Genomic DNA, 114,026 nt, shown 5'->3' with positions numbered 1-114,026 from the left:
CCAGACGATGAGGATGCCGATGATGATGTTCATGTGCTGACCGTAGATCGGGCCCCCTCCTCCCGCACGCGCAGCCGGGACGTCCCCACCCCAGGTGCAGCAGCAGACGAGGACCGCAGGGGTCTCGCGCCGGCACACGATCCTCGCTAGGTTCGCACCATGGGGTGACCGCCACCTGCACGTGCAGCACCGAGGAGCAGCTCATGATCAGGTTCTTGCTCAGGACGCTCATCTTCCTCGCGTCGGCCGCTCTCGGGCTGCTCGCCGCCGACGCCGTCCTCGACGACTTCTCGGTCACGGCCTCGGGCTTCGTCGTGACGGTGGTCGTGTTCGCCGTGATCCAGAGCGTGCTGGCGCCGTTCATCGCCAAGATGGTCTCGCGGTACGCACCGGCCTTCCTCGGCGGGATCGGGCTGCTCGCGTGCTACGTCGCCCTGCTCGTCGCCTCCTTCGTCGGTGACAGCCTGACGATCCGTGGCGTGAGCACGTGGGTGCTCGCCACGATCATCGTCTGGTTGGTGACAGCGCTCGCGACCTTCTTCCTGCCCTTCGTGCTGCTCCGCAAGGCCGCGAACGGCGAGCGCGTCCCGCGGGGCCGACGCCCGCGGCAGGAGTCCTGAGCGTTCGAACCGTCAGGCAGGTCCTCGGCATGACCCAGGTGCCGCCTCGCGCCACGAGCATCGTCGGCACTGGTCACGCTGCTGACCTGCACGGACGCCGCCTCGACGATCGGGACTCCTCCCCATCGACGGCGGCGCGCAGCAGCCCTACCGTAGGGACGGGCCGAAGGCCGGCCCGGGTGCAGCAGAGGAGTCAGGACGGATGAGCGAGCCCGACGGCCGTGTGCCGCGGTCCTACGTGACGAGGCCGCCTCGCGATGCCGTTCCCGTCGAGCCCGTGGTCCCCGAGCTGTCGCCCCGCGAGCGCCGGCTCGCGCAGTACAGGTCGACGGCCGCGACCGGCGGCGGCGCAGCCTCCCCCACGGGACCAGCAGCGCCTCACCGCCTGCTCGTGGCCGCGACAGTCCTGGCGGGTGCGCCCGCTGCCCTGGTGCTGGGTGCCACGCTCTCCGCACTCATGACGACGCTCACCCTGCCGCTCGGTCTGCCCGAGTGGTGGGGGCGCGGCTCGTGGAACCTCATCGTCATGACTTTCACGCTCGGACCGTGGCTGCTGGCATCGTGCGTGGTAGCCGTGGTGCTCCTGCTGGTCGAGCTGGTCCGGCCGCAGCCGCGAGACGGCTGGGGACGGACGGCGCCGAGGGGCCGACCGTCGGTCGCACTGATGGTCTCGACCCTCGGCCTGGTCGCCCTGACACCGCTCCTGGCCTTCTCAGGCTTCATGCTCTTCCTCGCCTCGGCCTACGTCTGCGCGTCGTCCTCGGCGACATGCTGGTGAGCTGAGACCCTGGCGAGTCGTCGGGGCACGACCACGGTCCGGGACTCCTGACCTCCGGCAGTGCTCCGGCGACCGAGCCGTCGAGCGGTCAGCGCTGCGCGGACTCCGCGGCGCGGCTGTGCCAGACGTCCGGGACCGCGACGAGCGCGGTGAGCGCCCCGAAGAGCAGTGCGCTGCGCGTGTGCGGCAGGCGGACCCCGCGCGCGGCACGAGCCTCGTTGCGGTGGAACACCTTCTTCTCGACGACGACCGTGAGCACGCTGCTGCCCATGACGACCAGACCGGCGCCTGCGAGCGCCGCGACCTGGGTCGTGCGGTCCATCCCGTCGGGGGCGACGGTCGAGGGCGTCGTCTGCGTGCCGGTCCCCTCGCCTGCTGGTGCGTCGGAGGCCTGTGTCCCGTCGGACGCAGCCTGAGACGAGCGTGATCCCTCGAAGGCCTGGTCTGTGAGCTTCCACGGCGGTGTACCGGTCCCGCGGACCGTGGCGACGGTCTTCTGCCAGGTGTCGTCGTGGCGCATGTCGCGGATGCCCAGGGCCGCGAATGCGGCGAGGCCTGCGGTCTTGAGGACCGTGCGCGCGGCCTTGGACCGCACGTAGTCCGGGAGGGCGTACCACCCCACGACGAAGGCCGTGGTGGCCGCGGTCGTGCGGATGACTGATCGGGAGTCCGGCTGGGGCGCGTCGATGGTCGTCATCGCTCGATGCTATCGGGCCGCAGCTCCATGCAGACCAGCCGTTCCCGGCTCTCCCACGACGGGACGACCGCGAAGCCGGAGCGTTCGTAGGTGCGGATGGCCGGGGTCCGCCAGTCCCACACCGAGAGCCGCACGGGCCGTGGGAGCCGCGCGAGCGCCTCGGCGAGCAGACGTCTGCCGACACCGTGCCCACGATGGACGGGGTCGACCCAGAAGCGCGCGATCGACGCTGCTCCCGCCTCAGAGGAGAGCACGACCATGGCGACTGCTTCCCGGTCTGCCACTCCGAGCAGCACCGTGGAGCTCGCGAAGGCGGCTGCCGGGTCGTCGACCTCGGACTGGTAGCGCGCGGGGAGCGACCCGTCGTCGCGCTCGTCTGCGAGCGCGCGCTCGGCCTTCTCTGACTCCGTCCGACGGAGGTAGGCGGCGACAAGACGAGAGACGACTGCGGAGTCCTGCGGGAACCGCGCTTCACGGACGGCCGCAGGGGCGACCCAGCTGGCGGGGTCGTGGTCGTGGTCAGGCACGACCCTGACTCTAGCGAGGGCGGATGAGCTGGCCGGTACGCCGGGTTCTGTGTCCCGCGCGCAGTTGCCCGCGCGCGGGTGACGACCATCCATCTACGACGTACGTTGCCGCACGCCTCTAGCGGTCTACCCGGGTGCTCGGGCGAGCAGCCCTCGAACACACCCTGTCTGACCTTGCTCCAGGTGGGGTTTACCTAGCCGCGCCAGTCACCTGGCGCGCTGGTGGTCTCTTACACCACCGTTTCACCCTTACCCCAGACGCGGACGTCTGTGGCGGTCTGTTCTCTGTGGCACTGTCCCGCGGGTCACCCCGGGTGGGCGTTACCCACCACCTCGCTCTGTGGAGCCCGGACGTTCCTCGGCAGGGCCGGAGCCCTGACGCGGTCGTCTGGCCAACTCATCCGCGTCCCCAAGGGTACGCGACCCGGAGCAGTCGGGGCCGCACCTCCCGGCTCCCGAGCTCGTCCCCCGCCGAGGCTCACACCTCGACCGTGTACCCCAGCGTCAGCTCGTCGCCGCTGACCCCGCGGATGCCCCAGCTCTCGCGGGGGCTCTCGATCACGACGATCTCGAGGTCGTCGACGGGCAGGTCGAGCGGGCCGCAGACGCGGTCGTACATCTGCCGGATCAGCTCTCGCCGGGCTTCACGGCTGCGTCCGGTGAAGGCGACCACCTGGACGACGAGGTACCGGGGGCCGCGCTGCGGCGCGACGAGGTCGTCGTCGTCGAGCCAGACGAAACGCTGGAACTTCTTCTCGGGCGGGTACTGCCAGGCGTCGACGAGCGCGGCGTGCAGGGCGTCGGAGAGCTCTTGACGCTGGTCGCGCCACTGCGAGCGCCTGCCGTGCACGATGATCTGACCCATGCGGGCGACCTTAGGGGCGGACTCACGACCCGTGCAAGGATTGTGTGCATGAAGTTCGACGATGCCTCCTGGCACACCGAGGGAGACTTCCCCGAGGGCCTCCCACCCGAGGCCGGTGCGACGCACATCGGCATGTTCCTCACCTGGTTGATCCGGGCGCAGCACCTCTCGGACGAGGTCTTCGCCGACGCACCTGAGGACATCTTCGCCGTGCAGGCGGGCACCATGTCGGGTGCTGAGTTCCTGCTCACCTGGTTCGACGGCCAGCTCGGAGACGCCGTCCTGTCGAAGACCGGTGCGGACTTCGCGATGGCGTACTACGAGGGGGCCGGCGGGGACGTCACCTTCCTGTCCGACTACGCAGAGGCCTTCTCGGACGTCCCCGGGATCGACACGCTGTACAAGGTGCCGGACACCCAGGAGAGCTACGACCGCGTCGGTCCGACGATCTCCTACCGCTACGAGCAGTGGCTGCACGACGGCCGTCCTGCGTTCCTCAGCTGAGAGGCCTGACGATGACCACCTCTGCTTGGACGACGCGGTCGTCGACCGTCGCGTACGAGAACCCGTGGATCCGGGTCCGCGAAGACGCCGTCGAGAGGCCTGACGGCTCCGAAGGCATCTACGGCGTCGTCGAGATCCGCAACCCTGCGGTGTTCGTCGTCGCCCTCACGGACGACGACGAGGTGGTGCTCGTCGAGCTCGAGCGCTACACCATCGGCCAGATGTCGCTCGAGGTCCCGGCGGGCGGCTCCGACGGTGAAGACCTGCTGCTCGCGGCGCAGCGCGAGCTGCGCGAGGAGACGGGGCTGGAGGCGGACTCCTGGGAGCCGATCGGCTCCATGATGACGTTGAACGGCGTGTGCAACGCTCCCGAGCACGTGTTTCTCGCGCGCGGTCTGCGTCCGTCGGCCGAGGCGCACGAGCAGGCGGAGGAGGGCATCGTCGGCACGCGCACCGTGCCGTGGCCCGAGGCTCTGGACCTGGTCCGCGAAGGGACGATCACCGACGGGGAGACCGTCGCCGCGCTCATGTACGCCGCGCTGGCTCTCGGCCGGGTGTCGTAGGACGATTCGTACACGAAGCACACATCTCGTCCACATCGGCTAACCTTCCCCCAGGACCGCACCTCACCGGTGCGTGCTGAGCGAAGGAGCTTCGATGACGACCTCCCTGACCGACCCAGACTCCGCCCCTGAGGTGCTGCGCAACGATGCCGGCGCCCCTGTCGGGATCGTCGAGAAGCATCGGTGGACCCCGCCGAAGATCGCCCTCTGGGTGGCGATCGGTCTGCTCGGTGGCCTCGGCTGGACCATGATCGCGATCGTCCGCGGTGAGCAGGTCAACACGATCTGGTTCATCGTCGCGTCGGTCTGCACGTACTCCTTCGCGTACAGGTTCTACGCGCGCTTCATCGAGCGTCGCCTCATGCGGCCCGACGACCGCCGGGCGACACCTGCCGAGCGGATCGACAACGGCAAGGACTTCGACCCGACCGACCGTCGCGTCCTCTTCGGCCACCACTTCGCCGCGATCGCCGGGGCTGGGCCGCTCGTCGGGCCTGTGCTCGCGGCGCAGATGGGCTACCTGCCCGGGACGATGTGGATCATCTTCGGCGTGGTCGTCGCGGGCGGCGTGCAGGACATGCTCGTGCTGTTCTTCTCGCTGCGGCGCGGCGGCAGGTCGCTCGGCCAGATGGCTCGCGACGAGATCGGCAGGGTGGGTGGGACCATCGCGATGGTCGTCGTCTTCGTCATGATGATGATCGTCCTGGCGGTCCTCGCGCTCGTGGTCGTCAACGCCCTCGCGGAGAGCCCGTGGGGTGTGTTCTCGATCGGCTGCACCATCCCGATCGCGCTGTTCATGGGCGTGTACCTGCGGTTCATCCGCCCGGGGCGGGTCACCGAGATCTCGCTCGTCGGCTTCGTGCTGCTCATCGCGGCGATCGTCGGCGGTCGCTACGTGGCCGAGAGCTCCTTCGGTGAGATCTTCCACCTCTCCCCCGTGGCTCTCACCTGGGCGCTCATCATCTACGGCTTCGGAGCCGCGGTGCTGCCCGTGTGGTTGCTGCTCACCCCGCGCGACTACCTGTCGACCTTCATGAAGGTCGGCACGATCCTCGTGCTCGCCGCCGGCATCGTCGTCGTCATGCCGATGGTCCAGATGCCCGCGGTCACCGAGTTCGCGAGCAACGGCGAGGGCCCGGTGTTCTCGGGGTCGCTGTTCCCCTTCCTCTTCATCACCATCGCCTGCGGTGCCCTCTCCGGGCTGCACGCGACGGTGGCCTCGGGCACCACGCCCAAGATGGTCCAGAAGGAGTCGCAGGTCCGGCTCATCGGCTACGGCGGCATGCTCATGGAGTCCTTCGTGGCGATCATGGCGCTCGTCGCCGCGATCTCCCTCAACCAGGGTGTGTACTTCGCGATGAACATGCCCGAGGCCATGACTCAGGGCACCACCCAGGGGGCTGTCGACGCCGTCGACGGACTCGGGATCACCGACATCGCGGGCGACCCTGTCGAGGTGTCGTGGGAGACCGAGATCGACGGCGAGCTCGTGACGCTCACCGGGGCCGAGGCTCTCGACGCCGTCGCCTCCGACGTCGGCGAGCCCTCGGTGGTGTCCAAGACCGGTGGCGCTCCGACCCTCGCCGTCGGGATGGCGAACATCTTGCACAACGTGTTCGGCGGCAAGGCGATGATGTCGTTCTGGTACCACTTCGCGATCATGTTCGAGGCCCTGTTCATCCTCACGACCGTCGATGCCGGGACGCGCGTCGCGCGGTTCATGCTCTCGGACTCTCTCGGCAACTGGGTGCCACGGTTCCGCAACCCCTCGTGGCGGCTCGGCAGCTGGCTGTCGACCGCTGTGGTCGTCGGAGCGTGGGGCGCGCTGCTCATGATGGGCGTGACCGACCCGCTCGGCGGGATCCGGACGCTGTTCCCCCTGTTCGGCATCGCGAACCAGCTGCTGGCCGCAGCAGCGCTGACCATCGTCACCGTGATGGTCGTGCGCCGCGGGTACGTGCGGTGGGTGTGGATCCCGCTCGTGCCGCTCGTGTGGGACGTGGTCGTGACCTTCACGGCGTCGTGGCAGAAGATCTTCTCCGACGTCCCCGCGATCGGGTACTTCGCGCAGCGCTCGCTCTACCAGGACCGCATCGCTGCCGGTGAGTTCACCGACGCGGCGGCTCTCGCAGACGCCGAGGCCGTCGTGCGGAACACCACGGTCCAGGGGACGCTGTCGATCGTCTTCGTGCTCATGGTCGCCGCGCTGCTCGTCACGGCAGCCCGGGCCGTCTGGGTCGCACTGAGGTCCCCGGGTGAGGTCACGACCTCGGAGGACCCCTTCGAGGAGTCCTCTCTCTTCGCACCGCAGCACCTGCTCGCGACACCGGCTGAGAAGGAGCTCGAGGCGGAGGTCGCAGCGGGCGGCAGGCCGGCGCCCAGGCGCGGCGGGCACGACGGTCACGACGGGCACGGTCCCGGCGGTCGCTCCCCAGGTGCCTCCGACGGACCGGGACGATGAGGAGCGTGGGAGGTACGCAGGTGACGGACCGCGAGGTCGTCGCTCACGACGTCGACACGACGACAGGGTCGGGTGCCGCGGCTCACGACCCGGCGTCCCGGCGGAGCCCCGTCACCCGTCTGCTCCGCCGGTCCTGGCACCACGTGACCCGGGCCGCCTCCGGCATCCGGTGGTACGTGCACGAGCTCATGGGCGACACCGCCTACGCCAAGTACGTCGCCCGGCACGAGACGCTCCACCCGGGGGTCGAACCGTTGACCGAGCGGGCGTTCTGGCGGCAGCGGACCGACGAGGCGGAGCGGGCACCCGTCGCCCGCTGCTGCTGAGCCGACGACGGGCGTCCCCACCTCTCGCCGCTGACTAGACTTCTCCGGGTGCTGATCCTGCTGCCCCCGTCTGAAGGCAAGTCTCCGGCGACCGCAGGGACGCCCGTCGACCTCGCCGCCCTGAGCGCCCCGTCGCTCACCCGGCACCGCACGAAGGTCTTGCGGGCCCTCGCCAAGGCCAGTGCCCGCAAGAATGCCCTCGAGGTCCTCGGCGTCGGGCCGAGCCTGGCCGAGGACGTCGCCCGGAACACCCGCCTCGACAGCGAGCCCGCCGCACGCGCCGCTGCCGTCTACACAGGCGTCCTGTACGCAGCTGCCGGGCTCGACGACCTCACGGCGGAGCAGTCGGCCCTCGCCGCCGCGACGGTCCGCACGGTCTCGGCGCTCTGGGGCGCGGTCTCCCCCACCGACGTCATCCCCGCGTACAGGCTGTCGATGGGCACAGACCTGCCCGGTGTCGGCCCGCTCGCCCCGACGTGGCGACCCCACCTCGAGAAGGTGCTGAGCCCGCTCGCCGCAGGCGACGCCGTCGTCGACTGCCGCTCGGCCGCCTACCTCGCCGCATGGAAGCCCGCCAAGGGCACGGACTGGGTGACCGTCCGCGTGCTGCGGGAGCTCGACGGCAAGCGGTCCGTGGTGTCCCACAACGCGAAGCACACCCGAGGGGTCCTCACCCGCCACCTGCTCACCCGCGCCGGCGAGCAGCCGCGCACAGCCGAGGAGGTCCTCAAGGCCGCGCACGAGCTCGTCGGCGGGGCGCTGCTCGACGCGACGTTGCTCGACGGCAAGAACGGCGCGTCGACCCTCGAGCTCGTCGTCGTCTGACCCGGACGCCGTCCGACGCCGCGCTCCTCAGCGCAGCGCCGTCGCAGTCCGCCGCGACTCACCCCAGCGTCGAGGCGTGGTCCGGCACGTAGGTCTGGAGCTCGCGTGGGGTGCGCCTGTACCCGGTCGACGCCGGGCGCTCGGGCAGGGAGATCGGCGGATGGGTCACCTCTTCGTAGGGGACCGTCGAGAGCAGGTGGGAGATCATGTTGATCCGCGACCGCTTCTTGTCCTCGCTCTCCACCACGAACCACGGCGAGGCCGGGGTGTCGGTGTGGATGAACATGTCGTCCTTCGCGCGGGAGTAGTCCTCCCAGCGGGCGATCGACTCGAGGTCCATCGGCGACAGCTTCCACTGCCGCATCGGGTCTTCGAGCCGCGACGCAAAGCGCTTCTCCTGCTCGGCGTCCGACACGGAGAACCAGTACTTGCGGAGCATGATGCCGTCGTCGATGAGCAGCTGCTCGAACACCGGGCACTGCGCCATGAAGCGCTTGTGCTCGGCAGGCGTGCAGAACCCCATGACCCTCTCGACGCCCGCCCGGTTGTACCAGGACCTGTCGAAGAGCACGATCTCGCCCGCGGCCGGCAGGTGCTCGACGTATTTCTGGAAGTACCACTGCGACTTCTGCCGCTCGGTCGGTGCCGGCAGCGCGGCGACGCGCACGTGCCGGGAGTTGAGGTACTGCGTGACGCGCTTGATCGCCGAGCCCTTGCCCGCGGCGTCGCGCCCCTCGAAGACGATCACCAGCCGCTCGCCCGACTCGCGCACCCACTCCTGGAGCTTGACGAGCTCGGACTGCAGCCTGAACAGCTCCGCCTCGTAGACGGACTTCTTGAGCTTGGGCAGCTTCGGCGGAGAGTCGTCGCCCGTGTCCTGCGGACCACCGGGGACGTGGACGTCACCGGCCTCCGTGGCCGGGACCGGCTCGGTCGCCTTCGAGCGGCGGGAGCGGGATGAGCTGGTGTCGTTCGCCATCGGACGTCCTCCTCGGTGCGGGCCCACGAGCAGGGCCGACGTGTGGTGCTGCGACCCATCATGCACCCCAGCCCGTCTGCGCGGCCCGGCCGGGAGACCCCGATAGCCTCAGACGATGACCGACACCGAAGAGCCGCTGTCCGGGGGCAACGCGTCGCAGGGCGTGGTGCGCGTCGGGGAGACGGTCCGCAAGCCGTGGACCGCCGCGATGCCCGCCGTCCACGAGGTGATGCGACGGGTCCGCGCGGCTGGTGTCGACGTCCCCGAGGTGATCGGCCAGGACGACCAGGGCCGCCAGGTGCTCGAGATGGTCCCGGGGACGCTCGCCATGGACTCCCCGCCGCTGACCCACGAGGAGCTCGCCCGCGTCGGACGGCTGGTCAGGTCGATCCACGACGCGACCCGCGACCTCGTCCCCGACCCGGCCGTCCCGTGGGAGAACCTGCTCCTGACGACAGGCGCGGACCTCGTCTGCCACAACGACCTCGCGCCCTGGAACTTGCTCGTCGGTGAGCGGTGGGTGTTCATCGACTGGGACGGGGCCGGTCCGAGCACCCGGCTGTGGGACCTCGCCTACGCAGCCCAGTCCTTCACGATCAACGACTCCAGGGTCGACCCGGCAGATGCCGCAGCCGGCCTGGCAGCCTTCGTCGAGGGATACGGGGCGGACCAGAGGCTCCGGGACGAGCTCCCGCAGGCGCTCGGGCGCCGCGCCGCCGCGATGCACGAGCTGCTGCGCTCTGCGCACGAGACGGGCCACGAGCCCTGGGGCACCATGTACACCGCGGGCCACGGGGCGCACTGGCTCGAGGCCACCCGGTACGCCCGCGCGCACGAGGAGACCTGGCGGCTCGCGCTGCGCGGGCGCTGACCGGTCAGATCTCGGGCGGGATGCCGATCGCGGTGATCTCCGACGTGCCGTCGGCCCAGTACCGGATCATGCTCACCGACGCCGGGGCGATGCGGATGCGGTGCCACTGCGAGGCCGGCGCCCCGAAGGCCGTCCCGATCACCGAGCGCAGGGCGACGGCGTGCGAGACCACGACGACGGTCTTGCCGAGGCTGCTCGCGATGAGGTCGTCCATCGCTCCTGCGAGGCGCTGCCCCGTCTGGGCGATCGACTCGCCCCCGGGGATCGCGAAGGTGCCGGTCTCGTGCCAGTCGCGCAGCTGACCGGGCCACCGCGCTTCGATCTCGTCGGAGGTCAGCCCCTCCCACTCGCCGAAGTCGCCCTCGGCCAGCCGTGGGTCGGTCACCACGGCACGGCCCAGCCGGCGGCTGATCGCCGTCGCCGTCTCCTGCGTACGGATCATCGGGGAGGCGACGATCGACGTGGCACGCGGGACGTCCGGCCAGATCTGCCGTCCGATCCGGTGCACCAGGTCGGCGGCCTGCGCGGCCTGGATCCGGCCGTGCCCGCTCAGGCTCGGTCCGGGGACCCCGCCGCCCGAGTAGGCGCCGCTCGTCGTGTGGGGTGTGACGCCGTGCCTGATGAGGATCGCGGTGAGCGGCTCGTCGGTGTCAGGGCGGTACGTCGCGCCTGTCGGGCGGGCGACCTGGAGCCGGGTGTGGCCGACGTCCCCGCCGGAGACCTGGTGCTCAGCAGCCTCGTCGGGGGTGATCGTCTCACCCGGCTCACGCGGTCCTGCTCCCCCGGTGGTCTCCGGCGTCTGGCTCATCGTCACTCCTTCGGGCGGTCGTCCTTGATACGGACCAGGATGCGCCCGCACTCTTCGCAGCGCACGACGTCCTCAGGGGCCGCAGCGCGGATCGCCGAGAGGTCGGTCTGGTTCATGTCGAGCTGGCAGCCCTCGCAACGACCGCCGCGCAGGGCCGCAGCACCCTGTCCGCCGAGCTGCGTGCGGATCTTGTCGTAGAGCGTGACGAGCGCGGCGTCGAGCCCGTCGACGGCCTTCGCACGGTCAGCCTGGACGACCTCGAGCTGGGCGTTGATCTCCGCGGTCTGGGCGTCGACCTCGGCGAGGGCGGCAGCCTTCGCGTCGGCGGTCTTCTGGTGCGCCTCGTCGAGCTTGGCGAGGGTGTCCTCGTGCGCCTCGAGACGTTCCATGACCTCGAGCTCGACCTCTTCGAGAGCCTCCTGGCGGCGGCCGAGGGACTCGAGCTCGCTCACGAGGGCCTGGGCGTCCTTGGCGCCGACGGCGCCCGAGTCGAGGCGCTGCTGGTTGCGGGTGGCACGCGTGCGCACCTGCTCGACGTCGCCCTCCGCCTTGGCGAGCTCGCGGCGGAGGTCGCTCGCAGCGGTCCTCGACGCGACGAGAGCGGTGGTGAGGTCGGCGAGCTGTCCGTCGATCTCCTTGACCGTCGCGAGCGCTGGGAGCGTGGTGCGACGGTGCACGAGCTGCTGGGCTCGGGTGTCGAGCGCCTGGACGTCCAGGAGTCGGCGCTGGTCCTCGACAGGGGCCTTGGTCACAGCTGGTGTCCTTCCGTTGGGTCTTCAGAGTTCAGGGCGTCGGCATCAGGCGAGCCGAACCGTGCGGTCCACGGGTCGGTGCGCAGGACGCTGACTCTGGTCACCACCGTAGTGCCGTCGGCGGTGCAGTCGTGCACGAGGTCCTCGGCTGCGTAGGCGAGCCAGGGCCACTCGCTCGCGAAGTGCGCAGTGTCGATCAGGAACGGCGTGCCGCTGCCCGCCGGCGCTCCCGCTGCCAGAGCGTCGAGGCGAGCCTGCTCGCGGGCCTCGGACACCCCGTGGTGCTTGAGGTCGGAGGTGACGTAGACGTCGGCCCCGGCGGCGCGCGCGGCACCGATGAAGGAGTCGCCCGAGCCGCCGAGCACGGCGACGGTCTCGACCGTCGCGTCGAGGTCGCCGGCGACCCTGACGCCCTGGGCCGTCGCGGGCAGGACAGCCGCGACGTGCTCGGCGAAGACCCGCAGCGTCGTGGGTGCGGCGAGGCGACCGACCCGCCCGAGGCCTGTCGCCGCACCGGGCTCGTGCGGGTCGAGCGGCCGGCGGTCGACGATCCCCAGGAGGTCCGCGAGCGCGTCGTTGACTCCGTGCTCGGCGGCGTCGCCGTTGGTGTGCGCGACGTAGAGCGCGCACCCGGCCTCGACGAGCCTGTGGACGACCGAGCCCTTGACCGTCGTGGCGGCGACCGAGTGGACGCCCTCGAGCAGGAGGGGGTGGTGGGTGACGACGAGGTCGGCACCCCAGGCGACGGCCTCGTCGACGACGTCCGCGACGGGGTCGACGGCGAAGAGCACGCGGCGCACCTGGCGCTGCGGGTCGCCGACGACGAGGCCGACGGCGTCCCAGTCTTCCGCGGTCGACGGCGGGTAGCGCTCGTCGAGGAGGTCGACGACGCGGGCGAGCGTCGGAGACGGGCTGGTGTCGGTGGGCTGTCCTGGCTCGTCGGTCACTGTGGCAGGTTACCGTCCGGCGGGTGGCTGGCGCTGGACCCGACGCGAGGCACGACCGGCCGACGGGCGTCCGTCAGCTGTTGAGCGAACAGCTGGAGACGACCTGACCGTCGACGATCACGGACGACTCCGCCGTCCATCCCGGCCCGAGGTCGCTCACGCCGAGCGTGAGGTCGCCGAACGGGGTCCCGTCGACGTCCGTGGCACCGTCGGGCGTTCCTGCAGGCAAGACAGTGTTGGTGATCTCCTCGGTGCCGTCGGCACCGGTGACGACGAGCTCGACGGTGGTCGGCTCTGCGGTGCTTCGGTGCCACGTCCAGCTCGCTGTGACCTCTTGCGCCGGGTTGATGGTCGTCCGCTCGACCCAGAACCGTCGCTCGGAGGTGACGCTGCTGTCCGCCCGGATCGTCACGCCCGTCGGCGCGAAGGCGCCGGAGTCGAGGATCGGGAAGCCGCAGTCGACCATGTCGGAGCTGCTCGATCCCGCGGTCGACCAGGGGAACGAGAAGCACGCGAGCACGACGCTCACGATGGCGACCCCTCCCGTGACGCGGTTCTCCCACTCGCCGGTCGCCGGTTCGCAGATCGTCCCGCGCGCGCCCGGCCGCCCGGTCCAGGTGCCGTCACGGCGTGTGGCGAGCCGGGCCACGAGCGGGTGGGCGCGCACGGTCCGTGTCCGCAGGACGACGGTCCCGAGGAGCGAGTCGGCGAAGGTGCGTTCCTCTGGGTGCCAGAGGGGGCGCAGGTACCCGATGCAGAGGATGGCGTCGAGCAGGTGGGCGAGGTCGCGCAGCACCGTGCGCACGAGCCCGACGGGCTGGCCTGTCTGGTCGTCGACGACCGCGATGCCGACGATGCGCTTGCCGGGAGTCGCACCGCCGTAGGCCTGGAGCAGCACGAGGGAGAGCACGGCGGCGGCGACGGCGACCTTGCTCCCCCATGTCAGGCCTGCGAGGGTGAGGCCGTCAGAGTCCGGGAACGGCACGGGGAGCGTGAAGGTGCTGGTCCCGTAGGCGGCCCCAGCGGCGAGGAAGATCAAGCCCCCGAGGACGAAGCCGTCGATGATCACGGCGACCACGCGTGACGACCACGCGGCGTAGCTCCTGTCGTCGAGGACCTCGGGGACGACGTCGGGGCGGGAGTCGGCGATGACCATCAGACCATCCTGGCACGGGCGTCCGCCCGGACCGAAGAGGGGCGCGGGTGAGGTCAGGTACGGAGCGCACCCGCGACCACGGCGAGCCACCCAGCCCAGAAGGCCTTCCACCGCTCGCCGTCGGCTGCCGAGGTGAGCCTCTCGTGGCTGACCGTGACCCGGCAGCGTCCCTCCCCCGCTGTCGCGAGGGTGAAGAGGATGCTGCCGAGCGGACCGCTGCCGTCGGCGAGCGCGAGACGCAGCGCCTTGGAGGTCGGCCTGGACCGGAGCGTGACGTCGAGACCGGGGAGCAGAGCGGCACGGGTGCCCTCGTCGAGGAGCGCCGTCCGGAGGTCGCTCTCGTCAGCCGAGAGGGTCGCGGTCTTGCTCACGGCGAAGGACCCGTCGGCCATCTGGCCGGGGACACGCTGCCCGGTGAGCCGTCGGACGCCGACGGCGACGCCGTGCGCCCACCACCCGGCGAGGCCGTGCTGCTCCCCCGCCCAGGTCGCGATCTCTGAGTGCGAGGCGCCCCGGCCCGGACCGTCCGCGGCGAGCGCGACCCACTCGTCCCAGCCGCGTCCAGTTCCCGCGCGGATCTTCTCGTCTGACATCTCAGGGGCGGAGGAGTCGGGGGCCGTCTCTTCCGTGCCGGCCGACAGGCGGTCCTGACGTTCCCGCTCGACGAGCTCGGTCAGAGGGGCGAGCGCGCTGAGGTCGACGAGGGCGGCGGCTGTCATGGACCGAACCTAGCCGTGATCAGCCCCCGGGGACCAGGGCCGTAGGCCCCTGCCCGGGCTACCCGAAGACCGTGAGGTCGACGTCCTCGATGCTCATGAGCGACGGCAGGTGGTGCACGCCGGCACCAGCGGCCCGCACCCGTTCGACGGCGAGCGCCGCCATGAGCCCAGTGGCGCGGGACTGCCCGACGCCCGTGGCACTGCCGTGGACGCGCTCGGCGTCGCGGACCTGGAGGTACCAGCGCTCGCCGCCGGGCATGGGGATGCTGGTCGGCAGGTGACGCGCTCCGGGGACCCAGGTGAGCGCGGCGAGGGAGGTCGTCGCGAACCGTGAGTCGAGGCCGAAATAGCTGCGGACGGGGCGGTCGAGCTCTGTGGTCAGGGTCGTCTGGTCGGAGAAGTCCGTGCGGTACAGGCGGCGGCGCCCCGTGGGGAGGTCGAAGGCGGCGGGGCGGGTGTAGCTGCGGACCGGCGACCCTGTCGCGGGGTCCACGAAGCTCTGCCCGAGCATCCCGTAGACCCAGGCGGCCCCGGCGGCGCCGTGCTGCTCACCGGCACCGAGGACGATCGCGACGTCGAGCGGGAGGGCGCTCTGCCTGGCTGCGGCGTGCGCCAGCAGGTTGGTCAGCCCCGGGGCGATGCCGACGCTGAGCGCGACAGGTGCGGCGAGGTCGAGAGCCTCGATGCCGGCGATGTAGGTCGCTGTCGCGGTGATGTCGACGAAGGCCGCTCCGGCTCCTGTCGCGGCGGTGACCACGCGCGGGTCTTCGCGTCCGGAGGTGTTGAGGACGACGTCGGCCGATGCGGCGGCGCGTGCCACGGCGGCGAGGTCGCCGAGGTCGAGGACGAGGTCGGCGCGGGTCGCGTCACGTCCGGCTGTCGTCACGGTGTGCCCGCGGGAGCGCAGGTGCTCGACTGCGTAGCTGCCGGCTGCACCGTAGCCGCCGAGGGCGAGGACCGTGAGTGCGGGGCTGCTGGGCTGGGGCTGGTGTGGGACGGGGAGTGTCATCAGATCCTCTTCTCAAACAGTGGTGTTTGAGATGCAACCTAGCACAACTTGAACACCACTGTTTGAGATCGGTGCGAGGTCGGCTAGCCTGAACCTGTGACCACGACCTCCCCACGACGCTCGGACGCCCGACGCAACCGCGAGGCGATCCTCGCGAGCGCCCTCACGCTCTTCGCGCGGGACCCGAACGCGTCGATGTCGGCCATCGCCGCGGCGGCAGGCGTCGGCAGGGTGACGCTCTACGGGCACTTCGCGGGCCGCGACGAGCTGGTCGAGGCCGCGCTCGCCGCAGCGGTCGAGCAGTCAGACCGGCTGCTCGCCGAGGTCGACCTGTCCGGCGACCCCCTCGATGCGCTCGTCCGGCTCATCAGGTCCTCGTGGCGCCAGGTCGAGGCCAACAGCGCCGCGCTCGACGCGGCGCTGGCAGCGCTCGGAACGGATCACATGCGCGCGTCGCACGACGGCGTGCTCGCCCGGGTGCAGGAGATCATCGAGCGTGGGCAGGGCTCGGGGACGTTCCGCGCCGACCTGAGCGCGGACTGGCTCACGGCCGTCGTCTACTCGACGCTGCACACAGCCTGCGCGGAGGTCACGTCGGGCCGACTGGCGGCAGACGAGGCGGAGAGCGCCATCATCGCGACGGTGACGAGCGCCCTGGTCGCCTGACCACGACGGCCGCAGGGCGACCTGCTCGCGCCGGGGAGTCACCTGCTCACGTCGCGGGGTGACGTGCTCGCGCAGCGGACAAGGGGTGCACCGACGGGCGAGAGGGTGGTACACCACCGTCGTAGGCTGCGGGCCCACGGCAGCGGCTCTCCCGTCGACATCACGCACAAGGAACGGTCCGTCCCATGACACCGACGACGACATCCCGTACAGGCTCGCTCCTCGCCCTCGCACTGGCGGGCGCCCTCCTCAGCGGGTGCAGCAGCCAGGACAGCGAGGCCACACCCGCTCCCGCAGCGAGCCAGCCAGCGACGAGCACCTCGGCGCCGGAACCCAGCGCCGAGCCCGCGGGCGGAGTCGCCCTCCAGGACGTCCCCCAGCTGGCAGCACTGACCGAGGAGTGGGCGTTGGGCGCCGGGGTGGCAGTGCTCGACCTCATGGGCTGACCCCGGGGGCAGGCTAGAGCAGACCCGGCGTCTTGCCAGGTCGCATGCCGTCCGGTCCCGGTGCGCGGCGGGCACGGGTCGCGATGTAGCGCAGGAGTGCGCTGTCGACGAGGAGGACGACACCGATCGCCCCGGCCCAGAGCTGACCCTGGACGATCCCGAAGGCCAAGAAGGCGAGCCCGAGGACCGCGAGCGCCACGGCGACGGCGGGTCGCAGCTGCGCGAGCCCGTCGAGGCCGGTGGGCCGGGCAGGTCGCGGCGCGTCGGGGAGCGGGGATCTGGCGTCGTACGTCATGTCGGCTCCTGTGGTCGGGGGTCTCGGTCCCGCGCATCGCCGACCGCCAGGACGGACCGGGCACGGGCCTGACACCCAACCCTAGGCGCAGTGCACGCAGACCGCCTGAGAAGGGCATCGGCACGGCCCCACCGCTGAGTCCCGGCTCGTCCTGGCTCTCTGGCCTCACCTCCGTCGACGACCGTCTTGTCTCGGTCGACACCTCGGAGGGGGCGACCACTGACTGTGCGCGGTCACAGTCGGTGACTCAGTCAAACCGCACAGCATGCTCACGCAGCGTTCTCCTGCCTCGAAAGTCTCGCCCTCCGGGACTGTGACCGTGTACAGTCCACCGCGACACATCCTCCAGGTCAGGTCATGGACGACCGCCGACCCCTCGACCACCGTCGCGGCCCGTGAGGACCCGGGTCACCTTCGAACAAAGATGCTCGACAGGAAAGGACTCCCCCGAATGCACCCAGCACGACGACGTCTCCCCCGCAGTCTCGCGGCGGCGGCCACGGCAGGTGCCGTGCTCCTCACCCCGCTCCTCGCGACCTCCGCGAGCGCGGCCGACGACCCCACCGGACCTGTCGACGCCGGGATCGTGGTCGACAAGGTCGACGGCCTCCCCGCGGACTTCATCAACGGCGTAGACATCTCCTCGATCCTCGCCCTCGAGGAGAGCGGCGTGACGTTCCGCGACTGGGACGGTCAGACCGCCGACGTCTTCGACGTGCTCGAGTCGGCCGACGTGAACTACGTGCGCGTCCGCGTGTGGAACGACCCCTTCGACGCGCAGGGCAACGGGTACGGCGGCGGGGACAACGACATCGCTGCGGCGGTCGAGATCGGCGAGCGTGCCACCGCGCACGGCATGAAGCTCCTCGTCGACTTCCACTACTCCGACTTCTGGGCCGACCCCGCCAAGCAGAAGGCCCCCAAGGCCTGGTCTGCCATGACGGTCGCGCAGAAGGCCGAGGCCACCGAGGACTACACGGCCGACGCGCTCACCCAGCTCAAGGACGCCGGCGTGGACGTCGGCATGGTCCAGGTCGGCAACGAGACCAACAACGGCGTCGCCGGGGTCACCGGCTGGGCGGGCATGTCGCAGATCTTCAGCGCGGGCAGCAGCGCCGTCCGCGAGGTCTACCCAGACGCCCTCGTCGCGGTGCACTTCACCAACCCTGAGCGCGCGGGCTCCTACGCGAGCATCGCGAAGCAGCTCGACACCTACGGCGTGGACTACGACGTCTTCGCGAGCTCGTACTACCCCTTCTGGCACGGGTCTCTGAGCAACCTCACGACTGTGCTGGACCAGGTCGCGACCACCTACGGCAAGCAGGTGATGGTCGCCGAGACCTCGTGGAACTACACCCTCGAGGACGGCGACGGCCACGAGAACACCATCCGCCCCGCGACCGTCTCGACGAAGTACCCGTCCTCCGTCCAGGGTCAGGCGACGGCGGTCCGCGACGTCATGCAGGCCGTGAGCGACGTCGGCCCCGAGGGCATCGGCGTCTTCTACTGGGAGCCCGCGTGGCTGCCTGTGGGCACGCCCGACCAGCTCGAGCAGAACAAGCTCTTGTGGGAGGCGCACGGCTCCGGCTGGGCCTCGAGCTACGCGGCCGAGTACGACCCCGAGGACGCCGGCGAGTGGTACGGCGGGTCGTCGTGGGACAACCAGGCGCTCTTCGACATCCAGGGGAACCCGCTCGAGTCGCTCCGCGTCTTCCAGTACGCCCGCACCGGTGCCACCGCGCCGCGTGAGGTCGTCAGCGTCGAGAAGGTCACCCTCAGCGTCGCCGACGGCTCACCCGTCGCGCTGCCCGCGACGGTCCAGGTCACGTACAACGACGGCAGCGTCGAGGCGCACCCCGTCACCTGGTCGACCTCAGTCGACTGGATCCGTGGCCCCGGCACGTACACGATCTCGGGGAAGACGGTCGACGGTGTCGCTGTCTCGGCGACCGTGACGGTCACCGCGGTCAACCACGTCGTGAACCACAGCTTCGAAGACGCGAGCACTGCCCCGTGGACCCTCAGCGGGCCGGGTGCGGGGACCGGCGCGTCGATCACCGCTGACGTCGACGCAGCAGACGGTGCCCGCGCCCTGAAGTTCTGGGACGATGCCGCCTACGCCTTCAGCGTCGAGCAGACGATCACCGGCGTCCCGGCCGGGACCTACACGCTCACCGCGAAGAGCCAGGGCGGCGCGGTCGGACCGACCGACACCCTGACCCTGAGCGCCTCGAGCGGTGGGACCGAGCTCTCGGCCCCGATCACCCTCGACGGGTGGCGCGTCTTCAGCACCGCGACCGTCGGCGACGTGGTCGTCGGCGACGACGGCACCGTCGCGGTCGCAGCCCGGTACTCCCTGAGCGCAGGAGCCTGGGGCAACCTCGACGACCTGCGCCTCACCCGCGTCGAGACGTCCGGGGACATCGACACGAGCAGCCTGGAGAACGCCCTCGCGGTCGCCCAGACTGTCGACCGCTCGCTCTACACCCCGGAGTCGCTCGCGACCCTCGACCTCGCGGTCGAGACCGCAGGGGTCGTGCTCGCCGGCTCGCGCGCCACCCAGGACGACGTGGACGCTGCGGCGGCCCTGGTCGACCAGGCTGTCGCGGGTCTCGTCGAGATTGAGGCCGAGCTCGTCTCGATCGCCGTCACGCCGCCGACCCGCACCACCTACTCGGTCGGCGACACCTTCGACCCGGCCGGGATGACGGTCACGGCGACCTACGCTGACGGCGCGACGGCCGACGTCACCGCCCAGGCGACAGTGACCGGGACCGACTTCTCGACTCCCGGCACCAAGGCGCTCACGGTGACCTTCGAGGACCAGACCGCCACTGTCGTCGTCACCGTCGGCGGGACCACGACCCCCGAGGTCCCGGGCACCCCGGAGATGACGCTCAGCGCCACGTCGGTCACGGCGGGCGACGACGTCACCGTGACGGTCACCGGGCTGGAGCTCCCGGAGGTCGAGATCGGCATCGAGAGCGAGTACCAGCGTCTGGCCGGGGCGACGGTCACCGACGGCACCGCGTCCGAGACGGTGACGATCCCGGCCACCCTCGAGGCCGGGACGCACATCCTCCAGGCGCGTGACGCCTCCGGGACCGTGCTGGCCCAGGCAGAGATCACGGTCGCCGCGGCCGTGGTGACACCGACGGACCCGTCCGCCCCGGGCACCACCGAGCCGACCGGAGCCGCGACACCTGCCGCCGGCTCGGGTACGGGGACGACCGCCACCGGGACGCTCAGCCAGACCGGTGCCGACGTGGCACTGCTCGCCGGGCTCACCACGCTGCTCGTCGCGGCGGGCGCCACGGTGCTCGTCCTGCGTCGCCACCGCGCGGGGACCTCACCCGTGCGCTGACGAGGAGCTGCAGCACCGGACGTCGGGCCGGGACATCGAGGAGCACGACTCCTCGGGTCCTGGCCCGTCGTCGTCACGCCTGGTCGTCCGGTCAGCGCAGCAGGAAGATGCTCGCGGTGATGGTCAGGCCGATGACGAGCCTCTCGAAGAGCTTCTGGTCGATCGAGCGCAGCAGGCGCCTGCCGATGACCGCCCCGAGCAGGACCAGCGGCACGAGCACGAGAGCCGTGCGCAGGGTGTCGACGGTGACGAGGGAAAGACCGATCGAGAAGGGCAGCTTGACGAGGTTGGTCGCGAAGAAGAAGCACGCGGCGGTCCCCATGAACCGCAGCTTGGTCGCCCCGACCGACAGCAGGTAGAGGCTCATGACAGGACCGCCGGCGTTGGCGACCATGGTGGTGAACCCGGCGAGGGTCCCGTAGACCGCCCCGACCCCGAGGTGCGGACGCTGAGCAGCCGGTTCCCCTGCAGGGACCGACGCAACGACCGCGACCGGCATGTCAGCGGTGTCAGCGGCACCGGCGTCGCCGGACCCGTCCTGCGCGGCGTCGCGCTCCGCCCGCCGGGCCGACCGACGGTCGACGAACCAGCGCACGGCGCGGACCGCGAGGAGCGCGAGCAGCACCGCACCGATGGTCCGGCGCATGACGAGGTCGTCGACCCGCGCGAGGAAGACGACCCCGACGAGCACACCGCCCAGCACGGGCAAGAGCATCCTGGACAGCAAACGCCAGTCCGCCTGGCGCCAATAGCTGCTGACCGCGACGAGGTCCCCGCAGAGCAGCAGCAGGAGCAGGAGCCCCGTCGACTCCTTCGCAGGCATGACGGTGGCGATCAGCGCGACGCCGAGCGTCGAGAGCCCAGGCAGCGCGGACTTGGAGACGCCGACAGACAGCGCGACGAGGGCGAGGACGAGCCAGGTCGTGAGAGTCATGGAGGGTGGAGGACGCTCAGCGCCCAGGCACCCCTGCCTGCTCGTCGGCGGAGGTCCAGAGGGCGCCGGCCCCGTCGGCCAGGTCCTGGGACCCCGGGTGCTCGGCCGTCGCGAGCGGGACGAGGACCGTGTCGACGAGCCTCTCCAGGTACGAGGGGTCGAGCGGCTTGCCCGTGGTGACCTTCTGGTAGGAGATCATCGCGGGGGCGATGGTCGCGATCATGTCGAGGTCGCGCCCCGGGGGGATCTCACCGCGGCGCTCGGCACGGTCGAGGAGGTCACGCATGAGCTGTGTCCGCGCCTCGACGAACTGGCGCTGGAAGGCCGCGGCGACCTGAGGGTCCTCGCGGATGACGGCGGTCAGGCCGGCCATGAGGTCTTCGGTGTCGGAGCGCAGGTGCTTGACCTGCCGGATGCTCAGCAGGTCTCCGCGGAGCGATCCCGTGTCGGGGATGTCGTCGACGGTGAGGTCGCCGTAGCGCCGGCAGGTGATCGCGTCGACGGTCAGGTGCGTCTTGGACGGCCAGCGCCTGTAGAGCGTCGCCTTGCCCGCACCTGCGCGCTCGGCGACGGCGTCCATCGTCATGTTCTCGAAGCCGCGCTCGACGAGGAGCTCGCGGGTCGCGTCGAGGATCGCCTCGTCGCGCGACTCGTCCCGGCGCCGTCCGGGCCGGCGTGCGCGCTCGGGCGACGTCGCTGTCACGTCCTCGTGCTCCACGTCCATCAGGCTCCCTCTCGTCGGTGCCCATTGTGGGCAGAGAGCCCCGCGAAGAACAAATCGAGACCGGGGGGTTCCGGAACTGGTCAGTTCTGTATTACGGTCAGTGCTCCGACCACGACGTCCCCGGAGACACCCATGCCCTCACCCTCCACGCCCCAGAAGCCCGCGGCTCCGCCCGCCGGGCCGGCGGCGACCCCGACGTCGACGCACGGCTCGCGCCGCTGGCTCGTCCTCGCGACCGTCGCCCTCGCCCAGCTCATGGTCGTGCTCGACGCGACCATCGTGAACATCGCCCTCCCCTCGGCCCAGCTCGACCTGGCCTTCAGCGACAACGACCGCCAGTGGGTCGTCACCGCCTATGCCCTCGCCTTCGGCAGCCTGCTGCTGCTCGGCGGGCGGCTCTCCGACATGCTCGGACGACGCCGGATGTTCCTCATCGGCCTCGTCGGCTTCGCCCTCGCCTCAGCCCTCGGCGGAGCAGCCGTGAACTTCCCGATGCTCGTGGGCGCCCGCGCGCTCCAGGGCGTCTTCGCCGCCGTGCTCGCACCGGCCGCGCTCTCAGTCCTGACGACCACCTTCACCGACCCCAAGGAGCGTGGCCGCGCCTTCGGCGTCTTCGGCGCGATCGCCGGGATGGGCGGCGCCATCGGCCTGCTGCTCGGCGGCTTCCTCACGCAGAACCTCGACTGGCGCTGGAACCTCTACGTCAACGTGCTCATCGCGGTGATCGCCTTCGTCGCCGGCACGGTCCTGCTCCCCCGCGGCGGCCACTCCGGCCGCCAGTCCCTCGACGCCCCGGGCGTGCTGCTCGGGTCGGTCGGGCTCTTCGCCCTCGTCTTCGGCTTCTCCCAGGCCGAGCCGCAGGGCTGGGACGCTCCCGTCACCTGGGTCTCGCTCGCTCTGAGCGTCGTGCTGCTCGTCGCCTTCGTGCTGCGTCAGCGGACCTCCGCGAACCCGGTCCTGCCCCTCGGCATCATCCTGGACCGCGACCGCGGTGGCGCGTTCATCGCGATCCTCGTCGCCGGATCGGGCATGTTCGGCGTGTTCCTCTTCCTCACCTACTACCTGCAGGCGACCCTAGAGTTCAGCCCCATGCGCACGGGCACGGCCTTCCTGCCGATGGTCGTGTCGATCATCATCACCGCGCAGATCCAGAACAACATCCTGCTGCCGCGCCTCGGCCCGCGCATCATCGTGCCGATCGGCATGGCCCTCGGCGCCCTCGCGATGTTCTCCTTCACGCTCCTCGAGGTCGACAGCACCTACATCCACGTGCTGCCGGGCCTGATCCTGCTCGGCGTCGGCATGGGCTCGATCATGCCGCCGTCCTTCCAGATCGCGACCCTCGGCATCGACCGCCGCCAGGCTGGAGCGGCCTCGGCGATGGTCTCGACCTCGCAGCAGGTCGGTGGCGCGATCGGCACAGCGCTGCTCAACACGCTCGCTGCGACAGCCGCGACCAGCTACATCGCGACGCAGTCCTCCCAGACGCCGCAGGTCATGGCCGAGGCGGCTCTGCACAGCTATTCGACCGCCTACACCGCGTCAGCCGTGATCTTCCTGCTCGGCGGGATCGCGACGGTGTCGCTGTTCCGCACCCGCACCGACCGCGCGGCCCGAGCTGCCGCGAGCGCACCGCTCGACGGCGACCAGGCCCCGGTCGTCGCGCACTGACGGCCGCCCGCCACCGGGTCGTGACCAGACCCAGCCTCAGCACGACGACGACGCGCCTGCGAGATCTTCGCAGGCGCGTCGTCGTGTCGTCTGTGCCACGCGGTCGAGACGAAGCCCCGGAGGCGCGTCGGTCCGGTGCGCCGGCTGGTGACGCTGGCGGTCGCGCTCGGGGAGGTCGCCCCGTTCCTCTCGGCTCAGCCCGCCAGACGCACCCGGTACGTGCGGACCTCGAAGGGCGTGAGCTCGACGGCGATCTCGCCGCCAGGTGCTGAGACCTCGGCCGCGACGTCTTCGATGAGCGACGCCTCGTGGACCGCAGCGACAGGAGCCGCGACCTGCACGGTCCCGGTCACGCGACGCCCGTCAGGCTCGTAGACCCGGACGACGAGGTCTCCCGAGCGGTCGGCCGCGAGCTTGACGCCCGAGACGACGATCCCGTCGGTCGCCGAGACCAGGGCCTCGACCGGCGACCCGGTCCGCTCGCGGGCCGGGAGGTTGAGGGCGAGCCCGGCCTCGGTCGCGTCGGCTGTCGACGCACCGACGACAAACCCGTAGCGGTGGGTGTGCTCTCCCTGGTCGGTCTCCGGGTCGGGGAAGCGCGGCGCACGCAGCAGCGAGAGCCGCAGCGTGGTCGTCACACCGGTCTCGGGGTCGGCGTCGCGGGTGACGTCGTAGCCGTAGGTCGAGTCCGTCACGAGCGCAGCACCGAAGCCAGGCTCGCTCACGTGCACGAACCTGTGCATCGAGGTCTCGAACTTCGCGACCTCCCAGCTCGTGTTGGTGTGCGTGACGCGCTTGGCGTAGCCGAACTGCGTCTCGGCTGACGTGTGCTCGGCCTGGATCGCGAGCGGGAAGGCGATCTTGAGGAACTTCTCGGTCTCGTGCCAGTCCGTGGTCTGGGTGATCTCCACGGTCCGCGAACCAGGCCTGAGCACCAGCTCCTGCACAACACGCGACGCCGAGAACGACCGCTCGATGCGCACGTGCACGGCGCCGTCGCGGGTCTCGTGGTCCAGCGTGTCGACCTCGCGGAGGTCCTCGACACGGTTGCGGTAGTACCTGTCGACGTCCCACGCGTCCCACATGTTCGGGAAGTCCTGGTGCAGCTGGAGCAGGTTCGCCTCCTGCCCTGCGGCGACAGACTCACGTCCCGTCGCGAGGTCGACGGCCGAGGTGATGAGCCCCTCGTCCGAGACGGTCACGCGGACGAGGTCGTTCTCGAGCACCAGCGTCCCGTCGGCCTGGGTCAGGGAGACGGTCCCGGTCGCCGGCACCGCGACAGCCGCCGAGTGGCCGGCCACACCGTCGCGGAGCAGCGGCGAGGCGTTGAAGACGATGCGCTCCGGCCCCTCCCCTGCGAGCGCCACCTGCGCGCGGTCGATGATCGCTGTCGCCTCGGCGGCGACGCGGGCGTACTGCTCGACGGCCTCGCGGTGCACCCAGGCGATCGACGTGCCGGGGAGGATGTCGTGGAACTGGAGCAGCAGCACCTGCTTCCACAGGGCGTCGAGCTCGTCGTGCGGGTAGGTGAGGTCGGCACGCACCGCTGCGGTCGCGCTCCACAGCTCGGCCTCGACGAGCAGGTGCTCGGTGAGCCTGTTGCCCTGCTTGGTCTTGTGCTGGCTCGTGAGGGTGGCGCGGTGCAGCTCGAGGTAGAGCTCGCCGACCCACACGGGCGGCTTCGGCATCTCGCTCTTGGCACGCTCGAAGAACACGTCGGGGTGCTCCCAGCGCACGCGTGCGCTGCCCTCGAGGTCCGCGAGGCGCTCGGCCTTGCCGGTCATCTCACGCGTGGTGCCACCACCACCGTCGCCCCAGCCGACAGGGGCGATCGACCCTGTCGCGACGCGCGACTCGCGGAACTGGCGAGACGCCTTGGCGACCTCCATGCCGGAGAGCTGGGAGTTGTAGGTGTCCATCGACGGGAAGTGCGTGAACATCCGCGAGCCGTCGATGCCCTCCCAGGCGAAGGTGTGGTGCGGGAACTTGTTGACCTGGTTCCAGGAGATCTTCTGCGTGAAGAACCAGTCGAAGCCCGCGCGGCGCATGAGCTGGGGCAGGGCCGGGGAGTAGCCGAAGGAGTCGGGCAGCCACACGCCTGCGGACCGCACCCCGAACTCCTGCTCGAAGAACTGCTGCCCGTAGAGGAACTGCCGGGCGATGGCCTCGCCGGTCGGCATGACGGTATCGGACTCGACCCACATGCCGCCGAGCGGCAGGAAGCGCCCGTCCGCGACGGCGGCCTTGACCTTGGCGTAGACCTCGGGGCGGTGCTCCTTGATCCAGGCGTACTGCTGGGCGCTCGACATGCCGTAGAGGAAGTCGTCGGTCTGCCCGATGAGCTCGGTCATGGTCGAGGTGGTGCGGGCGACCTTGCGGATCGTCTCGCGGACGGGCCACAACCAGGCCGAGTCGATGTGCGCGTGGCCGACGGCCGACACGACGTGCGCGCTGGCCTCGGCTGGCGAGGCGAGGGCCGGGGCCAGCGCGGCACGGGCGTCGGGAGCCGTCTCGGGGATGCGCTGCAGGTCGAGGACGTCGAGGGCGTCGTCGAGAGCCTGGAGTATGCGCATCCGGCGCGGCGAGCTCTCGGGGAGCTCGGCCTGGAGCTCGAGCAGCACCTCGACGTCGAGGGAGAGCTCGTGCACCTCTGGCTCGAAGACCGCGAGGTCTGCGTGCCGGAAGGTGTAGAGGCGCTTCGGTGAGGAGGTGCGGACGTCGCCCTCCTGGGTGGGGAGGAAGGGGTGGTAGTCGAGCAGGACAGGGTTGGAGGCGGCCTCGAGGTAGAGGTCGACGGTCTCGTCACCGTCGGCGTGGTCGGTGACCGGCACCCACTGGTTGCGCGGGTTGAGCGACTTCAGCGGCTCGCCGTCTGCGGTGTAGACGAGGCCCTCGCACTGGAAACCGGTCATGTTCTGGTCGAAGCCGAGGTCGACGAGCAGCTCGACCCGGCGGCCGGCCCACTCGGCAGGAACCGTGGCCGCGAGGTGGAACCAGGTGGTCCCCCAGGCCGGTCCCCAGAGGGACCCGACCTCGAAGGGGCTGAAGTCGAGAGCCCGGCCCTCGGCCGGGGCGATGGGCTCCCCGGGGAGCTCGCGCCACGAGACGTCGACAGGCGTGCGGTGGGAGTGGATGGCAGGGCGGATGCGCTCGGTCAGGACCCGGGCGGCCCGTCCTGTGGTGAGGGGGATGTCGTCGTGCATGGTCTGGGTGATCCGTTCGTCGGGAGCGGTGGTCCGCAGCGCTGCGGGCGGCGGGTCGGTCGGCTCGGGGCGGTGGGTGAGGTGGGGCAGGTCGGAGAGACGAGGTCGAGGTGATCAGATCCGGTCGAGGTGGAGCAGGCGCGAGCCTCGCCCAGTGGGTGCGGGTCGTGCGACGCGCGCCGGTCAGGTCGACAGCGTCGCGGCCGCTCCCCCGAGGAGCGCAGAGTCGTCTCCGACGGTCTCGGTCGAGGCGTCAGGTCCGCCGGCCGGCCTCTCGATACGGGCCACCCCGCGCTCGTCCAGCAGCACGCTGTCGTCCACGCGGGACTGCAGGACGACCTGCGGTCCCCGGCCGTCTCGGTCGGCGGCGTGCATCCACGCGTCGAAGAAGCTGCCGCCGGGGGCGCACGACGCCCTGTACGGCGCCGAGTCGTCGAGCACCAACCCTGTCGCGGACGGTGCAGGGGCAGGGGCGTCGCGCAGCTCGCGGGCGAGCTCGGCGAAGGTGTGACCCGTCGGCTTCACACGTCCGTGCTCGTCGATCAGCCCGAGGTCGTACTCGACCGGCGGGAAGTCGAGCATGCTGCGCGAGACGTCGTGAGAGCACCACCAGGTGATGCCCGACAGCCCCGGCACGTCTGCGGCGTTCCGGACGGTCTGCTCGAGGAAGGACACGGCGTCGTCAGGGTCGACGACTGTCGTGGGGACCCCGACCTCTTGCAGCCAGACCGGGCGCTGCGCGTCCGTGTGCCACGCAGCCGCGAGCTGCACCAGGTACTCGGCGTGCCGCACCGACCCGGTCCCGAGCCCGCCGTGCCGCTGGGCCGCGCCGTTGAACACCCACGAGTGCACGACGGTCTCGTCGCCCAGCTCGGCGGCGTGCTGGGGCACGAAGGGCTGACGCTCGTCGTACCAGGTCGCGTCGTAGGCGGCGTGGGTGACGATCCCGTCGGTCACCTCCCGCGCGGCGCCGAGCAGCCGCTCCAACCAGGCCTGCGCCTGGGGCGCGTCGATCTCGTGCGGCCGGGGGTGCGGCCGGGCGGCGAACTGGTTGACCTCGTTGCCGAGCGTCAGCCCCAAGAGGTTGGGCTTGCCGCGCAGCACCTCGCCGAGCGCCCGGACGTAGCTCTCCTGGCCGGCGAGCGCCTCGGGATCGGTGAACATGTTGCGCTCGTGCCAGGTGGTCAGCCACGCGGGCAGGAAGTCGAAGCTCGACAGGTGACCCTGCAGGGCGTCGACGTTCACGTCGAGCCCGGCCTCCCCCGCGGCGTCGACCATGTCGGCGACAGCGGCGAGACCGGCTGGGCGGATGAGGCCCCGGTTCGGCTGGATGAGGTCCCACAGCGGGAAGATGCGCACGTGGTCGAGACCGAGCCCGGCGATCTGCTCGAAGTCCCGGCGTACGTCGTCGAGGTCGAGGTCGAGCCACGAGTGGAACCAGCCGACGCGCGGGGTGTAGTTGACGCCGAACCTCATCGCTCGGACCTCCGGTCGAGGCGGCCCGCGGGCCCTGGCGTCTGACGGTGCCCGGGCGCGGACGGCGGGCGCCGGGTGGGCAGGACAGGTCTCATGGGTGTGCTCCGGGGGTGTCTGGACGCAGGGCCTCGGTCGGGAGGGCGTCGGTGCGGAGGGTGTCGGTGGGACGAGCGTCGGTGGGGAGGCGCGCGGCCGGTCGAGTGCCGGGCGCTGTCGCGGTGAGGGCCCTCACCCCTTCACGCCGCCCTCTTCGATGCCCTTGAAGAAGTGCCGCTGCAGCGTCGCGAAGACGATGGCGATCGGGATGAACGCGATCATCGAGCCCGCCGCGATCATCCGCTGGTCGTTGGCGAAGGTCCCCGAGAGGTACTGCAGCCCGATGGTCAGCGTGAACTGGTCAGGGCTGGTGAGGACGATGAGCGGCCAGAGGAAGTCGTCCCACGCACCGATGAAGCTGAAGATCGCGATGACGGCGACGGTCCCGCGCACCGACGGCAGGGAGACGCTCCAGAACCGTTGGAGGGCATTGGCGCCGTCGATGACGGCGGCCTCGTCGATCTCGCCGGGCAGCTGGCGGAACGCGTTGTACATGAGCAGCACGTTGAGCGCGGCGATCATCCCGGGGAGCGCGACACCGAGCAGCGTGTCGGCCAGGTTGAGGTTCCGGATGGTCACGAAGTTGGCGATGATCGTCGCCTCGCCGGGCAGGATCAGCGTCGCGAGGAACAGACCGAGCGCGATCTTGCGACCCCGGAAGCGCAACCGTGCGAGCGCGAAGCCAGCGAGCGTCGAGAAGACGACGTTGCCCGCGACGGCCAGGGCGGCCACGAAGAGCGAGTTCCCGATGAAGGACAGCACCGGGATCGCGTCCATGACGCGGGTGTAGTTGTCGAGGGTCGGCTCGCTCGGCCACAGCTGCGGGATCCGCGTGTAGATGTCTTCGCCGGTGCTCTTGAGCGAGGTCGAGAGCTGCCAGAGGAAGGGGCCGATCGAGATGAGCAGCACGAAGATCAGCAGCACGTAGCGCAGCACGAGCTCTCGCCGGGTCACCGACCCGAAGACCTTCGACTGGCGGCGACGGGTCTTCTTCTCCGGCGGGACTGGAGCGGGTGGGACGACTGCGGGTGCCTTCTGGTCGGTCACGGGGCTCATTCGCTGCCCTTTCCGTTGAGCTTGCCGAGCAGGAGCAGCGGGACGAGCGTGATGAAGAACATGAGGATGCTCAAGGCGCTCGCATAGCCGAGGTCGCCGGTGAACCCGCGCGAGTACTGCTGGATGAGCATGACCAGGGTCATGGCCTCACCGCCTGCGCCGCCCGTGCCACCGGTCATGATGAACACCTCGCTGAACACGCGCAGCGCGGCGACGCAGACCAGCACGGCGATGAGGAGCATCGCGCCGCGCACGGCAGGGAGCGTGACGGCGAAGAAGCGTCGGACCGCACCGGCGCCGTCCATCGCAGCCGCTTCGTGGAGGTCCTTCCCGACGTTCCCGAGGGCCGCCAGATAGATGATCATGTAGTACCCGAGGCCCTTCCAGACGGTCAGGCTGACCGCGCTGAGGACGATGAGCCACCGGTCTGTGAGGAACGGCAGCGGACCCTGGATGATCGACAGCTCTTGCGCGAGCCCGTTGACGAGGCCGCGGTCGTCGAGCATGAAGGTCCAGATGAGCGCCACGACCACCGCCGAGGCGATGACCGGCGTGTAGAAGGCCGTCCTGAAGAACGTGATGCCTGGGATCTTCTTCTCGACCAGCAGCGCGATGAGCAGCGGGAGGACCGTCAGCAGCGGCAGGCAGACGAGCATGAAGACCACGCTGTTGACGAGCGCGTTGACGACCTGGTCGTCGCGCAGGATCAGCGAGAAGTTCTCGAAGCCGACGTACTTCTCGGTGCCGCCGAGAGGCTTCGCGTTGGTGAAGGCCATCCGGACTGTGTTGAGCGACGGCCAGATCGAGAACACCATGAGCCACCCGAGCGCGGGGGCGAGGAAGAGCCAGGGGGTGATCCGGCGCGTGGTGCGCGTGGGCCCGGTGTCCCGCCGGGGACGACCGGAGACCGGTCCTCCCGCGGCGGGAGCGGAGACGTCGGTGACGGTCATCGCCGGGTCCTACTGGCGGGCCAGGAGGTCGTTGAGCTTCTCGACCGAGGTGTCGAGCGCCTCCTGACCGCTGATGTCGCCGCGGATCGCGAGGGCGATCTGCTGCGCCAGGTAGTCGTTCATCGCACCGTTGACCGTGTACGGGGTGAGCACCTCGGCGGTCTCGAGGGAGGCGAAGCCGAGCACCCGGGCGTCGCCCGACGGCGTGCCGTCGGACTCGGTGAAGTACGGGTCGTCGGAGGAGCCGAGGGTCGACGGGAAGACGTTGGCCACGCGGGCGAAGGCGGTCTGGTTCTCGGCGTTGGTGACGAACTCGCCGAAGGCGATGGCGGTCGCGAGGTTCTCGCTGTTCGCCGAGACGCTCACACCCTGCACGTAGAGCGGCGAGATGTTGAGCGCCTTGCTCATCGCGACGTTGCCCTCGAGGCTCGGGTTGTCCTTCTGGAAGTCGTCGATCGACGTCGCTCCGCCGGTCGTCCAGGCGACCTTCCCCTGCGTGAACAGCTGGGAGTTGCCGAGGTAGTCGGCGTTGAGCACGCTCGGCGGCATCTCGCCGTTGGCGTAGGCCGCTGCGTAGCGGTCGATGATCGCGGCGGCCTCGGGGGTGTTGAAGACGAACTCGGTGCCGTCCTCGTTGAGGATGTCGATGCCCTCGAGCGTGAAGTCTCCGACCCCGGGGACACGGCTGATGAGGTAGTTGTCAGGGCAGTTCTCGGCCATCGTCGAGGCCTGCTCGAACAGCTCGTCCGTGGTGGCCGGCGGCGCCGAGGAGTCGAGACCGCACGCGTCGAGCTGCTCGGCGTTCCAGTAGTTGACGTCCGTGCCGAGGTACCAGGGGTAGCCGTAGACCCCGTCCTTGCCGGTGAAGCGGAACGCGTCGACCGACCCATTGACGTAGGTGGCGTCCATGTCGGTGCTCTGGCTGACGTCGTACAGCAGGTCCTGCTGGGCGAGCGGGAGCACGAAGTCCGGCGGGAGGTTGACCACGTCCGGGAGCGTGTTCGTCGAGGCCTGCGAGAGGACCTTCTCGGAGTAGCCGTCACCCGGCTGGTCGACGAGCTCGACCGAGGTGCCCGGGTTGGCCGCCTCGAAGTCGGAGATGACCCCGTCGAGGTACTCCTTGTAGGTCGGCGTGAGCGACCACGTCTGGAACCGGATCGAGCCGGTGACCTCTCCGTCGGCGTCGGATCCGCCCGACGACCCTCCGCCGCCGCAGCCTGCGAGCAGGGCTGAGGCGACGAGGACGCCGACTCCTGTAGCCAGTGGTGTGCGGGAGATCCTCATGGTGCTGCTCCTTCGTTGGAGGGACCGGCCGGCGGCGCTCGTCGTCGAGCAGCGCGCCGTGATGGGCCGAGGTGACCGTCGGGACACCGGGTAGACGACCACGGTGACGCCGGGTGATGAGGTGTATCTTTGGCAACTAAACCGAGTAAGTCAAGGCCGTGTCAACCGGTTAAGTGCCGACTGAGGTGAGGATCGATGATGAGTCCCCGGGTCACGCCACCGCGCCGCCGCGCGACGCTCAGCGACATCGCCGTGCGTCTCGGCGTCTCCAAGGCGGCGGTGTCCTTCGCCCTCAACGGGCGGCCCGGCGTGAGCGAGGAGCTGCGCGAGCAGGTGCTCGCGGTCGCCGCCGAGCTCCACTACCGCCCCAGCTCCGCGGCGCTCGCCCTCGGCGGGTCCCGGGCCGACGTCATCGGGCTGGTCCTCAACCGTCCCGCCCGGACCCTCGGCACCGAGGCGTTCTTCCCCGAGCTCATGGCCGGCATCCAGGCCGGCCTCGCCCCGACGCACACCGGGCTGCAGACCCTCGTGGTCGCGTCCCTCGCCGAAGAGGTCGACGCCTACCGCACGTGGCAGGCCACCCAACGGGTCGACGGCGTCATCCTCATCGACCCGAGGCGCGACGACGAGCGCGTCGCCCTCGTGGCGGAGCTCGGGCTCCCCGCCGTGCAGATCGGCAGCCACCCGAGCCTCGACCCGACGGTCCCGACCGTCTGGGTCGACGACCACGAGGTCGCCACCCGCCTCTTCGACGCGATGTTCGCCCTCGGGCACCGACGTGTCGGGTACGTCATGGGTCCGCTCGACCTCGAGCACACCGAGCTGCGCCGCCAAGCCTTCCACGACTGCGTCGGGCGCTACGACGCCGGGACGCCCGTGTCCGTCGAGACCGACTACTCGGCCGAGCAATCGGCCGCCGCGACCCTCGACCTGCTGCGCCGCGACGACCGCCCGAGCGCCCTCGTCTACGACAACGACGTCATGGCCCTCGCGGGGCTGCGCGTCGCGCAGGAGGAGGGGGTGACGGTCCCCCGCGAGCTGTCGATCGCGAGCTTCGACGACTCGATCGCGATGCGGCTCGTGCGGCCGTCCATCACGGCGCTGACGCGTGACACGTACGCGCTCGGGGAGCTCGCTGCGCGGACGCTGATGCAGGTGGTCACGGCTGCGGGGTCCGAGGCGATGGTCGGGTCTGTCGCGGGGATGACGCCGACGCTGTCGGTGCGGGAGAGCACGGCGCCGTCGCTCGACGCGCAGGGGTGACCTGCCGCCGGCCCGTCCTGCGTCGTCGCCTGTGAGACGAGCGACATGCCTCACCACCCACGTCGCGATCCCGCTGCTGCACCCGCACACCGGCGTCGGGCAGAGCGCCGCAGGTCGCGGCAGGGGGCGTACTGGTAGATCTGAGCCCGGATGGGCTATCGTCTGCCGCAGAGGGAAAAAACCCGCCTCGCCCCGGCGAGCGGAACCGCGTACGCGTCTCACCGGAGTCGCCACTTCTTCATCGAAGGAGTGCGCCCGTGCCCGTGCCCGTGCCCGTGCGAACCGTCGCCACAACCACAGTCTCGTCGTCCCCTCCACGCCTCCGAGACGCGTGGGTCGCGCTGTCCGGTCTCTCCGCTGTGTTCCTCTTCGAGATGCTCGACAACTCGGTCCTCAACGTCGCGCTCCCGACGATCGGCCGCGACCTCGCGGCCTCCACAGGGTCGTTGCAGTGGGTGTCGGGGGCGTACTCGGTCGCCTTCGGCGGACTCATGCTGCTCTTCGGTGCGGTCTCCGACCGCGTCGGCCGCCGCCGCGTCATGCTCGTGGGGCTGACCCTGCTCGCGTGCACGAGCATGCTCACCGTGATCGTCACCTCCGTCGAGCAGCTGGTCGTCGTCCGCGGGCTCATGGGGGTCGCTGCCGCGATGACGACGCCGGGATCGATGGCGCTGGCCTTCCGCCTGTTCTCGACCGAGGACCTCCGCGTCCGGGCGCTCACGGTCATCTCGACCGCAGGGCTCGTCGGGCTCGCGGTCGGACCGACCGTCGGCGGGTTCGTCCTCGCCCTGGCCCCCTGGCAGGTGCTCCTCGTCGCGAACGCACCGATCGCCGCGATCGCCTTCCTCGGCATCCGGGCCGGCATCTCCGCCGATCAACCGGACGACCTGCACCGTGACCCCGTCGACGTCGCGGGCGCCCTCCTCGGCACGGCGACCATCGTCGGAGTGCTCGTCGCACCGACCCTCTTCGTCGTCTCGACCTCCGACCGGACCGCCTGGGTCGTCGTGGTCGCGACCGTCGTCGCGGCAGTCGGGTTCGTGGTCCGGGAGCGCACCGCACGGCAGCCGTTGCTCGACCTGCGGCTCGTCACCCAGCCGCTGGTCGCCAGCGGCCTCGCGTACAAGGCGGCTGCGGGGCTCGCCATGGCGGGGCTGTCGTACATGGTCACCCTGCAGCTGCAGCTCGCCTGGGGGTGGTCACCGGCCCTCGCCGCCGTCGGGACGCTGCCACAGGTCGTGGTCCTGCTCGCCAGCGGACGGTTCGTCGGACCGGTCGTGCGACGGGTGGGTCTGGACCGCGCAGCGTGGACGAGCGCCGCAGCGGTCGTCGCCGGCCTCGCCGTCTTCGCGGCGCTCGGGCGCTTCGGCTACCCCTGGGTCCTGACAGCGCTCGTGCTCGTCGCCGCCGGGATGCGCGTGGTCGGTGTCGTCGCCGGCACCACCGTCCTCCGTGGCCTGCCAGCGGACCGCACCTCCGTCGGGGCCGCGCTCGTCGACACCGCCAGCGAGCTCGCGACAGCGTTCGGCATCGCCGCCACCGGGACGATCCTCGCCGCCCTCGTCGGCGGCAGCATCACCGCCACGACGTGGACCCCAGCCCAGTCCCACTCGTTCCAGGCGGCGATCTCGGTCGCCGGCCTCACCCTCACCGCCGTCGCCGCCGCGCTCGTCGGTCTCGGCGCCGTCCGTGCGCGCCGCACCACCCCCTCGTCCACCCCGATCGCCCAGGAGTCCTCCGATGTCTGACGCCATTGCCCGCCCCCCGTTTGACCCCGAGCTCGCCACCTTCCTCACCGCTCTCGAGGCACGTGGCCCCTTCACGCTCACCGCCGAGATGCTGCCGCACATGCGCCAGCTCGACGTGACCGAGGAGGTCCTCGACGAGCGCCTCCGGTCCCACGGCTACGCACGACAGACCGTGACGGTCCCCGGACACCTCGGGGACCCGATCCAGCTCGCTGTCATCCAGCGCGCCGACCGGACCGGTGCGACGACCGCCGTCTACGGCATCCACGGGGGCGGGATGATGTTCGGCCACTACCTGTCCAACCTGGACTCCTACGACTGGCTCCTCGAGCACGACGTCGTGCTCGTCAGCGTCGACTACCGCCTCGCCCCCGAGCACCCGGACCCCTACCCGGTCGAGGACTGCTACGCCGGGCTCGTGTGGGTGGCCGAGCACGCCGAGGAGCTCGGTATCGACCCCGAGCGCATCGTCGTCGCGGGTCAGAGCGCAGGCGCTGGGCTCGCCGCCGGCGTCGCGCTCCTCGCGCGCGACCGTCGAGGCCCGGCGCTGATGGCTCAGATCCTCGTGTCACCGATGCTCGACGACCGCGACGCCACAGTCTCGACCCAGCAGATCGACGGGGTCGGGGTCGCGGACCGGCAGATGACCCGCTTCGGCTGGGACGCCTACCTCGGAGAGCGCCGCGCCACCGACGACGTGTCCGTGTACGCCGCACCCGCCCGCGCGACAGACCTCTCAGGACTGCCGCGCACCTACATCGACTGCGGCAGCGCCGAGGTCTTCCGCGACGAGACGGTCTCGTACGCCAGCGCGATGTGGGCTGCTGGTGTCGACGCGGAGCTGCACGTCTGGCCGGGCGCCTTCCACGGATTCACCAGCATGGTGCCGCAGGCGGCCGTCTCGAAGAGCGCCACAGCGGCGCTGGCCGACTGGACGCGACGACTGCTGGCGATGCCGTCACCGATCGCCGCGCTCGACTAGGCAGGGTGTACCCGTCGGCGGCCGAGGATCGGACGAGCGGGCTCGCACCCCAGGGAGTGAGAGATGTCTTCGGCCGCCGTCACCACCAGATGTAAGGGCAGGCTAACCTTCTGGACATGGACCTCACGGCGATCCCACGCCCACGCCCCGCACTAGCCCTCCTCGCGGCCCTGGCCGTCGGCCTCGTCGCCGCGTGCAGCACCGAGACCGACTCTCCCCCTCCGTCGTCTGGGACTGCCGCGACCACGACCATCACACACGCCTTCGGCGAGACTGACGTGGGTAGCACGGACCGCGTCGCGGTCCTCGACGGCGACCGCACGCTCGAGGCTGTCGTCGCACTCGGCATCGACCCTGTCGCAGCCGTCGTGCCGCCACTGACTGGCGACTACGCGCCCGTGGTGCGTGAGGAGCTCGACGGAGAGCCCGCCGACATCGGGACCTCCGACGGAGGCATCAACCTCGAGGCGCTGGCTGCCGCCGAACCCGACCTCATCGTCATGCAGAGCGAGGGGGCCGAGGAGCTCTACGAGCAGGTCTCCCAGATCGCCCCGACCGTCGCCGTCGAGTACACGCCCTCCAGCTGGAAGGACACCCTCACTCAGATCGGCGGCTTCCTCGGCAGGGAGGACGCTGCAGCCGACCTCGTCACCGCGTACGACGAGCGAGCCGCCGAGGCCGCAGCGACCGCACCCCAGGACACGGGCACGCTGTCGATCGTCCGGGTACGGACCGACGGGTTCCGGTACATGACGCAGGAAGGATCCTTCCCGTGGTCGGTCGCGCTCGACCTCGGCCGCCAGGCGCCAGCGGTTCAGGACCTCGGCGAGGACGGTACGCAGGCGGTCGACGTGAGCATGGAGCGGCTCGACCTGCTCGTCGCCGACGACATCGTCATCCTCGTCGACGACGGCGCCGAGGCCGCCGCGCAGCAGGTGGAAGACCTGCTGCACGTCATGGCCCCGGACGCGACGTACTCGCAGATCCCGTCGAAGAACGTCTTGTTCGGGAACGTCCTGACCGCCCAGGCCATGCTCGACACCCTGACGACCGACTGACTCGCCCCGCTCCGCAGATCATCGCTGAGGCCAACGCGGAGACAGTCATAGGCTCATCAGATGAACGCACTCTCCAGAGTCACCGACGCTCAGGTCGATGCCATCTGCGAAGCCTTCGCGTCGGTGACGTGGCCGCTCGGTCGCGACGACTTCGCGGCACTCGCGGAGCGCCTCGGGTGGCAGCTGAAGCTGGAGACGTCGAGCGGAGTCCAGCACCGTTCTGGGTACTCCATGAATCTGCCGACCGTCCGTTCGCTCGTCGCACTAGATGCAATTGCCCAGGTCACGATCGCGGTCTCCGACAAGAGCGATGACTCGAGGGCGCTGCGGAATGCCGCAGACGAGCTGCAGTCAGCACTGAGCGGGCGATGTGGTCAGCCGTCCGGATCCCAGGACGGAGACCACTACTGGGAGCTGGCCAACGGCGGCAGGATCTGGCTCAGGACGGTGCCGAAGAAGGTGCTGCTCGTCGTGGAGTCGCAGCGATTCGCCGACGTGGAGCGGGGTGAGGAGCGCCTGGGTATCGGCCCCGACCTCACGCTGGGCGCCGGCGGTGGCACTGACTGACGGCGTCCATTCGACTGTGACCGCGACGACAGACTTGGAGCCTTGGTAGTGACGGGACGGGCGCAGAGACGTACCTCTCGGGCCGCCGCAGCGTGGTCCCGCACCGCTCTGAGCCGAGCGAATACCGCTGGCACGGGGCCCTCTACGCCGTCAAGGCATTGATGACCATGAAGATCGACGACAGCCTGACCTTCTCGGTCGTGATCGAGAAGAAGGTGTACACGGCGTCGATCTCCATGTGCTAGACCTTCAAGATCACCAAGTAGAGGCGAACGATGGACAACCTAGAGCACGGCAAGGGCATCGTGATTTCCTGGGACGCCGAGGGCGGCTTCGGTCATCTCCAGATCGACGACGGTCCTGCAGTATGGGGCTTCTACTCAGATGTCGAGATGGACGGTTACCGGACACTCGAGGCAGGCCAGAAGGTCGAAGCGACCTACGAAGCCGTAGAGGATCAGGACGGCTTCAAGTGGCGGACTGTGCACATCAAGCCCGTCAGTTTCTGACCGCGGTCGTTGCACCCGCCGACCTGGTCTGATCTCACGAGGCACCGCACGTGGCCGGCGCCTTCTCTCAAGGGGAGGGACCGGGCCTCTCGGCGGGGGCAGCCCGCCCCTTCGGCGCCGCGCACCTGCTCGTCCTGGCCGATGCGAGGTCCCGAGTGCGGCGAGCATGTCCCACACGTCTGCCATGATCCGCCCAACCGCGAAGTGCTTCCGGTTCAGTCCTCGGAGGGGGTGTCCTCGGCGACTGGACCTGCAGTGCGGGCCACGCGAGCAGCGCGCAGCCGTTCACGACGGGCGGGCGCTTGGAACACCTCGGTGAGCAGTTCGCCCATGAGCTCGAGAACCTCCGAGGATTCCTCTTCCGAGACATCACGGTCAAGGTCACCGTGCGCCACGTCGTTGCCGATGAATCGGATCTCGTGTGCCTGCCCCCGCACTGCGTCTCGGATCAGGCCGGCACCAGCGAGGGCGTCGATCTTCGCGACGAGGTTGCCACTCGTGAACTGCTTCTTCTTCGCAGTTGCCTCGACTACAGCGCGTGCCAATGCACACGCTCCGCGTGTTGCCCCGACGACGTGGCAGAGCCAAGCCTCTGCTGCTGCCCTAGCGATGTCATCGGGCACGTCAGGTAAGGACCTATCGTGGCCCGGTGGCGGCGACCATCGGGCATCCTCGTAGTCCTGCGGTCCACCGTTGTGCCCGTAGTCCTCGAGCCATCGATCACTCAGGTCATGACTGGTCGTCCACGTGACGACGCTCATCCGCTCGCAGCCATCGCAGGTGTACGCGGCATCCGCGACCCACCGCTCGTCATGGCCGTAGGTCCGGACCCGATGAACGATGGGTTTCCCTACCGGAGTCATATGGCTCTTGTCGCCACACCAGCCGCAGATGATCGTCGCCATGCGTCGATCCTGGCCGACTCGGCGGCGAGCAGAGAGCAGCCCGCCGAAGACACGCCGAAGTCGTCTGGCGAACCCCTCACTTGCGCGGTCTAACACCCATCGCCAGGAGAGCGGCCATCTCGCATCGCGGCGTTGCTGCAACCTGAGTCGAGCTCGTCCCATCGTTGGGTGCCGTCGTGCCCCTGTGGGCGGGTGGAGCCGCGCAGCGACGGAGCTCAGGCCGTCCCCAGGTGCGCGAGGGGCGACGCCCCCTCCCCCGGGCCCACCAGAAACGGCTGGTACCGGGTTTCGGGTCGACGAGGTTTCGGGAGCGGGTTTCGGCGCATCCGCGACCGGAGTGTCGCGCTCAGGCTGGCCCAGCCGCGACCTCTCCCGTAAACGATCGTCTGCGGTTCGCCTGTGGTCGCGAGCTCGCACCACACCAGGCCGCCCAGCAGCGCCGCGCCGTGGGCTCTCCCACGAGCCCACGTAAGGCGGTCCAGCAGCCACCCAAGGGCAAGGACGGTCCCCGCAGGTCAGGGCCGGCACGGACACCGGCCCGGATATCTCTCGACAACCTGAGTGCCCTCTGACCACCTGACCGCCCGCACACCGCTCGCGCCCTCACCCCAGCAACACCAGCCGGCGACTACGTAAGCGCGACCCGTGCACAGCCTGGATGGTCTGTGGGGCCCCCGCCGCCCGATCATTTCGCCACAGAAACCGCCGTCAAGGGCGCTACGCGTCACACGCGAGACAGCTACGTCGCCCCCTCTGACAACGACGTCTGAGGCGAAGGATCCGCAGTTATCGGGCAAGGGGTAGACCGGCTCGAACTACGCGACGCGACGCGCGGACGGGCCACTCCACGCATAAGGTTCGCTAGCGGACCGGACAACGTTCAAAGTGCGGTCCCGAGCGGATCGGCGGGGACCCAGGCGACACGTCCTTGCCAGTGGACCTGTCGCGATACTGGGAACAAGAAAGCGATCCAGGGGGCGTCATGCCGGCGTTGGGGTCAAGGCGGGGAAACCGCAATGGCTCGAGCTGGTACAGGGACCCCAAGGATGAGCTCCAACTGTAGAGACGCAACTCGTGGAAGATCGGACAATTGGACATCGTAGAGGGTGTTAAAACCGGCAGAATCGCTGGCCATGACTCGCAAGACGTACTCGGGACGTCCACTGAGGCGTAGTACCTCGATCACCTCCGGTAGAAGGCTGGCCGCCTGTTCGAACTCTTCAAACCTGCCGACAGTCCCGGGCTCCAAAGATACAAAGACGAGGGCGTGGAACGTGAGACCGACGCGCTCGGGATCGATGATGGCTCGGTAGCCAGCGATGTAGCCCGCCCCCTCGAGGCGGCGCAGCCTCCGGTGGCATGTCGACAGGGTGGACTTGGTGAGAGCGGCAAGGCCGGCAAGGGTGATGCGGGGGTCGCGCTGCACGGCGTTCAGGATTTTGGCGTCGATCTCGTCCACTGTGAGGTTACCTCCGGATGTGGGACCTAGCTTCTTAAGTCCCACGGTTGGTTGGGCGATTACTCACGCAACGCGAACGCTGCCCGATGTCTTACGTTCGTAGAAGTCTAGATTCTGGATGGGTATATTCGCAGCCGGGGCGGTTGCGGATGGGTGCCACCCCGCGTTGGGCGCAACCGTTCCACCGTTGAGGGGACGCGGCGTGCGCGCCCGTTGAACGGCGCTAGTGCGAGCGCGACAGAGTGCGCCCAATCGCACCTTCGGGGTAGAGCGCGGGACCACCTGTCATCCCGAGGCCCGACAGCGGGATGACCGAGAGCGCGGCCAGAGCGAGGCGCCCATCGGTAGAGCAGCAGAACGCAGCGGACAGCTGGAGTTCGTGCCGGTAGCCAGCGCTTCCCGGCTGACAAAGCTGAGCTGATCGGTCTTCGCCAGCGTGGGCCCAACGGGACGAGCCCAGACGTTGGCCAACGGCGATCGCATCGAAGACCCCTGACTAGGTCGCCGGCCGGCAGTTCGCACGCGCCCAGGTCAAGAACCGGACCATTTCAGGGCCTTGACGCACTCCGCACGCGGCGGCGTCAACTGCCTGAGATAGATGAGACACGCTCGATGCCACTGAACCAAACCGTGTTCGGGGCCGTGCTCGCACGGCCCCGGGACCCGCATTCAGTTGAATGGGATCCCATGGCCCCTCGGATCGCAGACCAAGAGGCGAGGCTCTTCGTACGGGCGCAGTGGTGGCCACAGTGCTGGACTAACGCACTGTGGCCACCTGTGGATGACCCGCCCGCAGACGACAGATCAGGTCACGCCACCTGCTCCCCGCAGGTATCAACCAGCGGTGATTTCATCACCTCGCCTGCGCCGGGCGGCCAGAGTCAGACCTGCACCGCCGAGCACGAGAATTACGCCGATCCCGACCACTCCTGCCACCCCGGCGCCGGTCTGCGCCAGCGGCGGCATGTTCCCTGGAGACGGGGGCGCCGCCGGAACGTTGACAGTGATCTGCACCGTTGATGGCGGTGACGTCACGGGACTACCACCCGGAGGCACGGCCGTGGCGGTTGCCGTGTTCGACAGAGAACCCATCGAAAGGTCTGCCTGGGTCACTACGTATGTTGCCGTGAACGTCGTCGACGCTCCTGGCAGCAGTGTCGCGACCGACTCGGGCGTGACGGCACCTAGCTGGCCACTGCCAGTGAACGCTCCCTCGACCACGTCGACGTCGGACACCGTGACGTTGCCCGTGTTGGTCACGAGGAAGGAGTAGGTGATCGTCTGGCCAACTCGTGTGATGACAGTCTGATTGGCCGTCTTCACGATCGTCAGCGCCGGCGCGGCGATCGAGGGGATCTCGACCGTCGAGGGCGGCGACTCGACCGGCGGACCGGTGGGCGGGACGCCCGTGGCCGTTGCCGTGTTGGTCGTGGACCCACGATCGACGTCAGCCTGGGTCAGTGTGTACGTCGCGGTGAACGTCGTGGAGTCACCCGGCGCGAGAGTAGCGACCGAGGCAGGCGTAATCGCTCCCAGCTCGCCGGTGCCATCGAACTCACCCTCGTTGACCGTGACGTCAGTCATCGTCACGTTGCCCGAGTTGGTCACCAAGAACGAGTAGGTCAGCTCCTGGCCCACCTCGTAGGACTCCTGACCAGCGGGGTCGACAGACTTCAACACAGTCAGCGCCGGCGCGGCGATCGAGGGGATCTCGACCGTCGAAGGCGGCACCGGAGGTAGCTCGGTACCCGGAGGCGGTGTGCCACCAGCGGTTGCCGTGTTCGTCAGAACGCCTCCATCGACGTCCGCCTGGGTGACGGCGTAGTCGGCGGTGAACGTGGCCGACTGGCCGGGGATCAGCGTGGCTGACTCAGGGGTAACGGCCCCCAGGTCGCCAGTGCCGGAGAACTCCGTCTCGACGGGGGCCGCGTCGGTCACGGTGACGTTGCCGGTGTTCGTGACGACGAACGAGTACCTCACGACCTGGCCGGCGGCGGTGATCTCCGTGAGGTCCGCGGACTTCACGACTGTCAATGCCGGCGCGGCGATCGAGGGGATCTCGACCGTCGAGGGCGGCGACTCGACCGGCGGACCGGTGGGCGGGACGCCCGTGGCCGTTGCCGTGTTGGTCGTGGACCCACGATCGACGTCAGCCTGGGTCAGTGTGTACGTCGCGGTGAACGTCGTGGAGTCACCCGGCGCGAGAGTAGCGACCGAGGCAGGCGTAATCGCTCCCAGTTCGCCGGTGCCATCGAACTCACCCTCGTTGACCGTGACGTCAGTCATCGTCACGTTGCCCGAGTTGGTCACCAAGAACGAGTAGGTCAACTCCTGGCCCACCTCGTAGGACTCCTGACCAGCGGGGTCGACCGACTTCACCACAGTCAGCGCCGGCGCGGCGATCGAGGGGATCTCGACCGTCGAAGGCGGCGACTCGACCGGCGGACCGGTGGGCGGGATGCCCGTGGCCGTTGCCGTGTTGGTCGTGGACCCACGATCGACGTCAGCCTGGGTCAGTGTGTACGTCGCGGTGAACGTCGTGGAGTCACCCGGCGCGAGAGTGGCGACCGAGGCAGGCGTGATCGCTCCCAGTTCGCCGGTGCCATCGAACTCACCCTCGTTGACCGTGACGTCAGTCATCGTCACGTTGCCCGAGTTGGTCACCAAGAACGAGTAGGTCAGCTCCTGGCCCACCTCGTAGGAGTCCTGACCAGCGGGGTCGACCGACTTCACGACGGTCAGCGCCGGCGCAGGTGCAGCCGTCACTTCTGCAGAGCTCTCGGGACTAGTGACTGTCTCTCCCCCGGGGGTGTCACCCGAAGCGGTCGCGGTGTTGCTGATAGTGCCTGCATCGACGTCGGCCTGCGTTGCTGTGTAGGTGGCGGAGCACGTCGTCGTGCCGCCGATGGCGAGCGTCGTGACGTCGCAGACGATGGCGCCGACCTCGCCGGTGCCGGAGAAGGCTGTCTCGGCGATGGACACTCCGGACAGCGCTGTGTTGCCAGTGTTTGAGACGGCGAAGGAGTACGCGAGCTCCTGGCCCGCCGCGGAGATGGTCTGCGGAGAAACGGTCTTCGTCATCGAGATGCTCGGAGTGAGCGGCGTGATCCCGACAACCTGGGTGAAGGCATCCCCTTCAACGCCCACCCCGGCGTTGCTGAAACCGATGGTGATGCTCTCCACGGTGGGCGTGGGCGTACTGATGGCGTAGGTGCCGCAGCCGAAGCCGGCGGGATCGCAGCTATTGGTCGAAGCGGCAGTGCCCACTCGACCTGCGGGGTTGATGATCCCTACTGTCGTTCCTCCGTTGGTGATTGCGACGTTCGAGGTCTGCGATCCGGGGGTGTCGAGGCTGAAGGTACCGCCGGACGTGAGGGTCTGGGGGGTGTTCCGGTACTCCGAGAATGTCGGGGGGTTAGAGGCGGAGATCACTCCCGAGCCGATGTCACCCGTATAGAAGACGGGCGTGGTCACCGGCTCGGAGAACGCGTATGTGATCGAGCCGCAGCCGCTCGGCGCCGTACTCGTGCAGGTCGTGTTGATGAACTGCAGGGCTTCGGTCGTGGTTGGCGGGAAGAAGGCTGGCGACGGCCCGCCGAAGACGAGTCCTCCCGAACCGGCGAACGTCACCGGTCCGGTCAGGGTGGCAGTGACGACAACACCGCTCGGCGTGGTTCCCGTCGCGACGTTCCCCGCGATCGTCCAGGACGCGGGGTACTCCGAGCCCGCCGGGACTGCCTCAGCGCGGGGAACCGAGAAAGCGAAGGCGTTGAGCATCGCCATCACTAACCCTAGGACTACTCCGAGCACCAACGCACGGAACGGAACGGAGTGACGGTCGAGTCGCAATAACCCGAGCCCTCCGCTGCGAGAAATGGTCATAACCTGCCCTTTCATATCGTCTACGTCGACGCGAGGCCGTGGCCCCGCACGGTCTTCTCCAAGACGGAATCTACGGCAAGAAGAGCGTGATCGCCATCACTTCATCCCGACCCGAAAGCAAGGTTTATGGCCTGTATTCTCGGGGATCCGCTCACGTATGGGAAATATTCTCGCTCGACAAAGAGATGTCAGGAACTTTTTGATCGTAAATACGGTTAGGTCGAGATTTTGTGGGCCTGCACCTCGATCCGGTGGCGTGGTCGCGCCGGCGCCCAAACGTAGGTCCAATCCAGCGACCGGCCCCGTCTGCCACGTCGAACGAACCATTGGCGCCAGGGGTCAGGCAACAGCACGAAACACGCCCGTCTGGAGTAGCAGCAGAACTCCCGCCCCTGGCACGGGGCGGGCCTTCTAGCTTCGCGGCCTGGCGGGGCCGCGTCAGGTTCTAGCCTGACGTCACTCGCGCTGGGCGGTGGCTCGAGCGCCGGGGCGGACCTCGCCGATCTCGTCCCGACCGGCGACGAGGCGCGAGCCCCGCAGGCCGGCGAACGCCGTGACGGTGAGGCCGATCAGGAGGACAAGTTGAAGAAATCCGTCGACCATCGAGAGAAAGACCCCTGGTGCTCCACAGGTGGTCGCTCCGTGGCACCCTCCGCGCTCAGCGCCAGCGGAACCCGTCGACGACGCGGGCAGCACCAGGGATCCGCCTCACGCCCTCGAGCAGCGCGAGGCCGACCCCGGTGCCCACCACGTTGAAGAGCAGGTCGTTCACGTCAGCGACGTGCCCACCTCCGAGGAGGTTCGCCGTCACGTACTGCGACACCTCGATCAGCAGGCTCAGCCCCGCTCCCAGGAGCAGCACCTGCCACCACGGCGCACGCACGAAGAACAGCGGGAGCAGCACCCCCAGCGGCACGAAGACCGCGACGTTCGTCACGGCGTCGACGACCTCGTAGCCGACCAGCGGCACCAGGTTCAGGTACGCGTCCCACGGCTGGCCGGAGGAGGGCTTGCCGAGGAAGATCGGGAACACCGTGTTCGCGAGCACCCCCGCCAGGTAGACGCAAAGCGTCAGCGCGACGGCTGCCCGCTGCGGGGTGAGCCGCGCGCGTCGGTGCAGCGACCACAGCAAGACCACGAAGGCCAGAGCGGCGACGGGGACGACGACCGGTAGCACCGGAACCTGATGAAACATCTGAGCTGCTCCCAGTCGCGGGTAGAGACGGCAGTGTCCACCTGCGCACCGGGCACCCGGGCACGGCGTGGGCACGGGGCACCGCTGCGACCTGCACGGGGGCCCCTCCGACACCGTAGAGCGGATCGCCCCGGAAGAGGTCCACCGCAGGCATGACCCTGTGCCGCCCCCGTGCTCCCCAGGGTGGACCGAGGATCCACACGCCGCGCTGCTGGTGGTCGGCCGGGGACCGCGAAGGATGCCGAGGACGGCGAGCCGTCCGCAGGCACCGACCCCGGGGTCGAGTCAGCGAGGTCGGGTCAGCGGGGTCGACGGCGGGTGAGGAACCGGAAGCTGACGTCCCAGACGTACTCGAGCGGTCCCCTCGGGAAGAACCGCAGCCAGACCTTGGCGAAGAGGATCACCAGTGCGCCGATCACGAGGAACATGAGGATCGTGCCGAGCAAGGGGTCGAGCATCGGAGAGAGAGGAGAGCTGCCGATCCAGCGCTGGGCCACCCGGCCGAGGACGTTCTGGAGCACGTAGCAGCTCAGTGCCATCCGGCCCACGAGAGACAGGTGTCGCCCGGCCACACCGATCGGGCGCCGCTGGTAGAACGCGGCCATGAGCGTGAGGATCCCGAAGGCGGTGAACGGCGCAGCCAGGAACCTGCCGAAGCCGTACGTCTCCTGGGAGAGGAAGAACGCGAGGTCCAGCGGGATCCCGACCCCGAAGCCCACGACCACGACCCAGCGACGCAACCGTGCTCCTCGGGCGTCGAGGATCCCGTGGCGGTACACCATGGCGCCCAGCGTGAAGCACACGAGACCCAGGGTGAAGATGGAGCCGGTGTCGCTGCCGATCGTCAGGTCGCTCAGCACCGTCAGAGCGTTGTTGTGGACCTCGTAGGAATAGGGCGGCCTCCCCTCCGCCAGCCAGAACTCACCCGGGAAGACGATGCCTGGGGTGCCTTGGTAGTCGGTCACGACCAGGGGAAGGAGCATGAGCGTGACATGTGTCGTGAGTGCGACGCCGATGAAGATCCACTGGCGCTTCTCGGGCATCAGCAGGACGAAGGCCACGACGAACCCGAGGATGGCGTAGACGCGCAGGACGTCGAACTGCACGACGAAGATGTAGTTCAGCACTCCGTCGAGGAAGAGCAGGCCGGCACGGACGAGATAGGTGCCCGGCCACCGGAGACCACGCCTCGACGCCGCCTGCCGCTGGATCTCGAGACCGATCCCGAACATGATGGTGAGCAGCCCGAGGAACTTGCCCTCCGACGTCCACGAGAGCAGATCGGCCCACCGGACGTCGATGACACGCTCGCCGAAGAAGGCCTGGAACAACCAGATGTTGCTGGCCAGCGTGCCCAGGATGGCGAGTCCACGGATGACGTCGAGCGAGGCGATGCGAGGTCTCTTCGAGAGGTCGACGGGTTGAGGGAGAGGTGGCGTGACAGATGTGCTCATGCCCCCGAGTCCATCGTGAGGTGTGTTGCCAGGACGTCTGTGATTCTCGATAGGCAGGCGACACGTCCGCGAACCCGCACCCGGGCCCGGGCCCGCCTCTCAGGCCGGGCCGAAGACCTCGATCTGTGACAGCTCGACCTCTGAGAGCGCGGTGAGACGCACGGCGACGACTGCCTCTCCCCCGCCCTCTTCGGGCCGCGTGCGGAACGGACGCGTCTGGCAGGCGAGGTCGAAGGTCTCCTCGCGCACGTCGAGCGGCACGACAGTGCGGTCAGCCGTGACACCCTCGAGCCGCCAGGCGGCGTCGACGGGGTCGGGAACGGCGGGGAGACCAGCGGGCTCCCCCGCGAGCGTCACCGTGTAGAGCGAGACCACAGCGGGCTCGGTGAGCGTGAGCTCGACGTGCTCACCCGTAGCGAGGACGACGACGGACTCGCCACGGTCGTCGGTGACACCTCCCGCCTCGACGACGAGCAGGTCGCGCAGCGGCTCGCGGAGGCCCAGCTCGGTGCTGATCGACGTGGGTCGGCTGTCGCGCGCCCAGCCCGTCGGCTCGTCCGACAGCACGAAGGCGATGTGCCGTGCAGAGGCGAGGATGTCCGCCGGCACCGCGACGCGCTCCCACGCCTCCCCGTCGACGCGGACCTCGCGGACGTACGGCGCCCCGGCGTTCTCCGCGGTGATCTCGAGCGGGCGCTCGCGGCCCTGCGGGTGGAGCGTGACGCGAGGCAGCAGCGGCGGGGTGAGCACCATCTCCCCGGTCCCCGGGACCAGCGGGTAGAGCCCGAGCACCGCGAAGAGGTACCACGCGGACATCTCCCCGTTGTCCTCGTCCCCCGGGTAGCCCTGGCCGATCTCGGAGCCGACGAACAACCTGTCGCGCGCCTCGACGACCACCCGGTGGGCGTCGTCGTGACGCCCCGCGAAGCAGTACGTGAGCGGGATGTGGTGCGCCGGCTGGTTGGACAGCCCGAGCATCCCCATCCGGACGTCGCGCGCCTCGGACATCTCGTGGATGACAAACCCGTAGGACCCGACGAGAGACGGGTCGGCGGTCTCGGGCGTCGCGAAGAAGGCGTCGAGGGCAGCGCCGAGCGCCTCCTCTCCCCCGTGCAGCTCGGCGAGGCCGGCGCCGTCGTGCGGCGCCGTGAAGGCGGTGCCCCAGGCGTTGGTCTCGGTGTAGTCGTTGCCCCACTCGGCCGGGTCGAAGTCCGCCTCGGCCACACGCCACCCGCCGTCCTCGTCACGCCCGAGGAAGAATCCGAGACCACGGTGGAACACGGAGCGGTAGCCGAGGGCGCGGCGCGCGAGGTAGTCGGCCTCCGCGGTCAGCCTGTCGATCTGAGCGGTCGCGGCGGCAGTGTCGGTGACGTCGGCGGCGGCGATCTTGGTCGACACGGCGGTGGTGGACAGAGCAGACGGACCGGGCTGCCCGTCCGCATGATCGAGCAGGGCGAGCGCCAGGCGCGCCGCCGAGGCGTCGTTGATCGCGTTGTCGAGGGTCCAGGACATGCCCTCGTGCACACGTGTGTCGACGTAGCCGCGGAAGATCCCGGGCCGCAGCCCCTTCCGACCGACCCGGGCGTCCGACGCCGGGACGGTCGCGTGGTGCAGCGCAGAGCGGTACGCCTCGTCGAGGCGGAACGGCACACCCTGAGCGGCGAGCCCGGCGAAGACTGTGTCGCTCGTCGTGCCCGTCATGCAGTCGACGGGACCGGGCGCGCTCCAGCGGGCCACCCATCCCGCGTCCGCGACGTGCTGGACGAAGCCGTCGGCGAGCGCCCCGGCACGGTCCGGGGCGAGCAGCCCGAGCAGCGGCCAGGCGGTGCGGTAGGTGTCCCAGAAGCCGTGCGTCGCCGAGAAGCTCCCGGGGCGCACCACACCGTCGACCGGGCTGCGGTAGCGCGGCCCGTCGGGCCCGGGCTCGTCGTAGGCGTTGGGGTAGGTGAGCACGCGTCCGAGGCTCCCCGCGAGCGAGCGGAGGACGTCGGGCGAGACCTGGTCGGGATCGTGCACCTCGACGGCTGACAGTGCGCGGTGCCACGCGGCCGCGGCCTCGCGGAGCATGCCGTCGACGGTCCCGGCCGTCGTCGCGTTGACGCGGGCCTGGTCGGCGCCGACCGTCGAGACGCCGACGATCACGTCGGCCTCGGTCACCGCGAGGGTCACGGACCCGCGCAGCTCACCGTCGGCATGGGTGAGGGTGTGACTGACGACGTCGGGGATTGCCGCGTGGACGTGGTGGTCGGGGCGGTCCCCACCGTCGCGGAGCAGGACGTCGAGGTGCAACGCCCCGTCCTCGACGACCCAGCGGGCGTCGGCGGCCTCGCCGAGGTGGTCGACGACGAGCGAGAGGGAGTCGCTGTGGGAGCGGACGCGCAGCCCGACGGCGTGACGGGCTGCGGTGAGGACGACCGAGACACCGTCGAGCTCGACCTCGTAGCGGTCGGGCCCGGCGTGCTCGTCGTCGCGCTCGAAGCTGAGCGCCCGTGCGTCGCGCTCGGTCGGCGGGGTCGCCGAGGCGCTGGGCATGAGCTGGAAGACGCCGCGGTCGCCGATCCACGGGCTCGGGATGTGGCTCGTCGCGAAGGCCTGGATCGAGGGTGCAGCCATCTGGTACCTGTACGGCCAGTTCCCTGCCGAGGCATCGGTCATCGGCAGGCCGAAGACGCCGCCGTGCGGCACGGAGACGACAGGGGCAGTGTTCCCGCGCGAGAACCTGTCGGAGGAGTGCGTGCCGCGGCGGGTGTCGACCCAGCCGAGGAGGTCGTCAGGACGTTGCGGTGCCTGACGGACGCGGACGTCGCCGACGAAGACGGCGGTCGCCTCGGAGGTGGCGCCGACGACGGCGAGCACGGCGTCGATGCGCCGCCCGACCCAGGGCCCGAGGTCGACCGTGCGGCGGTTCCACTGGTCGACCCAGAGGCGCTTGTCGGCGGCCTGGGCGGCGGGGTCGAGGGGCGTGCCGTGCTGGTCGTGCGGGATCGGCGTGCCGCCACGCGTCTGGGTCTCTTCTGTGCCGCCGGAGGAATGAGCTCCGACGGGGCCGTCAGGCAGGCGGATCCCGTCGGCTCCGTCGGAGAGGCGGGTCCCGTCGTCGAAGCGCAGATCCAGAGCGACAGCGGTCGCAGCGTAGCGGTCGTCGTCGCCCGCCACCGGCAGGACGTCGTAGACCAGCTCGTCGCCGGCTCGGACGGTGACGCCGTCTGCTCCGAGCAGGTCATTGACCTCGATCTCGCCGCCCTCGGGCGGCGCGTCTACACGCCAGCACCGGGTCGGGTCGGTCTCTGCGGTGGCCGCGGGAGCGACGGCGGGGACGGCTCGGGACAGTGACGGCGACGGTGTCTTCACCCTGGTCAGGTTGGTCGACTAAACCGAATTAGTCAAAGTGGCGTGTCTTGCTCGGCGTAGAGCCACGGACACACAGACGCCCCTTCCTCGCAGACGCGCGAGCGCCCTCTCCCCCGCAGTCGTCGAGGAGAGGGCACCGGCGATCAGCGCGCCAGAGGCGTAGATCAGGTCAGCCGGTGTAGGTGGTGTCCTGCCCGTAGAGCTCGCGCGTCACCGCAGACACGTACGCGCTGTGGTCGCCGGCGCGGAGGTCGTAGGTGACGAACACACCGAAGCCCTCGCTGACGGTCCGAGCTGCGAGGTCGGCCGCGAGGGTCACGGGTGTCTGGTTGAGGTCGACCGCAGCGGCGCCCAGCCTCGACCTGTCGACCGCGGGGAGCTGCGGCGGGTTGAACTGGCCGTAGTACGGGTTCCAGATGTAGTCGAGAGTGTCGAGGGTCGCAGCCGGAGCCTGCTGCAGGGTCTCGGCCGTCTCTCCGATGTCGTACAGCGTGATGAGGCTGTCGTCCGGGAGCTTCTCGCCGAGCGCGTCGACGAGCCAGACCGCGGAGTCCGGGTTGGCCGGCGGTGTGCTCCCGGTGCCGTAGGCGACCCACTCGTCGTCGATGTCGACACCGTCGAGGTCGTAGGTCTCGACGACGTCGGCCACCTGGTCGGCGAAGGCCTCCGCTGCCGCCTGCGACGGGAAGTTGGCGAACCCGGCAGCCTGGTGGTTGCCGAGCAGCGAGAGCGTGACCTTGATGCCCTTCTCCTGCAGCGGGCGGATCTGCGTGGCGGCGCCGTCGAGCGTCGCCTGCACCTGCTCGTTGAGGTGGAGGTAGGCGTTCTCGCCGTCGTAGTTGATGTTCGCCGCGAAGATGATCGCGACGTCGAAGACTGGTGCCCCGTCCTCGAGCGCGTACCGGCCGACGTTCGCGAGGTCGTTGCAGTTGACCTCGACATAGGCGATCGAGACAGGGCCGGACGGCCTCGGACCTGGGTCTGGCACGCCCTCCCCCGCTGCCGTGGCCGGCGCGATCCCTGCCCCGGTCAGGGCCAGGGCCGCCGCGGCGACAGCAGCGGCCGTGGCCAGCGGACGTGGTGAGCGGTGGTGGTCATTCGGTAGTCGTGACATCGGTACTCCCCATTGAGCGTCTGTCGTCGGCCGTGTGCCGACCAGCTCCCACAAGAACTGACTTAACCGGGTAAGTCAAGCATCTCGAATACCTCATGCCGAGCGCCCCTCGATATGACGAGAATCACCAATGTCCGATCTTGTCCGATACTCTTCGTATCCAGTACTGTTCGTATCAGGAAGCAACGCACTGCCGGGTGATCAACCCGGTCCGCTCCCTCCGGAGTCGGGCACCACGCCCACCCGGCATCCCCTCTACGGACGCAGCTCACAGCAGCTCGTCCGGATCCCGAGCTCACAGCTCGCACTCACCTCGGGTAGCTCGCCCATCAGCGCACGCTCTCGGCTCGGTCGCGCCCATCTGCGACCTCGAGAAGAACCTCACAGGAGAAGACTCATGAACAAGCTCACCAAGGCCGCTCTCGCTACAGGCGTCGCGACAGCACTCCTCGTCGGCGGCGGCTCGACGCTCGCGCTCTGGAACGACGCCGTGGACGTCGGTGCTGGCGGCGACATCACCACCGGGGCCCTGACCCTCGACGCCACCGGCGGGAGCTGGAGCGACGACCCGGACCAGTGGGTCCCGGGCGACTCCTTCACCTACACCACGCAGGTCTCGATCGTGGCGCAGGGCGACAACCTCGCCTCGGAGCTGTCGATCAACCCCTCGTCCATCACCGGCACACCAGCGCTGGTCGACGCGCTCGCGACGACCATGACCGTCGACGCTGTCCAGAACGGCGCCATGACCGCGGTCGCCGGGCAGGAGAACGTGTTCACCGTGACGCCCACCGACGCCACCACGGGCACACCGGTCGAGGCGACGATCACGATCACCGTCGACTTCCCCTCCGACTCGGTCAGCGAGCTGGTCGCCCAGGGTGCCACCGCAGAGCTGTCCGCACTCCAGCTCCGCCTGAACCAGGTCGAGTCGGCCTAGCACGCAGCCCCGCACCACCTCGCAGGAGCCGTCCGGCGCCGCGACCGTCTGCACCACCTGGCGAAGGAGTCACCATGAGCCCATCACCTCGCCGCGCTCCTCGCGGGTCGAGCAGAGATCGCACGCCCGCCCGGGGACACCGGCGCGTCCGCGTCGGACGGCACCTGTCGATCGCCGCAGCCCTGGTCGCGGTGGTCGCGACAGCCCTCACCATGTCGACTGCCACGGGCACCCTCGCACTCTGGAACGACAGCGTCGAGATCCCCGACGCGACGATCGAGGTCGGGAGCATGGGGCTGGCGATCGCAGCGGGCTCCGGGTCGGCGCCCGCCGGCCAGACGACGGTCCTCATCGGGGCCCAGACCTGGGCGACGATGCTCCCCGGAGACGTGGTCGGCGTCCCGATCACCCTGACCAATCCGGGCACGGTGCCTGTCCAGTTCTCAGCCGCGCTCGACAGCGCAGCAGCAGGCCAGAGCGATGCGACCTTCTGGCTCCACCAGGGGACCTGCCCCGCGGCCGGCACCGTCGGCGTCAGGCTCACGGGCCAGGCGCAGCAGGTTCCCGGAGCGCCTCTGTCAGGTGACAGCACGCACTGCCTACAGGTCGCCCTCTCTCCTCAGATCGCGGCCGCCCGGCAGGGCACGACGATCGTCCCCGCCTTCACCCTGACATTCACAGCAGCCCCCGAGAGGACACCATGACCGCCGAGACCCGCACCAGGCGCCCGTGGCGGCTGCGCGTGAGCGTCATCGCGGCGGTCGTCGTCGGCATCGCCTGCGCGGCACCGACCGCCTACGCCGCCTGGACCGCGCAAGCCACGGCGAAGGGGGCGGTCAGCGCGGGCCGCGTCACCGCCACCCTGTCGGGGGACCTGGCGAGCGTGCTGACCAACGCCCAGATGACCACGACACGCTCGGTCACGCTGACGAACACGACTGCCGGCACCTCGACACAACCGGCCAAGACCTCGGTGAAGCTCTCGATGGCGAGCGGGGACACCATCCTCGCCACCAGCACGACTCTGGTCACATGGCCCACCACTGCTGCGGCACAGTGCACCCCGGGTGCCGCCGTCGGTCCCGGCAGCGCCCGGTCGACGTGGGCTGCTGGCATGACCATGACCTCGTCGCTCGGCCGTGGGCAGAGCACGACGTACTGCGTCCGGACCACGGCCGGCGTGGGGGCCGGGAGCGCGACAGGGACACGCTCGCTCGTCGCCTCCGCTTCGGCGACGGTGTCCGTCGGGAGCTTCAGCACTACGCCTGCGACGGTCTCGGGGGTGGTCTCCACCTCTGATATCCGCACATATATGGTCGCTGGAGACTACTGGTACACGAACAGTCCGTCCGGCCAGGCACTCTGCCTGGACGTCACGGGGGGCGTCAACGCTGCGACCGGCGCGTCACTGAGCACCTACGCGTGCCACAGCCAGACCACCTCGGCCTACTGGAACCAGCAGCTCACGATGGTCGACGTCGGCGGAGAGTATGCCGTCTTGACCATGCGTGCCCCTGCCGGACTCGTCCTGCAGGCGACGGGCTCACGAGTCACTGTCGAGGCACGCGTCGTCGGCGCCGTCACCCAGCGGTGGTCCACCCAGTGGCTCGCGACCAACACCTTCCGTTACGTCAACCTCGGCACTGGGATGTGCCTCACCGCACCATCCTCTGCAGGAGCTCTCACCATGAGCACCTGCACCGGGACAGCCAACCAGGCCTTCGTGCTCAGAGGCGTCGGCTCGGTCGCCGCACAAGACCCTGTTACTGACAGCGTCGCGACGGACGCGCTGGCCGTCCCAGGCACGAGCGACGGCCGGGCGCTCCACGACCCTTCCTCGTCCGAGCCTGCAGAGAGCGCGTCAGCCCCAGCAGCACCCGGTCCCGTCGAGACGACAGAAGACACCTCGCCCTCTGACGCACGGGTGGCAGACGAGGGTCTCGTCGACGGGACGGAGGGCGACGACGAGCCCGCTCAGGTCGACACCTCCGGCCCGTCCGCGAGCCCTGCGACCAGGTACGGTCCCGACCTGACGGAGGGAGTGACGGGTGACTGAGACCACGGCGGGTCGTCCCCACGTTCGCCGCAGACGGTCCGCAGTGTCAGCTCTCCGAGGTGCCGTACTCACGATCGGGGTGCTGACGTTCCTGATCACCTCGTCGACGATCGCAGCCGCCTGCCCGACAGTCGCCGCTCGACCGGCGGCCACCCCCGCCCCGCCGGAACAGGTCGTCGAGCTGTCGGCTGACGGGACGACCTACTCCAGGTCGCTCACCGACCTGTTCGGGCCGGTCAGGCTGAGCCCCGGCGACCACGTCGAAGGCTCGTTCTGGGTCCGCAACGCGGGTGCACGTCCGGCACGGCTCACGCTCACCGTGACAGACGTCGGCGTCTCCGACCCGGAGACCCTCCAGGCTCTGTCCCTCACGTCCGGGCCAGCGGACAGACCGGGTGGGGTCGTTCCCCTCGCAGAGGTCGCCCGGTACGCGACACTGTCTGCAGGAGAGAACCTCGACCCAGGTGAGGCCATCATGATCGTCTCCACGCTAGCTCTGGAAGACCTGAGCGGTCAGCAGGGCCAGCAGAGCACGGTCGATCTCACGGTGCGAGTCACGCTCTCGGGTGCAGCGACAGGCTCAGCACCCGGCACTGAACCCGTGCCGACCGACACAGCCCCGGAGCCGCCGGGCACGGCCCCCGCTCTGCCCGGCGCGACGCCGCCCGGCTCCTCCGAGAGCGGGCCGCTCGCCTCCTCGACCGAGGGCGGACTGCTCGCACAGACCTGGGACGCGCGGCTCGCCTCGACGGGGGGCGTCGCCGTCGCGTCGACCGTCGTCGCCGGAGCACTCGTGGCTCTCGGTCTCCTCCTGTGGTTCGCCGCACGTCGTCGCCGAGAGCAGGACAGCGAGCCTGAGGGTGGCGGGGCACCGGAGTCAGCCGTAGGAGAGGATCGAGCGTGAGCGAGGAGACCCGCCGGTCGCGCGGCAGTCGTCGGCGAAGCCGCGACCAGAAGCGCCGTCGCAGCGCGCGGGCGACGGTCGGGCTGCTCGTCGGCACCGTGCTGCTCTCGTGCGCGGCCCTCGTGGCTCTGGTGGCCGTCGTCGTCCCGGCCGTCGGGGGCGCGACGACCTACACGGTGCTCACCCGGTCCATGGAGCCTGGACTGCCACCGGGCACCCTCCTTGTCGTCCGACCGACCCCGGTCGACGACCTGCGTGTCGGCGACGTCATCACCTTCCAGCTCGAGTCCGGCAAGCCGACGGTCGTGACCCACCGCATCACCGAGGTCGAGCTCGCCGAGGACGGGGAGAGACTCTTCACGACGCAGGGCGACGCGAACGCGACCGCCGACCCAGAGCCGGTCAGACCCGTCCAGGTCCGCGGGTCGTTGTGGTACGCCATCCCGTACCTGGGCTGGGTGTCGAGCCTGCGGAGCAGCGATGCCGCCGACGTCTGGATCCCGGTCGTGGCCGGGCTGGTGCTCTGCTACGCGGCCGTCATGGTCGTCGGAGCCGTCCGGGACCGTCGACGACGGCCCGACGAGCCCGACCGCGACGGACAGCGGCACGACGGGCGGATCGGGGACTGACAGGCGCGGCCCTAGGGTTCCGCTCCTACCGGTCCTCAGCCTGTCCTCACGCCGACGAGGCCTCAGCCCTGCCACCCCTCGGTCCTGTCGGCTCGCCTCCCGGCTAGTCCTCGATCAGGGCCGTACGTCGTACACGAGCCGTGCGAACTGACCGACCGCCGTCGCGGAGACGAGGTGCAGGCGGTCTGACTCGACGCGGCGCGGGAGGAGCGGCGCCCCTCCCGTGAGTGCCACGGGTGCGACCGACAGGGCGATCTGGTCGAGCGCGCCGATGTCGAGGAGCTGACCGGCGAGGTCGCCTCCGCCCACCACCCAGATGTCCCCGTCTCCGGCTGCCTCGCGGATCGCCGGGAGCGCGTCGGCCACCGGACCGGAGACGAACCTGACGTCGGCGCCGTCGGGAACGGGCAGGTCCCTGCTGGTGAAGACGAAGGTCGTCTTCTCACCGTGGAAGTCCTGCCACTTCTCCGGGTGGGCGAGGATGTCCTGCTCGGCGAGGATCCACTCGTAGGTGGTCGAGCCCTCCACCAGCACGGCTGCGTCGGCCGGGAACAGCCCGGCGTCAGGGGTGTCGCCGTTCTCGACGGCGAACAACCACGCCAGGGAGTTCTGCTCGTCGGCGATCCAGCCGTTGATGGTGGTCGCGGTGTCGAAGATGATCTGTCCCATGACCGCGACGCTAGACCCGTCCGCCGACACGGGGAAGAGCGAGGCTGCAGACGGTCTGACCCGCCTCCTCGCGGGTTCCGGGCGCTAGGCTCGGTGCCCATGACGATCATCACGGAAGACTTCCTGCTGCTGGTGCTCGACGGGGCGACGGGCAAGCCGCGGCTCGACAGCTCGTCGCTCTCCCTCGGTCTGGCCGGGGGTGTGCTGCTCGACCTCTCGCTCGCCGGGAGGGTGGTCGTCCCCGAACGCGGCGCCCCAGATGCAGGTCGGGTCGTGGTCGTCCCCGGACCGCCGCTCGGTCATCCCGTGCTCGACAGCGCGCTGTCGATCATCGCCCGCGACAAGCCTCACAAGCCCGAGACCGTCGTCTCCCGCCTGTCGAAGAACCTGCGTGAGGCCGTCTTCGCGTGTCTCGAGTCACGAGGGCTCGTCCGGCGCCTCGAGCGTAAGGTCCTGGGGATCTTCCCGAGCACCGCCTGGCCCGTCACCTCACCCCTCGCCGGGGACACTGTCCGGCAGCGCCTCTGGTCCACGCTCGTGCTGAAGCAGGATCCTGACGCCCCGACAGCGGCGCTCGTCGCGCTGCTGCTCGCGACAGACTCGCTGCACAAGGCTCTCCCCGGGCAGGACCGGCGCGCGCTCAAGCAGCGCGCGAAGCAGGTCTCCGAGGGCAGCTGGGCCGCGGAGAGCGTCCGGAAGGCGATCAGCGCCGTGCAGGCCGCGATCATGGCGTCGGTGATGGTCGCGACGACGGCCGCTGCGACCACGTCGTCGTCCTGAGCCTGGCTGTCTCGTCACGGTTCGCGTCTCGTCCGGGCGCTGTCCACAGGTCCGCGATCGCCTCTGTCCATCGAGCAGAGCCCGCCCTACGATGACGCCGTGACCACCGAAGACACCACCACCGACCGTTCGACGCTCGTCGAGCTGCTCGCGCGCTACCGCCGGGTCGCCGCGGCGCGCTCGTACGACGAGTCGCTCCAGCTCTCCCTCCCCCGTGTCACCGACGCGAGCCGAGCAGATGCGGAGATCCTCGCTGCAGCCGGTCGTCCGCACGACGCCGTCCGCACCCTCGGGCACGACGAGGCCGTCGCAGAGCTGCGTCGTCTCGGCACGCAGTGGTCGGTGGCTGAGGCAGCCTCGGTCTGGGTCGCGGGCCTCTGGTCGGCGCCGTGGGCCTGGCGCCCCGCGCTCACCGGGACCCTGCTCGCGAGTCGGCTCCCGGACCACCCCTTCACGCCGTACGGCGTCGACACGGCGGGCGGCGCGCACAGTGTCGACGGTCGGTCACCCGCGCCGGACTCCATCTCTGCGCCGACCCCGAGCACGTCGCCGTGCCGGGTGTGCGGGACGCAGGGGACGACGAACGTCGCGGTGACCGACGCCTGGTCGATGCGCCATCTCGACGGTGCACCGATCGACGGCGACGTCGTCGGCCACGTCCTCGCGCTGAGCGAGCTCGAGGGTCGCGAGCGGCCTGTGCCGACCGAGCACGACCTCTGGACCTTCCGCGCGATCCTCACGGTCCTGCGGACGCTGCCGCAGGGCACGAGCCAGTCGAAGGCGCGCGCGGCGCTCAAGCAGGCTCGTCTCCTCGACACCGTCTCGCCCTACGCCGTCGGCTCGGTCCTCGAGGAGCTCGCGCTCGTCGGCGTCGTGGCGACCGCGTCACGCCCCGGCCTCGCCGAACGCTGGTCCGACTACTCGGAACGAGACGAACGTCCGAGCGTCCGGGTCGAGGTGCAGGCACCCCTCGCGTGGTGGAGCTCTTCGGACGGGCTGCGGGACCACGTCCTCCGCGAGGTCTTCGAGGGGCTGCTGCCGCCCGAGACCTTGTCCACGGACGTCGACCTCGACAGCCCGCACCCGACGCCGGTCCCCGCCCGCGGTGCGACCGTGGCCGCCGCGACCCGTGCCCGCGAGCGCGCGCTGTCCCGGCCGGCGAAGACGTCGGTGCCTCGATCGGTGGGGTCCGGCCCGGCCGCTGCCGGAGACGTGTGGGCCATGCAGGTCGCTCCCGATGCGTGGGTCACGCTCTACGTGTGGGCTGTCGAGGAGCTGGGCGGTCGCCCGTACGCGCGGGTCGAGTTCCTCGCGGGTCTCTCCTCCGCCTTCCCGAGCCCGGCGGAGCGGGCCGAGGTGCAGCCGCGCTATGACGGCCGGTGGTGGTTCTTCGCGCACTCCCTGGACAAGACACCGGGGGCGCGGAGGATCCTGCAGGACGCTCCGGCACCGACGGTCGCGTCTCCCGACCCGGACCGGACCTCGAACGGTGCGGCCAAGAACCTGAGTCACCTCGCCCGGGCCTGCTTCCCCGAGCTGCGCTGAGCAGGTCGACCTGGACGGCGCGTGCTGGGCGCTCTTGACGCGTCGCTTCCCGCACGGAAGCATCACGCACACGTCGCCCCGTCAGACCAGCCCGAGGAGCTCCCGTGACGCGCACGACCAGCGAGCAGCACTGGGAGATGATCCGCGCCGAGCGCGGGCGTCTTGCGGACGACCTCGAGGCTCTGCGGCCTGCGGAGTGGTCCGCACCGACCCTGTGCGCAGACTGGTCGGTCGAGGACGTCGTCGCCCACCTGACCGCTGGGGCGAGCGTCGGACGGTGGGGGTGGCTGCGGAGCATCGCGGGGGCAGGTTTCCGGCCCGCAGTCCACAACGCGCGGCGCCTCGCTGAGCACCGGGGTCCGACGCCCGCACAGACCCTCGACAGCTTCCGGGGTGTCGTCGACTCGCGCGTCGCACCGACCGGCGACCTGTGGGCGTGGCTGGGCGAGGTGGTCGTGCACGGCTCTGACGTCAGAGAGCCTCTAGGGATCAGGACCGCACCGGATCCTGACGCTGTCCTCGTCGTCGCGGAGGGGTACGTCCGCAAGGACTTCGCGGTCGCCTCCCGCTCCACGGCGAGAGGCCTCCGGCTCGTCGCGACCGACAGCAGCTTTCGCGCCGGCGACGGGCCGACGATCGAGGGCACGACCCTCGACCTCGTCCTCGCGATGGCCGGGCGTCCGACCGCCGCGTCGCGGTTGCGCGGGGATGGTGCCTCCGTGCTCGTCGAGCGCCTGCCTCTCTGACAAGGAGCCCGAGAGAGCGAGCCTCCGAGACGCCGGACCCGCGCAGTGACGTGGCGTAGGGGGTGCGAGCTCGATGCCCGGCCCCCACTGCCCGTTCCTCGTGGTGCTCGGAGAAGCGACTCGAGGTGCTCTCGCAGCACGCCGCCGGCGGGCGCATACTCGTCGGGATGAGCGACGACACGCACCAGACCCAGGCCAGAGCATCCGGACCGGTCGACGACGGCTCGATCGAGGCGACGATCCTCGATCTCCTGGCCCAGCGGGCAGACACCTCGTCGATCTGCCCGTCGGACGCAGCGAGGTCGATCGGCGGCGAGGGCTGGCGGGACCTCATGGACGACACCCGTCGCGTCGCACGCAGGCTCGTCGCCGAGGGGCGGGTGCAGATCACGCAGGGCGGGGAGGTCGTCGACCCTCTCAAGGTCCGCGGCCCGATCCGGATCCGCTGGCCCCGCGAGTCGTGACCTGGCGCGCAGGGCACGCGCAGCGGGAGCACCGGGCGCGCTGTCGGCGCGGCAGACACACTGCTGGTTCCGAGGATGCGCCGCTGGCGAGAAGAGAGCTCACAGCCCCCAGACGCACCGAGCCCGCTCGCACAGGTGCGAGCGGGCTCGGTGGTCGAGCGTCCCGTCAGGACGCTCTCGAGGATCCGGCGGTCAGGACCTGCGGTCCGCGTCGCCGTGCACCGGAGCGTCGTTGGCGGTCGGCGCACCGACAGTGACCGGGGTCCGCGACTCTGCCTGCGCGTCCTCGACGACGGCCTCGGCCTCGTCGTCGTCCGCGAACAGGTCCTCGGACGTCGCGGCGCGGTACTGCTCTTCGTCGAGGATGCCTTCACGCTTGGCCACGATGACGGGCACCAGCACCTGGCCTGCGACGTTGACCGCGGTGCGGCCCATGTCGAGGATCGGGTCGATGGCGAGCAGCAGGCCGACACCCGCGAGCGGCAGGCCGAGGGTCGACAGCGTGAGGGTCAGCATGACGATCGCGCCGGTGAGGCCGGCGGTCGCCGCCGAGCCGATCACGGAGACGAAGGCGATGAGCAGGTAGTCGGTGACCGAGAGGTCGATGCCGAAGATCTGCGCGACGAAGATCGCGGAGATCGCCGGGTAGATCGAGGCGCAGCCGTCCATCTTGGTGGTCGCGCCGAGCGGCACGGCGAAGGACGCGTAGGCGCTCGGGACACCGAGGTTGCGCTCGGTGACACGCTGCGTGAGCGGCAGGGTGCCGATCGACGACCGAGAGACGAAGGCCAGCTGGATGGCGGGCCACGCACCACGGAAGTAGCTGAGGACGCGGAGCCCGTTGATGCGCAGGAGCACCGGGTAGAGCACGAGCAGGACGATCGCGAGACCGATGTAGATCGCCGCAGCGAAGGTACCCAGAGGGGCGAGCAGGTCCCACCCGTAGGAGGCGATCGCGTTGCCGATGAGGCCGAGCGTTCCGAGCGGGGCGAGGCGGATGACCCACCAGAGGATCTTCTGGATGATCTCGAGGGCCGACCTGTTGAAGGTGAGGAAGGGCTCGGCCTTGCGCCCGACCTTGAGGGCGGCGATGCCGACGGCGAGTGCCATGACGACGATCTGCAGCACGTTGAAGGACAGCGAGGTGCTGGCGGTGACGCTGCCGCTCTCGGCGACCTGCGTGCTCGTGTTCGCACCGAGCCCGAGGAAGTTCGCCGGCAGCAGGCTGTCGAGGAAGTCGAGCCAGGAACCCGTCCTGCTCGGCTCGGACCCGTCGGCAATGTCGAGCGTGGTGTTCTGCCCCGGGCGCATGATGACCCCGAGCGCGATGCCGACGGCGACCGAGACGAGCGCCGTGATCGCGAACCACATGAGGGTCTTGGCAGCCAGGCGGGCACCGTCGGCGACGTGCCGCAGGTTGGTGATCGAGGCGACGATCGCCGTGAAGACGAGCGGCGGCACGAGGGTGCGCAGCAGGAGGACGAAGGACGAGCCGATCGTGTCGAGGGTTGTCGTCAACCAGTTGGCGCCGCCCTCGGGTGTGCCGTCGTCGACGGTGCCCATGGACAGGGCCCACCAACCGAGCAGGACGCCGAGCACGAGCGAGCCGATGATCTGGACGCTGAAGGAGGGGGCACGCAGGCGGCGCCGTCGGGTCGACGGAGTCTGTGCGTCCGTCGTGGTGGAGCTGGTCACGTGAGGCCTTTCGGGTGGTGGCGTAGCCGGACGCGCACGACGACGGGAGCGGAAGCCGTCGGAGCGGTACGCCAGAGAGGGGCAGGCGACGCGTGGGGGCACGCGTCGGCGCAGACCGGTCAGGTCAGGGCAGGAGATAGGCGGCACGGGCGAGCACGGAGACGGCTCGGGTGCGGCAGCGGCGAGCAGGCGTCGGCACCGGGCACGGAGGCGCGGTGGGACGACGTGCGGTGAGGCTCAGCCGACGGTCAACAACAGCAGCAGGGCAGACAGCAGGTGGACTCCGTCAGCGAGCTCGCGTGACCGAGGTCAGCGGCGCGGTGAGCGGGGTCGTTCCACCCGTGTGTCACAGTCTGTCTCCTGAAGAGTCGTGGCGCGGAAGACCCGCGACGAGCCATGCTAGCCACTGCCCCCGACGTGTTCAACAGATGGGCGGGACGAGGCTCGCCGTCACCAGGCTCGGCACCGGGCCCGATCACCTCCAGCGTCGCTGCCGCTGCCCTCTCCCCCCGGTCAGGGTGCCTTGGTCGTCCCCCCTGTGGCAGCCGTTCCTGGGAGGGTCACGACGAGCTTCTGCGCCGAAACCCCGCCGCGCAGGGTGTCGATGGCTGCTTGCAGCGCCCCCAGGTCCCTGCCGACGACTCGTGGCTGTGGGGCCAGCCGGTGCCGACCGTCGGCGAGGGCTCCCGGGAGGTAGTCGGACCAGACCGCTGGACCGACCGCACTGGTGGCGATGGCGCTCCCCCAGACGAACCGCGCCCGGACACCATGCCGGAGGCACCGGGCCTGGAGCGTGACGTTCGACCAGACGAGGCGTGTCATCAGCCGCACCCGGGACCACGCGAGACCTGGACGGCGGGGCTGGTCGTAGAAGGACACCGACGGGCTGGTCAGGGCGACCCGACGAGCGCCGGTCCGTCCGGCGATCTCGACGCAGGGCTCGGCCGAGCCGACGGCGATCGCGACGACGCCGACGACTCGCGCGCCCTGGGTGGCGGCGACGACCGAGGAGACGACGTCGGCGTCGTGGTAGTCGAAGACGGCCTCGGCGCCGAGCGCGCGCAGGGAGTCGTGGTGGCGTGCCGACGCCGTGGTGACCACCCTGTAGCCGGCCGCGCGAGCGAGCTGGATCGCGTTGCTGCCCACGCTCGTGGTCCCGCCCCACACGACGACGATCTCGTCGTCCCGACTCGACCCGGCGACCGTCTCCTGCTCGGGCGCGGCGTGGTCGGGCATGCTGTGGCCGAGCCTCGTGTGGCCGAGCCTCGTGTGGTCGAGCCCCAGCTGCGACTGCTCGAAGAGCGCCGCCGCGGCCGTGGACAGCGCGAGGGGCAGCACGGCGGCGTCCTCGAACGCGACCTCGTCGGGGATGGGTGCGGCCAGTGCTTCGTCGACGGCCACGAGATGCTGGAAACCGCCGCCGGAGACGTGGTCACGGCCCTTCTCCAGCCCTGTCGCGTAGCCGACGACGCGGTCCCCGACGACGAACCGGTGAACCCCTTCACCTACGCCCACGACCACCCCCGCCACGTCCTCACCCAGCACCACCGGGTAGTCGAGCCACCTGTACATGAGTCGACCGTTGGACTGCACGATGGCGTCGAGCGGGTTGACCGCGACGGCACGCACCTGGACCACCACCTGACCAGGGCCCGGGGTGGGGACCGGTGACGGCCTGACGACCAGGTCCGCGAAGGGAGCCTCGATCCACGCGGCGGAGTTGCTGAACATGAAGGCTCCAGAGATTGGTGATGACACTGTGTGACATCATTCTAAGCCCGATGTCACTCCGTGTCATCATGGAGTCATGCCCCGATGGTCACCCGACGCCGCCCTCGTCCTCGAAGAGGCCGCCATGGCCTTGTTCGCCGAGCACGGATACGCAGAGACGACGGTCCCGCAGATCGCGGAGCGTGCAGGGCTGACTACCAGGACGTTCTTCCGGCACTTCTCCGAGAAGCGGGAGGTCGTGTTCCTGCGCGACCGGGAGCTCCCGACCGCTGTGCGCACGATCCTCGACGCGCTTCCCCCAGGGCTGCGCACCCGGGAGCTGGTCGAGCAGGGGTTGAGCCGTGCTGCGGTCGAGCTGGAGCGGTGGCGCGAACCGATCATCCGTCGGGACGCGATCATCCAGACCGACGAGCACCTGCGCGAGCGCGAGCTCCTCAAGCTCGACCACCTCGCGGCCGCGATCGAGCAGGGACTCATGGCCCGAGATGTCCCGGCCGCAGAGGCGCACGTGACCTCGAAGGTCGCCGCGCTCGCCTTCGACCTCGCCCTGCGTCGGTGGCTGGACTCCGAGGGATCGTCGCTCCAAGACGAGCTCGACCGAGCCTGGTCCGCGCTCCGTCAGGTGTAGCGCTTCTCCCCGCGCGCAGCCTTCTCGACCACGTCCTGGATGCGCGCGGCCCGGACCGCCGGTGTCTTGATGCCGCTGAGCCGGAAGTAGATGCGGAACTTCTCGACCTTGGTGAGGCCCTCGATGAAGGCCGCCGCGGCGGGGTTCGTATCGAGGACAGCCTGGAGGTCAGCAGGCGCGACGGCGTCCTTCTGGCGGTAGGCCGCGTCCCACCGCCCGTCAGCCTGCGCCCGGGCGATCTCCGCGAGACCGCCGGGCTGCATGCGACCCTCCTCGATCAGCCGCGCTACATGCTCGCGGTTGATCTGCGACCACGGGCTGTTCTTGCGGCGCGGGGTGAACACGCTGAGCATGAAGTTGTCGTCGAGGCGCTGCGCCTGGCCGTCGATCCACCCGTAGCAGAGCGCCACGTCGAGCGCCTCAGACCACGTCATGCCGACAGCCTTGGACGTCTTCTTCCGCAGCTTCAGGCGCACTCCGCCGGGATCGGGCGACCCGGCGAGGTACTGCTCCCACTCGTCGACGGTGACGTCGAGCACGGGCTTGTCGGCGACGCTGACCATGGTCGTCATCGTAGCGACGAGGGCCGACAGGACGGCAGGGCATGGCGTTCTCCTGGGTCGTCCACTGTCACAGATCCTGTCTCAGGTCAGCCAGCGCGGAACGTCGTCCCGCGCGACTCGAGCTCCTCCGAGAGGATCCTCACCGCCTTCGGTCCGATCCCGTGCAGGTCGAGCAGATCTGTCGTGGTCCAGCCGGTCAGCTGGTCGTAGCGCGTCACGCCCCGCTCTTCCAGAACCCGCCGAGCGACCTTGCCGATCCGCGACGTGAGTTCGTTGCCGAGATCGTCATCACGAGGAGAGTCGCCCTCGGCGCCCGACGCCATCGGTCAGCCCAGCCCGAGCGACCGGCGGACCGCGCGCTCGACCCCGCGCAGCTCCGCGAGACCGCGCAGCCGACCGACGAGCGAGTACCCCGGGTTCGTGACACGCCTCGCGTCGTCGAGCAGCACGTGACCGTGGTCAGGACGCATCGGGATCTGCTCACCGCGCCGCTCTTCCTCGACCACGAGGGTGGTGATGATGTCGACCATGTCGGCGTCGCCGTCGAGGTGCGGCGCCTCGGTGAAGGACCCATCCGGGTCGAGCAGCACGCTGCGCAGGTGCGCGAAGTGGATGTCCTCGGCGAAGCGCGTCGTCATCGCAGAGACGTCGTTGTCCGCACGGGACCCGTACGACCCGACGCACATCGTCAGCCCGTCGCTCGGCGAGGGCGCAGCGTCGAGCACCTGCTGGGCGTCGTCAGCCGTCGAGACCACGCGCGGCAGCCCGAACATCGGTCGGGGCGGGTCGTCCGGGTGGATGGCCATCCGGACGCCGACCTCTTCGGCGACGGGGATGACAGCCTGCAAGAACTCCGCGAGGTGGGTGCGCAGCCGTTCGGCCGGCACGTCGTCGTAGGTGGCGAGCGCCTCACGGAACCGCACGAGGTCGTAGTGCTCTTCAGCCCCAGGGAGCCCGGCGAGGATCGTCGCCTGCAGACGGGCCCGCGCCTCGGCGTCGAGGGAGGCGTGCAGTGCGGAAGCCCTCTCGAGCTGGTCGTCGGTGTAGTCGGCCTCGGCACCGGGACGGCGCAGCTCGAAGAGCTCGAAGGCCGCGAGCGCCGTCGCGTCGAAGCGCAGCGCGAGGGCGCCGTCAGGCATGGGGAAGGCGAGCTCGGTGCGGGTCCAGTCGAGGACGGGCATGAAGTTGTAGCAGACGGTGTCGAGCCCGCAGGCGGCGAGGTTGCGCAGCGACTGCTGGTACGCGGCGACGGCCTCGTCGCGGCGCGGGCCGCCGGTCTTGATGTCTTCGTGGACGGGCACGCTCTCGACGACAGACCAGGTGAGCCCCGCGGCCTCGATCTCCTGCTGCCGCGCCCGGATCTCCTCGACGGGCCACACCGCCCCGTTGGGCAGGTGGTGCAGGGCGGTGACGATGCCCGTCGCGCCGGTCTGCCGGACGTCGGCCAGGGTGATCGGGTCGGTGGGCCCGAACCAGCGCCAGGTGTGCTTCATCGCAGAGGTCTCCTTGTGGCGGGGATGCACCGATCCTACGAGGCCGGACAGTCGCGCGGGGCGACTGTCCGGCCTCTGGTGCGGGGTGGTGGAGCTGAGCGCTCAGCCTTGTCGCGACGCGAAACGCACGGACACCTCAGCCGTCGTCGCGCGCAGCCGCGCGTTCGGCAGCACGCCCGGCCCGCAGGCCGCGCTGCCCAGCCCGTGCTGGGCAGCGTCGAGGTGCATCCAGAGCCTTCCGTCCGGGACGAGGTCGTGCGGGTGCGCGGCCGCGTCGAGGGCGGCGTCCGACCAGGGTCGCAGCGAGAGCTCGACACCGGTCACGCTCCGACCTCCGACCCGGCTGGGGTTCGCGTCGAGCACGAGGTCGGAGCCGTCGGGGAACCGCAGCGCAGCATGCGTGACACCACGCCGAGCGCCGTTCTCCTGCGGGTGCGTGTACCGCGTCTGCAGCTCGCGCACCGTGTGCACGTAGGACCCGCCGACCGCGGCGACGCGAGAGTCGGAGTAGGACTCCTCAGGCCCGAGGCCGTGCCAGCGCACTTCGACGTCGTCGGCCGCCGGCTCGTCGAGCACGAGCAGCACACCGAGGCGCGCGATGCTCTGGCCCCACCGCCCCTCCGGGAGGATCGACACGTGGAGATCGACGTCGTCAGAGCCGTCGGCGACGGGACGCCAGGTGTAGACGGCCCGGAAGCCGTTGCGCGTCCGTGGTCCCGCTGTGCGCGCGGTGACGACGAAGGCACCGTCGTCGGTGATCTCGGCGGAGATCTTCCGCTCGGCGAGCAGGTGCAGCCCGCTCTCCTTCCACACGCTCTCGTCGGAGAGATCGGTCCAGCTGCCTTCGCGGCGGTCGTTGTCGGTCGGTGCACGCCACGCGTCGACGCGCAGCTCCGCGACCGGGCGACCATGCAGCTCGATCAGGGTGCCACGCGCGTCGAAGCGCGCATGCCCGACGGTCACGGTGCCGTCGACTGCCTGGTGCGCGCGACCTGTCGCGACGGGCTGGGTGACGGCCAGGGTCACCGCGACCTGCCCGGTCGAGACGACGAAGGGTCCAGCCGCGTCGTCGAACCACGGCTCGTCGAGCGCGTCGGCCGTGTGCTGCACGGCTCGCAGGGTCCACCACGTCGGTGTGTGGTCTGCGGTCGGCAGCGGCAGGTCGGTCGGCGGGCGGACGAGCGTCTCCTCCCCCGGTGCGAGCCGCAGGTCGTCGAGGGTGCCCGAGGAGAGGACGTCGTCGCCGTGGTGCAGCGTCCACTCGAAGGTCAGGTGCGAGGTGTCCCGGAAGGCGTAGCGGTTCCGGACGAGCAGCGCGTCACCACCCCCGACCTCGTCGATCCGGACGGGCGCGAAGACCGCTGCCACCTCGATCAGCGACGGGGCAGGCGTGCGGTCGGGCAGCACCAGACCGTCGGCGATGAAGGTGCCGTCGTGGAAGGCCTCGCCGAAGTCGCCGCCATAGGCCGCGAACTCTGTGCCGTCGGCGTCGCGGCGCGTGAGGCCGTGGTCGATCCACTCCCAGATGAACCCGCCCATGAGCCGCGGATAGCGGTCGAAGATCGCGTCGTAGTCGCCCAGACCACCCGGGCCGTTGCCCATCGCGTGCGCGTACTCGCACTGCACGAAGGGCATCTGCCGGCGACGGGCATCGGCCTCCGCGCGGGCGAGCGGCGCCTCGATGCCCTGCCCGATGAGCTCGGTCTCCTCGCTCGTCGCGTACATGCGGGAGTAGACGTCGACGTCGTCCGAGGACCAGTCGCCCTCGTAGTGGACCGGGCGGGTGGGGTCGAGCGCGCGCACCGCAGCAGCCATGGCGCTGACGTTGCGACCGCTCCCGGCCTCGTTGCCGAGGGACCACAGGATGATGCTCGGGTGGTGGGCGTCGCGGCGCACCGTGCGGGTCACGCGGTCGACGAGGACCTCTTCCCACGCGGGGTCGTCCACGGGGTTGCCGGTCCATCCGCCGTCGATGAAGCCGTGGGTCTCGAGGTCGTTCTCGTCGACGACGTACAGCCCGTGCTCGTCGCAGAGGTCGAGGAAGTGCGGGTGCGGCGGGTAGTGGCTGGTGCGGACCGCGTTGACGTTGTGGCGCTTCATGAGGAGCACGTCCTCGAGCATGCGCTCCGTGGTGACCGCGCGGCCGCGCAGCGGGTCGAACTCGTGACGGTTGACGCCGCGGAGCTTCACGGGAGCACCGTTGACGAGGAACACGCCATCTTCGATCGAGACGGTCCGGAAGCCGGCGCGGAGCGTGATGGTCTCCCCAGGCGCCGTGACGATCACGTCGTAGAGGCGCGGGCGCTCGGCGCTCCACGGCTCGACGTTCGCCGTGGCAGTCTCCCCCGCAGCGACGTCGATCCCGAGCTCGGGCACGGTGACGCGTGCGCCGGTCGGTCCCTCGACGTCGACCGTCAACGAACCCGTGCCGGTCAGGGGGTCGAAGCCTGCGAGCACGCGGGCGTGCGCGACACCAGCCTCGGGCCGATGCTCAAGAGTGACGCTGCGGAAGATCCCCGACAGCCACCACTGGTCCTGGTCTTCGACATAGCTGAGCGCCGACCACTGCGTCACACGCACCGCGAGCAGGTTCTCGCCGGGGACGGCGACGTCGGTGATGTCGATCTCCGTGGGCAGACGGGAGCCGTGGGAGGTGGCGATCGGTGTCCCGTTGAGCGACACCTCGAACCAGGAGTCGACGCCCTCGAATCGCAGGTACGCACGCCCACCGGTCGTCCAGCCCTCTGGGAGCTCGAAGGTGCGGCGGTACTCCCCCGTCGGGTTCGCGTCCGGGACGAAGGGCGGCTCGACCGGGAAGGGATAGAGCACGTTGCTGTACGCCGGGGTCCCGTAGGGCCAGGCGTCAGGCGCGCCAGCCAGCTGCCAATGACCGGGCACCTCGATGGTGTCCCAGCCGTCGCCGCGGTCCGCCGGGTCCGCACCAGTCTCCGGCGTCGGGAAGAGCCGGAAGCGCCACGCCCCGTCGAGGCTCACCGAGGCGGCGTCCGACGATCCGGTAGGCGGGCGGAACCTCGCGGGAACGGTCCCGGTCGGCAGGCTGACGGTGTCGTGACGGGTCACACGGGCTCCTCAGACGTCGGTGTCAGCAACGACCCCCGAGGCCACGGCAGCAGATCACGCCGCAGGTCAGAGCAGGGAGAGCCAGGGCGTCGTCGCCGTGTTCAACGATGAACACTATCCGGGTTCGTCGACAGCGCTCAACCGGCACGTCTCTCTGATCGAGACTGGCGGCTCGATCCGATCGACCGTCGAGAGACAGCCCGTCACGTCCGCGAGCCACGGGGTCTAGACCTCGTCCAGGAGTTCCCGGCAGCACCCACGCCGTCCGGCACGCGGTAGGTCGAGACGGTCAGGAGGAGTAGTGGAACCGACATGCGGCGACACGTATCTCGTCTCCGACCACCTTGTAGACGAGCCGGTGCTCGTCCGTGATGCGTCGCGACCAGTAGCCGTGCAGCCCGTGCTTGAGGGCTTCAGGCTTGCCGTTGCCGACATTCGGGGAGTCGTCCGCGGCACCGCGAGCGATGTCCCGGAGCAGATCGTTGATCCGCCGGAGGACGCGTCGGTCCTGACCTTGCCAGTAGAGATAGTCGGACCAGGCGTCCTGGTCCCACACGTACCTCACTCGAGCAGCTCGCCCTCGGCCCCCTGGCCCGACTCGAGCCTCTCGATCGACGACAGCAGCCGCCGCGCGTTCGCCGGGTTCTGCAGGAGATACGCGGTCTCCTTGAGCGACTCGTAGTCCGCCAAGGACACGATCACCACGGGCTCACGCCCAGCCCTGGTGATGACGACCTCCTCACGGTCGTCGAGGACCGCGTCGAGGGTCTCTGCGTAGTGCGCACGGGACTGCGAATAGGTCATGGTCTTCACGGGCACCTCCTAGGTACAAGAAACTGTACGCCTCTCCCGGCCATCCCACTCGCTACAGCCAACGAGCGCGCCGAGTATGCCGCCCTGTCCGACACCAGGGCGCCCGTGCTGTCGACGTCATAGCCGGACCCGCGAACCGGGCCGGGCGAGCACCGGGAGAACCATGGCCGCGGATCGCGGATCGCAGATCGCGGATCGCAGATCGCGGATCGCAGATCGCGGATCGCGGATCGCGGATCGCGGATCGCGGATCGCGGATCCCAGAAGTCAATTCTTAACTGGAGAGCAGGCGCACCCTCCACCACGCCGCGCTGCATCTTCTGGAACTCGGTCTGATCCATCCACGCAGACTCCGCGCCGCAACGTCGCAATCTCTTCCATAAGGTGATCGAGTCGCTCGACGAGCAGCGTGTCACGCTCACGCCCTTCGTCGCCAAGCATTCTCGACTGCCCGTCGAAGAATTCAGCTACGACCTCTGCAACCAGTTTTCGCGAATCAACGGCTGATTGCGCCTGCCCTAATGGATGGAAGAAGAGGGCGTAGGGCATGCTCAGGACGAGCGCCGCTCCGAAAAAGTTGAAGGGCAGCTCGCGACCTGACGCCAGTGCCGAAGAGAACTCGAGAGCAACCCACCACCAGGTCGCAGCTGTGCAGATCCCCATCCACCGGGAGATCCCAGGACGCCAGCGCGCCCGAAACACACAGCCGACGGCCACGACGACGATCGATGTCGACATGAGCACGGCTCCTGCCGGGTCGGAAGCAACCGGATCGAATCCCAGGCTCTGCGCCCCAGTCAGGACGAGAATGTAGACGATCGCCACAGCGAGCGGAACGAGGTAGAGCTGGAGCCCAGCCTTCTTCGCCTGGCTCCACACGACAACGAAAGGGTTCACGGATTCCATTCCGGAACCCTCCCACAACCCACTGACATCCCGGCCAAGCACACGTTGGAGAAATCGCCGGACTCGTCGCGTCTGCGCACCACCTACCCAGACCCGCTCCTGACAGGATGACCGCCAACTCGACGACGAAGGCTCAGCAGGCCACGAGCTCGCGAGACCACCAACGTCACCTTCTTCGCCAGGACCACATCGTCCGGTCACTATGACGGAGCACGCCCCGGCCGAAGCCGGGGAGGATCTCTCCGGCAACCGGTCCGAACACAAGATGTGGTGGGCCCGGAGGGACTCGAACCCCCGACATCCACGGTGTAAGCGTGGCGCTCTAACCAGCTGAGCTACAGGCCCTTGAACGAGCGGTGGACAGACTACAGCGCCGCGACAGCCTCGAGGTACCCCGACAGATCCCGCCGCTCCCCGCTCCCGTTGACGACAGCCCACCGGACGACGCCCTCGGCGTCGACGAGGAAGCTCCCGCGCACCGACCTCCCACGCTCCGCGTCGAAGACGCCGTACGCGCGAGCAGCCTCGCCGTGCGGCCAGAAGTCCGACAGCAGGTCGAAGCCGAAGCCCTCCTGCTCAGACCAGGCCTTGAGCGAGTACATCGCGTCGCAGGAGATCGCGAGCAGACGCACCCCAGCCGTCTCGAGAGACGACAGGTTGTCTCGAAGCTCGCAGAGCTCTCCGGTGCAGATGCCGGAGAAGGCGAAGGGGTAGAACACGACCAGCACGGGTGTGCCGCGCAGCGCGCTGAGGCGCACGGGGGTGCCGTGCGTGTCCTTCAGCTCGAAGTCGGGAGCGAGGTCACCGACGACGGGGGCTGCGACGTCTTCCGTGCTGGTCGTCTGGTTCACTTGCCGCGGCCGCGGGTGGCGAGCTTGGTCGCCGCCCAGTCGGGTGCGATCGCGAAGGTGGTCGTGGCGTGCAGGCCTGCCGTGGTGCCGGCTTCCTGGATGTCGCTGTGACCCACGTGGCCCTCGCGTCCGGGCTTGGGCGTGAAGATCCAGATGATCCCGCCGTCGTCGAGGACGGTCTGGACGTCGACGAGGGCGTCGGTGAGGTCACCGTCGTCTTCGCGCCACCAGAGGATGACCCCGTCGCAGACGTCGTCGTAGTCCTCGTCGACAAGATCGGTCTGCGTGATCTCCTCGATGGCCTCTCGGAGGTCGTCGTCGACGTCCTCGCCCCAGCCGAACTCCTGGACAACGAGCCCTGAGGCGAAACCGAGGCGGTCCGCATCTTGAGGCTCAGTGGTCGCTACCACGGTGATGTCGTTCCCTTCACGCGAGTGCCGGTCGCAGGTCCGCGCCGGATAGATCGATGGTGGCAAACGTAGCCCACCTCACGCCACGTCGCTCCCGGTATGCCTCAAGGATCGCGAACGTGTCGCCCACCTGGCAAGCAGATCGCCCCTCCCGAGACACCGTCCGACCCGGGGAGCCCGGGCGCGCCGACGGGTCCGCAGCCCATGCCTCAGGCGCAGAATCACCGCAGACCGCCCCAGAACGCCCGCTGTCACGAACGTCACGTGCTCTCCACAGCCCGGCAGGTGGCTTTACCCCTCGCGATGCGATGAGAATGGACGGATCGACCGGAGTTGACGAAGCCTTTGCGCGCAGCACACACGAGCGCGAGGGAGCGACGACCGGGCCAGGCGAGCGACGGGGCACACCGCCCCACAATGCTCTGAACACGATGTGAGGTTGCTGGTGGCAACGCATGACGAGACGAGGCCGTTGATCAACGGCCTGTTGAGCCAAGTCCCTGATATCGACCCCTCTGAGACCTCGGAGTGGATCGACTCCTTCGACGGGCTGCTCGAGGAGCGTGGCGGGCCGCGGGCTCGGTACATCCTGCTCAACCTGCTGAAGCGGGCTCGGGAGCGCAACGTCGCCATCCCGACCTCGATCAACACCCCCTACGTGAACACCATCGGTGTCCACGAGGAGCCGTACTTCCCGGGCGACGAGGTCATGGAGCGCAAGTACCGCTCCTGGAACCGCTGGAACGCCGCTGTCATGGTGACGCGCGCCCAGCGCCCCGGCATCGCCGTCGGCGGGCACATCTCGTCCTACGCGTCCGTCGCGACGCTGTACGAGGTGGGCCTCAACCACTTCTTCCGCGGCAAGGACCACCCGGGCGGCGGAGACCACATCTACTTCCAGGGTCACGCCTCCCCCGGCGTGTACTCGCGCGCCTTCCTCGAGGGTCGCCTCTCGGCGGAGGACCTCGACGGGTTCCGCCAGGAGCACTCCCACGAGGGCGGCGGCCTGCCGTCCTACCCGCACCCGCGCCAGATGCCTGACTTCTGGGAGTTCCCGACCGTCTCGATGGGCCTCGGCCCGGCGTCGGCGATCTACCAGGCGTGGACCAACCGCTACCTGCACAACCGCGGGATCAAGGACACCAGCCAGCAGAACGTCTGGGCCTTCCTCGGCGACGGCGAGATGGACGAGCCCGAGAGCCGTGGCATGCTGCAGCTCGCTGCCCAGCAGCAGCTCGACAACCTCACCTTCGTGGTCAACTGCAACCTGCAGCGCCTCGACGGCCCGGTCCGTGGCAACGGCAAGATCATCCAGGAGCTCGAGGCGCAGTTCCGCGGCGCCGGCTGGAACGTCATCAAGGTGATCTGGGGCCGCGAGTGGGACGTCCTGCTCAACGCCGACAAGGACCGCGCTCTCGTCAACCTCATGAACGAGACGCCCGACGGCGACTACCAGACGTACCGTGCCGAGGACGGCGCGTTCATCCGTGAGCACTTCTTCGGTCGCGACCCGCGTACCAAGCAGCTCGTGGAGAACCTCTCCGACGACGACATCTGGGCCCTCAAGCGTGGTGGCCACGACTACCGCAAGCTGTACGCGGCGTACGCGGCGGCGACGGCCCACACCGGCCAGCCGACGGTCATCCTCGCGCACACCATCAAGGGCTACGGTCTCGGTTCCGGCTTCGCCGGCCGCAACTCGACGCACCAGATGAAGAAGGTCGCCCTCGCGGACCTCAAGACCCTCCGCGACTCGCTGCACATCCCGATCACGGACGAGCAGCTCGACGCCGACCCGTACGCACCCCCGTACTACCACCCGGGTGCTGACGCGCCGGAGATCCAGTACATGCTGGACCGCCGCAAGAAGCTGGGCGGGTTCGTCCCCGAGCGTCGCTCGGTCTCGACCCCGGTCACGCTCCCGGACGCCTCGCGCTACGACATCCTCAAGAAGGGGTCGGGCACGCAGGAGGTCGCCACGACGCAGGCCTTCGTGCGCCTGCTCAAGGACCTCATCAAGGACAAGGAGTTCGGCAAGCGCATCGTGCCGATCATCCCCGACGAGGCCCGCACCTTCGGTCTGGACTCGATCTTCCCGTCCGCGAAGATCTTCAACACCCAGGGGCAGAACTACCTGGCCGTGGACCGCGACCTCATGCTCTCCTACAAGGAGTCCGAGGCCGGGCAGATCCTGCACACGGGCATCAACGAGGCCGGCTCGGCTGCGGCCTTCCAGGCCGTGGGCACCTCGTACGCCACGCACGGCGAGGTCACCGTCCCGTTCTACATCTTCTACTCGATGTTCGGGTTCCAGCGGACCGGCGACCAGTTCTGGGCCGCTGGCGACCAGCTCACCCGCGGGTTCATCATCGGCGCGACCGCAGGCCGCACCACCCTCACGGGTGAGGGTCTGCAGCACGCCGACGGCCACTCGCCGCTCATCGCCGGCACGAACACCGCGATCGTCCAGTACGACGCGGCCTACGGCTACGAGCTGCGCCACATCGTCCGCGACGGCATGCAGCGCATGTACGGCACCGACGAGTCCCGCGACCAGAACGTCATGTACTACCTCACGGTGTACAACGAGCCGATGGTCCAGCCGGCCGAGCCGGACGACGTCGACGTCGAGGGCATCCTGCGCGGCATCCACAAGGTTGCGACCGCCGAGGGCGAGGGCCCCAAGGCCCAGATCCTCGCGTCCGGCGTGGGTGTGCCGTGGGCCCTCGAGGCCAAGGAGCTCCTCGCCAAGGACTGGGGCGTCCAGGCCGACGTGTGGTCGGTGACGAGCTGGAACGAGCTGCGCCGCGACGGTCTCGCCGCCGAGCAGCACAACTTCCTCAACCCGTCCGAGCCGGCCCGCGAGGCGTACCTCACGGAGAAGCTCAAGGACGCCCAGGGGCCGTTCGTGGCCACGAGCGACTTCGACCACCTCGTGCCCGACCAGGTGCGCCAGTGGGTCCCGGGCGACTACGCGGTGCTCGGTGCGGACGGCTTCGGCTTCTCCGACACCCGCGCAGCAGCACGCCGCTACTTCAAGATCGACGGCCCCTCGGTCGTCGTGCGGACGCTGCAGCAGCTCGCCAAGCGCGGCGAGGTCCCCGCTGACGCAGCCGCGCAGGCGATCGAGAAGTACAAGCTCCACGACGTGAACGCCGGCACCTCCGGCAACGCGGGCGGCGACGCCTGACCGGTCACCGCTGACAGCACGAAGGCCCGCACCCTCCTCTCGGAGCGTGCGGGCCTTCTGCGTACGTGGCGGGCACCGGAGAGCCGCCGCCGGGCCTCGTGCGGACGGAGTCGGGTCAGACGACTCCCACAGCGCTCTGACGCAGGCTCAGCACCGGCGAGATCCCCTCACCCCGACCCACGCACGGCCAAGCCCGCCAACCAGGCCGATGCACGACGAGATCGGCACCTCGGAGCGAGATCGACCCCCAGAAGGATCGATCTCGCTCCGAGGTGCCGATCTCGCTCGCTAGCCCACCGGGGCTGGCTGGCCGGCGGAGCTACCGCGGCCGAGCTAAGCCATCAGGGTCTCAGGTGCCGGAGAGCTTCTGCTCGGCCTGGGCGATGGCCTTCTCGAGCTCCGGACGGATCTTCGCGACGGCGCGCTTGTCGGGGCTGTACGAGAGCGAGTCGAGGTGGTGACGGGCGTCGAAGAGCCTGTCGGCCTCGAGGGCTGCCAAGACCACCTGACGGCCGACCTCGGGCGTGTGCTCCTTCGCGCGCCAGTGGCCGACACCGAGCCCGAGCCCCTCGACGGGCTGACCGGCGTCACGGAGCGTCGAGATCGCCTCGACGAGAGCCTCACCGCTCGGGTCCCGGTCTGCGGCCGTCGCGAGGCGACGGATCGCCGCCTCGGGGTCGTCGTCGAGGGAGAGCCGGGCCAGCTCGACGAGCGGGTACCAGGCACGCGGGTTGCCCGCGAGCTCTTCGGCGAGGGCCCACACCGCGAGATCGGCAGCGCGCTGCTTCTCGTGGTCGGCGACCTCGGCCGCGAGCGGGTCTTCGTTGTGGGTGCTGTCCGCCGCACGACGGCGCACCACCTCGGACAGCGCCTGGAAGGCGCGGATGTTGTTGGGGTCGTCGACGAGCATCGCGCGCAGCGCATCCTCGTGGAGGGTGTCGCCGCGGCGGTCACCCTTGGTCGGTCGACGGGTACCGATCGTGGACGCCGAGTGGTTGCGGCGCATGAGCTGACGGAGTCTGGGCATGAGTGCCATACGCCGACGATAGCCGGTGAGGGCCGAGAGCACCGGTCGGAAGGCTGTGGCCGGTCCTCGTCAGAGACTCGCGACACGCCCGTGGGCTGAAGTGGAGAGACCATCACCGCGAGGCCGGACAGACCCCACCTTTGTCGCTTCCCCACAACTCTGCTCCCGCCTAAGACCTCGCAGGTCGTATGCTCTGGGGATGCCACCCGCTGCTCAGAACGCGAACGTCCCGGCGGCCAGCACCCCCGGGACGGCCGCGAACCTGCAACGCGTTCGGGACGGCAGCGGGCTGCTCACCGCCGCTGCGCTGCGACGTCTCGACGAAGACCTCCCCTGGTACCGAGCCCTGCCGGCCGACGAGCGCTCGTGGGTGGGGCTCGTCGCGCAGTCCGGCATCACGTCCTTCGTCACCTGGTACGCCGACCGGACGATGACACCCCACGGGGTCGGCGACATCTTCGCCGCGGCACCGACCGACCTCACGCGGTCCATCTCGCTCCAGCACACGCTCCAGCTGGTGCGGATCGTCGTGGAGGTCGTCGAGACCCACTCCGACCAGCTCGCAGCCCCCGGCGGCGAGCGAGACCTGCGCGAGGCTGTGCTCCGGTACTCCCGCGAGGTGGCCTTCTCGGCCGCCGAGGTCTACGCCCGGGCCGCCGAGGTCCGCGGCGCGTGGGACGCCCGCCTCGAGGCGCTCGTCGTCGACGCGATCATCCGCGGAGACCAGGACAACTCGCTGCGGTCACGGGTCTCCGCCCTCGGGTGGTCCGGCCTCGGCGAGGTACTCGTCATGGTCGGCACGACGGTCTCACCGCTCGACGACATCCGCGCGGCCGAGCTCCGCAGGGCCACGAGCCGCGCGGCGTGCGACGTGCTCGTCGGCATCCAGGGTGACCGTGTGGTGCTGGTCCTCGGCGGCGAGGGCGACCTCATCGGGGTCGCGAACTCGCTGCTCCCACGCTTTGGTCCCGGGCCGGTCATCATCGGTCCGTCGATGCAGAACCTCGACGACGCCTGGCGCTCGGCGACCGCGGCCCTCGCAGGGCTGCGTGCCGTCCCTGCGTGGCCGCAGGCCCCACGGCCTGTGCTCGCCGACGAGCTGCTGCCCGAGCGTCTGCTCACCGGAGACCACGAGGCGCGCCGAACCCTGGTGCGCCTGGCCTACACACCGCTGTCCGAGGCGACGGGCTCGGTCCTCGACACCCTCTCGGCCTACCTCGGCAACGGGCGCTCGCTCGAGGCCGCGGCGCGCGACCTCTACGTGCACCCCAACACGGTGAGGTACCGCCTGCGCAAGGTCGCCGAGCTCACGGGCTGGGACCCGCTCGACGCGCGCGAGTCCTTCGTCCTGCAGGTGGCCCTGGCCGTCGGCAGGCTCGCCGCAGCGCGCTGACCCTCGCGTGCGTGCGCTACGGCCCTCGGCCAGAGCGCACGCACCGAGGCCGGCCGTCGGCGACCGCCCCGTGAGCGGCTCCGCCGCCCGAGCACCCTCCACTTGTAGGGTGTGCACAAGGACCGCAGAGACACTTCGTGCGGGTCGTGACGGCCCGGACCCCCAGAGAATCGGGCAGAGTAATACCGTGCTTGCCATCGTGTGCCCTGGACAGGGCTCCCAGACCCCCGCCATGCTCGCCCCCTGGCTCGAGCTGCCGGGCGTCTCCGACCAGCTCGCCTCCTTCTCGACCGACGGGCTCGACCTGCGTGCCCTCGGCACCGAGGCCGACGCCGACGCCATCCGTGACACGCGGGTCGCCCAGCCGCTCATCGTCGCCTCGTCGATCATCGCTCTGCGCGCCATCCTCGACGGGCGTGACGCAGCGGACGTCGTCGACGTCACGGCTGGCCACTCGGTCGGCGAGCTCGCCGCCGCAGCCGTCGCCGGGGTCCTCGACGACGCGAGCGCCGTCGCCCTCGTGACGCGCCGCGCCGCCGTCATGGCCGAGGCCGCAGCCGCCAACCCCTCGGGGATGTCGGCCGTGCTCGGCGGAGACCCTGACGAGGTGCTCGCCGCGATCGAGGCAGCCGGGCTCTGGCCCGCGAACGTCAACGGAGGCGGCCAGGTGGTCGCCGCCGGTTCCCTGGACGGCCTCGCGGCCTTCGCGGCGAACCCGCCGGCCAAGGCGCGCGTCATCGCGCTCAAGGTCGCCGGCGCCTTCCACACCCCCCTCATGGAGTCGGCTCGCACCGCCTTCGCCGAGGTGACCGCCGGATGGGCCGCCACCGACCCCCGCGTCACCTTCTTGTCGAACGCGGACGGCGCGTCATACGCGAGCATCGCCGACGACGCCTCCCTGCCCCTCGGCAGCGGCCAGGACGTGCTCGACCGCCTCACAGCGCAGATCACCGCGCCGGTCCGCTGGGACCTCTGCCAGGAGAGCCTCGCGGCCGCCGGTGTCACCGGTCTGCTCGAGCTCATGCCGGGCGGCGTGCTCACAGGCCTGGCACGCCGCGCGCTGCCCGGTGTCGAGACCGTCGCCGTGAAGTCGCCCGCCGACCTCGACGCCGCCCGTGACCTCGTCGCCCGCCACTCCGGCACGACCACCCTCCCCACCGCAGAGGACGCGCAGTGACCCTCCAGATCAAGCAGTCGACAGGTCCCGAGTTCTCCCGCATCCTCGGCCTCGGCGCCGCGCGCGGCACGAACGTCGTCACCAACGACGACATCGCCGGCCCGATCGACTCCTCCGACGAGTGGATCCAGCAGCGCACCGGGATCATCACCCGCCGCCGCTCGGACGCCCACGTCACGGTCATCGACCTCGCGGAGGAGGCCGCCCTCAAGGCGATCGCCGCCGCGGGCATCACGGCGCAGGAGATCGACGCCGTGATCCTCTCGACCGTCACGTACTTCCACCAGACGCCCGCCGGCGCCGCGCTCGTCGCGGACCGCATCGGCGCGACGCCCGCCGCGGCCTTCGACATCTCGGCCGCCTGCGCCGGGTACTCCTACGGCATCGGGCAGGCGGACGCGCTCGTCAGGTCCGGCGGCGCCCGCAACGTGCTCGTCATCGGTGCCGAGAAGATGAGCGACTTCATCGACCCGACCGACCGGTCGATCTCCTTCCTCCTCGGTGACGGTGCCGGCGCAGCTGTCGTCGGCCCCTCCGACACGCCCGGCATCGGCCCGACCATCTGGGGCTCGGACGGCTCGAAGGCCCAGACGATCCGCCAGACGCACTCCTGGCAGGACCTGCGCACGCAGCCCGAGCTCGGTTGGCCGACGCTGCGCCAGGAGGGCCAGACGGTCTTCAAGTGGGCCGCGTTCCAGATGCCCGTCGTCGCGCAGCAGGCGCTCGACGCCGCCGGTGTGACGGCCGACGACATCCAGGTGTTCGTGCCCCACCAGGCCAACATGCGGATCATCGACCAGTTCATCAAGCAGCTGAAGCTCCCCGACACGGTTGTCGTCGGGCGTGACATCGCCGACACCGGCAACACGTCGGCGGCCTCGATCCCGCTCGCGACGGACCGGCTGCTCGCCGAGGGCCAGGCGAAGTCCGGCGACCTCTCGCTGCAGATCGGCTTCGGTGCCGGCCTCGTCTACGCCGCGCAGGTCGTCGTCCTGCCGTAGGTTTCACCAGTACCTCTTTCTCGACCCCCCAGCAGTTCACCAACACAAGGAGACACACCCATGGCTTACACCGAGCAGGACATCCTCGCGGGCCTCGCCGAGATCGTCGCCGAGGAGACCGGACTCCCGGCCGACTCCGTCACGTCGGAGAAGTCCTTCACGGACGACCTCGACATCGACTCGCTCTCGATGATGACCATCGTCACGCACGCCGAGGACAAGTTCTCCGTCACGATCCCCGACGACGAGGTCAAGAACCTCTCGACCGTCGGCGACGCCGTCAGCTTCATCAACGGCGCTCAGGCCTGACGAACGCCTGACCGCGGGGTCGGAGGTCTCACCTCCGACCCCGCGCCCAGCGGCCGCCCTGGCAGCACACCCGCGCCGGCGCCGCCCCCCACACTTCGCCCCTCTCCCCCCGTCACCCAGGAGCACTTCATGAGCAACGCCCGCGATGTCGTCGTCACCGGTCTCGGCGCCACCACGCCTCTCGGCGGCGACGTGGAGTCCACCTGGAAGGCCGCTCTGGCCGGTGAGTCCGGCGCGCGCACCCTCGACAACGACTGGGCCGAGAAGTACGGCATCGCCGTGGACTTCGCCGCGCAGCTCAAGGTCACGCCCGACCAGGTCCTCCCCCGCCCGGAGATCAAGCGCATGGACCCGTCGGCGCAGTACGCGATCATCGCGACCCGCGAGGCCTGGGCCGACGCCGGCAGCCCCGACACGGACCCCGAGCGCATCGGCGCTGTCGTGTCGTCCGGCATCGGCGGCATCTGGACCACCCTCGACGCGTGGGACACCCTGCGCGAGCGCGGCGGACGTCGTGTGCTCCCCATGACCGTGCCCATGCTCATGCCGAACTCCCCGACGGCCTACGTCGAGCTCGAGATCGGTGCCCGTGCGGGCGCGCACGCCCTCGTCTCCGCCTGCGCCTCAGGCGCCGAGGCCATCGGCTACGGCATCGAGATGATCCGCTCCGGCCGGGCCGACGTGGTCGTCGCCGGTGGCACCGAGGCAGCGATCCACCCGATGCCTCTCGCAGCCTTCGCGGCCTCGCGCACGCTCTCCCTGCGCAACGACGACCCGGCGGCTGCCTCGCGGCCCTACGACGTCAACCGTGACGGCTTCGTGCTCGGCGAGGGTGCGGCTGTCGTCGTCCTCGAGAGCGCCGAGCACGCCGCAGCCCGCGGTGCTCGCGTCTACGCCCGGCTCACCGGTGTCGGCCTGAGCTCGGACGCCTACCACATCACCTCCCCCGAGCCGACGGGCCGTGGGCAGATCGCCGCCATGAAGTCCGCTCTCGCCGACGCCGACCAGACGACGCGCGACATCGTGCACGTCAACGCCCACGCGACGTCGACCTCAGTCGGCGACCTCATCGAGGCCCGCGCCATCCGCACGCTCCTCGGCGACGAGGCGGACCACGTCGCGCTCTCGGCGACGAAGTCGATGACCGGTCACCTGCTCGGTGGCGCGGGTGCGCTCGAGACGGTCTTCACGGTCCTCGCCGTGCACAACCGGACGGCCCCGCCCACGATCAACGTGTCGGACCCGGACCCCGAGCTCGACATCGACCTCGTGCGCGACACCCCGCGTGCGCTGCCCGAGGGTGACATCGCGGCGATCAACAACTCCTTCGGCTTCGGCGGCCACAACGTCGCGCTGATCGTCCGCAACGCCTGAGACCTGACGCGGTCGGCTGACGAGGGGGCTAGCAGCCCGGACGGCACCCACGGCGTCACGACACGAGAGCGGCTCCGACCTTCGAGGTCGGGGCCGCTCTCGTCGTCTGGACGACGGTGCCGCTGCCGGGTCGCCCGGGGGCGCCCGTCTGGGCGCCCCTCCGCTCCGCGAGGCACTACGCCCGCTGCCTCGCAAGGCACGACCTATAGCCCGAGGCGTGCCGGACCGACCTCGGAAGCCCGCTCGGCTCTCTCAGCCTGCTGGGAGCGGGTCGACGACCTCGCTGATGCTCTCCCACACCAGCGGCGCGAGCGTGCGGGAGTACGCGGGCGTGATGTGGTGGTAGTCGCGGTAGACGAGCACGCTGCCGATGACGGCCGGGCAGGTGTCGTCGGCGCAGTACCAGCCGAGGGTGTCGACCAGCGTGACGTCAGCCTCCGCCGCGGCCTCGACCTGGAGGTCGAGCGGCAGCGCCTCCGCAGCGGGCCGTGCGCAGACCGTCGGGTCGTCGGCGTTGGCCACCACGCACTCCGTCGTCGCGTCCTCCGGGAGCATCTGCGGGTTGTCGGACAGCACGACGACAGGCAGGCCCGCACCGACGAGCCCTGTCCACGCCTCGACGAAGCCGTCGACGGGCCCGACCACACCCTCAGCCATGACGAAGTCCACGTCGGTCCGGTTCGAGGTGACGACGACATCGATGCTCGTGTCATCGAGGAGCGCCTGGGTGGTCGCCTCGTTCGACCGCTCGCAGACTCCGTCACGCTCCACGTCGGAGACCGGCTGGGCAGTCGTGTACGGACAGCTGCTGCGGAGGTACGTGACGACCCGGATACCCTGCTGCTCGGCGACCTCCTGGAGCGCTGGCAGGTACTGCTCGGCGTGGGAGTCGCCGACGAGCGCGACCACGTGCTCTGCATCCGCAGGACCGAACTCGCAGCGCGGGGCGGGCTCGGGGCCCTCGGACGCCTTGCAGCGCCCCTCAGCACCCTCAGGAAGCTCGTCGCGGGCGTTCTCAGGTGCCGGGACGATCACAGGGTCGCCCGGGGCGAAGGAGACGATCCCGGCCGACGAGAGCGATCCGGCCCCCAGCTCCGTCGGCGCAGAGTCGAGCAGGGTCTCGGCCTGCGCCGCACGGCCCTCGGCGCGTGCGGCCCCGAGCGCCCCCGGCACCTGCACGGCGGCCACGCTGACCAGGAGCACCGCTGCGACGACACCGAGGACACGCCGAGCGCTGGCCTGCGGGGCGAGCCCTCGGTGGAAGGGCACCTCGACGACCCTGCGGGACACCCCCGCGAGGACGAGCGAGAGGACGAGCACCACGCCCAGGACGACGGTCGAGGCCTCGCTCGTCGTCGAGCTCCCGACCAGCCGAGCCACCGCGTAGGGAGCCAGGACGAGGAGCGGCCAGTGCCACAAGTACACCGAGTAGGAGACGTCACCCAGCCACAGCACCGGCCGGACAGAGCTGAGGCGCCTGACGGCCGGGGTGCTGCCCGCGCGCGCGGAGAAGATCACCAGTGCGGCCCCCACGGTGGGGACGAGCGCGAGGGCTCCCGGGAATCCCTCGAGCGGGACGAGCACCATGCCACCGGCGATGAGCAGCAGACCGACCCACGCAGAGACGGCGCGGGCTGCAGCCCCGGCCGTGCGCAGGGCGCTCAGCGCGAGCAGAGCACCGACGCCCAGCTCCCAGAACCGGGTGTGGCTGACGAAGTACGCCGCAGGGTCGCCGCTCCCGGTGATCACCACAGAGCAGACGAAGGAGACGACGGTCAGCACCAGGACCAGGGTCAGAGCGGCTCTGCGGGCGTCGGCAGATCCCGAGGCCGCGCGTGCCGTGCGGGTCCGGGAACGCCACCACAGCAGCGCGACGAGCAGCACGGGCCAGACCACGTAGAACTGCTCTTCGATCGACAGCGACCAGAAGTGCTGGAAGGGGCTCGGTGCCGTGCCCTCGGCGAGATAGTCGACCGAGTCGGAAGCGAGCAACCAGTTCTGGACCCACAGGAGCGAGGCCGTGCCCTGGCGGGTGACCTCGGCCCAGCGGAGCTCGGGCAGCAGCGCGAGAGCCGCGACTGTCGTGGAGACGACCACGAGGGTGGCGGCCGGCAAGATCCGTCGGGCGCGTCGGGCGTAGAAGCGGGCGAGGCCCAGACGTCCGGTCCGCTCGACCTCGCCGATCATGTGCGAGGTGATGAGGTAGCCGGAGATGACGAAGAAGACGTCGACACCGACAAATCCAGCAGGCAGCAGAGACGGCCACAGGTGGTAGAGCACCACCCCGGCGACGGCGAGGGCACGCAGCGCCTGGATCTCCGGGACGATCGTCGTCGGCCGCCGCGGGGCGCCGACGGCTGTCGTGGCGTCCGGGACGGGACGCGAGAGAGCGCTAGCGATGACGCCCTCCCGGGCCTCGTGCGTCAGCCGACGCGGTGCAACCAGCGGACCGGTGCACCAGCACCGGCGTAGCGGAAGGGCTCGAGCTCGTCGTCCCAGGCCTGGCCCAGCGCGAGGCCGAGCTCCTCCTGAAGACGGTGCGGGTCGTGGGCGTGCACGAGCGCCGCACGGATGCGGTCTTCGGGCACGACGACGTTCCCGTGAGCGTCGGTCGCCGCGTGGAAGATGCCGAGCTCAGGGGTGTGGCTCCAGCGAGAACCGTCGATGCCAGGGCTGGCCTCCTCAGTGACCTCATACCGCAGGTGAGTCCATCCGCGCAGCGCCGAGGCGATGCGTGAACCCGTGCCCTGGGGGCCTTGCCACGAGTACTCGGACCTGAAGAGTCCGGGCGCAGCAGGCTGCTCGATCCAGTCGAAAGACACACTGGAGTCGAGGACGTTGCTCGCCGCCCACTCCAGGTGCGGGCAGAGCGCGCGCGGTGATGAATGCACAAAAAGCACGCCGCGGGTGATGGCACCAGCCATGTGTGTCCCTCCTAGAGTCGAGATTCGTCTTCCCCAACGACCTCGAGCATCTGGACGAGAAGTCACATGCTCCACGACATATATGTACTGCTGAGGACATCATGCCTCACGGACCCGCGGTTGACCAGCAGGGCGGCGCGCCCTGTGCACAGAGCGCGTCAGGCTCCCCGGCCTACGCCAGCGTCGCACGACAGTCTGTGTGCGCGGGGCGCTGGCCGGGTCCGGCGGAGATGTCAGAGCGACTCGCGGAGCGCGCGCATCGCCTTCTTCCGGACGGCCTTGTCCAGGCGGTCCAGGTAGAGGTAGCCGTCGAGGTGGTCGACCTCGTGCTGCAGGCAGCGCGCCATGAGCTCTGTGCCCTCGACGACGACCTTGTTGCCGTCGAGGTCCGTCCCCTCGACGCGGGCGTACCAGGCACGCTCGGTCGGGTACCAGAGACCGGGGACCGAGAGGCAGCCCTCGTCGCCGTCCTGGTACTCGTCCTCGGACAGCTCGACGATCTTCGGGTTCAGCACGTAGCCGATCTCGTCGTCGATGTTCCAGGAGAACGCCCGGAGACTGACACCGATCTGGTTGGCGGCGAGTCCGGCGCGGCCGTCGTCATTCACGGTGTCGAGGAGGTCCTCGACGAGGCCCCTGACCCTGTCGTCGATCGTCGTGATCTCTTCGCACGGGGTGCGGAGCACGGGGTCGGGGACGACGCGGATCTCTCGGATAGCCATGGCTGTATCTTCCCATGACAGCACCAGCGTCTGCATCACTGACCGCGCGCATCGGCGCGTCCCCAGCGATGCCACCGCCATCTCGTGAGCGGACGCCGTCCAGCCCTGTCCACGGCGAGCCCACGCCCGGTGGGCCGCGCGTCACGCACCCGCCGACCTGCACCGACTCCTGCACCCGCCCGCTAGGATCGTGCGCGAGCCCCGTTAGCTCAGATGGTCAGAGCGTCCGACTCATAATCGGCTGGTCGCCGGTTCAAGCCCGGCACGGGGCACCGACGACGACCCGGAACCTGTGGTGGTCCGACCGTCGACCAGTCTTCACGCCCGCCGCACTCGTGTGCCGTCTCCGACATGGGCCTTCGCACGACCAAGCCCCCGACCTCTCCGCGAGGTCGGGGGCTTCTTGCGTCCTGCGCACTCCCCGCCCCCTCCGCGGGTGATCAGCCCTTGCCGACGCCGCTCCCGGCCGAGAACGCCAGAGCCCCAGGGGCCGAGAAGCAGCCCACCAGGGTCTAGGGCCCCGCCACTCCGCACCCTAGATTCGTACACGTGTTCGAACACGGCTTGTTTCCACCACTACTACTCAACGAAGGAGAGACATGGCCACATCAGTCAACGGCTGGCCCCTGGTGCCCGCAGGCTCACCGCAGCTGGTCCAGCTCCCAGGGGTCCCCACCGGACCCGTCGCGCTGGCCGGGCCTGTAGCGACACTTCTCGGCTACGTCGCCACGGAGTTCCACGCCCGGGTCGAGGCGATCACATCGACGAACTCACACAGGCCCGGCGCCAAGATCGGCTCCACCGGTTGGTACTCCAACCACGCCTCAGCAACGGCGGTCGACCTCAACGGCGGTCGCCACCCGCAGTTCCGCCGAGGCACGTTCACAGGACCCCAGGTTGCTCAGATCCGCACGATCCTCGCAGCCACCAAGGTCATCGACTGGGGCGGCGACTGGGACGACGCCTCAGTCGACGAGATGCACTTCGAGATCCGACCCAGCACCACAGCACAGCAGGTCGCAGACGCGGCCAGCACACTCAACCAGGAGGACGACATGACACCCACTCAGGCAGCACAGCTCACCGCAATCCTCGACCTGCTCACCCCCGGAGTTGCAGGCGTGAAGTTCGACGGCGACATCTTCAAGCGCCTCACCCGCATCGAAGACACCGCCGTCCGAACCCGCGCGGACGTCGCCACGGTCCACGACTCCGTGCTGCGCCAGAAGTAGGCCCACCTCAGAGACGAACGACAGCGTCGTTCGTCGACCACGGTGCCCTGCCCACCCATGGTGCGCAGGGCACCGCTCCCTCGCTCGGGCGAGTCAGCGCACTGTGGAGGTCTGACTCGCCGCGGTGGGCCGGGCGTCTCGGTTGGCACCCGACTCCCCGATCGAGCACGGCCCCCACCCGCACGCTAGGTTGGCCGGATGGGTCTCCTGTCACGTCCCGAGAAGCTCCCCGCCGGCGTCCGTGCTGCGCTCGACCTCGATCGCGCTGATCGGGTCCTGGCTCACGGGCGTCTTCATGACGGTTCGTGGGCCGTCGCCACCAGCTCCTCGCTGATCCGGTCCGACGGCACCTCGACAGCCTCGTGCGCGTGGTGCGACGTCGATCGTGGCTCGTGGGACCCCGAGTCGTCGACCCTCACGGTCACGTGGGTCGACGGCCACGCCCCGCTCCTGCTGCGCATCGCCGAACCCACGAAGACCTCCCTGATGCGGGTCTTCCGAGAGCGGGTCCAGGCCTCGGTCGTGATGTCGGAGACGGTTCCTCTGGGCGCCGGTTTGACCGCACGTGTCGCCGTGCGCAAAGATCACGTCGGCAACCTGCTCACCCAGGTCGTCGGAGACGCGGGAGCAGACCTGTCTGCCCCGCTCGCCCAGGCCGCGGTGCGGTCCGCGCTGGCCCGTCTGAGGTCGGCGTCAGGAGCACCACCTGAAGCCTGGTAGTGTTTTCTCCGGTCGATCCCGCGTAGCTCAGTTGGCAGAGCATCCGACTGTTAATCGGACGGTCACTGGTTCGAGTCCAGTCGCGGGAGCCACATAGAAGGCCCTTGATCAGCAGCACTGCTGATCAAGGGCCTTCGTCGTGTCCGCCGACCTTCGCCACGAAGGTGAGGTCAGAACGGCGCCGGAGCCACCGCCATGACACTGCCCCGAGTGGCTTTGGTCACCATCGTGTGCTCTCAGCGGCGTGTCCCTCGCCCCAGGAGCGCGCGCGACGCCAGACGGAGCGGAGCCGTCCCGAACCTGGCGTCGACGATCTCCCGGTAGGCGGTGCGCATCGCTGAGCGCCTGCGGTCGTCCTGCGCCAGATAGGTCCCACCGATGGCCGCGATCCCCGCCTCGACCCCCGTCCACAGCAGATCTGCGTCCATCTCGAAGTCCCAGGCCACCACGTGCGTCTCGGCCTCCAGCCCGGCCCCAGCCAGCAGCTGGGTGAGCCCGTCCTCGGTACGGGCGAAGTCGTCCCGCGCGGGAGTCGCGGTCGACGCAGGCCGCTCGACCCCTGCACGCTCCACGACCTCGGCCCACATCGCGTTCATCGCTGTGGGCTCGGAGGGCCAGATCGTCACAGCGAGATCACCACCGGGACGCAGCACCCTGACCATCTCCGCGACACCCGCTCGCGGGTCACGGAGATGGTTGACCACGTATCCGGCGACGACGGCCTCGAAGCTTCCGTCGTCGAAGGGCAGATCGGGCAGGGCCGCCTCGATGCACGTCGTGGCGGGAGCGGTCTCCGAGGCGATCGCGAGCATCTGCGCCTCGGGGTCGACGGCCGTGACGTCCCATCCCCTCCCGGCCGCTGCCAGCGGCAAACGCCCAGGCCCCGTGCCGACGTCCAGCAACCTGCCACCGGAGGGCTCGACCTCGTCGAGGAGCGGGTCGATCGTCCCGTCGCACAGCCGCCCGAAGGTCCGTGCGTAGGTCGTCGCGTCGTTCCATCCTCTGGCCAGGCCTGTCGTCGTCATGCCGGGAGGCTAGACCTGTGGCCGCCGCCCCCGCTCAGTGGCCTCGAAGTGTGGGACGTCTCTGCTGGGAACGGCCGTCGTCACACTCTCACCCCGACATCACCCCGATCTCACCTCCCTCTCACCTCTGTCTCGCCTGTCGTGCGAGGCGAGCCGCAGCTAATGTCGCCCCATGAGCGCCAGTGACCCGTTGAAGGCCAGCACGGTCTACCTCGACGCGCTGACCGCCAAGGACAGCGACCACGACGCCTCGGTGCTCGGGATCGCGACGGCGATGTCGGGCCTCGAGTCGTTCATCACCCCGACCCCGGACACCAGCACGGTGTTCTTCGGGGGATTCATCGCGCTCGAGGCGGCGGTGACCATGCTCAGCCACGCACGAGAGGTCGACAGGCTCCAGGTGATCGCCGAGCTCCGCAACGTCATCGAGCGTGCCGACGGGTACTGAGACCCAGACCGACCCGCTCGACGACCGGCGTGAGCCCCTGCACACACGGTCCGCCGCGACCACGGCCTTGATCCCTTCGCTGGCGGCGTAGGCCGCGACGACCCCGACCGCGGCAGAGACCGCGAGCGCTGCAGAGTGGATGCCGGAGCGCAGTGCACGCCACCCGACGGCGACAGCGACGACGCCCAGCAGGATCACGAGGACCTCGGCGAGGCGGTCGACACCCCAGATGCCTGCGGTCGTCGGGGCGATGCTCCGGACGAGCTCACTGCTGGGTCCGCGCAGCGTCCAGGCGAGCCCCATCCCTGCCGCGCACACGATTAGGAGAGCCGTGACGACCAGGGCGCGGTGACGAGCCGGTGTCCACGTCTGGGTTGGCGCGCTGTCTGGTCTCTCGGTGTCGAAGGTCGGGGCATGCCGGTCCCCCGTGTGTGGCTGGGTCATGGCGCGAGGCTACGAGGGCCGTCGACAGGTGCTCGGGAGAGTCGGTGTCGTGCCTGCGAAGACTCTGCACACCCGGTCCGAGGTGCTCGCCTGGGCAGCCCACGCAGGCCCAGACGAGATCGAGAGGACTCCCCTCAGTCCCGGGCGCCCTGCTCGCGGATCTCGCGGCGTTGCTGCTCGAGGCTGAGCAGGTCGGTGAAGGCCTGGTTGTAGGCCTCGGCCTCGGCGACGGGGTCGAGGCGCTGGAGGCGGCTGCGGGCGTTGCCGATCTTTCGCGTGATGCCCAGCTCGACGAAGGCCCGGACGACGCCCTGGACGTAGTCGTCGATCGCCCCGGGGCGGTCTTCGGGCAGGGGCGCGACCGAGAGCTCGTTGACGAGGGCGAGCACGGGCGGCGAGCACTCTTCGGTGATCAGGCCGACCCACTCGGAGTCCTGACGCTGCGCGGCAGTCGCCAGCCCGCCGGCCGCGCGGATCGCCTCGTGGACGGCTCGCCAGGCGGGCACCGTGAAGGCGTCGCCGGGGAGGTCGTCGACAGCAGCAGCCGGGATGTGGTGGGGGTACTGGAGGATCACCTCGAGGGTCTGGCGCTCGAGGCGGGCGATGGGGTCGGACTGGCTCGGGCGCTGGAACCCGTCACCGGTGTCGGCTCCGGGCAGACGTGAGCCACCGTCGCCGCTCTGCTCGGTGCCGGACGGGCGTCCACGGTCGTTGCCTCGTTGCTGAGAGCTCTGCCCACCCTGCCCGCGGCCGGCGGACTGGACGGCGCGCAGCACAGACTCTCCGTCCATGCCCAGCCACCCGGCGAGCATCCGTGCGTACTCGGGGCGCAGGGCGGTGTCCCGGATCCCGGCGACGACGGGCGCGGCGGCCCGCAGTGCTGCGACCCGCCCTTCGGCGGTGTCGAGGTCGTAGGTCGCGAGCGTGGTCTTGATGACGAACTCGAAGAGCGGCTGGCGTCCTTCGACGAGGGCCTGGACGGCCTGGGGGCCGCGAGCCTGGCGCAGGTCACAGGGGTCCATGCCGGAGGGCTCGACGGCGACGAAGGTCTGCGCGTAGAACTTCTGGTCTTCGCCGAAGGCGCGCATGGCGGCCTTCTGCCCGGCGGCGTCACCGTCGAAGGTGAAGATGATCTCGCCGCCCGAGGAGCCACCCCCGGCGAGCTGGACGCCGCCGCCGGCGCTGGTGTCACCGACGAGGCGACGCGCGAAGCGCACGTGGTCGGAGCCGAAGGCCGTGCCGCAGGTCGCGACCGCAGTGGTCACACCTGACAGGTGCGCGGCCATGACGTCGGTGTACCCCTCGACGACGACGATCTGCTTGTTCTTGGCGATGTCGCGCTTGGCGAGGTCGATGCCGTAGAGGACCTGCGACTTCTTGTAGAGCGCGGTCTCGGGGGTGTTGAGGTACTTGGGGCCCTGGTCCTCGTCGTAGAGCTTGCGTGCCCCGAAGCCGATGGTCTCGCCGGTGACGTCGCGGATCGGCCAGATGAGCCTGCCCCGGAAGCGGTCGTAGATCCCGCGGTTCCCCTGGCTGACCAGACCCGAGGCCGTGAGCTCGGCCTCGGTGAATCCCTTGCCGCGCAGGTGCTTGAGGAGCCCGTCCCACCCCTTGGGGGCATAACCGATGCCGAAGTGCAGGGCGTCGTTGCGGTCGAAGCTGCGCTCGGCGAGGAAGGCGCGCCCGGCGGCTGCCTCGGGGCTGAGCAGCTGCTCGGCGAAGAAGGCTCCGGCGATGCGGTTGGCCTCGAGCAGGCGCTGGCGCTTGCCCGGCTCTTCGGTGCGTCGCGGGCCGCTGCCCTCTTCGTAGCGGAGCTGGATGCCGACACGACCAGCCAGGTACTCGACAGCCTCGGAGAACCCGAGCCCGTCGATCTTCTGCACGAAGGAGATGACGTCGCCGCCCTCGTTGCAGCCGAAGCAGTGCCACCGGCCCACCTGGGGGCGCACGTGGAACGACGGGGAGCGCTCGTCGTGGAAGGGGCACAAGCCCTTCATGGAGCCCACGCCAGCGGGACGCAGGGTGACCTGCTCGCCGACGATCTCCTCGATGCGCGCCTTGTCACGGACAGCGTCCACGTCTTCGCGTTTGATGAGACCAGCCACGTCGTCGAGTCTAGGCGTCCCCGACGCTGCGGATGACCTCGTCGCTGCGGCCTGTGGACGCCGAGTCGTCCAAGTTCCCCTGTGGACGCGGCTGGGACGCACTTCCGGCCCTTCGAGCTTCCGCGCCTGCCCCCAGAGGCGTCTTGGCTCGCAGGACAGCACACCCCTCGCTCCGGCTCGCGCCCTCCTTGTGCGCATCGCGCTGAGTCCACAGGGCCTCCTTCTCGTCCGACCTCGGCACCTCGGCGCAGGTACAGTCGCTCAGAGCTGCCCTCGCCGTCGCAGGCACCTGTCCCGAGCCGCCCCGAGTGCTCTGGAGCGGTCGTCACAGGCCGCGACCAGGTGCCCTCCGCGGCCCGCCGGCAGCACGACAGACAGAGAAGACCGGGCGCGCCCGGGAGCGGAGGACACATGACGTGCGAGGCGATCAGCGGAGCCCTGGACCGGGCCGAGCAGACCGGCACGACGACGCAGGCAGACGCTGCCCTGCTGCTCGGTGCGCGCGGAGACGACCTCGAACGGCTGCTCGTCCTGGCCTCACGGATCCGCGACGAGGGTCTCGAGCGCAACGGTCGCGCGGGCATCATCACGTACTCGAAGAAGGTCTTCGTCCCGCTCACCAAGCTCTGCAGGGACCGCTGCCACTACTGCGTGTTCGTCGAGACCCCCGGGAGCCTGCGCGCCTCGGGCGAGCAGTCCTTCATGGAGCCCGAGGACATCCTCGCCGTGGCGCGCGCCGGCGCCGCGCTCGGCTGCAAGGAAGCGCTCTTCACCCTCGGCGACCGTCCCGAGGACCGGTGGCCGTCGGCCCGCGAGTGGCTCGACGAGCACGGCTACGGCTCGACCCTCGAGTACGTGCGGGCCATGGCTGTCCTGGTCCTCGAGGAGACCGGTCTGCTCCCTCACCTCAACCCCGGGGTCATGTCGTGGGCCGAGCTCCAGCGGCTGCGGCCCGTCGCACCGTCGATGGGCATGATGCTCGAGACGACCGCGACCCGCCTGTGGTCGGAGAAGGGCGGCGTGCACTACGGGTCCCCGGACAAGGACCCGGCGCTGCGGCTGCGCGTCCTCGAGGACGCTGGTCGCTCGAAGGTCCCCTTCACCACCGGTGTGCTGCTCGGCATCGGCGAGGACGACGCCGACCGCGCCGAGGCGCTCTTCGCGATCCGTGCGTCGCACGAGCGGTACGGGCACATCCAGGAGACGATCGTCCAGAACTTCCGCGCCAAGCCGCGGACCGCGATGCAGAACGACTCTGACCTCGAGCTCCAGGAGTACATCGCCGCGGTCGCCGTGGCACGCGTGGTGATGGGACCTGACGCGACGGTCCAGGCACCGCCGAACCTCACCGACCCGCACGAGCTCGGGCTGCTCGTCCGCGCCGGGATCGACGACTGGGGCGGCGTCAGCCCGCTCACCGCCGACCACGTCAACCCTGAGCGTCCCTGGCCGCACATCGGCGACCTCGCAGCCCTGACCGCGACCACCGGTTTTGAGCTGCGCGAACGCCTCACGGCCCACCCGCCCTACCTCGCCGACGCCAGCACGTGGGTCGACGACCGCATCCGCCCGCACCTCAACCCGCTCGTCGACCCCGACACCTTCCTCGCGATCGAGGACGCGCCCGTCGTCGGTCGGCCCTTCGACCCACGGGTCACCCCTGTCCTGCCGACCCGCGCCTCGACAGCCGCACTCAGCCCAGCTGTCGCCGACGTCCTCTCCCGGGCCGCGAGCGCGCCCGCCGGTCTGTCGGACGACGACTATCTCCTGCTGCTCGAGGCGGACGGAGCCGACCTCGACGCCCTCGCGGCCCTCGCCGACGAGGTCCGGCGAGAGACCGTCGGTGACGACGTGACCTTCGTGGTGAACCGGAACATCGACGCGTCGCTGTTCTCCCCGGACCGTCTGACGGTCGAGCAGGTGGGTGCCCTCGTCGCCGAGGCACGCTCGCTCGGCGCGACAGAGATCTGCGCGCAGGGCGCCGTGAGCGGCGGACCCGGCTACGACTACCTCGACCTGGTCGAGGCGATCCGCGCCCAGGCACCCGAGATGCACCTGCACGCCTTCAGACCACCCGAGGTGCACGAGGGTGCGGCACGGCTCGGGCTCTCGCTCGGAGAGTATCTCGCTGCGCTGCGGGCAGCCGGGGTCGACACCGTGCCCGGTACGGGTGCCTTCGTGCTCGACCAGCGTATCCGTGAGGTGCTCGGCGGTCCGTCGGTCCTCACGGTCGAGCAGTGGGAGCGGTCGATCACGACAGCCCACGCGGCGGGGCTGCGGTCGACCGCGACCATCGTCTACGGGCACGTCGAGTCGCCCGAGCAGCAGCTGGCGCACCTGCGTCGTCTGGGCGCGCTGCAGGACGCGACGGGCGGGTTCACCGAGCTCATCGCGATGCCCTTCGTCCCGCTGGACGCCCCGGGCGTCACCGGGACGAGGGGCGGACCGTCGCTGCGCGAGACACGCGCGCTGCACGCTGTCGCGCGGCTCGTCCTCACCGGTCGGATCGACAACATCCAGACGGCGTGGACCAAGCTCGGCATGCGCACGAGCCAGACGCTGCTGCTCGGCGGGGCGAACGACCTCGGCGGGCTGCTGCTCGACGGCACGCTCGACCCCGAGGCTGGTGCGGAGGCCTACAGGGCACTGGACCGCTCCGACGTCGCCCGTCTCGCCGACGAGATCGGTCGCCCGGTCCGTCAGCGCGCGACGGACTACGGTCCAGTCACCACGCCGTCCGTCTCCACGTCTGGGGCTACTGCCGAGGAGCAGGATCCGACCACAGCACGCGGGACAGATGCCGGTCGAGAGGCTGGCGCAGCTGGCTCGGCCGGCACCGGGGCACACGGAGGAGGCGGCGGCGCAGGAGTCGACCTGCCCTCGGGCCGCGAGCGCACCGACCTCATCAGCGGGGCACGCCTGCCGTGACGGCGAACCCTCGGCCGAGCACGGTCGTCCTGGTGCCCGGCCTCTCCGGGAGCCCTGACGACTTCGCCTTCGTCCACCCGATGCTGGCTCGCCGCGGCCGCGTGGTCACCGTCGACCTCTCGACAGAGGCTGCTGGTGTCTCCTTCGACGCGCAGGTCGAGCACGTCCGCCGCACGATCGACGACCTCGCCGACCAGCGCCGCCAGCCCGACGGCGGGATCGGAGAGCAGGAGGACGACGGCGCCCACCCGATCGTCCTCGTCGGATCGTCCTTCGGTGCGCTCGTCGCGACGGCCGTCGCTGCGGCCGACCCGCGTGTGACCGGGCTGGTCCTGCTCGGCGGGTGGCTCGCACCGGACGACCGTCTCCGAGGCGCCTTCGACCACCTGCTCGCCGTCCGCGAGCGCACCTCGGACCTTCTCGATGCCGTCGCGCGTCTCCTGCTGCTGAGCCCGTCGGCTTCGAGCGGTGCGACGCCTCCTCTCCTCCCAGCAGGCGAGCTCACAGCCCGACGCCTGGCGTGGGCTCGCTCCGCAGATCTGCGCCACGTGCAGGTGACGGCCCCGGTCCTCGTCGTGACCGGGCGAGCAGACGCGCTCGTCTCCCCCGCCCTCTCGCAGGAGCTGGTCGGCACCTTCGACGACATCCGTCACGCGGAGCTCGACACCGGTCACGCGCTGCTCGCGGAACGTCCTGCCGAGGTCCTCTCCCTCGTCGAGGCCTTCGTCGACGGCCGACTCGCGCAGGGTCCTGTCCAGGCGGCCCAGGTATGAGCACCGCTGCGACCGTGACGCAGGTCGAGACCGTGGTCGTCGGCGCTGGCTTCGCAGGCCTGGGGACAGCCATCCGGCTCCTGCGGTCCGGGCGCACGGACTTCGTCGTGCTCGAGCGCGGCGACGGCGTCGGCGGCACCTGGCGGGACAACCACTATCCGGGGGTCGGGTGCGACGTGCCGTCGCACCTCTACTCGTACTCCTTCAGACCGCGTGCGGAGTGGTCGGCGGTCTTCGCGCCAGGCGAGGAGATCCGCGAGTACCTGACCGAGGCTGTCGAAGACGAGGGTCTCGCCCCGTACCTGCGGCTCGGCACCGAGGTCTTGTCCATGCGGTGGGTCGCCGATGCCCAGCGGTGGTCGGTCGAGACGACGACAGGCGCGTACAGCTGCCGCACCGTGGTGGTCTGTGCGGGGCGGCTGTCGGAGCCGCGTGTACCGGCGGCTCCTGGCCTGGAGTCCTTCGACGGGCCCGTGTTCCACTCCGCCAGGTGGGACCACAGCGTCGAGACGGCGGGGAAACGGGTCGGGATCGTCGGGTCCGGCGCGTCCGCCGTGCAGATCCTGCCGCAGGTCGCCCGCGACGCAGACTCGGTCGTTCTGTTCCAGCGCAGCGCTCCGTACGTCGTCCCGCGGGAGAACCGTCAGTACACACCCGCCGAGCGACGGGGCCTGAGCAGGGTCCCGGGTGCTGTCGAACGGCTGCGGTCCCGGATGTTCTGGGACATGGAGCAAGGCCTGGCCGCTCGTCGCGCCGTCCCGGGCTTCGTCGACAGCCTCCGGGCGACCGCGCTCGGGCACCTCGCCCAGCAGGTGCCCGACGAGTCGCTGCGGGCAGTCCTCACACCGGACTACGAGATCGGCTGCAAGCGCGTGCTGCTCTCCGACGACTACTACCCCGCCGTCGCGTCGAGCACCGTCACCGTCGTCCCGGCAGCCCTGCGGGAGGTGCACGGGTCGACTGTGGTGGCTGAAGACGGCAGCGAGCACGAGCTCGACGTCCTGGTCCTCGCCACAGGCTTCGAGTCGACCCGCCCACCGTGGGCCGAGCGTGTGGTCGGACGCGACGGCGGGACGCTCGCTGGGCACTGGGACGCGGGGATGAGTGCGTACGCGTCGACGAGCGTGCACGGGTTCCCGAACCTCTTCGTCATCAACGGACCGCAGGCGAGCCTCGGGCACAACTCGGCCGTGTTCATGATCGAGACGCAGATCGAGCACGTCCTCGGGGCGCTCGAGCACGTGCGGTCCTCCGGGGTGCTCGAGGTGTCGCGCACCGCCGAGGAGGAGTACTCCACGTGGCTCGACGAGGCCGGAGAGGGCACCGTGTGGCGCACCGGTGGTTGCACCAGCTGGTACCGCGACGACCGCAACGGGCGCCTCACACTGCTGTGGCCAGACTTCGCCTTCACGTTCCGCGAGCGCTTCGGCACCTTCGACCCGGCCGGGTACGCCGGCGCAGGTAGTGTCCTGGGGTGAACGCGACCGACCCCGACGACTCCCCCACCGCTGCTTCCCTCGCGGAGGCGCCGACAGACCACGTGGCAGGCGACACCCGCCGACCAGACCCGCGCACCGACGCCCTCGCCGACGTCCTGGCGACCTGGGCCCCTCGTGCCGAGCACCTCCAGACGCTGCGCACCGAGTACCTCGCGTACCTCGCCGGCGGCGGGACCGCTGACCGGGACGCGTCACCCCAGCACCTCACAGCGAGCACCTTCGTGCTCAGCCCCGACCTGCGGCACGTGCTGCTCTGCTATCACCGCAAGGGCCGGTTCTGGGTCCAGCTCGGGGGGCACATCGAGCCCGGTGACTCGTCGGTCGCTGCGGCAGCAGAGCGCGAGGCCCACGAAGAGAGCGGCCTGACAGGTCTCGAGCTCGCGGGCCTCGTCCCGGTCGACCTGGACCGGCACGGTCTGGGTGACGGCTTCGGCCGCTGCGCCGTCCACTGGGACGTCGGCTACGTGGCGTTCGCCGCCGCGGACAGCGTCCCGGTGGTCAGCGACGAGAGCGACGACGTCGCCTGGTGGCCCGTCGACGCCCTGCCTGCCGAGGTACCAGAACAGTTCGTCGGACGCCTGACCCGCGTCCTCGCCGAGCTCAGCATCGATCTCTGAGCCATGAGTCGTCAGTCGTCGAGCTTCCCAGGCTGGACGAGGCGAGCGTGCCACTGGGCTGCAGAGACGTCGGTGAGCGACGCCACCTGGTCCACGACGACGCGCAGGCGTGCAGCGTCGTCGTCGGCCTCTTTCCAGTCGATCGCGAAGGCCGGCTCGAGGGCGATGGGAGCCCGGTCGCTCAGCACCGCGACGAGATCGGCGATGAGCTCGCGCTGGTGGATGTACAGCGGCTCGCCCTCGCGCGGCGCCATGATGTACGCGACGGCCAGCCCCTTGAGCACGAGGATCTCGGCGAGCGTCTCCTCAGGCACGATCAGCATCGCCGCGTAGCGGGTGAGCGGACCGTCGCCGTACTGCGCCCGGGTCGCGCGCTCGGCAGCCTTCGCGAAGCGACCGATGAGCTGGCTCGTGGTGTCCTTGAGCGTGGCGAGCGCCCGGCGCGACCCGTCGAAGCCCTGCACCAGCAGACCGGCGGCGTCGAGGCGGTCGATCGCGTCGCGCAGCCCCTCGGGCGAGACGAGGTGCCCGTACCAGGTCTGCACGGCGTCGATGACGCGGGCACGCTCTTCGTCGCCCTCGAGGATCTTGAGGTCGAAGCGGCCGCCGACGATCCCGTCCTCGACGTCGTGCACGGAGTACGAGATGTCGTCGGCGAGATCCATGACCTGCGCCTCGAGGCACTTGACGCCCTCCGGGGCACCTTGACGCAACCACTCGAAGACCGGCATGTCGTCCGCGTACACACCGAACTTGTGGGTCGGTCGCCCGTCCAGGCGCAGCGGTCCCTGCCGGTACGCCCACGGGTACTTGACCGAGGCGTCCAGGCTGGCGCGCGTGAGGTTGAGACCGACGGCCCGGCCGTCGTCGGCGAAGACCTTGCCCTCGAGCCGGGTGAGGAGCCGCAGGGTCTGGGCGTTGCCCTCGAAGCCGCCGATGTCCTTGGCGATCTCGGCCAGGGCCCGCTCGCCGTTGTGCCCGAAGGGCGGGTGACCGAGGTCGTGCGCGAGACATGCTGTGTCGACGACGTCAGGGTCGCAGCCGAGCGCCTTGCCGAGCTCTCGCCCGACCTGCGCGACCTCGAGGGTGTGGGTGAGCCGGGTGCGAATGAAGTCGTCCGACGCAGGCCCGAGCACCTGCGTCTTGGCACCGAGCCGGCGCAGCGCTGAGGAGTGCACGAGCCGCGCACGGTCCCGCTCGAAGGGGGTCCGCGCCTTGCTCTTGGGCGCCTCGTCGACCCAGCGCAGACGGTCGGCCTGCGTGTAGCCGGACTCGGCAGTCTCACGTTCGGTGGTGTGGGGCACGAGACAAGCCTAACGACGCGATGGACGGCTGGTCGACGCGCGTCTTGCAGCACTTCACGGAGTGTTCTCTGGCACGGGGCGACCCGGCACTCAGCTCGCAGCCAGATACTGGTCGACGACGTCACGGACGAAGGTCGAGAGGTCCTTGCCCTCCCTGGCGGCCCGTTCGCGAGCAGCTCGATCGAGAGGACCGGGTGCCTGGACATGCCATTCCGGTCCTGGGGTGACGGGTTGCGCTGCGGCCTCCTCCGATGACTCCGTCGACAGCCGCTCGTGGTCCAGCGCATCGACATCGATGCCTGCCGCTGCGAGGAGCGCCCGGCCAGCAGAGCGAGCCTCGTCGCCGACGAGAGCATGGCCCGCGGAGACTCCGACGAAGTCTCCAGCCTCGGCCCAGGCCTCGAGCTCAGCCACGTCGTCTGACGACAGCCCCTGGGGGTGAGAGCCGTTCATGTTCCTTCTCCTTCGTAGCCGACAGCCGCAGCGGTCGAGTGTCGTAGGCGCATCACGTGGAAGACGAAGATGTGACGGGGTGGCTCGTGCATCGCGAGGATCTCCAACGTCCCGCTTCGTGACGGCCCGATATACAGCGCGGGGGGACGCAGACGCCCGGCCCGTCGCGGGCCGAAAGGGTCGACGACGAGGTGAGCACGACTCATCGCGAAGATCACCTCGTCCCGGGCGATCCCGTGCTTGCCTGCTGCGGAGCTCCAGGTGATCGACATGCTAGTAGCATGTTTCGACCGTGTCGATATATATCACCGCGAATGTCCCGTTGTGGACGCCTGCCTGAACCCCCTCACCTGGGGACGATGAGAGTCGTCTCAGCGCTCCGCCCGACGACGGGCTAGCGCAACCGCCACACGTGCACACCAGGACCGTCGCCGGGAAGCCTGTACCCGTCGCCATCCCCGACCAGCTGCACGTCGCCGTAGACGGTCACGGGCAGCGCGCCAGGAGCGACGGCCTCGGGCAGCACCGCCCCGCCCCACGGCGCACGGGCCACGAGCACGAGCACGGTCTCCTCGGGCGACTCGCGCAGGAACGCGACGGCGTCGTCCTCGACGAGGACCCAGCGCAGACCACCGGTCTGCAGCGCGACGCTGGACCTGCGCAGAGCGACGAGGCGGCGGTACACGTCGAGGGTGTCGCCGTCCCAGCGCTCGGGCTCGTCCCACGGCATGGTGACGCGCGCATGCTCGCCGTTGACCCCTTCGGCCCCGATCTCGTCACCGGCGAAGACCACCGGCGTCCCCGGGTAGGTGAACAGCAGCCCTGCCGCGACCTCGACCATCTCGAGGCTCCCGACGAGAGAGCGCAGCCGCGGGGTGTCGTGCGAGCCGAGCATGTTCCACTGCGAGGCGACGACCTTCCACGGCACGACCGAGTCGAAGTCGCGCATGGCGGCCACCATGTCGTGCCCCGACCTGCGAGGCAGCGTGCTGGGGAGACCGAGCGCGGGCACCTCGCTGTCCTCGGCGACCACCCAGGACCACACGGGCCGGGTGAAGGCCGAGTAGTTCATGTTGGCGTGCCAGCCGTCGCCCATCATGTCGAGGCCGGAGTCGTGGAAGTGCTCGGAGACGAGCACGGCGTCCGGGTTGATGGCCTGCATCGTGCGCCGCACGGTCCGGGCGACCTCGTGGGTCATGTCCTGGTCGGCGTAGCGGCCGGTCATGTTGGCCACGTCCACCCGCCAGCCGTCGAGGGCGAAGGGCTGGGCGACCCACCGACCGATGACGGAGTCCGGACCCTCGATCATCCGGCGCGCGAGCTCCTCCGAGGTGTAGTCGAGCTTCGGCAGCGAGGCGTGCTCGAGCCAGCCGACGTAGCCGGGCTCGGCGTCCTGCCAGTAGTAGAAGGACGCCTCGGGGCTGGACCTGTCGGCCTGCGCCTTGACGAACCACTCGTGCCCGTCGCCGGTGTGGTTCGTGGTGATGTCTCCCATGATCCGCATGCCGCGCTCGTGCACAGCCGCCGATAGGGACACGAGTGCCTCGTCGCCGCCGAGCAGCGGGTCGACGTGGTCGAAGCTGCTCGCGTCGTACCGGTGGTTGGACCGCCCCGGGAACACGGGCGTGAGGTAGAGCGTGCCGACGCCGAGGTCGACGAGGTGGTCGAGGTGCTGCTCGATGCCGGGCAGGTCGCCTCCGTACAGCTGCGTGCCGACACCAGGGCCCGAGCCGATCGGCTCGTCGCCCCAGTCGGCGTCCTGCGCCCACGCGGGTGTCGGCTTCTCGGCGATGCCCCGCGCGAAGCGGTCCGGGAACACCTGGTAGACGAGCGACCCGGTCATCCACGACGGCGCCGGCTCGTAGACGGTCAGCCTGAAGTCCGAGACGTCGGGGACCTCGCGCGCGAAGAGCCCCTTGCCGTTGAGCCAGCGGTAGCCACCCGGCTCGTCGACGAAGAACCTGTAGCTCGTCACGGGGTTGTGCACCAGCACCTGAGCCTCGTACCACCGGTCTGTCGCCGTGGTCTCCACCAGCTCGGCGGCCGACATGCGCGGCTCGCCGTCCCGCACGACGCGCAGGTGGATCCCACGCTCGGTGCAGGCGAGCGGGACACGCACCCGCACGGTGACCGTCTCCCCCAGGCTCGGCGTCTGGTTCGAGACGTAGAGCGCCGAGCCGTCGTGGTGCGGGTGGTCGAGGAGGTGCGGCACGGTCATCCCTTGACGGAGCCGGCGGTCAGGCCGGAGACGATGTACTTCTGCAGGAAGATGAAGAGGGCGACGACGGGGATCGCGCTGATCACGGCGCCGGCCGCGAACAGACCCCAGTTGGCCGAGAGCTGGTCCGAGACCCACTGGTACAGACCGACCGCGAGAGTCCAGTTCTTCTCGGACTGCAAGATCAGCTTGGCCAGCAGGAAGTCGGAGAAGGTCCCGACGAAGGACAGCAGCGCGACGACAGCGAGGATCGGTGCGACCAGGCGCAGGATGATCGTCCAGAAGATCTGCGCGTGGGTCGCGCCGTCGATCTTCGCGGCCTCGTCGAGCTCACCCGGGATCGTGTTGAAGAACCCGTACATGAGGAAGGTGTTCACGCCGAGCGCCCCACCCAGGTACACCATGATGAGCGCGACCCGGGAGTTGAGGCCCAGCAGCGGGACGACCTCGCCGAGGCTGATGAGCAGCAGGAACACGGCCACGAAGGCCAGCACCTGCGGGAACATCTGGATGACCAGCAGGCTGGTCAGGCCCAGACGTCGGCCCTTGAAGCGGAAGCGCGAGAAGGAGTACGCGGCGGCCGCGCCCATGAGCACTGTCGCGATCGCCGTGACGGTGCCGATGACCAGGGTGTTGACGGCCCAGGTCCAGAACCGGGTGTCCCCGAGCGCCGTGAAGTTGTCGGTCGAGAAGGTGCTGAACAGCGTGGTCGAGCCTGTCAGCGTGCCGCCGTCGGAGACGGAGGCCGAGATGATGTAGAGGATCGGGAAGCCTGCGTAGGCAATCGCGAGCACACCCACGATGTAGCGCCACCCGACCTCGCGCCACCAGCGGCGGCGGGAGGAGCGGACGCGGTCCGGGGCGAGGGCAGTCTGAGACGCTGTGGTGGTCGACATGTCAGTTGATCTCCTCGAGGGTCCGCGACTTCTTGAAGCTGATCACCGAGATCGTCGCCACGATGACGAAGATGATGATCGAGAGGGCGCTGGCGAGGCCGTAGTTCTTCGGCGCTCCTCCGTCCAGCCCGGAGATGGAGTAGACCATCGTGATGAGGATGTCGGTCGAGCCGATCGGCACCGAGGCGTCCGAGAACATCGGACCACCTGCTGTCAGCATCTCGATGATGTTGAAGTTGTTGAAGTTGAACGAGAACGACGCGATGAGCAGCGGCGTCACGGCGATGAGCAGCAGCGGCATCGTCACCGAGCGCCAGATGCGCAGCGCACCGGCGCCGTCGATCTTGGCCGCCTCGATGGTCTCGCCCGGGATCGACTGCAGAGCGCCCGTCGCGATGAGGAACATGTAGGGGAAGCCGACCCACATCTGCACGCCGAGGACCGCCAGCCGCGCGAGCGTCGGGTCGCCGAGCCAGTTGATGTCCATACCGCCGAAGAACGTCTCGTTGATGAAGCCGTACTTCGTGTTGAGCATCCCTCGCCAGAGCAAGAAGGACATGAAGGCCGGGAAGGCGTACGGCAGGATCAGCAGCGAGCGCATGATGCGCCGGTACTTCAGGCGAGGGTCGTTGAGGACGATCGCGAAGAAGAGACCGATGAGGAAGGTCCCGACGACCGAGGTGATCGCGAAGACGAAGGTCCAGATCAGCACCTTGACGAAGGGCACCGAGTAGCGCTCGTCGCCGAAGGCCGTCTTGATGTTGTCGAGCCCCGTGAACACGCGCCAGCCGACGTTGAGAGTCTCGCCGTCGGGCGAGGCGAACTGACCCGAGTCGTTCTCGGAGTAGACCACTCCGGTCTCGGTGTTCGTCATCGTGTCGGCGGCCTCGTCGTACTCGAGGATCGACTCGTAGATGTATCCGTTGCGGCCGTCCTGCGTGCGGATCGAGCCGTCGTTCGGGTCGTCGGAGAAGGCCACCCGCAGCGATGCGACGGCCTTCTGCTCGGCGAGCACACCCTGACGGTCGAGGATGTCGAAGCCAGAGATCGAGGTGATCGCACCGTCGGAGACCTCGGCGTCGACCTCGGCGAGCGGCTCCTCGGCCGTGCCCGCGCGGACCTCGTCGCCGTCGATGATCGCGAAGCCGAGCTCGTCCCCGTCGCGCACCACGACGAGCGGGTAGGCGTCGGTGCCCTCGACCCGCTTCTCGTTCTGCGCGAGCAGAGCCTCGATGGCCTGCGGCTTGGTGCCGTTGTGGCCGTCGCCGTAGTTGGTGAACGCGATGTAGCCCGTGTAGGCGATCGTGAACACCTGGTAGACGAAGAGGAAGGCGAGGCCTGGCAGCAGGTACTTCATCGGCAGCGCGCGCTTGGTGAAGTACACGACGTTCGCCACGAGGAGCAGCACGATCATGCTCCAGGCGATGATCGTCGACCCGACCGTGAAGGCGGTGATGACGACGTAGACGCCGAGGGCGTCGATGACGGCCATGACCGCCAGCTTGACGAGGAATCCTGGACGGAAGTCTCGCGCGTGCGAGAGCAGGGACGAGGGCGTCCGCCGAGGGCCGTCCACCTGCGCCTCGGGCTTCTGCTGGGTCGAGCTCATCTGTTCCTCCGTGCGACGTGCTGCGGACCGCGTCGCACACGAGGTGGAGCGGGAGTTCGGGGGTGGGGGTCACGACTGCGTGAGCCCAGGCGTGGCGCGGGCTCACGAGGAGCCCGCGCCACGGTGGTGGTACGGAGGATCAGGACGTGGCGTCGATCGCGCCCTGGATGTCGCTGACCATCTTGTCCCAGCCCTCGGCCGGAGCCGTCTTGCCAGAGACGATCGCGGCCTCGGTGTTGCCCCAGAAGGTCCAGACCGATGCCATCTCGGGGATGGACGGTGCCGGGACGGCGTTCTCGGCGGCGGCGCGGAAGCCGGCGACGATCGGGTCCTTGGCGGCGACCTCGTCAGCCGCGGCGGTCAGTGCCGGGAGACGGTTGCCGGCCTCGTAGAGGGCGACCTGGGCCTCGGTGGTCGACATGTAGTCGACGAGGAACTCGTTGGCGAGCAGCTGGTTCTCGCTCTGCGCGTTGACGAAGAACCCGGGCGCACCCATGAACGGCTGCGACGGCTGTCCGCCGGCCGAGGGGACGGGGTCGATCGCGAGCTCGAGGCCCTCGAAGGAGTCGACCATCCACGGTCCGCCGATGATGAACGGCGAGTTCCCGTTCTTGAACTCCTCGAGCACGATGTCGTACGTGGTGTCGACGTCGAGGATCCCGGCAGCACCCTGCTCGGCGAGCCATGCGGCGTAGGCCTGGCCCTCCTCGCCGGCGAGCGTGAGCTCTGGGGTGTACAGCCCGTCGGCGTCCTGCGCGAAGACCTTCGAACCGAAGGACGTCTGGAGCGGGTAGTGCGTGTACGGGTCGCCCGCCTCTCCGTCGCTCTGGATGAGCACGGGGAACTTGGTCCCGGCGGCCTGGCCTGCAGCCACCATCTCGTCCCAGGTGGCCGGAGCCTCGGGGGCGAGCGCGGTGTTGCGGATCAGCGCGACGTTCTCGACGCCGTAGGGCAGACCGTAGAGCTGGCCGTCGAGCGTGTAGACCTGGAGCGCGACCTCGTCGAACTCCGAGGCCTTCTCGCCGATCTCGATCGGCGCGACCACGCCGTTGTTGACGAACTCGCCGAGCCAGTCGTGCGCACCGACGGTGATGTCGGGGCCCTCACCGGTCGGGACCTGGGCGAGGAAGTCTGGGCGGACGTCCTTGAAGTTCTTCTGGACGAGGTCGACCGCGACCCCGGTCTCCTCCGTGAAGGCCTCGGCGGCAGCACCGACGGCTGCCTCGCGGGTCTCGTCCACCCAGATCGTGAGCGAACCGGCGCCGCCGGCGGCAGCCGTCGTCGCGTCGCCCGAGGCGGTGTCGTCGTTGCTGTCGTCGCTCGACCCGCAGGCCGCGAGGGTGAGGCTGGTGACCAGCGCACCGGCGAGAAGGATGCTCCGTCGCATCGTTGTGCTCCCAAAGATGAGTGATGAACCCGGCCTCCTCCGGCGAGATCCACCGTCCTTGGCCCTGATGGACCAGACCGTAGCCCGTCCCGGCGTCCCCTTGCAAGCCGTTGCAGTAACTTTCAGGCAACGATGCGAGAGTCCTTGCAGGCCAGAGGGTGAGATCGCCCAGTTCTTCACTGATCACGCGGATCTGTCGTAGCATGAGGCGCCGGTCGTCGCTCTGCAACGTCTTGCAACATGCCTCGGGGGCCACCCTCCGTGGCCACGCCCATCAGCGCTACGACAGCCCTGACGCACGACAAGGAGGTCTGGTGTGTCTCTCATCCCGCCCGAAGGCTCAGGAGCCGGCAAGACCCGCCTGACCGACCTCGCCCAGCAGGCCGGGGTCAGCACCGCGACGGTGTCGCGCGTCCTCAACGGCAAGGTCGGCGTCGCGTCCGAGACGCGTCAGGCCGTGCTCGCGGCCCTCGACGTGCTCGGCTACGAGCGCCCCGAGAAGCTGCGCAACCGGTCCGCGGGTCTCGTCGGGCTGATCGTCCCGGAGCTCACCAACCCCGTGTTCCCGGCCTTCGCGCAGACGATCGAGAGCATGCTGTCCCAGCGCGGCTACACCCCGCTGCTGTGCACCCAGTCCCCCGGCGGCACGACCGAGGACGAGTACATCGAGATGCTGCTCGACCACTCGATCGACGGCATCATCTTCGTCTCAGGTCTGCACGCGGACACCCAGGCCAGCCGCGAGCGCTACGACAGGCTGCTGGCCCGGGGCATCCCGCTCGTCTTCATCAACGGTTTCGCCTCCGACATCGAGGCCCCCTTCGTCTCGGCCGACGACACCGCCGCCATGGAGCTGTCCGTGCGCCACCTCGTCTCGCTCGGGCACCAGAAGATCGGCCTGGCCACGGGCCCAGACCGCTTCATCACGGCCCGCCGCAAGCTCGAGGGCTTCCAGGACGCCGTGCAGCGCCACCTCGGCATCGAGGACGCGAGCCCGCACGTCGCGACGTCGCTGTTCACCGTCGAGGGCGGCCAGGCCGCGGGCGGCGACCTCATCGACTCCGGGCACACCGCGATCGTCTGCGGCTCCGACCTCATGGCCCTCGGCGTCGTGCGCGCCGCCCACCAGCGCCGGTTGACGGTCCCGCACGACCTGTCGGTCGTCGGCTACGACGACTCGCCGCTCATCGCCTTCACCGACCCGCCCCTGACCACGGTGCGCCAGCCCGTCTCGGCCATGTGCCACGCGGCCATCAGCGCTCTCGTCGCCCTCCTCAACGGGGGCAGCGCACCGAGGTCCGAGCTGCTGTTCCACCCCGAGCTCATCGTCCGCAACTCGACGGGCGCCTCGCCCGACATGCGGATCCACGCCGCCCAGCGCCCGAGCTGAGCCCCCACGCCACCCCCCGATCCACCGTCTCCGACCACGAAGGACCTCTCCGCCGTGACCAACCTCGACTCGACCTCAGCCGCCGCCCCGGCCGCCGACGCCCTCGAGCTGACCAGCACCAGCCCCACAGTCTCCGTGATCCACGCGGCGAGCGACGCAGCCCGTGAGTGGTGGCGCACCGCCGTGATCTACCAGGTGTACCCGCGCTCCTTCGCCGACGCCGACGGCGACGGCATCGGTGACATCCCCGGGATCACCTCGAAGCTCGACCACTTCGTCGACCTCGGCGTCGACGCGATCTGGCTCTCGCCGTTCTACCGCTCGCCGCAGGCCGACGCCGGCTACGACGTCGCCGACTACCGCGAGGTCGACCCGCTGTTCGGCACGAACGACGACTTCGAGGCTCTCCTGGCCGGCGCGCACGAGCGTGGCCTCAAGGTGATCGCCGACCTCGTCCCGAACCACACCTCGGACGAGCACGCCTGGTTCCAGGCCGCTCTCGCCGCCGGCCCCGGCAGCCCCGAGCGGGCCCGCTACCTGTTCCGCGAGGGCCAGGGCGAGCACGGCGAGCTCCCGCCGAACAACTGGAAGTCGATCTTCGGCGGACCGGCCTGGACGCGCGTCAGCGAGCGCACCGCAGCCGCGACCGACGGCATCACCGACGGCCAGTGGTACCTGCACATGTTCGACACGCGCCAGCCCGACCTCGACTGGAACCACCCCGAGGTGCGCAGCGAGTTCGAGGACATCTTGCGGTTCTGGCTCGACCGCGGGGTCGACGGCTTCCGCATCGACGTCGCCCACGGCATGGTCAAGGCCCCGGGTCTGCCCGACTGGGACGGCGAGGTCGCGATGGTCGAGGGCTCCTCCGAGGCCCCCGGCCCCGAGGACTCCCACGAGGCCGCCGACGACGGCTCGACGGGTGCCGGCAACTCCGGGCCGATGTTCGACCAGGAGGGTGTCCACGACATCTACCGCGCCTGGCACAAGGTCCTCGCACCCTACGAGGGCGACCGTGCCCTCGTCGCCGAGGCGTGGGTCGAGCCGCTGAGCCGCCTCGCACGCTACGTGCGCAGCGACGAGATGCACCAGGCTTTCAACTTCTCGTACCTGACGACCGCCTGGGACGCCGCAGCGCTGCGTGGTGTCGTCACCGCGTCGCTCGAGGCCTCGGACGCCGTCGGCGCGCCGACCACCTGGGTGCTGTCGAACCACGACGTGGTCCGTCACGCCTCCCGCATGGGCCTCACCGGTGCTGCGGTGCGCCCGAACGGGATCGGCAAGACCGACCCGCAGCCGGACGCCGAGCTCGGTCTGCGCCGCGCCCGCGCCGCGACCCTCCAGATGCTCGGCCTCCCCGGCTCGGCGTACGTGTACCAGGGTGAAGAGCTCGGGCTGCCCGAGCACACCGACCTCGACGACGACCTCCGTCAGGACCCGGCCTGGTGGCGCTCCGGCTACACCGAGGCCGGCCGCGACGGCTGCCGCGTGCCGCTCCCCTGGGTCGCCGACGCGCCCGGCTACGGCTTCGGCCCGACCGGCAAGACCTGGCTGCCCCAGCCCGACTCCTACAAGGAGTGCGCGGCCGACGTGCAGCGCACGACCGAGGGCTCGACGTACTCCATGTACAAGGCGGCTCTCGCCACGCGTCGCGCGAAGGACCTCGGTCTCGGGTCGCTCGGCTGGGTCGAGGACTTCGCAGGGTCGGCCTCGGTGCTCGCCTTCGTCAACAACGACGTGCTCGTGCTGACGAACTTCGGCGAGTCGCCGGTCGCTCTGCCCGCAGGCGCGCAGGTGCTCATCACGAGCGGCCCGCTGTCCACGGTCGGCGAGCAGACCGCCGTGCCGCAGGACACCACGGTGTGGGTCCAGGCGTGACGGTCTCTCGGTCGCGCGACCTCTAGAACGCCCGCAGGGGGCGGTCCCGTCTGGGGCCGCCCCCTGCGGCGCGTCTGGCCGGTATCTCCTGCGGCGGGTCGGGCGGACCGCCTCCTGACCATGGGGGGTCACCGCACGGCGGCGTACCGGGCGTATGCCTCGGCGACCGTAGGCTCGTGCCATGAGCCACGTGTTCGTCAACGGCCCCGCATCCTGGAACACCCTCGTCGAGGTGGAGGCGCTCCCCGGACCGGTCAGCCAGACCATCTTCGCGTCCGGGTACCGCGACGGTCTGGGTGGCACCTCGGCGGGGAAGGCCGTCTCGCTCGCAGCACTAGGCGTCGATGTCGTCCTGAGGACGATCCTGGGAGACGACGAGCCGGGTGCCCTGGTCCGCGCCGCCCTCAGACACGAGCGCATCAGGCTCGAGACCGCCGAGGCTGACGGCGGGAGGTCCGAGCGTCATCTGAACCTCATGGCGTCCGACGGAGGTCGGCTCTCGATCTACCTCGAGCTGCCACAGGCTCTGGGCGCGCCCGACGCAGGTGCCTCCCTGCACGGAGCTGCCGTGGCCGTGCTGGACCTCGCCGTCAGCAGCATCCCGTTGATCGCGCAGGCCCGGGCCCTCGGGGTCCCGGTGTGGTGCGACGTGCACGACGACGACGGGCAGCAGGAGTTCCAGCGCCCCTTCGCCGACGGGGCCGACGTCGTGGTCGTCAGCGAGTCTCGCCTGGACGACCCGAGCGCCTACCTGCGCGACCGCGTCTCGCGCGGGGCGAGGCTCGCGGTGTGCACTCGTGGCTCCCACGGCGCGCTGGCCCTCGACGAGCACGGTTTCATCGAGGTCCAGGCCGCTCCTGTCGACGCCGTGGTCGACACCAACGGCGCTGGCGACGGGTTCGTCGCGGGCATGATCGCCGCGCACCTGGCCGGCGGGACGACTCTCGAGTCGCTCGCGCTCGGCGCGGCGACAGGCGCGATCGCCGTGACGACGGCTGACCTCGGCGCGAGGACCGCGACACCCGAGCACGCCGCAGCGCTGGCTCGACGCGTCGAGGCCCGCCGGGTCTGAAGGCCTCCTGCGCGGAGGCTGTCGACCCCACCGAGGCATCAGCCGCCTGGCGGGTCAGCCGCCGGAGACGCTCAGCTCGGCCTCGAGCAGCTTGGCGCGGTGCTCGTCGCTCAGCTCGCGGGAGGAGAGCCAGCCGTCGGGGACGTGAGGCTTCTTGGGGCTGCCCTGACGGCCTCGCTGGCCCTCTGCGTCCTTGCCGGGGTACGGCTGGTCGTGGTCGAGGGCGTCGAGGTGCGTGCGCAGCTCGGCGAGGGACGAGACCATCGCGAGGGCACGGCGCGCGTCGCCGCCGACGGCATAGCCCTTGAGGTACCAGGCCATGTGCTTGCGGAGGTCGCGGGTGCCCTTGTCCTCGTCCTGGAAGAACTCGGCCATGAGCTCGCCGTGCCTGTAGATCGTCTCGGCGACGTACCCGAGCCCGGGCGTGACCCGCTCGTCGGAGCCGTTGAAGGCGGCCATGAGGTCGGCGAAGAGCCACGGCCGCCCCTGGCAGCCACGCCCGACGACCACACCGTCGCAGCCGGTCTGGCGGACCATCTCGAGAGCGTCCTCAGCCGACCAGATGTCGCCGTTGCCGAGCACGGGGATGCTCGTGACGGTCTCCTTGAGCTGACGGATCGCGGACCAGTCGGCCGTCCCCGAGTAGTACTCGGCAGCGGTCCGGGCGTGCAGCGCGACGGCTGCGACACCGGCCTGCTCGGCGATCAACCCCGCCTCGAGGTACGTGAGGTGCTCGTCGTCGATCCCCTTGCGCATCTTGATGGTCACCGGGACGTCGTGCCGTGCGCCGGCCTCGACGGCCGCGTCGACGATGCGGGTGAAGAGCTCGCGCTTCCACGGCAGGACCGCGCCACCGCCCTTGCGGGTGACCTTGGGGACCGGGCAGCCGAAGTTGAGGTCGACGTGGTCGGCACGTCCCTCCCCCGCGATGATCTCGACGGCCGCGCCGACGGTCGCCGGGTCCACGCCGTACACCTGCGCGGAGCGGGGTGACTCGCCGTCTTCGAAGGTCACGATGCGCAGTGCCTGCTCGTTGCGCTCGACGATCGCGCGGGACGTGACCATCTCGGCGACGTACAGCCCGCCCGGTCCGTGCTCGCGGCAGAGCTTGCGGAAGGCGGTGTTCGTCACGCCCGCCATGGGTGCCAGGACCACCGGCGACGGCACCGTGTGCTGGCCGATGCGCAACGGCGGCAGGAACGGTGTGGCCTGGGCAGACGCGCCCGTCCCGTCCGTGGGCGCGCCGGTCGCTTCGAGGGTGGTCGTGGAAGTCATTCCTCCAGTATCCCACCGTCGCCGCGAGAGGCGGGTGCTCCGGCGGACGAGACGCCTGTCACCGATGCGACCGGACGACCGCCTGCCCTCGGCTAGGGGACGCGGGACGGTCCCGAGCATGCCGTGAGCCTCAGCACCCGCCGATCTCCTCGACGCTGGTCGCGCGCCACGAGCTCCACCGGGCGGGTTCGACGCCCCGCACGCAGGCGTGGGTCTCCGGGGCGCCCGGTGTCGGCCTCCGCTCGGCGCAGACCACGAAGGTCGTGGACCGGTGACGGATCTCGACGCGTGCGCTCGTGCCGTCCTCGCTGAGCCGCTCGGCCAGGACCCTAAATCCGTCGATCTCGGTGATGCCCGCGTACTGCCGCACGGCGTGCTCGGCCACCTGTGCGGGCTGGCTGAAGGCTGAGCGGCCGCGAAGGTGCTCGGAGACCACCCGACCGTCGACGTAGGCGTCGAGCACCTCGGCCGCAGTCTCGTCGACGAGCCGGCTGTAGTGCAGACCGTGCGGCAGCAGCACGACGTTCGCCGCGAAACGGTCTCCTCCCACGTGGGTGCACTCCCACACGTCGACGTCGTCGCGTGCGGACATGCCGGGGAGCAACGGCCGGCCGAGCTCGGCGCAGCACACGTCGCGACGCCCGTGGGTGCACACGAGGACGAGAGGGAGGTCGTGCGGCTCCCCCGCCGTCGGTCGGTCTCCCACGACAGCTGTCACGACGTCGAGCGTCAGCAGGTCGTCGTAGGTCTCGATCTCGAAACGGCGGACCCAGGGGCCGTCGGGGTGCGTCGACGCGAGGAAGCAGACGGGCCTGGTGACGGTTCGCGAGCGCGGGCGACGGATCAGCACCACCCGGACGCCAGGCTGCCCCAGGTGCTCGAGCACCGCGTCGGGGAGGATGCCCTCGGGTGCCTCGGAGGGCCAGGGACCAGGGTGCTCGACGAGCGCCCATGCGTCTGCCCGGCCCGCGGCTCCTGCCATCGGCTCGTCGAGATCGCGGGAGATCAGCGCGCAGCCGACGCGGCGTGGCCTGCGGGACGTGCCATCGGGCTGTCCGTCGCTCATGCTCGCTCCCGAGGACCGCAGGCGTCATCCGTCGTGTCTGCCGAGGTGGTCCGCGCGCACGGTGCTGGGGAGGAGATCATCGCGGCAAGGCTACCCTCACCTCGCAGGCCGAGAGGGCGTCAGCTGCTGCCGAAGCCGGCCCGTGTCATGGTCCCCCAGACGGCCTTCTTCTTCCGCAGGCTGGCCCACCACCCCTGCAGGCGCCAGAGCGCGGTCAGCTGCCTGTAACCGATGTTCTCGGCGACGGAGGCGAGGACGATCGCACCGAGGTCGCGCCAGCGTGCGTACCTGTGGAACGAGATCTCCTCGACGAGCAGCGCTGCGCAGGTGACGAAGAAGGCGTACACGTAGGCCACGAGGAGGAAGGCCACGGCGAACGGGACGTTGACCACCCCGAGGAGCAGCCCGAGCGGCACGACGATCACGCCGACGACCTCGAGGAGCGGGGCGAAGAGCTCGAAGAACCAGTAGTACGGGAGCGCCACCATGCCGATGCGCCCGTAGCGCGGGTTGAAGGTCATGCGCCTGTAGCCCCAGAGGACCTCCCACAGACCGCGGTGCCAGCGACGTCGTTGGCGTCCGAGGACCGCGAGGGTGTCGGGGACCTCGGTCCAGCTCACGGGCTCGGCGACGAACACGACCCTGTAGTCGCGCTTCGAGTCCTTCATCATCTTGTGGATGCGCATGACGAGCTCGAAGTCTTCGCCGATCGAGTCGGCGTCGAGCCCGCCGGCCTCGAGGAGGATGTCCCGGCGGAACATGCCGAAGGCTCCCGAGATGAGGATGAGCGCGTCGGCCTGCGACCACCCGGCACGGCCGAGCAAGAAGGAGCGCAGATACTCGACCACCTGGATGCGGGCCACGACCGAGCGTGGCATCCGCACGTCGACGACGCGGCCACCGACCACACGGCAGCCGTTCGCCGCGCGGATGACCCCACCCGTCGCGACCACGTTCTGCGGGTCGTCGGCGAAGGGCTTGGACACGACGAGCAGGGCGTCGGGGTCGAGGACGGAGTCTGCGTCGACCATGACGACGAGGTCGCGCGAGGCGACGTTGATCCCCATGTTGAGGCTGTCCGAGCGCCCGGAGTTCTCCTTGTCGACGACCACCAGCGGGATGCTCTCGTCGGCGGGGACCCACACGTCACGCACCGCCCCGCGGACCTCGATCCGCCCCGCGACGTCCCGCCCGCTGCGCACGAGGCCGAAGGTCTCGACGAGCCTCTCGAGGGTCGCATCGGTGCTGCCGTCGTTGATGACCACGACCTCGTGGTCCGGGTACCGCAGGTCGAGGACCGAGCGCACCGAGTCGAGGATGACGTTCGCCTCGTTGTACGCGGGCAGCAGGACGGAGACCCCCGGGGTCAGGGGCGACCGTGCGGCGCTCGTCGTCCCGGAGAACTGCGTTCGCCGCAGGTGCCTGCCGAAGTTCACGCTCGCGAGGATGATGAGCACGAGGTACGAGGTGTTGATGAGGAAGAAGTAGAGCAGGAGCCAGGGGCCCGAGACGTCGAAGAACGTCAGGAGGGCGTCCCGCACAGGGTCGAGCGTCACCGGTCGCCTCCTGCGGTCTCACGGGACGGTGTCGCAGCGGTGGCGAGCCGGCGGACGTCGGGGTCCTCGTCGTCTCGAAGCAGGGCGAGGTGCGCCCTGGCCGGTGGGAAGGGCATCTCGCCGAGGGTGCGCGTCGCCGCGACCCTGACGACCGACGCCTCGGTCGGGTCAGTCGCGGCGGCGAGGGCCGGGACGGCCCAGGCACCGCCGAGCCGCGCGAGCGCTCGGGCAGCCTGGACCCGGACCGTCACCGACGGGTCGGTCAGCCCGCGGTCTGCGACGGCTCGGGCCGTCGCGAGCACGAGCAGCTCCGCCGACACGGCGATGGCTGTGAGCCGGACGACCTCGTCGTCGGCGGCGAGGCCGGCCTCGAGCGCTGCCGTGTCGGTCTCGCCCGACCCGAGGAGCGCCGTCCCCACGACGCTCGGCGGGACGTCGGATCCCGGGCGCAGGGAGTCGAGGAGGATCGACGTGAGGTGCGGGTCGCCAATCTGGCCGAGCGCACGCGCGGCGACGGTGCGGACCTCGATGTTCGGGTCGGAGAGCAGACGGACGAGTCCTCGTCGTCCGGAGACGTGCCCGACGAGCCCGATGACCTCTGCGGCCCGCGCCCGCCGCACGGCGCTGCGGGACTGCGTCGCGGCGAGGGCACGCTCGAGGGTGCCGCGCTGGATGAGCACCTGGACCAGGGCGTCGCGGACCTCGCCCCGCACAGAGTCGAAGGCGGCGAGGACGAAGGTCTCAGCGGTCGGCCACAGCGTGTCAGGGAGAGCTGCGACGGCCTCGCAGGCCGGCGCGACCTCCTCGTCCTCGGCGGTGAGGACCTCCAGGACGAGGGGCTTCACCTGGGCGGTGCGCTCGTCGTGGCGCCGTGCCCGGCGTGCTCGAGAGAGCCTCACGGCGACTGTCGCGACCAGCAGCGCCGTGCAGCACACGACGAGCACCACCAGCGTGCCGATCAGCACAGACCAGGAGAGCGTCACCACGTCAGGACTGACTGCGTGCGAGCATCGCCTTGACGCGCACGAGCAGCTCCCGGGGGCTGAAGGGC

The 114,026-nt window shown here is 70.0% G+C and carries 102 protein-coding genes, 3 tRNA genes and 1 other RNA gene (2 of these 106 running past the window's edge); 46 read left to right on the top strand and 60 right to left on the bottom strand.

What is annotated here, in order from left to right; genetic code table 11:
* Positions 1-33, bottom strand: partial view of a hypothetical protein gene (locus tag SANBI_RS07220; RefSeq protein ID WP_179912797.1) — the 5' portion only. Its footprint begins 126 nt before the window's first position; 33 of the gene's 159 nt are visible here — the first part of the coding sequence; its start codon is at positions 31-33; its stop codon lies beyond the left edge, outside the window.
* Between the two features lie 170 nt (positions 34-203).
* Between SANBI_RS07220 and SANBI_RS07215 the strand changes: the two genes are divergently transcribed.
* Both SANBI_RS07215 and SANBI_RS07210 read left to right on the top strand, forming a co-directional pair.
* Complete coding sequence (locus tag SANBI_RS07215; RefSeq protein ID WP_319160348.1) at positions 204-620, top strand: phage holin family protein; 417 nt, start codon at positions 204-206, stop codon at positions 618-620.
* 202 nt (positions 621-822) lie between these two features.
* Positions 823-1,398, top strand: coding sequence for a hypothetical protein (locus SANBI_RS07210; RefSeq protein ID WP_319160346.1), 576 nt, complete (start codon positions 823-825; stop codon positions 1,396-1,398).
* A gap of 88 nt (positions 1,399-1,486) precedes the next feature.
* Here SANBI_RS07210 and SANBI_RS07205 read toward each other — a convergent pair whose 3' ends face one another.
* The 4 genes from SANBI_RS07205 to SANBI_RS07190 all read right to left on the bottom strand — a co-directional run bounded on the left by SANBI_RS07205 (position 1,487) and on the right by SANBI_RS07190 (position 3,487).
* Positions 1,487-2,095, bottom strand: a complete 609-nt coding sequence (locus SANBI_RS07205; protein WP_319160344.1) for a hypothetical protein — start codon at positions 2,093-2,095, stop codon at positions 1,487-1,489.
* The gene (locus SANBI_RS07200) at positions 2,092-2,622 is read right to left on the bottom strand and encodes a GNAT family N-acetyltransferase (protein WP_319160342.1); all 531 of its coding nucleotides are present in this window, start codon (positions 2,620-2,622) and stop codon (positions 2,092-2,094) included. Before SANBI_RS07200 ends, SANBI_RS07205 begins: the two co-directional genes overlap by 4 nt.
* Before the next feature lie 20 nt (positions 2,623-2,642).
* An RNA gene (gene rnpB / locus SANBI_RS07195) (RNase P RNA component class A) lies at positions 2,643-3,022 on the bottom strand.
* Positions 3,023-3,100: 78 nt separating this feature from the next.
* A complete protein-coding gene (locus SANBI_RS07190) occupies positions 3,101-3,487 on the bottom strand; it encodes a tautomerase family protein (protein WP_319160340.1) in 387 nt (128 codons plus the stop codon).
* A 48-nt stretch (positions 3,488-3,535) separates the two neighbouring features.
* On the opposite strand from SANBI_RS07190, the gene SANBI_RS07185 reads away from it, so the two are divergent.
* The 5 genes from SANBI_RS07185 to SANBI_RS07165 all read left to right on the top strand — a co-directional run bounded on the left by SANBI_RS07185 (position 3,536) and on the right by SANBI_RS07165 (position 8,166).
* Positions 3,536-3,991, top strand: coding sequence for a DUF7832 domain-containing protein (locus tag SANBI_RS07185; protein ID WP_319160338.1), 456 nt, complete (start codon positions 3,536-3,538; stop codon positions 3,989-3,991).
* 11 nt (positions 3,992-4,002) lie between these two features.
* A complete protein-coding gene (locus SANBI_RS07180; RefSeq protein ID WP_319160337.1) occupies positions 4,003-4,554 on the top strand; it encodes an NUDIX hydrolase in 552 nt (183 codons plus the stop codon).
* Between the two features lie 94 nt (positions 4,555-4,648).
* On the top strand, positions 4,649-7,015 hold the full coding sequence (locus SANBI_RS07175; RefSeq protein ID WP_319160335.1) for a carbon starvation CstA family protein: 2,367 nt from the start codon (positions 4,649-4,651) through the stop codon (positions 7,013-7,015).
* A gap of 5 nt (positions 7,016-7,020) precedes the next feature.
* Complete coding sequence (locus SANBI_RS07170; protein ID WP_319160333.1) at positions 7,021-7,341, top strand: YbdD/YjiX family protein; 321 nt, start codon at positions 7,021-7,023, stop codon at positions 7,339-7,341.
* A gap of 48 nt (positions 7,342-7,389) precedes the next feature.
* A complete protein-coding gene (locus SANBI_RS07165; protein WP_319160332.1) occupies positions 7,390-8,166 on the top strand; it encodes a YaaA family protein in 777 nt (258 codons plus the stop codon).
* Between the two features lie 58 nt (positions 8,167-8,224).
* On the opposite strand, the gene ppk2 is transcribed toward SANBI_RS07165, so the two are convergent.
* Positions 8,225-9,145 (bottom strand): polyphosphate kinase 2, encoded by a 921-nt coding sequence (gene ppk2 / locus SANBI_RS07160; protein ID WP_082543949.1) that lies wholly within the window; start codon positions 9,143-9,145, stop codon positions 8,225-8,227.
* Positions 9,146-9,260: 115 nt separating this feature from the next.
* Between ppk2 and SANBI_RS07155 the strand changes: the two genes are divergently transcribed.
* Entirely contained in the window at positions 9,261-10,016 is a 756-nt protein-coding gene (locus SANBI_RS07155) for a phosphotransferase (RefSeq protein WP_319160329.1), read from the top strand.
* 4 nt (positions 10,017-10,020) lie between these two features.
* Here SANBI_RS07155 and SANBI_RS07150 read toward each other — a convergent pair whose 3' ends face one another.
* The 6 genes from SANBI_RS07150 to SANBI_RS07125 form a co-directional block, all read right to left on the bottom strand.
* Complete coding sequence (locus SANBI_RS07150; protein WP_319160327.1) at positions 10,021-10,824, bottom strand: histidine phosphatase family protein; 804 nt, start codon at positions 10,822-10,824, stop codon at positions 10,021-10,023.
* A gap of 2 nt (positions 10,825-10,826) precedes the next feature.
* Positions 10,827-11,576, bottom strand: coding sequence for a zinc ribbon domain-containing protein (locus tag SANBI_RS07145; RefSeq protein ID WP_319160325.1), 750 nt, complete (start codon positions 11,574-11,576; stop codon positions 10,827-10,829).
* Positions 11,573-12,523 carry a Nif3-like dinuclear metal center hexameric protein gene (locus SANBI_RS07140; protein WP_319160322.1) on the bottom strand — a complete coding sequence of 317 codons (951 nt, stop codon included), beginning with the start codon at positions 12,521-12,523 and terminating at the stop codon, positions 11,573-11,575. Before SANBI_RS07140 ends, SANBI_RS07145 begins: the two co-directional genes overlap by 4 nt.
* Positions 12,524-12,596: 73 nt before the next feature.
* Positions 12,597-13,679 carry an RDD family protein gene (locus SANBI_RS07135; RefSeq protein ID WP_319160320.1) on the bottom strand — a complete coding sequence of 361 codons (1,083 nt, stop codon included), beginning with the start codon at positions 13,677-13,679 and terminating at the stop codon, positions 12,597-12,599.
* 53 nt (positions 13,680-13,732) lie between these two features.
* Positions 13,733-14,398, bottom strand: coding sequence for a hypothetical protein (locus SANBI_RS07130; protein ID WP_319160318.1), 666 nt, complete (start codon positions 14,396-14,398; stop codon positions 13,733-13,735).
* Between the two features lie 58 nt (positions 14,399-14,456).
* Complete coding sequence (locus SANBI_RS07125; RefSeq protein ID WP_319160316.1) at positions 14,457-15,407, bottom strand: saccharopine dehydrogenase family protein; 951 nt, start codon at positions 15,405-15,407, stop codon at positions 14,457-14,459.
* 96 nt (positions 15,408-15,503) lie between these two features.
* Here SANBI_RS07125 and SANBI_RS07120 point away from each other — a divergent pair, with 96 nt between their 5' ends.
* A complete protein-coding gene (locus SANBI_RS07120; protein ID WP_319160314.1) occupies positions 15,504-16,073 on the top strand; it encodes a TetR/AcrR family transcriptional regulator in 570 nt (189 codons plus the stop codon).
* Positions 16,074-16,258: 185 nt separating this feature from the next.
* Positions 16,259-16,519, top strand: a complete 261-nt coding sequence (locus SANBI_RS07115; protein WP_319160312.1) for a hypothetical protein — start codon at positions 16,259-16,261, stop codon at positions 16,517-16,519.
* Positions 16,520-16,532: 13 nt separating this feature from the next.
* Here the strand turns inward: SANBI_RS07115 and SANBI_RS07110 are convergent, their stop codons facing one another.
* Positions 16,533-16,814 (bottom strand): hypothetical protein, encoded by a 282-nt coding sequence (locus SANBI_RS07110; protein ID WP_319160309.1) that lies wholly within the window; start codon positions 16,812-16,814, stop codon positions 16,533-16,535.
* 451 nt (positions 16,815-17,265) lie between these two features.
* On the opposite strand from SANBI_RS07110, the gene SANBI_RS07105 reads away from it, so the two are divergent.
* Positions 17,266-20,178 carry a glycosyl hydrolase 53 family protein gene (locus SANBI_RS07105; protein ID WP_319160307.1) on the top strand — a complete coding sequence of 971 codons (2,913 nt, stop codon included), beginning with the start codon at positions 17,266-17,268 and terminating at the stop codon, positions 20,176-20,178.
* A gap of 91 nt (positions 20,179-20,269) precedes the next feature.
* Here SANBI_RS07105 and SANBI_RS07100 read toward each other — a convergent pair whose 3' ends face one another.
* Positions 20,270-21,112 (bottom strand): sulfite exporter TauE/SafE family protein, encoded by an 843-nt coding sequence (locus SANBI_RS07100; protein WP_319160305.1) that lies wholly within the window; start codon positions 21,110-21,112, stop codon positions 20,270-20,272.
* A gap of 16 nt (positions 21,113-21,128) precedes the next feature.
* Positions 21,129-21,830 (bottom strand): TetR/AcrR family transcriptional regulator, encoded by a 702-nt coding sequence (locus SANBI_RS07095; protein WP_218928366.1) that lies wholly within the window; start codon positions 21,828-21,830, stop codon positions 21,129-21,131.
* A 138-nt stretch (positions 21,831-21,968) separates the two neighbouring features.
* On the opposite strand from SANBI_RS07095, the gene SANBI_RS07090 reads away from it, so the two are divergent.
* On the top strand, positions 21,969-23,507 hold the full coding sequence (locus SANBI_RS07090; RefSeq protein ID WP_319160302.1) for an MFS transporter: 1,539 nt from the start codon (positions 21,969-21,971) through the stop codon (positions 23,505-23,507).
* 194 nt (positions 23,508-23,701) lie between these two features.
* Here SANBI_RS07090 and SANBI_RS07085 read toward each other — a convergent pair whose 3' ends face one another.
* From SANBI_RS07085 to SANBI_RS07065, 5 genes are all read right to left on the bottom strand, one after another.
* Complete coding sequence (locus tag SANBI_RS07085; RefSeq protein ID WP_319160300.1) at positions 23,702-26,710, bottom strand: alpha-mannosidase; 3,009 nt, start codon at positions 26,708-26,710, stop codon at positions 23,702-23,704.
* A gap of 183 nt (positions 26,711-26,893) precedes the next feature.
* Complete coding sequence (locus SANBI_RS07080; protein WP_319160298.1) at positions 26,894-28,186, bottom strand: glycoside hydrolase 5 family protein; 1,293 nt, start codon at positions 28,184-28,186, stop codon at positions 26,894-26,896.
* 228 nt (positions 28,187-28,414) lie between these two features.
* Complete coding sequence (locus SANBI_RS07075; protein WP_319160296.1) at positions 28,415-29,338, bottom strand: carbohydrate ABC transporter permease; 924 nt, start codon at positions 29,336-29,338, stop codon at positions 28,415-28,417.
* Positions 29,335-30,288, bottom strand: a complete 954-nt coding sequence (locus tag SANBI_RS07070) for a carbohydrate ABC transporter permease (RefSeq protein ID WP_319160294.1) — start codon at positions 30,286-30,288, stop codon at positions 29,335-29,337. The genes SANBI_RS07075 and SANBI_RS07070 overlap by 4 nt, the downstream gene beginning before the upstream one ends.
* A 9-nt stretch (positions 30,289-30,297) precedes the next feature.
* Positions 30,298-31,572, bottom strand: coding sequence for an extracellular solute-binding protein (locus tag SANBI_RS07065; protein ID WP_319160293.1), 1,275 nt, complete (start codon positions 31,570-31,572; stop codon positions 30,298-30,300).
* A gap of 198 nt (positions 31,573-31,770) precedes the next feature.
* On the opposite strand from SANBI_RS07065, the gene SANBI_RS07060 reads away from it, so the two are divergent.
* The 6 genes from SANBI_RS07060 to SANBI_RS07035 all read left to right on the top strand — a co-directional run bounded on the left by SANBI_RS07060 (position 31,771) and on the right by SANBI_RS07035 (position 37,699).
* On the top strand, positions 31,771-32,835 hold the full coding sequence (locus SANBI_RS07060) for a LacI family DNA-binding transcriptional regulator (protein WP_319160291.1): 1,065 nt from the start codon (positions 31,771-31,773) through the stop codon (positions 32,833-32,835).
* A 257-nt stretch (positions 32,836-33,092) separates the two neighbouring features.
* Positions 33,093-34,583 carry an MFS transporter gene (locus tag SANBI_RS07055; RefSeq protein WP_319160289.1) on the top strand — a complete coding sequence of 497 codons (1,491 nt, stop codon included), beginning with the start codon at positions 33,093-33,095 and terminating at the stop codon, positions 34,581-34,583.
* Entirely contained in the window at positions 34,576-35,565 is a 990-nt protein-coding gene (locus tag SANBI_RS07050; RefSeq protein WP_319160287.1) for an alpha/beta hydrolase, read from the top strand. Before SANBI_RS07055 ends, SANBI_RS07050 begins: the two co-directional genes overlap by 8 nt.
* Positions 35,566-35,681: 116 nt before the next feature.
* Positions 35,682-36,623, top strand: coding sequence for an ABC transporter substrate-binding protein (locus tag SANBI_RS07045; RefSeq protein WP_319160285.1), 942 nt, complete (start codon positions 35,682-35,684; stop codon positions 36,621-36,623).
* Positions 36,624-36,683: 60 nt separating this feature from the next.
* A complete protein-coding gene (locus SANBI_RS07040) occupies positions 36,684-37,190 on the top strand; it encodes a DUF6301 family protein (RefSeq protein WP_319160283.1) in 507 nt (168 codons plus the stop codon).
* A 275-nt stretch (positions 37,191-37,465) separates the two neighbouring features.
* Positions 37,466-37,699, top strand: a complete 234-nt coding sequence (locus tag SANBI_RS07035; protein WP_319160281.1) for a cold-shock protein — start codon at positions 37,466-37,468, stop codon at positions 37,697-37,699.
* Between the two features lie 215 nt (positions 37,700-37,914).
* On the opposite strand, the gene SANBI_RS07030 is transcribed toward SANBI_RS07035, so the two are convergent.
* From SANBI_RS07030 to SANBI_RS06995, 8 genes are all read right to left on the bottom strand, one after another.
* Entirely contained in the window at positions 37,915-38,604 is a 690-nt protein-coding gene (locus SANBI_RS07030) for a DUF4145 domain-containing protein (protein WP_319160279.1), read from the bottom strand.
* A gap of 997 nt (positions 38,605-39,601) precedes the next feature.
* The gene (locus SANBI_RS07025) at positions 39,602-40,063 is read right to left on the bottom strand and encodes an Lrp/AsnC family transcriptional regulator (protein ID WP_056131831.1); all 462 of its coding nucleotides are present in this window, start codon (positions 40,061-40,063) and stop codon (positions 39,602-39,604) included.
* Between the two features lie 834 nt (positions 40,064-40,897).
* Positions 40,898-43,846, bottom strand: a complete 2,949-nt coding sequence (locus SANBI_RS07020) for a DUF7507 domain-containing protein (RefSeq protein ID WP_319160276.1) — start codon at positions 43,844-43,846, stop codon at positions 40,898-40,900.
* A gap of 555 nt (positions 43,847-44,401) precedes the next feature.
* On the bottom strand, positions 44,402-44,548 hold the full coding sequence (locus tag SANBI_RS07015) for a hypothetical protein (protein WP_156382731.1): 147 nt from the start codon (positions 44,546-44,548) through the stop codon (positions 44,402-44,404).
* 55 nt (positions 44,549-44,603) lie between these two features.
* Positions 44,604-45,140 (bottom strand): VanZ family protein, encoded by a 537-nt coding sequence (locus SANBI_RS07010; protein WP_056131821.1) that lies wholly within the window; start codon positions 45,138-45,140, stop codon positions 44,604-44,606.
* Positions 45,141-45,439: 299 nt separating this feature from the next.
* The gene (locus tag SANBI_RS07005; protein WP_319160271.1) at positions 45,440-46,594 is read right to left on the bottom strand and encodes a DUF418 domain-containing protein; all 1,155 of its coding nucleotides are present in this window, start codon (positions 46,592-46,594) and stop codon (positions 45,440-45,442) included.
* Positions 46,595-46,693: 99 nt separating this feature from the next.
* Complete coding sequence (locus SANBI_RS07000; protein WP_319160268.1) at positions 46,694-49,945, bottom strand: GH92 family glycosyl hydrolase; 3,252 nt, start codon at positions 49,943-49,945, stop codon at positions 46,694-46,696.
* Between the two features lie 169 nt (positions 49,946-50,114).
* Positions 50,115-51,059, bottom strand: a complete 945-nt coding sequence (locus SANBI_RS06995; RefSeq protein WP_319160266.1) for an endo-beta-N-acetylglucosaminidase H — start codon at positions 51,057-51,059, stop codon at positions 50,115-50,117.
* Between the two features lie 397 nt (positions 51,060-51,456).
* Between SANBI_RS06995 and SANBI_RS06990 the strand changes: the two genes are divergently transcribed.
* A complete protein-coding gene (locus SANBI_RS06990; RefSeq protein ID WP_319160263.1) occupies positions 51,457-51,999 on the top strand; it encodes an alternate-type signal peptide domain-containing protein in 543 nt (180 codons plus the stop codon).
* Between the two features lie 74 nt (positions 52,000-52,073).
* A complete protein-coding gene (locus tag SANBI_RS06985; RefSeq protein WP_319160261.1) occupies positions 52,074-52,703 on the top strand; it encodes a hypothetical protein in 630 nt (209 codons plus the stop codon).
* 91 nt (positions 52,704-52,794) lie between these two features.
* On the opposite strand, the gene SANBI_RS06980 is transcribed toward SANBI_RS06985, so the two are convergent.
* Positions 52,795-53,292 (bottom strand): hypothetical protein, encoded by a 498-nt coding sequence (locus SANBI_RS06980; RefSeq protein ID WP_319160258.1) that lies wholly within the window; start codon positions 53,290-53,292, stop codon positions 52,795-52,797.
* A 19-nt stretch (positions 53,293-53,311) separates the two neighbouring features.
* Between SANBI_RS06980 and SANBI_RS06975 the strand changes: the two genes are divergently transcribed.
* From SANBI_RS06975 to SANBI_RS06965, 3 genes are all read left to right on the top strand, one after another.
* Positions 53,312-54,055 carry an RICIN domain-containing protein gene (locus SANBI_RS06975; RefSeq protein ID WP_319160256.1) on the top strand — a complete coding sequence of 248 codons (744 nt, stop codon included), beginning with the start codon at positions 53,312-53,314 and terminating at the stop codon, positions 54,053-54,055.
* Between the two features lie 79 nt (positions 54,056-54,134).
* Positions 54,135-54,959, top strand: coding sequence for an LPXTG cell wall anchor domain-containing protein (locus tag SANBI_RS06970; protein WP_319160253.1), 825 nt, complete (start codon positions 54,135-54,137; stop codon positions 54,957-54,959).
* Entirely contained in the window at positions 54,956-55,588 is a 633-nt protein-coding gene (locus SANBI_RS06965) for a signal peptidase I (protein WP_319160251.1), read from the top strand. The genes SANBI_RS06970 and SANBI_RS06965 overlap by 4 nt, the downstream gene beginning before the upstream one ends.
* 114 nt (positions 55,589-55,702) lie before the next feature.
* Here the strand turns inward: SANBI_RS06965 and SANBI_RS06960 are convergent, their stop codons facing one another.
* On the bottom strand, positions 55,703-56,257 hold the full coding sequence (locus SANBI_RS06960; RefSeq protein WP_319160248.1) for a dihydrofolate reductase family protein: 555 nt from the start codon (positions 56,255-56,257) through the stop codon (positions 55,703-55,705).
* Between the two features lie 99 nt (positions 56,258-56,356).
* Here SANBI_RS06960 and SANBI_RS06955 point away from each other — a divergent pair, with 99 nt between their 5' ends.
* The 4 genes from SANBI_RS06955 to SANBI_RS06940 all read left to right on the top strand — a co-directional run bounded on the left by SANBI_RS06955 (position 56,357) and on the right by SANBI_RS06940 (position 59,792).
* Entirely contained in the window at positions 56,357-57,037 is a 681-nt protein-coding gene (locus SANBI_RS06955) for a GOLPH3/VPS74 family protein (protein WP_319160245.1), read from the top strand.
* Positions 57,038-57,136: 99 nt separating this feature from the next.
* Positions 57,137-58,582, top strand: coding sequence for a hypothetical protein (locus tag SANBI_RS06950; protein ID WP_319160242.1), 1,446 nt, complete (start codon positions 57,137-57,139; stop codon positions 58,580-58,582).
* Positions 58,583-58,686: 104 nt separating this feature from the next.
* Positions 58,687-59,328, top strand: coding sequence for a maleylpyruvate isomerase family mycothiol-dependent enzyme (locus SANBI_RS06945; RefSeq protein WP_319160241.1), 642 nt, complete (start codon positions 58,687-58,689; stop codon positions 59,326-59,328).
* Positions 59,329-59,495: 167 nt separating this feature from the next.
* Positions 59,496-59,792, top strand: coding sequence for a DUF3253 domain-containing protein (locus tag SANBI_RS06940; RefSeq protein ID WP_319160240.1), 297 nt, complete (start codon positions 59,496-59,498; stop codon positions 59,790-59,792).
* A 192-nt stretch (positions 59,793-59,984) separates the two neighbouring features.
* Here SANBI_RS06940 and SANBI_RS06935 read toward each other — a convergent pair whose 3' ends face one another.
* Complete coding sequence (locus tag SANBI_RS06935) at positions 59,985-61,487, bottom strand: dicarboxylate/amino acid:cation symporter (RefSeq protein WP_319160238.1); 1,503 nt, start codon at positions 61,485-61,487, stop codon at positions 59,985-59,987.
* 513 nt (positions 61,488-62,000) lie between these two features.
* Positions 62,001-63,218 (bottom strand): alcohol dehydrogenase catalytic domain-containing protein, encoded by a 1,218-nt coding sequence (locus SANBI_RS06930; protein ID WP_319160236.1) that lies wholly within the window; start codon positions 63,216-63,218, stop codon positions 62,001-62,003.
* A 76-nt stretch (positions 63,219-63,294) separates the two neighbouring features.
* On the opposite strand from SANBI_RS06930, the gene SANBI_RS06925 reads away from it, so the two are divergent.
* A complete protein-coding gene (locus SANBI_RS06925) occupies positions 63,295-63,846 on the top strand; it encodes a TetR/AcrR family transcriptional regulator (RefSeq protein WP_319160233.1) in 552 nt (183 codons plus the stop codon).
* On the opposite strand, the gene SANBI_RS06920 is transcribed toward SANBI_RS06925, so the two are convergent.
* The 10 genes from SANBI_RS06920 to SANBI_RS06875 form a co-directional block, all read right to left on the bottom strand.
* Positions 63,837-64,409: a YdeI/OmpD-associated family protein gene (locus SANBI_RS06920; RefSeq protein WP_319160231.1), complete on the bottom strand. Its 573-nt coding sequence runs from the start codon at positions 64,407-64,409 to the stop codon at positions 63,837-63,839. The genes SANBI_RS06925 and SANBI_RS06920 overlap by 10 nt on opposite strands.
* 86 nt (positions 64,410-64,495) lie before the next feature.
* Positions 64,496-64,732, bottom strand: a complete 237-nt coding sequence (locus SANBI_RS06915; RefSeq protein WP_319160228.1) for a helix-hairpin-helix domain-containing protein — start codon at positions 64,730-64,732, stop codon at positions 64,496-64,498.
* 3 nt (positions 64,733-64,735) lie between these two features.
* Entirely contained in the window at positions 64,736-65,902 is a 1,167-nt protein-coding gene (uxuA, locus tag SANBI_RS06910) for a mannonate dehydratase (RefSeq protein ID WP_319160226.1), read from the bottom strand.
* Between the two features lie 102 nt (positions 65,903-66,004).
* A complete protein-coding gene (locus SANBI_RS06905; protein WP_319160223.1) occupies positions 66,005-68,983 on the bottom strand; it encodes a glycoside hydrolase family 2 TIM barrel-domain containing protein in 2,979 nt (992 codons plus the stop codon).
* A gap of 289 nt (positions 68,984-69,272) precedes the next feature.
* Positions 69,273-69,548 (bottom strand): Txe/YoeB family addiction module toxin, encoded by a 276-nt coding sequence (locus SANBI_RS06900; RefSeq protein WP_319160221.1) that lies wholly within the window; start codon positions 69,546-69,548, stop codon positions 69,273-69,275.
* Entirely contained in the window at positions 69,545-69,787 is a 243-nt protein-coding gene (locus SANBI_RS06895) for a type II toxin-antitoxin system Phd/YefM family antitoxin (RefSeq protein WP_461786666.1), read from the bottom strand. Before SANBI_RS06895 ends, SANBI_RS06900 begins: the two co-directional genes overlap by 4 nt.
* A 276-nt stretch (positions 69,788-70,063) precedes the next feature.
* Complete coding sequence (locus tag SANBI_RS06890; RefSeq protein WP_319160217.1) at positions 70,064-70,702, bottom strand: hypothetical protein; 639 nt, start codon at positions 70,700-70,702, stop codon at positions 70,064-70,066.
* 268 nt (positions 70,703-70,970) lie between these two features.
* Positions 70,971-71,047: transfer RNA gene (locus SANBI_RS06885), tRNA-Val, on the bottom strand.
* A gap of 20 nt (positions 71,048-71,067) precedes the next feature.
* Complete coding sequence (locus SANBI_RS06880) at positions 71,068-71,553, bottom strand: peroxiredoxin (RefSeq protein ID WP_319160214.1); 486 nt, start codon at positions 71,551-71,553, stop codon at positions 71,068-71,070.
* Positions 71,550-71,963: a DUF3052 domain-containing protein gene (locus SANBI_RS06875; RefSeq protein ID WP_056131759.1), complete on the bottom strand. Its 414-nt coding sequence runs from the start codon at positions 71,961-71,963 to the stop codon at positions 71,550-71,552. The genes SANBI_RS06880 and SANBI_RS06875 overlap by 4 nt, the downstream gene beginning before the upstream one ends.
* 445 nt (positions 71,964-72,408) lie before the next feature.
* Here SANBI_RS06875 and aceE point away from each other — a divergent pair, with 445 nt between their 5' ends.
* Positions 72,409-75,153: a pyruvate dehydrogenase (acetyl-transferring), homodimeric type gene (gene aceE, locus SANBI_RS06870; RefSeq protein WP_319160211.1), complete on the top strand. Its 2,745-nt coding sequence runs from the start codon at positions 72,409-72,411 to the stop codon at positions 75,151-75,153.
* Between the two features lie 349 nt (positions 75,154-75,502).
* Here aceE and SANBI_RS06865 read toward each other — a convergent pair whose 3' ends face one another.
* Positions 75,503-76,189, bottom strand: a complete 687-nt coding sequence (locus SANBI_RS06865) for a hypothetical protein (RefSeq protein WP_056131752.1) — start codon at positions 76,187-76,189, stop codon at positions 75,503-75,505.
* 190 nt (positions 76,190-76,379) lie between these two features.
* Between SANBI_RS06865 and SANBI_RS06860 the strand changes: the two genes are divergently transcribed.
* The 5 genes from SANBI_RS06860 to SANBI_RS06840 all read left to right on the top strand — a co-directional run bounded on the left by SANBI_RS06860 (position 76,380) and on the right by SANBI_RS06840 (position 81,434).
* Entirely contained in the window at positions 76,380-77,573 is a 1,194-nt protein-coding gene (locus tag SANBI_RS06860) for a PucR family transcriptional regulator (RefSeq protein ID WP_056131748.1), read from the top strand.
* Positions 77,574-77,760: 187 nt separating this feature from the next.
* The gene (locus SANBI_RS06855; protein WP_319160208.1) at positions 77,761-78,750 is read left to right on the top strand and encodes an ACP S-malonyltransferase; all 990 of its coding nucleotides are present in this window, start codon (positions 77,761-77,763) and stop codon (positions 78,748-78,750) included.
* Positions 78,747-79,751, top strand: a complete 1,005-nt coding sequence (locus tag SANBI_RS06850; protein WP_056131743.1) for a beta-ketoacyl-ACP synthase III — start codon at positions 78,747-78,749, stop codon at positions 79,749-79,751. The genes SANBI_RS06855 and SANBI_RS06850 overlap by 4 nt, the downstream gene beginning before the upstream one ends.
* A gap of 60 nt (positions 79,752-79,811) precedes the next feature.
* Positions 79,812-80,060 (top strand): acyl carrier protein, encoded by a 249-nt coding sequence (locus SANBI_RS06845; RefSeq protein WP_012866416.1) that lies wholly within the window; start codon positions 79,812-79,814, stop codon positions 80,058-80,060.
* Between the two features lie 129 nt (positions 80,061-80,189).
* Positions 80,190-81,434 (top strand): beta-ketoacyl-[acyl-carrier-protein] synthase family protein, encoded by a 1,245-nt coding sequence (locus SANBI_RS06840; RefSeq protein WP_319160202.1) that lies wholly within the window; start codon positions 80,190-80,192, stop codon positions 81,432-81,434.
* A 252-nt stretch (positions 81,435-81,686) separates the two neighbouring features.
* On the opposite strand, the gene SANBI_RS06835 is transcribed toward SANBI_RS06840, so the two are convergent.
* From SANBI_RS06835 to def, 3 genes are all read right to left on the bottom strand, one after another.
* On the bottom strand, positions 81,687-83,741 hold the full coding sequence (locus SANBI_RS06835) for an acyltransferase family protein (protein WP_319161211.1): 2,055 nt from the start codon (positions 83,739-83,741) through the stop codon (positions 81,687-81,689).
* A gap of 116 nt (positions 83,742-83,857) precedes the next feature.
* The gene (locus tag SANBI_RS06830; protein ID WP_319160200.1) at positions 83,858-84,358 is read right to left on the bottom strand and encodes a DUF3145 domain-containing protein; all 501 of its coding nucleotides are present in this window, start codon (positions 84,356-84,358) and stop codon (positions 83,858-83,860) included.
* A 233-nt stretch (positions 84,359-84,591) separates the two neighbouring features.
* A complete protein-coding gene (def, locus tag SANBI_RS06825; protein WP_319160197.1) occupies positions 84,592-85,080 on the bottom strand; it encodes a peptide deformylase in 489 nt (162 codons plus the stop codon).
* Between the two features lie 198 nt (positions 85,081-85,278).
* Here def and SANBI_RS06820 point away from each other — a divergent pair.
* The 4 genes from SANBI_RS06820 to SANBI_RS06805 all read left to right on the top strand — a co-directional run bounded on the left by SANBI_RS06820 (position 85,279) and on the right by SANBI_RS06805 (position 87,124).
* Positions 85,279-85,352 (top strand) — tRNA-Ile (locus SANBI_RS06820).
* A 327-nt stretch (positions 85,353-85,679) separates the two neighbouring features.
* Entirely contained in the window at positions 85,680-86,312 is a 633-nt protein-coding gene (locus tag SANBI_RS06815; RefSeq protein ID WP_319160194.1) for a M15 family metallopeptidase, read from the top strand.
* A gap of 198 nt (positions 86,313-86,510) precedes the next feature.
* Positions 86,511-87,032, top strand: a complete 522-nt coding sequence (locus SANBI_RS06810; RefSeq protein ID WP_319160191.1) for a hypothetical protein — start codon at positions 86,511-86,513, stop codon at positions 87,030-87,032.
* A 16-nt stretch (positions 87,033-87,048) separates the two neighbouring features.
* A tRNA-Asn gene (locus tag SANBI_RS06805) sits at positions 87,049-87,124 on the top strand.
* A gap of 144 nt (positions 87,125-87,268) precedes the next feature.
* Here the strand turns inward: SANBI_RS06805 and SANBI_RS06800 are convergent.
* Positions 87,269-88,057, bottom strand: coding sequence for a methyltransferase domain-containing protein (locus SANBI_RS06800; protein WP_319160189.1), 789 nt, complete (start codon positions 88,055-88,057; stop codon positions 87,269-87,271).
* A gap of 172 nt (positions 88,058-88,229) precedes the next feature.
* Here SANBI_RS06800 and SANBI_RS06795 point away from each other — a divergent pair, with 172 nt between their 5' ends.
* Positions 88,230-88,505, top strand: a complete 276-nt coding sequence (locus SANBI_RS06795; protein WP_156382727.1) for a hypothetical protein — start codon at positions 88,230-88,232, stop codon at positions 88,503-88,505.
* Positions 88,506-89,083: 578 nt separating this feature from the next.
* Here SANBI_RS06795 and dnaG read toward each other — a convergent pair.
* Positions 89,084-91,054 carry a DNA primase gene (gene dnaG, locus SANBI_RS06790; RefSeq protein ID WP_319160186.1) on the bottom strand — a complete coding sequence of 657 codons (1,971 nt, stop codon included), beginning with the start codon at positions 91,052-91,054 and terminating at the stop codon, positions 89,084-89,086.
* 411 nt (positions 91,055-91,465) lie between these two features.
* Between dnaG and cofG the strand changes: the two genes are divergently transcribed.
* Genes cofG through SANBI_RS06770 form a run of 4 tightly spaced genes read left to right on the top strand, consistent with a single transcriptional unit; the run spans position 91,466 to position 96,871 of the window.
* Positions 91,466-93,982, top strand: a complete 2,517-nt coding sequence (gene cofG / locus SANBI_RS06785; protein WP_319160184.1) for a 7,8-didemethyl-8-hydroxy-5-deazariboflavin synthase CofG — start codon at positions 91,466-91,468, stop codon at positions 93,980-93,982.
* Positions 93,979-94,755 carry an alpha/beta fold hydrolase gene (locus SANBI_RS06780; RefSeq protein WP_319160182.1) on the top strand — a complete coding sequence of 259 codons (777 nt, stop codon included), beginning with the start codon at positions 93,979-93,981 and terminating at the stop codon, positions 94,753-94,755. Before cofG ends, SANBI_RS06780 begins: the two co-directional genes overlap by 4 nt.
* The gene (locus SANBI_RS06775) at positions 94,752-96,233 is read left to right on the top strand and encodes a flavin-containing monooxygenase (RefSeq protein WP_319160180.1); all 1,482 of its coding nucleotides are present in this window, start codon (positions 94,752-94,754) and stop codon (positions 96,231-96,233) included. Before SANBI_RS06780 ends, SANBI_RS06775 begins: the two co-directional genes overlap by 4 nt.
* Positions 96,230-96,871, top strand: a complete 642-nt coding sequence (locus tag SANBI_RS06770; protein WP_319160178.1) for an NUDIX hydrolase — start codon at positions 96,230-96,232, stop codon at positions 96,869-96,871. Before SANBI_RS06775 ends, SANBI_RS06770 begins: the two co-directional genes overlap by 4 nt.
* An 11-nt stretch (positions 96,872-96,882) precedes the next feature.
* On the opposite strand, the gene SANBI_RS06765 is transcribed toward SANBI_RS06770, so the two are convergent.
* The 7 genes from SANBI_RS06765 to SANBI_RS06735 all read right to left on the bottom strand — a co-directional run bounded on the left by SANBI_RS06765 (position 96,883) and on the right by SANBI_RS06735 (position 104,738).
* Positions 96,883-98,175, bottom strand: a complete 1,293-nt coding sequence (locus SANBI_RS06765; RefSeq protein ID WP_319160176.1) for a deoxyguanosinetriphosphate triphosphohydrolase — start codon at positions 98,173-98,175, stop codon at positions 96,883-96,885.
* Positions 98,176-98,265: 90 nt separating this feature from the next.
* A complete protein-coding gene (locus SANBI_RS06760) occupies positions 98,266-98,628 on the bottom strand; it encodes a hypothetical protein (protein ID WP_319160174.1) in 363 nt (120 codons plus the stop codon).
* Positions 98,625-98,900, bottom strand: coding sequence for a hypothetical protein (locus SANBI_RS06755; protein ID WP_319160172.1), 276 nt, complete (start codon positions 98,898-98,900; stop codon positions 98,625-98,627). The genes SANBI_RS06760 and SANBI_RS06755 overlap by 4 nt, the downstream gene beginning before the upstream one ends.
* A gap of 122 nt (positions 98,901-99,022) precedes the next feature.
* Complete coding sequence (locus SANBI_RS06750) at positions 99,023-100,846, bottom strand: glycoside hydrolase family 13 protein (RefSeq protein ID WP_319160170.1); 1,824 nt, start codon at positions 100,844-100,846, stop codon at positions 99,023-99,025.
* Complete coding sequence (locus SANBI_RS06745; protein ID WP_056131700.1) at positions 100,843-101,742, bottom strand: sugar ABC transporter permease; 900 nt, start codon at positions 101,740-101,742, stop codon at positions 100,843-100,845. The genes SANBI_RS06750 and SANBI_RS06745 overlap by 4 nt, the downstream gene beginning before the upstream one ends.
* 1 nt (position 101,743) lies before the next feature.
* Entirely contained in the window at positions 101,744-103,351 is a 1,608-nt protein-coding gene (locus SANBI_RS06740) for an ABC transporter permease subunit (RefSeq protein ID WP_056133961.1), read from the bottom strand.
* Positions 103,352-103,490: 139 nt separating this feature from the next.
* Positions 103,491-104,738 carry a sugar ABC transporter substrate-binding protein gene (locus tag SANBI_RS06735; protein ID WP_319160167.1) on the bottom strand — a complete coding sequence of 416 codons (1,248 nt, stop codon included), beginning with the start codon at positions 104,736-104,738 and terminating at the stop codon, positions 103,491-103,493.
* 316 nt (positions 104,739-105,054) lie between these two features.
* On the opposite strand from SANBI_RS06735, the gene SANBI_RS06730 reads away from it, so the two are divergent.
* The 3 genes from SANBI_RS06730 to SANBI_RS06720 all read left to right on the top strand — a co-directional run bounded on the left by SANBI_RS06730 (position 105,055) and on the right by SANBI_RS06720 (position 109,078).
* Positions 105,055-106,128, top strand: a complete 1,074-nt coding sequence (locus SANBI_RS06730) for a LacI family DNA-binding transcriptional regulator (RefSeq protein WP_056131694.1) — start codon at positions 105,055-105,057, stop codon at positions 106,126-106,128.
* A 54-nt stretch (positions 106,129-106,182) separates the two neighbouring features.
* Positions 106,183-108,006 (top strand): glycoside hydrolase family 13 protein, encoded by a 1,824-nt coding sequence (locus SANBI_RS06725; RefSeq protein ID WP_408669743.1) that lies wholly within the window; start codon positions 106,183-106,185, stop codon positions 108,004-108,006.
* A 181-nt stretch (positions 108,007-108,187) separates the two neighbouring features.
* The gene (locus SANBI_RS06720) at positions 108,188-109,078 is read left to right on the top strand and encodes a carbohydrate kinase family protein (protein ID WP_319160164.1); all 891 of its coding nucleotides are present in this window, start codon (positions 108,188-108,190) and stop codon (positions 109,076-109,078) included.
* Between the two features lie 54 nt (positions 109,079-109,132).
* Here SANBI_RS06720 and dusB read toward each other — a convergent pair whose 3' ends face one another.
* From dusB to SANBI_RS06695, 5 genes are all read right to left on the bottom strand, one after another.
* Positions 109,133-110,353, bottom strand: coding sequence for a tRNA dihydrouridine synthase DusB (dusB, locus tag SANBI_RS06715; protein ID WP_319160162.1), 1,221 nt, complete (start codon positions 110,351-110,353; stop codon positions 109,133-109,135).
* Between the two features lie 130 nt (positions 110,354-110,483).
* A complete protein-coding gene (locus SANBI_RS06710; RefSeq protein WP_319160160.1) occupies positions 110,484-111,419 on the bottom strand; it encodes a sucrase ferredoxin in 936 nt (311 codons plus the stop codon).
* A 119-nt stretch (positions 111,420-111,538) separates the two neighbouring features.
* A complete protein-coding gene (locus SANBI_RS06705) occupies positions 111,539-112,975 on the bottom strand; it encodes a glycosyltransferase family 2 protein (RefSeq protein ID WP_056131682.1) in 1,437 nt (478 codons plus the stop codon).
* Positions 112,972-113,961, bottom strand: a complete 990-nt coding sequence (locus tag SANBI_RS06700) for a HEAT repeat domain-containing protein (protein WP_319160157.1) — start codon at positions 113,959-113,961, stop codon at positions 112,972-112,974. Before SANBI_RS06700 ends, SANBI_RS06705 begins: the two co-directional genes overlap by 4 nt.
* 1 nt (position 113,962) lies before the next feature.
* Positions 113,963-114,026: the 3' portion of a response regulator transcription factor gene (locus SANBI_RS06695; protein ID WP_056131673.1), read on the bottom strand. It continues 317 nt past the right edge of the window; only the last 64 of its 381 coding nucleotides appear in the window; the start codon falls outside the window, past its right edge — the gene reads right to left on this strand; it ends in the stop codon at positions 113,963-113,965.

Source organism: Sanguibacter biliveldensis, from assembly GCF_033798665.1.
GTDB lineage: Bacteria > Actinomycetota > Actinomycetes > Actinomycetales > Cellulomonadaceae > Sanguibacter > Sanguibacter inulinus.
Note: the sequence above shows the minus strand (reverse complement) of the source record. Positions and strands in the feature narration are given on the sequence as shown.

What these genes read in the sequence shown, in the direction of transcription:
- SANBI_RS07215 (WP_319160348.1), top strand. Translation starts at nt 204, where the DNA reads ATGATCAGGTTCTTGCTCAGGACGCTCATCTTCCTCGCGTCGGCCGCT.
- SANBI_RS07210 (WP_319160346.1), top strand. Translation starts at nt 823, where the DNA reads ATGAGCGAGCCCGACGGCCGTGTGCCGCGGTCCTACGTGACGAGGCCG.
- SANBI_RS07205 (WP_319160344.1), bottom strand. Translation starts at nt 2,095, where the DNA reads ATGACGACCATCGACGCGCCCCAGCCGGACTCCCGATCAGTCATCCGC.
- SANBI_RS07190 (WP_319160340.1), bottom strand. Translation starts at nt 3,487, where the DNA reads ATGGGTCAGATCATCGTGCACGGCAGGCGCTCGCAGTGGCGCGACCAG.
- SANBI_RS07185 (WP_319160338.1), top strand. Translation starts at nt 3,536, where the DNA reads ATGAAGTTCGACGATGCCTCCTGGCACACCGAGGGAGACTTCCCCGAG.
- SANBI_RS07180 (WP_319160337.1), top strand. Translation starts at nt 4,003, where the DNA reads ATGACCACCTCTGCTTGGACGACGCGGTCGTCGACCGTCGCGTACGAG.
- SANBI_RS07175 (WP_319160335.1), top strand. Translation starts at nt 4,649, where the DNA reads ATGACGACCTCCCTGACCGACCCAGACTCCGCCCCTGAGGTGCTGCGC.
- ppk2 (WP_082543949.1), bottom strand. Translation starts at nt 9,145, where the DNA reads ATGGCGAACGACACCAGCTCATCCCGCTCCCGCCGCTCGAAGGCGACC.
- SANBI_RS07155 (WP_319160329.1), top strand. Translation starts at nt 9,261, where the DNA reads ATGACCGACACCGAAGAGCCGCTGTCCGGGGGCAACGCGTCGCAGGGC.
- SANBI_RS07150 (WP_319160327.1), bottom strand. Translation starts at nt 10,824, where the DNA reads ATGAGCCAGACGCCGGAGACCACCGGGGGAGCAGGACCGCGTGAGCCG.
- SANBI_RS07135 (WP_319160320.1), bottom strand. Translation starts at nt 13,679, where the DNA reads ATGGTCATCGCCGACTCCCGCCCCGACGTCGTCCCCGAGGTCCTCGAC.
- SANBI_RS07130 (WP_319160318.1), bottom strand. Translation starts at nt 14,398, where the DNA reads ATGACAGCCGCCGCCCTCGTCGACCTCAGCGCGCTCGCCCCTCTGACC.
- SANBI_RS07125 (WP_319160316.1), bottom strand. Translation starts at nt 15,407, where the DNA reads ATGACACTCCCCGTCCCACACCAGCCCCAGCCCAGCAGCCCCGCACTC.
- SANBI_RS07115 (WP_319160312.1), top strand. Translation starts at nt 16,259, where the DNA reads ATGACACCGACGACGACATCCCGTACAGGCTCGCTCCTCGCCCTCGCA.
- SANBI_RS07110 (WP_319160309.1), bottom strand. Translation starts at nt 16,814, where the DNA reads ATGACGTACGACGCCAGATCCCCGCTCCCCGACGCGCCGCGACCTGCC.
- SANBI_RS07105 (WP_319160307.1), top strand. Translation starts at nt 17,266, where the DNA reads ATGCACCCAGCACGACGACGTCTCCCCCGCAGTCTCGCGGCGGCGGCC.
- SANBI_RS07100 (WP_319160305.1), bottom strand. Translation starts at nt 21,112, where the DNA reads ATGACTCTCACGACCTGGCTCGTCCTCGCCCTCGTCGCGCTGTCTGTC.
- SANBI_RS07090 (WP_319160302.1), top strand. Translation starts at nt 21,969, where the DNA reads ATGCCCTCACCCTCCACGCCCCAGAAGCCCGCGGCTCCGCCCGCCGGG.
- SANBI_RS07085 (WP_319160300.1), bottom strand. Translation starts at nt 26,710, where the DNA reads ATGCACGACGACATCCCCCTCACCACAGGACGGGCCGCCCGGGTCCTG.
- SANBI_RS07080 (WP_319160298.1), bottom strand. Translation starts at nt 28,186, where the DNA reads ATGAGGTTCGGCGTCAACTACACCCCGCGCGTCGGCTGGTTCCACTCG.
- SANBI_RS07075 (WP_319160296.1), bottom strand. Translation starts at nt 29,338, where the DNA reads ATGAGCCCCGTGACCGACCAGAAGGCACCCGCAGTCGTCCCACCCGCT.
- SANBI_RS07070 (WP_319160294.1), bottom strand. Translation starts at nt 30,288, where the DNA reads ATGACCGTCACCGACGTCTCCGCTCCCGCCGCGGGAGGACCGGTCTCC.
- SANBI_RS07065 (WP_319160293.1), bottom strand. Translation starts at nt 31,572, where the DNA reads ATGAGGATCTCCCGCACACCACTGGCTACAGGAGTCGGCGTCCTCGTC.
- SANBI_RS07060 (WP_319160291.1), top strand. Translation starts at nt 31,771, where the DNA reads ATGAGTCCCCGGGTCACGCCACCGCGCCGCCGCGCGACGCTCAGCGAC.
- SANBI_RS07050 (WP_319160287.1), top strand. Translation starts at nt 34,576, where the DNA reads ATGTCTGACGCCATTGCCCGCCCCCCGTTTGACCCCGAGCTCGCCACC.
- SANBI_RS07045 (WP_319160285.1), top strand. Translation starts at nt 35,682, where the DNA reads ATGGACCTCACGGCGATCCCACGCCCACGCCCCGCACTAGCCCTCCTC.
- SANBI_RS07040 (WP_319160283.1), top strand. Translation starts at nt 36,684, where the DNA reads ATGAACGCACTCTCCAGAGTCACCGACGCTCAGGTCGATGCCATCTGC.
- SANBI_RS07035 (WP_319160281.1), top strand. Translation starts at nt 37,466, where the DNA reads ATGGACAACCTAGAGCACGGCAAGGGCATCGTGATTTCCTGGGACGCC.
- SANBI_RS07030 (WP_319160279.1), bottom strand. Translation starts at nt 38,604, where the DNA reads ATGGCGACGATCATCTGCGGCTGGTGTGGCGACAAGAGCCATATGACT.
- SANBI_RS07020 (WP_319160276.1), bottom strand. Translation starts at nt 43,846, where the DNA reads ATGGCGATGCTCAACGCCTTCGCTTTCTCGGTTCCCCGCGCTGAGGCA.
- SANBI_RS07015 (WP_156382731.1), bottom strand. Translation starts at nt 44,548, where the DNA reads ATGGTCGACGGATTTCTTCAACTTGTCCTCCTGATCGGCCTCACCGTC.
- SANBI_RS07010 (WP_056131821.1), bottom strand. Translation starts at nt 45,140, where the DNA reads ATGTTTCATCAGGTTCCGGTGCTACCGGTCGTCGTCCCCGTCGCCGCT.
- SANBI_RS07005 (WP_319160271.1), bottom strand. Translation starts at nt 46,594, where the DNA reads ATGAGCACATCTGTCACGCCACCTCTCCCTCAACCCGTCGACCTCTCG.
- SANBI_RS06995 (WP_319160266.1), bottom strand. Translation starts at nt 51,059, where the DNA reads ATGTCACGACTACCGAATGACCACCACCGCTCACCACGTCCGCTGGCC.
- SANBI_RS06990 (WP_319160263.1), top strand. Translation starts at nt 51,457, where the DNA reads ATGAACAAGCTCACCAAGGCCGCTCTCGCTACAGGCGTCGCGACAGCA.
- SANBI_RS06985 (WP_319160261.1), top strand. Translation starts at nt 52,074, where the DNA reads ATGAGCCCATCACCTCGCCGCGCTCCTCGCGGGTCGAGCAGAGATCGC.
- SANBI_RS06975 (WP_319160256.1), top strand. Translation starts at nt 53,312, where the DNA reads ATGGTCGCTGGAGACTACTGGTACACGAACAGTCCGTCCGGCCAGGCA.
- SANBI_RS06960 (WP_319160248.1), bottom strand. Translation starts at nt 56,257, where the DNA reads ATGGGACAGATCATCTTCGACACCGCGACCACCATCAACGGCTGGATC.
- SANBI_RS06955 (WP_319160245.1), top strand. Translation starts at nt 56,357, where the DNA reads ATGACGATCATCACGGAAGACTTCCTGCTGCTGGTGCTCGACGGGGCG.
- SANBI_RS06940 (WP_319160240.1), top strand. Translation starts at nt 59,496, where the DNA reads ATGAGCGACGACACGCACCAGACCCAGGCCAGAGCATCCGGACCGGTC.
- SANBI_RS06930 (WP_319160236.1), bottom strand. Translation starts at nt 63,218, where the DNA reads ATGTTCAGCAACTCCGCCGCGTGGATCGAGGCTCCCTTCGCGGACCTG.
- SANBI_RS06925 (WP_319160233.1), top strand. Translation starts at nt 63,295, where the DNA reads ATGCCCCGATGGTCACCCGACGCCGCCCTCGTCCTCGAAGAGGCCGCC.
- SANBI_RS06920 (WP_319160231.1), bottom strand. Translation starts at nt 64,409, where the DNA reads ATGGTCAGCGTCGCCGACAAGCCCGTGCTCGACGTCACCGTCGACGAG.
- SANBI_RS06915 (WP_319160228.1), bottom strand. Translation starts at nt 64,732, where the DNA reads ATGGCGTCGGGCGCCGAGGGCGACTCTCCTCGTGATGACGATCTCGGC.
- uxuA (WP_319160226.1), bottom strand. Translation starts at nt 65,902, where the DNA reads ATGAAGCACACCTGGCGCTGGTTCGGGCCCACCGACCCGATCACCCTG.
- SANBI_RS06895 (WP_461786666.1), bottom strand. Translation starts at nt 69,787, where the DNA reads ATGACCTATTCGCAGTCCCGTGCGCACTACGCAGAGACCCTCGACGCG.
- SANBI_RS06890 (WP_319160217.1), bottom strand. Translation starts at nt 70,702, where the DNA reads ATGGAATCCGTGAACCCTTTCGTTGTCGTGTGGAGCCAGGCGAAGAAG.
- SANBI_RS06865 (WP_056131752.1), bottom strand. Translation starts at nt 76,189, where the DNA reads ATGGCACTCATGCCCAGACTCCGTCAGCTCATGCGCCGCAACCACTCG.
- SANBI_RS06860 (WP_056131748.1), top strand. Translation starts at nt 76,380, where the DNA reads ATGCCACCCGCTGCTCAGAACGCGAACGTCCCGGCGGCCAGCACCCCC.
- SANBI_RS06845 (WP_012866416.1), top strand. Translation starts at nt 79,812, where the DNA reads ATGGCTTACACCGAGCAGGACATCCTCGCGGGCCTCGCCGAGATCGTC.
- SANBI_RS06840 (WP_319160202.1), top strand. Translation starts at nt 80,190, where the DNA reads ATGAGCAACGCCCGCGATGTCGTCGTCACCGGTCTCGGCGCCACCACG.
- SANBI_RS06830 (WP_319160200.1), bottom strand. Translation starts at nt 84,358, where the DNA reads ATGGCTGGTGCCATCACCCGCGGCGTGCTTTTTGTGCATTCATCACCG.
- def (WP_319160197.1), bottom strand. Translation starts at nt 85,080, where the DNA reads ATGGCTATCCGAGAGATCCGCGTCGTCCCCGACCCCGTGCTCCGCACC.
- SANBI_RS06815 (WP_319160194.1), top strand. Translation starts at nt 85,680, where the DNA reads ATGGCCACATCAGTCAACGGCTGGCCCCTGGTGCCCGCAGGCTCACCG.
- SANBI_RS06810 (WP_319160191.1), top strand. Translation starts at nt 86,511, where the DNA reads ATGGGTCTCCTGTCACGTCCCGAGAAGCTCCCCGCCGGCGTCCGTGCT.
- SANBI_RS06800 (WP_319160189.1), bottom strand. Translation starts at nt 88,057, where the DNA reads ATGACGACGACAGGCCTGGCCAGAGGATGGAACGACGCGACGACCTAC.
- SANBI_RS06795 (WP_156382727.1), top strand. Translation starts at nt 88,230, where the DNA reads ATGAGCGCCAGTGACCCGTTGAAGGCCAGCACGGTCTACCTCGACGCG.
- cofG (WP_319160184.1), top strand. Translation starts at nt 91,466, where the DNA reads ATGACGTGCGAGGCGATCAGCGGAGCCCTGGACCGGGCCGAGCAGACC.
- SANBI_RS06775 (WP_319160180.1), top strand. Translation starts at nt 94,752, where the DNA reads ATGAGCACCGCTGCGACCGTGACGCAGGTCGAGACCGTGGTCGTCGGC.
- SANBI_RS06760 (WP_319160174.1), bottom strand. Translation starts at nt 98,628, where the DNA reads ATGAACGGCTCTCACCCCCAGGGGCTGTCGTCAGACGACGTGGCTGAG.
- SANBI_RS06755 (WP_319160172.1), bottom strand. Translation starts at nt 98,900, where the DNA reads ATGTCGATCACCTGGAGCTCCGCAGCAGGCAAGCACGGGATCGCCCGG.
- SANBI_RS06750 (WP_319160170.1), bottom strand. Translation starts at nt 100,846, where the DNA reads ATGACCGTGCCGCACCTCCTCGACCACCCGCACCACGACGGCTCGGCG.
- SANBI_RS06745 (WP_056131700.1), bottom strand. Translation starts at nt 101,742, where the DNA reads ATGTCGACCACCACAGCGTCTCAGACTGCCCTCGCCCCGGACCGCGTC.
- SANBI_RS06740 (WP_056133961.1), bottom strand. Translation starts at nt 103,351, where the DNA reads ATGAGCTCGACCCAGCAGAAGCCCGAGGCGCAGGTGGACGGCCCTCGG.
- SANBI_RS06735 (WP_319160167.1), bottom strand. Translation starts at nt 104,738, where the DNA reads ATGCGACGGAGCATCCTTCTCGCCGGTGCGCTGGTCACCAGCCTCACC.
- SANBI_RS06720 (WP_319160164.1), top strand. Translation starts at nt 108,188, where the DNA reads ATGAGCCACGTGTTCGTCAACGGCCCCGCATCCTGGAACACCCTCGTC.
- dusB (WP_319160162.1), bottom strand. Translation starts at nt 110,353, where the DNA reads ATGACTTCCACGACCACCCTCGAAGCGACCGGCGCGCCCACGGACGGG.
- SANBI_RS06710 (WP_319160160.1), bottom strand. Translation starts at nt 111,419, where the DNA reads ATGAGCGACGGACAGCCCGATGGCACGTCCCGCAGGCCACGCCGCGTC.